Source organism: Arthrobacter cupressi (genome assembly GCF_900099975.1).
Taxonomy (GTDB): Bacteria; Actinomycetota; Actinomycetes; order Actinomycetales; family Micrococcaceae; genus Arthrobacter; species Arthrobacter cupressi.
This window is the reverse complement of the sequence record NZ_FNEI01000007.1, coordinates 1-111,232: the sequence shown is the minus strand read 5'-3', so window position 1 is coordinate 111,232 and position 111,232 is coordinate 1. Positions and strand designations below refer to the sequence as shown.

Here is a 111,232-nt window from a genome sequence, read left to right as displayed (position 1 = left end):
ACGACCCCGACGACATCCGCGCCCTGTTCACCGAAGACGCTGTCTACGCCACCCGGCCGGACAGCGATTCACCGTGGCGCGGACATAACGAAATCGTGGACGGCTGGACCGACGCCGGCGATATGCCGCATGCCTGGGCCTTCGAGTGGACCCTGCTCGGGCAGGACGGCAATCTGGCCTTCGTGCAGGGCCTTACCACCTACTTCAACGGCCAGCCCACCTACGACAACCTCTGGGTGATCCGCTTCGCGCCGGACGGCCGCGCCTCGGAATTCACCGAGTGGTACATGGCCCGGAAGGGGCCTGCAGAGGCCGGCACGGCGGAGGCTCATGCGGCCGAGGCCGGAACGGCGGAAGGCTAGGCGCACCCTTCCGAATACCGCCCACTCACAGCGGAAAAACCCGCGTAAAGGTTTCGTTAAGACCCCCTCCCGGCGCGATCCGGCGGTGTTAGGCTCCGTGAGCGCTCGGCACAGGAACCCGCCGGCGTCGTACGGCCAGCGGAGGGAAGCACTGATGTCGAGAGCACGGAAGCCGGCATCGGAACGCCCGCGGAATGGACTAATCCGGGACAGGAGCGCGGCGGACGCGGTTCCCCGGGCGAAGAAGGAAAGCGCGATCGCCCGCGCGCTGCTGCACCCCGTCCGTTCCCTGCCCTTGGCGTTCCTGGTGGTGATCCTGATCGGCGCGGCGTTGCTGATGCTGCCGTTCTCCCGGACTGACCTGAGCGTCGACCCCGGCCTCGCTCCCCTGTTCACGGCCGTGTCCGCCGTCTGTGTCACCGGCCTGGTCACCGTGGACACGGCCACTTTCTGGACCCCGTTCGGGCACGTGGTAATCCTGGGCCTCATCCAAGTGGGCGGCTTCGGGATCATGACGCTCGCCACCCTGTTGGCTTTGGTTGTCCGGAAGAGCCTTGGTCTCCGCGGCCAGCTGGTGGCGCAGTCCGAAACCCACACCCTGAATTTCGGTGACGTCCGGGCGGTGCTGTTCCGCGTCGCGAGGATCATGCTCACCGTGGAAGGTGCCACGGCCGCCGTGCTGTCCGCCCGGTTCTGGCTCGCCTACGACCAGAACCCCGGGGTCGCCCTCTGGCACGGGGTCTTCCACGCGGTGTCCGCCTTCAACAACGCCGGGTTCGCGCTCTACAGCGACAACCTCGTAGGCTTCGCGGAAGACCCCTGGATCCTCGTGCCCCTCTGCCTGGCCGTGATCACCGGCGGGCTCGGTTTCCCCGTGATCATCCAGCTCATCAAGGGCATCCGGCTCAAGGACTGGACCGTCCACCTCCGGCTGACCGTCTTCGGCACGGTGGCATTCCTGCTGCTGGGCTTCGCCGCTTTCGCCGCCTTCGAGTGGAACCGGCCCGAAACCCTGGGGCCGCTGAGCACCGGCGGGAAGTTCCTGGGCGCTTTCGCTGGCAGCGTCTTCCCGCGCACGGCCGGCTTCAACAGCATCGACTACGGGGCGGCGTCGTCGGACACCCTCATGGTGACCGACATCCTGATGTTCATCGGCGGCGGAAGCGCCGGCACCGCGGGCGGCATCAAGATCACCACGTTCCTGGTCCTCGGCTTCGCGATCTGGAACGAGATCAGGGGCCGCGAACAGGTGACCATCGCCCACCGCTCCATCAGCCCCACTGTGCAGCGCCAGGCCCTGACGGTGGCCCTGCTCGGCGTCGCCGCGGTGATCGGCGGGACCCTGCTGATGCTCCTGCTGACCGATTACAGCCTGGAGAAGGTCCTGTTCGAATCGATCTCGGCCTTCGCGACGGTTGGGGTGAGCACGGGCATCACCTACCACCTGCCCGAGGCCGCCCAGTGGGTGCTGATGGCCCTCATGTTCACGGGCCGCCTGGGCTCGGTCACCCTGGCCTCGGCCCTGGCGTTGTCCTCGCACCCCCGGTTGTTCAGGCTGCCGGAGGAGCGGCCGATCATCGGGTAGGGGCTCAGTAACTTGGCCGCGCTCCGCCGTCGTACTCCTCGTCCGGACCGGGAGCCGGCACGAACTTTGCCGCCAGGGTCTCGCTCCCCCGGGCCAGCATCGCGACGTCGGCGCCCACCAGCACAAAGGAGGCTCCGGCGTCGAGATACGCTTTCGCCGTCGCTTCGTTGAAGGCGTTGACGCCGGCTGGTTTGCCGGCCGCTTTGGCGGCGTCGAGGCAGTGTTCGACGGCGGCCCGCACCTTGGGGTGTTCCTGTTCGCCGAGCAGCCCCATGGAGGCAGCGAGGTCCGACGGTCCGAGGAAAACGGCGTCGACGCCGTCGACCGCGAGGATCTCCTCCACCGCGGCAACCGCCGCGGTGGACTCGATTTGGACCGTCACGCTGACCGTCTCCGAAGCGCGGGCGAGGTAGTCCGGGATCCTGTTCCAGCGCGAGGCGCGGGCCAGCGCCGAGCCGACGCCGCGGACACCATGCGGCGGGTAGCGGACAGCGGCGACGGCGGCACGCGCCTCCGCGGCCGAATTGACCATCGGAATGAGCAGGTTCTGCACACCCAGGTCCAGGTACTGCTTGAGCAGGACGGTGTCGTTGACGGGCGGGCGCACCACGGCCTGGACCGGGTAGCCGTGAACCGTCTGCAGCTGCGCCAGGATGGACTCGAGCCCGTTGGGGCTGTGTTCGGCGTCGATCAGCAGCCAATCCAGGCCGGACCCGGCGCAGATCTCGGCGACCAGGGGGCTGCCGGAGCAGATCCACATCCCGGCCAGCGGCCGGTCCGCGGCGGTTAGGGCCTCGGCGAAGGTCGGTTCTACACGAATCGGCATGTGATGGCTCCCAGCGGTCCGTAATCGGCGTGGACGGTGTCCCCTTTGTACACCCAGAGCGGGCGGGTGAAGGAGCCGGCCAGGATGATCTCCCCTGCCTTGAGGCCGTCGCCGTGCGGGGCGATCTTGTTGGCCAGCCAGTGCACCCCGGCGGCGGGGTGGTCCAGCACGCCGGCCGCGACGCCGGTTTCCTCGACGGTCTGGTTCTTGTACAGGATCGCGGAGACCCAGCGGAGGTCGACGGCGTCGGGCCGCACGGGGCGTCCGCCCACCACCATGGCGCCCATGGCGGCGTTGTCCGCGATGGTGTCCACGATGGTCCGGCCCTCCATCTCGATCCTCGAATCCAGGATCTCGAGGGCCGGAACCACGTAGTCGGTGGCATTCAGGACGTCGAAGAGGGAGCAGCCGGGGCCGGTGAGGTCGTTCTTCAGTACGAAGGCCAGCTCGACCTCCACCCGGGGGTGGGTGTAGCGGTCCCATTCCACGGAGCAGCCGGTTTCCAGGACCATGTCATCGAAGATGGCGCCGTAATCCGGCTCGGTGATGCCGGTGGCCGCCTGCATGGCCTTGGACGTGAGGCCGATCTTCCGGCCCACCAGCGTCCGGCCGGCGTCCTCGTTCCGGCGCCGCCAGAGCTGCTGCACGGCGTAGGAATCCTCCACCGTCATCTCCGGGTAGCGCGCGGTCAGCCGCGGAACCGGGGTCCGGTTCCGGCCGGCCTCCACCAGCTCGTCCGCTATGGCCTCGATCGTTGTCGCATCCAGCATGCCGTTCCTTCCACCCGTCCCCTCCGACGCCGCCCCTTTCGGGGGCGGTCTTCCTTCGCGCAGCCCTCGCTGGCAGCCTAGACCTGTGCTCCGAGCTTGAAGCCTTCGACGCCGGAACCCGGCGCGCCGTCGTCGTCCTTACGTGTGTAGGAAAAGCCGTCGGCACCCACGGTGACGGCCATTTCGGAGGCGTCGGTGCGTTCGATGACCGGCTGCGGGTTGCCGTCCAGGTCCAGCACCAGGGAAGCCTCGGTGTACCAGGACGGGACCACCGGGTTGCCCCACCAGTCGCGGCGCTGGTTGTCATGCACGTCCCAGGTGACGGTGGGGTTGTCCGGGTCGCCGGTGTAGTAGTCCTGTGTGTAGATCTCCACACGGTGGCCGTCCGGGTCCAGGATGTACAGGTAGAAGGCGTTGGAGACGCCGTGCCGGCCGGGGCCGCGTTCGATCCGGTCACTGATGCGCAGGGCGCCCATCTTGTCGCAGATCTGGATGATGTTGTGCTTCTCGTGCGTGGAGAACGCGATGTGGTGCAGGCGCGGGCCGTTGCCGCCGGTCAGGGCGGTGTCGTGCACGGTCTGCTTGCGGTGCATCCACGCGGCGTACGTGACGCCGTCGGAATCCTTGATGTCCTCGGAGACGCGGAAGCCGAGGTCCTCCAGGTACTTGCGGCCGCGCGGGACGTCCGGGGTGACCTGGTTGAAGTGGTCCAGGCGGACCAGCTCGCCGGCGGAGTAGAGGTCGTAGCGCTGGGTGAGGCGTTCGACGTGCTCCACCTCGTAGAAGAACTCGTAGGGGAAGCCCAGCGGGTCCTCGACCCGGACGGAGTCGCCCACGCCCTTGGTGAAGCCTTCCTTGCGGCGCTCCACCCGGCAGCCGAGCTCCTTGTAGTAGGCCTCGGCGGCGTCCACCTCGGCCGGCGACTTCACCCGGTACGCGAACGCGGCCGCCGCGGCGACGGGGCCCTTGCGGAGCACCAGGTTGTGGTGGATGAACTCCTCGAAGGAGCGCAGGTAGATGGTGTTCTCGTCCTCTTCGGTCACGTGCAGGCCCAGCAGGTCCACGTAGAATGCGCGGGACTTGGCGAGGTCGGTGACCACGAGTTCCAGGTAGGCGCAGCGGACGATGTCCGGGGCCGGGACCGAAGGCTTGGGGATGACGTTGTTCATGATGGTCTCTCTTCGTTGAAAGGTCGGGAGGTTAGGCGCCGGAGCTGTGTCTAGGCGCCGAACTTAGGCGTGTGGACGGAGCCGAGGGTGATGTGCACGGCCTGCTGGTCGGTGTAGAAATCGATGGAGCGGTAGCCGCCTTCGTGGCCGAGGCCCGAGGCCTTGACCCCGCCGAACGGGGTGCGCAGGTCGCGGACGTTGTGGCTGTTCAGCCACACCATGCCGGCCTCGACGTTCTGGGAGAAGTTGTGGGCGCGGGTGAGGTTCTGGGTCCAGATGTAGGCCGCCAGGCCGTACTTGGTGTTGTTCGCCAGGGCGAGGGCTTCGTCGTCGTTCTCGAACGGGGTGATTGCCACGACCGGACCGAAGATTTCCTCCTGGAAGATCCGCGCGTCGGGCGCGACGTCGGCAAACACCGTGGGTGCGATGTAGTTGCCTTCCGGGAGGTGATCGGGGCGGCCGCCGCCGGCCAGGAGCCGGCCTTCGGACTTGCCGATCTCCACGTAGGAGGCCACCTTTTCGTAGTGCTCCGGGTGGACCAGGGCGCCCACCTGGGTCTTGGGGTCGTGCGGGTCGCCGACGACGATGTTCTTGGCGCGGGCGGCGTACTTGTCGCAGAACTCGTCGTAGATGGCGCGCTCCACCAGGATCCGGGAGCCGGCGGTGCAGCGTTCGCCGTTGAGGGAGAAGACGCCGAACAGGGCGGAGTCGATCGCGGCGTCGAGGTCAGCGTCGGCGAACACCACGCACGGCGACTTGCCGCCGAGCTCCATGGACAGGCCCTTGAGGTTGGCGGCCGCGTTGCGGAAGATCGTCTGGCCCGTGGTGGTCTCGCCCGTGAAGGAAATCAGCGGCACGTCCGGGTGCTTCACGAGGGCGTCGCCGGCTTCTTCGCCAAGGCCGTTGACAAGGTTGAACACGCCGTCCGGCAGGCCGGCGTCCTTGAAGATCTGCGCCCACAGCGACGCCGAAAGCGGGGTGAACTCGGCCGGCTTGAGGACCACGGTGTTGCCGGTGGCCAGGGCCGGGGCGAGCTTCCAGGACTCAAGCATGAACGGGGTGTTCCAGGGGGTGATCAGGCCGGCGACGCCGATCGGCTTGCGGTTCACGTAGTTGATCTGCGAACCGGGGACCTTCATGGCGTCGTCGAACTGGGCCACGATCAGGTCCGCAAAGAAGCGGAAGTTCTCGGCGGCGCGCAGGGCCTGACCCTTGGCCTGGGTGATCGGCAGGCCAGTATCGAAGGTTTCGAGCTCAGCGAGGCGGTCCTCCTGGGCTTCGACGGCGTCGGCGATCTTGTTGAGCACGCGGGCCCGTTCGCGGGGCTTCATCTTCGGCCACGGGCCGTTGACGAAGGCTTCGCGGGCGGCGGCGACGGCAAGGTCGATGTCTTCCTTTTGGCCTGCCGCGGCGGTGGCGTAGTTCTTGTTGGACACCGGGTCCAGGACGTCGAAGGTCTTGCCGCCCACGGAGTCGACGAACTCGCCGTTGATGAAGTGCTGGATGTGGGTGGGCAGGTTTTCGGGAACGTAGTGGGTGCTGGTTTCTACGGAGGTCGTCATCGTTGAAGTCCTAACTACTGCTTGGCTTGGGAGAGGTACGCGTCGAGAGTGGCGGCGCGGTGTTGGCGAGCGGCTTTTTCGATGGTGTCGGCGTCGGCTCCGGTTTCGATGAGCCGGAGCAGGTTCTCGTGCTCCTCGACCGAGTCGCGGGCGCGGCCAGGGACGAAGCGGAAGGTGGAGGAGCGCAGCGAGGCGAGCCGGTTCCAACCGCGGTGGACGAGGTCGAGGATGTGCGGGTTGGGGCAGCGTTCGAAGAGGACGCTGTGGAAGTCCTGGTTGAGCTGGGTGAAGCGGACGGGGTCGAAGTGTTCCAGGCAGTCGCGCATCTCTTCGTTGACCGCGCGCGCCCGGGCAATGTCCGCGGCACCGATCAGCGGCGCGGACAACGCCGTCGCCGCCCCTTCGATGATGCTCAGGGTCTGCATCGTGTAGAGGTACTCGGTGGGGTCGATCCCGGACACGGTGGCGCCGACGTTCCGTTCAAAGGTCACCAACCCTTCGGCTTCGAGGCGGCGGATGGCCTCCCGGACGGGAACCACGCTGAAGCCCAGGTCCTCGGCGATCTTGGCCAGCACCAGGCGGTACCCGGGGGTGTAGGCGCCTTCCACGATCCGGGCCTTCACCGCTTCGTAGGCCTGCTGGGACTTGCTGCCCGTGACGGTTTCAGTCATTCTCCTTGCCCCATTCCTCGTACTTGGCGCGCCATTCGGCGTTCATCGGGAAGAGGCCGTCCACGCTGTGGCCCTGCTCGACCATCTTGAAGATGAACTCTTCCTCGCGCTCCTGGGCGATGCACTCGTCCACCAGTTCCGCGGCGATTCCCGGCGGAATCACCAGGATGCCGTCCGAGTCGGCCACGATGATGTCGCCCGGCTGCACCGTGGTGCCGCCGCAGGCGATGGTGACGTCGGTGTCCCAAGGGACGTGCCGGCGGCCGAGCACCGCCGGATGCCGGCTGGCGAAATAGGTGGGGATCTCCAGCCCGGCGACGGCCGAGTAGTCCCGCACGCCGCCGTCGGTGATGATCGCCGCGGCGCCGCGCACCTGGGCGCGCAGCGCCAGGATGTCCCCCACGGTGCCTGTGCCCTTTTCGCCGCGGGCCTCCATGACCAGGATTTCGCCCTCGTTGACCGATTCGACGGCGCGTTTCTGGGCGTTGAAACCGCCGCCGTGGGTCTTGAACAGGTCCTCGCGGTTGGGCACGTAGCGGAGCGTCCGGGCCAGGCCGACGACCCGGCGGTCCGGGCGGGTGGCCTGCAGTCCGTCGATGCTGACGTTGTTCAACCCGCGCTTGCGCAGCTGGGAGGACAGGGTGGCCGTGGCGACGGACTCGAGCTTCTTCTTCAGCTCCGGATCGAGCCCCGGCTTCGCAAGCGGCGCCAGTCCGGCTGCTTCGCGCGAACCGTACGCCTCCTCCCGCTGCGTGTCATCGGACTTGGGCTGCGCGCCGAAGGCGGCGAACGGCGTCGTGCCTTCCACGACGGCGGTGGCCAGACGGCCGCTGCTGAGCTCACCGCCGGTGACCTCGACCTCGACGACGTCCCCCGGCACCGCGACGGATGCGCCGGCGGGGGTGCCGGTGAGGATGATGTCGCCTTCCTCGAGGGTGAGCAGTTGGGAGAGGTCCGCCACGAGCCGGGCGAACGGGAAGAGGAGGTCCGCGGTGGTGTCGTCCTGGACCAGTTCGCCGTTGTGCCAGGTGCGGATCCGCAGAGCGGCGGGGTCGACGGCGGCGGCCGGGATGAGTCCGGGACCCACCGGGGTGAAGCCATCCCCGCCCTTGGAGCGGAGGTTGGAGCCCTTGTCCGCGTAGCGGAGGTCGTAGACACCGAGGTCGTTGCTGGCGGTGACCCATTCGACGTGGCCCCAGGCATCATCCGGGCTGACGCGGCGGACGCTCTTGCCAATGATGAGGGCGATTTCGCCTTCGTAGCCCAGCAGTTCGCAGCCTGCGGGACGCTCCACGGTGCCGGGGTTTTCCGCTGAACCCAAGGCCAGCGACGACGCCGGCTTGAGGAAGTACGACGGCTGCTCCGGCGTGCGCCCACGCTGCGCCGCACGGCTCGGGTAGTTGATGTGGACCGCGATCACCTTGCGCGTCCGGGCCAGCAGCTCCGGGCTGAGTTCTTGCAGCGACACAGCGTCTCCTCGTCGTCGAGCATCCATCAGGTACGAAATCGTATACGAAAACTATGCCGCGGAGTGTGAGCTGCGTCAACCCCTGCATACGGATTCGTTGACGCGCCACGCCTTCCCGGGCATCGTTGTCCGTGGCCGGCAAACAAACGGGGGAAAGGTATCGCATTGAGCCTGAGGGGTTTCAGCACGATCAGTTTTTGGGCCGACGACGTCGAGGCCGCCGCGGCCTGGTACCAGGACTTCCTGGGGTTTGAGCCTTATTTCAGGCGGCCCGGGCCCGATGGCCGCCTTGCGTACGCGGAGTTCCGGGTGGGTGACTACCAGCACGAGCTGGGCATCATCAGCAACCGCTTCCGGCCGCCGGCCGAGTCCGCAAACCCGCCGGGCGGGGCGATCATGTACTGGCACGTCGACGGACTCGAAGCGACCATGGAGAGGCTGCTCGCAATGGGCGCCACGGAGCACCAGCCGGTCACGCCGCGCGGCGACTCCGGCTTCGTCACAGCCTCGGTGGTGGACCCGTTCGGGAATGTCCTGGGCGTGATGAGCAACCCGCATTACCTCGAAATCCTTGCCGCCAAGCAGGCCTGACATGGGCACGCAGGCCCAGCCGCTCGCGTTCCGGGACGGTTCCGAATGGGAAGCCTGGCTGGAGGCGAACCATGCCACCGAGGGCGAGGCCTGGCTGCTTATCGGGAAGAAGAACTCCGGAGCACCCCTGCTGGCCATTGAAGATGCCCTGGACGGGGCTCTGTGTTTCGGCTGGATCGACGGCCAGCGCAAGGGTTTCGATGAGTCTTCGTTTCTCCAGCGCTATTCGAAACGCAGCAGCCGCAGCTCCTGGTCGCGGGTGAATGTCGGCAAGGCGGAGGCGCTGATCGCCTCCGGGCGCATGCAGCCGGGTGGTTTCGCCCAAATCGAGGCAGCCAAGGCCGACGGGCGGTGGGAGGCGGCCTACGAATCCCAGCGCACCACGGAAATCCCCGACGACGCCACTGCGGCAATCGCCGCCGACCCGGCCGCCGCCGTCGCCTTCGAACAACTCGGCCGCACCGCGCGGTACGCCCTCATCCTGCCGCTCCTCAAGGCGCGCACACCGGAGTCACGCGCGAAACTCCTGGCCGGCGTCGTGCGGAAACTGGCGGCCGGGGCGTGACGACATCCGGACAGCTAACTGCCCTCCATCGGGGAAGGCACGGGCTCCGGGAAGGATTCGCCGCGTGAATCCATAAGGCTGGGAAGGGCGGCCAAAGACTCTGCGTGGCTGGCTCCCGCGGCCTGCAACAGGTCAACCATCAGGGGCCGGAACGTCATGACCAGGGCCTGCCCGTCCAGGGTTGTCGCCCCGAATCGGGCAGGGTCGAGTTCAGCGCCCAGTTTCGTCAACCGGTCCAGCGCCTGTGAAACTTTCTCCGCCCCCAACTGCCGGTCCCGTTCCCAAAACCCGTCCGCCAGGACCGTCACCGCCCGGGCCACACGCTTCAGAAAGGCAGAGAGGCGGAGCGTGCCCTGGTCCGGGAGCGCCACCGCATTGATGGCATGCGTGAGGCGCCGGGTGAAGACCCGGCTGTTGCGGAGCGCCAGGTCCAGCTTTTCCACCGCTGCCTGGGACGTCCGGAGATTTTCCCGGTGCCGCCAGTGCAGCGGGGAGATCGTGGCGGTTTCCAGCGCACGACCCAAGGCTTCATTGGCCTCCGCAACAACGGCCTCGCCATGACGTGCGCGGATCAGGGCGTGCCATGCCAGGGCCGAGTCGTTCAGGTCGAGTGCCCGGGACGCGCCGTAGAGAACCGCAGAGATTTCATAGGCCAGCTTCCGCGTGGCCTTCCGCGGCCTCCTCAGGCCCCTCTGCGGTGCGACGATCGTGATGACCCAAGCAGCAGCCCCGCCGACCAGCGCGTCGGTGACGGTCGGCAGGAAGGACCCGGGCGATGAAGGGATCATGGCGACCAAAGCAGCCTGGATGGCCATCTGGGTGGCGAAGACCGCGCTCTTGTTCAGGAACCTGGCGATCAGCACGGCGACAAAAACGATCAAAACCGCCTGGACCGGACCGGATCCCAGCACGCCTGTGAGAAAGACGCCCGCCGCCACCCCAAGCGCGCAACCCACGGCAACCTCCAGGGCCCGGCGCGTGCGCCAGTCAGCGGAGAACTGAAGGGTAAGGAGGGCGGCGATCGCCGCGAATACCGGATTCGCATGCCCAAGGACCCACTCCGCAAACACATACGCCGCAACCGCGCAGAAGGCCATCCTGAAAGCCTCGCCGGCTGAGGACTTGCAGCGGTGGAACCCCGCGCGTACGTACGCCAACAAGGGGCTGAACATGGAGACCGCTTTCTTCCTGCCCGCCATGCGGCGCACGCCGGGGAACGGCGGCACCGACGAGCTGGCCCTACAGTTGCGGACCGGCGCCAGAAAACATACCGGGGAATCGTTTCGCGCTCGTTGCGGGGCGGTTAACCCCGAAGGCGGTTGCAGTCCCCGGTCCGCTAGGTCAGTGCTCCGGCCACCTTGTCCGCGGCAGCTTGCAGTCTCGCAGCGAGGGAACCTGCGTCTTCGGCCTTGACCCGCTGGCTGGGGCCGTTCAGGGCGAGCACCCCGAGCAGCTTCCCTGCCGAATCCCGCACCGGGCAGGCGACGACGTAGAGGCCTTCCTCGAGTTCGTCGTCGAGGATAGCGAAACCTTTTTCACGCACGCGGCGAAGCTCTTTGAGCAGGGCGCTGCGGCTGGTAATGGTCTTTGGCGTGTACGATTCAAGCCGCTTCGGGAGCGAAGCGAGAACCTGCTCGTCACTCCGTTCGGCCAGAATCACTTTGCCGGCAGCGCTGGCGTGCATCGGGTACGAGCCGCCCACCCACATATGCGAGGCATTCAGAAAACGGGAGGGCGAGGCCTCCGCGACTACGTCGTAGCTGGTTTCTCCGGTAGGCATCATGAACGTGAGGGTTTCGCCGAAGGTCGCGGCATACTCGTCCAGGATCGGCTGCACCCTGGGAACCAGCCCGGAATAGGGATCGGCAAGGCGTCCGAGCCGAGCCATCTGCCATCCGAGCGCGTAGCGGTTATCCGAACGGGCCACGAAGCCGGTCTGCTCCAGGCTCAAAAGCAGGCGAAACGCCGTGGGCCGCGTAATTCCCACCGCCTGCGCCAGTTCCGTGACCGTGATTCCCTGCCGGTGCCGCCCGAGCTCGCCCAGGATGACCGTCGCTTTGACCACGGACTTGTTGATCAGGCCCGCATGTTCTTCCGTGACTTGCCCATCGCCGCCCGTTGCCATGACCGCTCCCGCTCCGTGCCGAGGTGAATCAGCAACTTCAATTCCCAAATGCCACACCAATCGTAGGCATCCCCGTGCCCGGACCTGTTAGCCGACAACCCTCGGGCCGCATCGCCGAAATACGGCAGCGGTCGCAAATACCGTGAGACTGGCCAGCGCGGCGACGCTGATGGCGGCGAGAAAGCCGCCCCCGGGAGCGTGGTCACCGCCGTGAGTTGCGAAAGCCACATTCTGCTGGATCACCTCCGGCCCACCGAAACCGCGAGCCCGGAAATCCGCGAGTGCCGGGCCGGCAACCCGAGGGTGATCCAGCAGAATGTCGCCGGGCTTGAGATCGAACACGGTTTGAGTCCGTGCGCCCGGGAGTAGCCTGTGCCCATGGCACCCCGCTTCGTCCGTCCCGCGCTGCCGGCCCGGGTTTTCCGCGGCGACGACGGCGAGCCCATCCCTTACGGCGAGCGCTGGGGTGAGGACGGGCCGCCGTCGGAGGCGTACAGCAGGGTCAGCCACCCCGAACGGTTCGCCCCGCTACACGCGGTGGCCGACGCGGTCATCGACTACCTCGCCAAGACCTTCGACGCCGACGTCGACTCCACGCTGTCTCATGCCGACGATTTGGTGCGGCAAGGCATCACCGCCGTCCGCGCCGTCCGGATAGTCCCGCGGGATCCCGATGCCGCGCCGCTGACTTTTGTATTCACGGACTTTCCCGGGCTCGCGGTCCACGCCGGAACGCTGCACGACTTCGTCTACCCGGAGTGTGGCTGCGATGCCTGTGACGAAACGGCAGGTTGCGAAGCAGAGGAGTTGGAGCGCCTCATCCAAGGCGTCACATCCGGCGGCTACAGCGAATGGGTGGGCAGCAAGGGCGACGTCGGCATGAGGCTGGCATTTGATGACGGCTCGCAAAGCGGCAGTGGCAACCACGGTCCAGTCCCGCAGGACCGCCTCGACAACGCCCGTGCGCGGCTGGCCAGGCTTCCCGATGGTTGGGCGCCGTGGCCGCTGCGGGCCAACTAAAGCCTGGCAACCACGCGGCGTTGCGCGCTGGATCCGGGCCCCACTCGCGCAACATTCTGCTGGATCACCCCCGCCGAGCACGTCGCCGAGCCCGGAAAGCCGCGGGCGGACCGGCGGGGCCTGCGAGTGATCCAGCAGTATGTGCGCGCCCCCGAGCGCACCCCCAACCACCCACACCTTGTCAGCCACGTCACACCGCGGTACAGTCTTGAGCAAGATTCGAGTTCAAATAAAGAACTATGTGTTCTATATTAGAACAACCCACAAAGAAGTGAGGACCTCCCGTGCAGTTCCACCACCACGGATACGTATCAGGCGACCCGCGGGTCCAGCCGGCTGCCGGCGTCGGATTGAACCGCCCCGAAGAACTCCCGGACGAAGTGGACGTGCTCATCGTGGGCACCGGCCCCGCCGGCATGCTCGCCGCGGCGCAGCTCTCCCAGTTCCCGGACGTCATCACCCGCGTCATCGAGCGCCGTCCGGGCCGCCTCGCGATCGGCCAGGCCGACGGCATCCAGGCCCGCAGCGTCGAAACCTTCCAGGCCTTCGGCTTCGCCGAGCGGATCACCGCCGAGGCCTACCGAATCACCGAGATGGCCTTCTGGAAGCCGGACCCCGCGGACCCGTCGAAGATCCACCGGGCCGCCCGCGCCGTCGACGATCCCACCGGCATCAGCGAGTTCCCGCACCTGATCGTGAACCAGGCCCGCGTGCTGGACTACTTCGCCGAGTACATGGCCAACTCCCCCAGCCGGATGAAGCCCGACTACGGTTACGAGTTCCGCGGCCTGAAAGTGGACGACGACGGCGAGTACCCCGTTTCCGTGACGCTCCTCCACACCGCGGGTCCGCTGGAAGGGCAGGAGCGCACCGTCCGCGCCAAGTACGTGGTGGGTGCCGACGGCGCACGCAGCAAGGTCCGCGAATCGATCGGCTGCACCATGGCAGGCGACCAGGCCAACCACGCGTGGGGTGTCATGGACGTCCTGGCCGTGACCGATTTCCCGGATATCCGCACCAAGTGCGCCATCCAAGCCGAGAGCGGCAGCATCCTGCTGATCCCCCGCGAGGGCGGCCACCTCTTCCGCATGTACGTGGACCTGGGCGAGGCCGGCCAGGACCACGCGGTGCGGCAGACCACCATCGAACAGATCATCGCCAAGGCCAACGAGATCCTGCACCCCTACACCCTGGACGTGCGCAACGTTGCCTGGCACAGCGTCTACGAGGTGGGCCACCGCCTCACAGACCGCTTCGACGACGTCCTGCCCGAACACCTCGGCAGCCGCACCCCGCGCGTCTTCATCACCGGTGACGCCTGCCACACGCACAGCGCCAAGGCCGGCCAGGGCATGAACGTCTCCATGCAGGACGGGTTCAACATCGGCTGGAAGCTCGGGCATGTGCTGGAGGGCCGCAGTCCGGAAAGCCTGCTCTCCACCTACTCGGCCGAACGCCAAGTGGTGGCGAAGAACCTCATCGACTTCGACAAGGAATGGTCGTCCATGATGGCCAAGAAGCCCGAGGAGTTCGACGACCCCTCGGAGCTCGAGGAGTTCTACGTCCGCACCGCCGAGTTCCCCGCCGGGTTCATGACCCAGTACACGCCGTCGCTGATTGTCGGCGAGGCCACGCACCAGGACCTCGCCAGCGGCTTCACCATCGGCAAGCGCTTCAAGTCGGCCCCCGTGGCCCGCGTCTGCGACACCAACCCGATGCACCTCGGCCATCACGCCAAGGCGGACGGCCGCTGGCGGATCTACGTGTTCGCCGACGCCGCGGAAGCCGGCGCGGCCGGCCCGGTGGCGGACTTCGCCGAGTGGATCGCGACGGCGCCGGACTCGCCGCTGGCCGCGACGCCGTCGGACGCTGACCCCGACGCATGGTTTGACCTCAAGGTTATTTACCAGCAGCCGCACACCGGCGTGGACATCGGCCGCGTGCCGGCGGTGTTCAAGCCCACCGTGGGCCCGTTCCGGCTCACCGACTACGAAAAGATCTACGCCACCGACCCCAAATCGGACATCTTCGAGCTCCGCGGCCTGGACCGCGGGGGCGTCGTGGTGGTGGTCCGCCCGGACCAGTATGTCGCCAACGTGCTGCCGTTGAGCGCGACGGCGGAACTCGCCGCGTTCTTCGCGCCGCTCCTGTCCGGCCACAAAGTTCGCGGCAGCCGGCTCCCGGCTTAGGAGCCGCGCAGGGCCGGACCGCCGGAGCGTGGTTGTCCGGCCCTGCCGCGCGGGCCAGAATGCATGAATGGACGCGGTCATGGTTTCGGGCCTCAGGATCAGCTGCCGGTCGAGGAGGTGGAGCGTCGGATCCAGCGGGTCCGGGAGGATGTCACGGCCGCTCCCAGCCAATGGTTGCCAAACTACCTGTCCGGGATGCTGACCGCGTCTGCGCCGCCTTGGTTGGTCGAACAGACCCTCTCCCTGATGTCCGATATCCGCCCGCAAGCCAACCTGACAATGCTCCGGGCGATGGCGAATGCTGACCTGCGCGGCGTTCTCCCGGACATCGACGTGCCCACCGTAGTGCTGCACGGCGAACTGGACGCGCGATCCCCGCTGGAAGTGGGGCGGGAACTGAACGCTAGAATGCCTGCGTCGGAGCTTGTGGTCCTCCCGGGTGTCGGGCACTTGAGCAACTTGGAGGCCGCTGATGCCTTCAACCGCGAGGTGAGGAACTTTCTTCGTCGGGTGGGTCAGCGACGCGGAGCTCACGGGAGCTGAGGTTACTTCAAGTATTTACGCCCCGGCCGGAAGACGAGGTAAAGCAGGCGAACGGTCAGTCCCAGAGCGACTGCGGCAAGAACTGAGTGGAAGACCACGGAGAAGATCGCGTCATCGCGGGAGTAGGGATCCACGCTGAAAACCAGGCGCACCCATACGGGGGACTCCACCTGGCCAGTCATCCACTGCACGGCATTGAACAGCGTCCATCCGGCGAACGCGGTGAAAAGCAGGCTCCCGCCGAGCATCGCGACAGCAGGCAAAACATCCACCAAGGACTTGTACCGTCCGACGTGCTTCAGCGGGCGCCTCCGGATCCGGGGCCTGCGGTAGCTCGGCGAATCAAAGCTGCGGTCATCCACGTACGGCACGTACTTTTCGGGCTCGCCAAGGATTTCCCGGCGGATCTCGGCGAGCATGCGCTCGTTCCGCTCTACAACCCACGAACCGAGCCCGCCACGGATCCCGAAGAAGGCGGCGATGGGCGTCGTCCGGAACCGTTCTTCGTCGTCGTACCAGACGAGTTGCGCATCCAGGCTCACCTCGGACACCGAGGAGCGCGGCACGGTGCGGTCCCGGAAGAAACCGAGAACCGTCACCTCGGTATCGGACAACCGCACGCCCAGATGCCAGCTCCGCCAGCTGATCCAGAGGAACACACCGACAATTACCGCCAGCGCTGCGACATCCAAGGGATTGGGTTCCGCCGCCACGAGCGCCGGGCCAAACTCAGTCCAAAGGGAGACCAGGCAAACTAGGACAAACGCAAACATCGCGATTCTCGTAATGAACAGGGGCCGGAATACCCGCGTGCTTCCCGCCATCGCTCCCCTTTTTCTGTCCTGCGCCTGCCGAGAATACTAACCGCGGCCAAGGCAGCTCGCGCGCAGGGGTACCGTCACACTCGCCGGGCTTGCACCGCGGGCTTGGCAGAATGGGGCGTATGACCCTCACGACGTTTGCCCTCGTCCGCCACGGCCAGACCGACTGGAACGCGCAGCGCCGGCTGCAGGGATCCACCGACATTCCGCTGAACGAAATCGGCCGCGGCCAGGCCCGTGACGCCGTCGCGGCCCTGGCCGGATACGAGTGGGACACCGTGGTGTCCTCGCCGCTGAGCCGCGCCGCGGAAACCGCTGATGTCATCGCCGCGGGGCTCGGGCTGAGCGTGGCCCGCCGCCTCCCGGGGCTGATCGAGCGCGGGTACGGCAAGGCCGAAGGCCTGCAGGCCGGTCCGGAACTGGATGCCGTGCGCATCCCCGGCGGTTTCGAAGGAGCCGAGAGTGAAGAGTCGACGGCGGCCCGCGGCCTGGGTGCCTTGGAGGACCTCGCGGAGGAGTTCCGCGGCCGCCGCGTCCTGGTGGTGGCCCATGGCACCCTCATCCGGCTGGCGCTGGACCGCGCCACGGGCCGGACCCTCCCGAGCGTCGAAAACGCCGCCCTCAACCTGGTGCACCACCACCCGGTGGACGGCTGGGAACTGGAGTTCTTCAACGGCGAGAGGCTGCTGGCCGGCGTCGAGGTCTAGAACTCCCTAGTGCCCCATCCTGGCGGCCAGCCGCGCAATGGCGTCTTCCGGCGTCGGGACCGGTCCGAAAAGCCGGGCCTGGCTGCTGGTGTCGGCCACGTACCTGCCGGTGTCGAACCAGGTTGCCATGGCCGCCATGTCCTTCATGAGCGGCATAAACCTGCCCGTGATTTTTCCGACGACACGGAGCACCGAGGTGGGCATGGACATGACCTTGATGTCCTTGTCCGTGTGCACTGATGCCAGTTTCGCGGCCTCCAGGATGCTCACGGGGCGGCTCCAGCCGATGTCGACACGCTCGCCCTCGGCGACGTCCGCGTCCACGGCGTCGGCGAGGTACCCGGCAAGGTCGCTGGTCAGGACGAAGCTCAGCGGCGCGCCCTTCGAGCCGAACCACATGATGCGGCCTTTCTCGAACGGGTCGCCCATCTGCGTGACCATGTCGAAGAAGGCTCCCGGGCGTATGGCGACGAAGGGGACGCCAAGCTCCTCGAGCTTGTCCTCGGCGAGTTTCTTGTGCCAGAAATGCGGAACGTGCGGCGTCTGGTCGCAGGTGAGGATGCTGATCAGCACGACGCGCGGAACCCCGGCGAGGTTGGCGGCCACGGCGAAATTGGCATAGCCGAATGTGTCGATCGCCTCGGCGTTGCGGTCGTTCCGGGTGTAGCCGGCCGCCGTCGAGATGACCGCCGCGACGCCGGTCATCGCCGTGACGAGGGAACCGGCGTCGAGCATGTCCCCACGCGCAATCTCCACGCCTTTGGCTTCCAGCTTTCCCGCGTCCGACTTGGGACGAACCAGGGCCCGGACCCGCTTCCCGCGGCTGAGCAGCTCGTCCACCACCTGGCCGCCAAGGTAGCCGGTTGCTCCAACTACGAGGACAGGCTGTTCTTCAGTCATGGCTTCTCCCGGGTTTGTGCGTCATCCCAGTCGTAGCACGGACCTCAGCGTGTCGATAGGGCTTACTCGCTAGGGGTCTGTGTCGGGCCTACCGCAGGACCGAACTCAGCAGCAGGCTCGTTTCACTGTTCACCACGCCGTCAATCGAACGGATGCGGCCCAGGACGGCGTCGAAGGCGGGCAGGTCCTCGACGCGCAGTTCGGCCACGAGGTCCCAGCCGCCATTGGTGGTGTGCAGCGCGCTGATTTCGGGGAAGCCGCGGAGCTGCCGGATCACTTTGTCGGTGGAGCGGCCCTCCACAGCGATGAGGGAGACGGCACGGATGGTCAGCGGATCGAGTTCGTCGCGCACCCGCACCGAGAAGCCCACCACGGCACCCGAGGACACGAGCCGTTCAAGCCGGCTGTTCACGGTGGCCCGGGCCACGCCGAGTTCCCTGGCCAGCGCGGCCACCGGAGCGCGGCCGTCCCCGCGCAGCGCGGAAATCAACCGCCGGTCCAGGTCATCAAGCTCAGCCATCAACATAATGTAGGGCTGCGCCCAGCAATTCGCCTAGTTTCTGTTCAAAAGGTCGGCAATCCTGCCATTGAGCATGCAAACCGTCCCTCCGTACTGTGGCTCACAAGCAAATTGATGCCTACAGAATTGAGGACGCCATGGCGCGTTTTGTCGACGTTCGGAACATGGTCCGTTGGGTGGCCGAGCACGGCCCCGCACAGGTCATCGCCGGGATGATCGAGTACATCGAGGACGACTTCCGCCGCTGGGAGCAGTTCGACAAGTGCGCCCGCGTTGCCAGCCATACTCCGTTCGGCGTCATCGAACTGATGCCCACATCCGACCACGAAAGCTACGGCTTCAAGTACGTCAACGGCCACCCGGCCAACCCGGCCCGCGGTTTCCAGACCGTCACGGCCTTCGGAATGCTGGCCGACGTCCACAACGGCTACCCCACGTTCCTGGCCGAGATGACCGTCCTCACCGCCCTCCGCACCGCAGCGACGTCGGCGATGGTCGCCCGCCGCCTGGCCCGCCCGGACTCCCGCGTCATGGCCATGATCGGCACCGGCAGCCAGTCCGAGTTCCAGGCACTGGCGTTCCGCGGCGCGTTGGGCATCCGCGAGCTGCGAGTCTGGGACACGGATCCCGCGGCGGTCGCGAAGTTCCTCAAGAACGTCGAACCGCTGGGCTTCGAGGTCACCGTTGCCGCATCGGCCGCGGATGCCGTGGCCGGCGCCGACATCATCACCACCTGCACGGCCGACAAAGCCCAGGCCACGATCCTCACCGCGGAGCTGATCGGCGAAGGCGTTCACTTGAACGCGATCGGCGGCGACTGCCCCGGCAAGACCGAACTGGACCCGGCCATCCTGACCCGCGGCGCGGTGTTCGTTGAATTCACCCCGCAGACCCGGATCGAAGGCGAAATCCAGCAGCTGCCCGCCGGCTTCCCCGTGACCGAATTCCACGAGGTGCTGGCTGGCACCAAGCCGGGCCGGACCTCGCCGGAGCAGATCACGGTGTTCGATTCGGTGGGCTTCGCCGTCGAGGACTTCTCCGCGCTGCGCTACGTCCGGGACTCCGTTGCCGGCACAGCCTTCTTCGAGGAGATCGACCTCGTGGCCAACCCCGACGACCCCAAGGACCTGTTCGGTTTGGTCTCGGCGCTGGCGCCGGTGCTGTGACACTGGTGACCGCGTCCATTAACTTAGGGCGCGCCGACCTTAACTGAAGCGCCCGACGGCGACCTCCCGCCGTCGGGCGCTAAACGGGACGGGCGGACCTTATATTGTCAGACCCCACTGGCAGAGTTGATGCATGGACGGGATTGCTCAGCTCACGGCTCCGCGGACGGTGACGTCGGCAGCGGTGTTGCCTCTGCGCGGCCATTTGGCGGGCGGCCCGGCCCGGGGCGTGGAAGATGCGCTCGAACGGGCAGGCCAGGCGCTGGCATCGCTCCGCCTGGACGCCGCCGCAGAAGCACGCCTGTTCGGATTCACGGAAGCCGCGGATTTCGCAGGCAGGGTCGAGGAACTCTCGCGGGCGGTGGAGTACCTGCAGCTCGTCGCCGCCCACGCCGTGGAACGGACCCGGCATGAGGCCCGGAAGAAGAAGCCGTCGTCGGCGCCCGGCTGGCGCACCGGGTGGACGGAACCGGACGCTGGTTCCGGCGCTTCGATGCCGGCAGGCCGTTCTTTGGCCGAGGTCGCAGATGACGGGTACCGGAACGCAGCGGAGTTCCTGCGGGCCAGGCTGCGGATCAGCATCAGCGAAGCCCGGCGCCGGCTCGCGCTCGGCCCGGAGGTGTTGTCCAGCGCTGGCGTGGCCGGCCAGGACATTCCACCGCGGCGCGAAGTACTCGCCGCGGCCGTTGCCTCAGCGCGGGTGCCGTCCCGGTCCGCGACTGTCGTCAGCGCCACACTCGATAGTGTGCGCCACCTCATCGAAGAGGACGCAGTCAACCAACTAGAACAGGAACTGACCGCCGTGGCCGCCGAATCCGACCCCGATTTCCTCGTGAAAACGGCCAAACGCTGGACCGACGCGATCGACCAGGACGGCGCAGAACCCAGCGAGGAGGCACTGCGCCAACTCCAAGGCGCCTTCATCCGAAAGCCCCGGCACGGCCTGCGCCACCTGGAAATCTTCGCCACCGCCGAACAATTCGAAACACTCACCACGGTCATGAACGTTGCCGGCAACCCCCGGCTGCAGGACACCGCGGCCGGAACCCCGGAGCTGGATCGCCGCTCCCGCGCACAAAAGTTACTGGACGGCTTGGTCGGGGCCTGCGGTGTCGCCCTGACCACCGGCGAACTGCCGACTAACGGCGGCCTCCGGCCCCAGGTCATGGTGACCATCGGCTACCGGGACCTGCTCGGACAGCTCAACCACGCAGCCACGGCCCGCTCCCAAACGAGCCCGCGTACCAGCAGCGGTTCGGCAACGTTCCAGGGCCCGATCCATCCCAACATCATCCGCAAGATCGCCTGCGATGCGGACATCATTCCCGTCCTTCTCGGCACCAACTCCCGCGTTCTGGACATCGGCCGCACGAGCCGGATTTTTCCGCCCCACATCCGCAAAGCAATCACCGCAAGGGACCAAGGCTGCGCCTTCCCGGACTGCACCATGCCGGCGCCCTGGTGCGAGGCCCACCACATCAACTACTGGTCGCACGGCGGCGCTACCAGCACGGAGAACAGCACTTTGCTCTGCAGCCACCATCACCACGTCATCCACAAAGAACAGTGGAAAATCACGGTCAAGGCCGGCGCCCACTGGTTCATCCCGCCTCCGCACGTGGACCCCCACCAAACACCCCGGCGGAATCACCATCACATCCCTCTTAGGACATGAACACGGCGCAGGCGTCTCCACTGCCACATCCGGACGACCAGCGAAGCAGCGCCCGACCGTGGCTGGGCGCCACCAAGGTGACTGGCCGATGCCGTGCTGTCGCCGTCGGTCACTATGTCGCCTGCCGCCAGGGCCCGCGCCCGAACAACTACCGCCCCGGCCACCCCGTGTACGCCTCGGCGAGGTACGCCTGATCGCCTCGCCACCGGGACGTCGAGCCGGATGCCGCCGGACTTCTAGAAGAAGAATCGGTAGACCGTGAATACATAGACCAGCAGGATCATGTAGCCGGCGGCAAACAGAGTCTGATACGGCCACCGAGTCCTGCGGAGGTCCTGTTCGTTGACAGAATGGCTGCCCGTCGTTCCGGGCCGGATGCCTTGAACGGCACGGAGTTTTACTCGATAGACCGTCAGGGAAGCCAAGTGGAGCGCCGCGGCCGTGTAGGCAAGGACCGGAAGGCCTCGCCACCCTGTCACCGCCGGAAGAACGAGTTCGACGACGGCAGCGATGACAACGCCAAGCAATTGCAGACGTTGAAAGAACACGTCTGTCCGTGAGCCTTCCTTCACAGGAAAGCGGAATCTGCCAGCCGTGGCGAGAGAGGCTGCGATCAGGACGATCGAGAGCCAAATTAGGAAACGCCCCACCAGTTCCACACCAGGTCCCCTGTCTTCTTCACACCGCAGCGCAATTCTTCCTTCATTGGAGCCAGTCATCCATTTCACGGAGTGAGGGCCCAAGCATGTCCCGCATTCCGGAGCCGGGATCGCCCGGATCGGGGATCATCTCGACTGCACTAACAGCAATGAGATTTCGAACATCCTGGGGCCCCTCGTCAAAGGACTCTTCCAACCAGGCCCATGCGGATTCACAAACTGCTGGATTCAGGTAGTACTGCTCTACCAGCCACCTGACGAAATCCGACATCGCCAGGTGAGGAAGCATCTCATCGAAATTGTCTTCAAGATGCTCAGCCAGGACGGGGCCAAAGCCAGGGAACAACCCCACAAGGTCCAACATCACTGCTTCCGTTGCGTCACTCACGCAGCGCCCCCTGGAACGTCCGCCAACTCCGAGAAGAAGAGAGTCAGGTTACCCCTTATCGGGGCTTCCGGGGAGTCTGCGTTCAACCAGGGCTGCCGCCAGGGCCCGCGCCCGAACAACTACCGCCCCGGCCACCCCGTGTACGCCTCGGCGAGGTACGCCTGCCCATGCCGGGACGAGACCACCGAGCGCAATTCGCCCAGCTGTCGGGCGCGGCTGAAGTCGTCGGCGCCGGGAACAGTGTGCAGCATGGAGGTCATCCAGTAGGAGAAGTGCTGGGCCTTCCAGACCCGGTCCAGGGCGCGGTCGCTGTAGGAATCGAGCAGCCCGGTGGAACCGGAGCTGTAGAAGGATTCGAGGCCCTCGGCCAGGAGCCGGACATCGTTGATGGCCAGGTTGAGGCCCTTGGCGCCGGTGGGCGGGACGGTGTGCGCGGCGTCGCCCGCGAGGAAGAGGTTGCCGTGGCGCATCGGCGTGTGCACGAAGCTGCGGAATGGCAGCACCATTTTCTCCAGGACCGGCCCTTCCTTGAGCTCGAAGCCGTTGCCGTTGACGCGCTTGCGGAGCTCGGCCCAGATCCGCTCATCGTCCCAGTCGGCCGCATTCTCCGTGGGGTCGCACTGGAAGTACATCCGCTGCACGGTCTCGGAGCGCTGGCTGATGAGGGCGAAGCCGTGCTCGGAGTTGGCGTAGATGAGTTCCTCGGCGCTGCGCGGCGCCTCGGCCAGGATGCCGAACCAGGCGAAGGGGTATTCGTGAAAGTACTGGGTCCGTGCAGACTCCGGAACCTGGCGCCGGCAGTGGCTGCGGGAACCGTCAGTGCCCACCAGGAAGTCGGCCTCGACTTCGAACTCCTGCCCGTCCGCGTCCGTGAACCAGACCTTTGGCTTGCCCTCGAGCTCGTGGACGCTGGTGTCCGTGACGCTGTAACGGACGTCGCCGCCGTCGGCCTCCCTGCGCGCGGCGAGGTCCATGAACACGTCCGTCTGCGGGTAGAGCCACACGGACTCCCCTACCAGTTCCTTGAAGTCGATGCGGTGGCTTTCGCCGTTGAAGCGCAACTCGATGCCGTCGTGCCGGTCGCCTTCGCGCAGCACGCGATCCGAGACGCCGGAATCGACCAGCAGGTTGACCGTGCCGTGTTCAAGGATCCCGGCGCGCACCGTCTCCTCGATCTGCCGGCGGCTGCGGATCTCCACCACCACGGAGTCGATGCCCTGCTGCGCGAGCAGGTGGGAGAGCATGAGCCCTGCCGGTCCGGCGCCCATGATGGCGACCTGGGTGGTGATGGGTGTGCGTGCCACGGTGTTCCTCGCTTCGTTGCGGTGTGATGAGTCTGGGAACAGTGTGGACTTTGCCCGGTGACGGGCGTTACACGGATTCCGTTGAACGGAATCCGCGGACATCACCCAATTGGCGGCCGATCCCGCGCGCCGCCGTCTGGAGCGCGGGAACCAGCGCCTGCAGCCGCACTTCCGCCAGTGGAACCACGACGCCGAGCGCCGCCACCGCGCGCTTTTTCGCGTCCAGCACCGGGACGGCGATGCCCCACGTCTCCGGATCCACCACGCCGGCGAGCTGCGCGTACCCGAGCTGGACGGCTTCCGCGAGCCGGTGGCGTACGACGTCGGCCGTCACCTTCCCCTCCGGATCATCGAATTGCTCAAGGTAGTCTGCCTGGAGTCCGCGCGGCTGGTACGCCATGAGGGCCATGCCGGCCGAGGAGATGTGCAGGGGCATGCGCCCGGCGACCCGCGCGCGGTTCACCACCGAGCCCGGCCGGGAAAGCCGCTCCACAAAAAGGACCTCCCACCCTTCCAGCACACCGAGGTTGACGTTCTGCTTGAGCACCTGCTGGATGTCTTCCATGAACGGCATCGCCGCCTGCCGCAGCGCCAGGGTGGGTGAATTCCGGTTAACGAGCTCCCAGAAACGCAGCCCCAAACGGACATGTCCTCCCGCGCCAAGTTCCAGCAGGCCATGCCCCGCAAGCTGGCGGACCAAGCGGTGCGCGGTGGATAGCGGCAGCCCGGCGCGCTCGGCCAGCTCGGAGAGCTGCAGGGCGTCGGCGCCCTCGGGGAACGCTTCAATCACCCGGACCACCCGGTCCACCACCGAGTCCCCGGAAACCGAATTGGCCACGCTGCCACTCCTTCATTGCCAGCGGCGTACCCCGCCCGTACCGAATTCCATTCAATGGTAATGCGTGGCAAGGATCACACTCTACGGTGCTAGAACATTCGTATCGGTCGACGACGGAGCGGCCGGCAATCTCCCCAACAAATGCCGAGGTCAGCATGTCAACGTTGCCATCTTCCCGCCGATCCCAGTGGCCCGTGTGGCTTTGCTGGCTAGCCATGGTCCTGGACGGCTTCGACCTGGTGGTGCTCGGCACCGTCATCCCCACCCTCATCAAAACCGGCGATCTCGGATTCAATGCCGTCGCCGCAACCTTCGCAGCCACCATTTCCCTGGTGGGCGTGGGTCTGGGCGCTCTGTTCATCGCCCCGCTCTCGGACAAATTCGGCCGGCGGAAACTGCTCATCGCCTGCGTCGCGGGGTTCTCCGTCTTCACCTTGGCCATCGCCTTCGCCCCCGACGTGGCCACCTTCTCGATCCTGCGCCTGCTGGCCGGCGTGGGCCTGGGCGCCTGCCTGCCCGCCGCCCTGGCCTACATGAACGACTACGCCCCGGCCGGTTCCGGCGGCAAGTCCACCACCCGCACCATGACCGGCTACCACGTGGGCGCCGTGGCCACCGCTTTCCTGGCCATCCTGGTGATCCCCAACTGGAGGCTCATGTTCATCATCGGCGGCGCTGCCGGCCTGGTTCTGCTGCCGTTCCTCTGGGCGAAGCTGCCCGAGTCCCTGCACGGGGTGGCCATCAAGGTCGCTCCCGCAAAGCCGGGCGCATCCGTCGAGGCGGGTTCCGCCGTCGGGCATTCCGCAAAGCGGTCCGGAACCGGTTTCCGGGAGCTGCTCGAGCGGCCCTACCCGCTGGTGGCGCTGGGCGTGGCGATCGCCTCCTTCATGGGCCTGCTGCTGGTCTACGGCCTGAACACCTGGTTGCCGCAGTTGATGGCAGCCGCGGGTTATCCCGTGAGCACCGGGCTGACGCTGCTGCTGGTGCTGAATGTCGGCGCGGTGGCCGGACTGGTGCTGGCCGGCGTCCTGGCCGACCGGCACGGCACGCGGCGGGTCGTGCTGCTGTGGTTCGGCCTGTCGGCAATGCTGCTGGGTGGCCTAAGCATCAAGATCCCGAACGAGTTCCTGCTGAACGCGGCCGTCTTCGTCAACGGCGTGTTCGTCTTCAGCTCCCAGGTGCTGGTCTACGCCTGGGTGGGCCAGCTGTTCCCGGCCCGCCTCCGTGGCACGGCGCTCGGCTTCGCGGCCGGCGTCGGCAGGCTGGGCGCGATCGTGGGCCCGGCCGTCACCGGCACCCTGGTGGCCACCGGCGCCGCCTACCCGGCAGGGTTCTACGTCTTCGCCGGAGCTGCGGTCCTCGCGGTGGCCGGCCTGGTGCTCATCCCCCGCGCCACGGCGCCCGCTATCCCGGAAGCAGTCCGAGAACCGGCAGGCTGACCGCAGTCGCCACCGCCATGGCCACGGTGTTGCCGATGGATGGGTGAAAATCCTTGGGCAGCCGGGCGGCTACGGCCCGGGCCACGGGCGGCGCGAGGACCGCCCCCAGCACGGCCCCGCCCACGATCCCCGTCCAGGAACCTTCGGTCGTGAGTACCGCGACCGGCGCCACGGAGACCACGGACGCGTACGTCGCCGCCCAGCCGCCGTCGCGGTACCAGGCCCGCCAGAGAACCACGCCGATGGCCGAGCTCAACGCCTGCGCGAACAGGATCTGCGGCAACAGCTCCGAACCGTAGGCAGGCAGGGCGGGGTTGAGGACGAACGCCGCAGCGACGCCCAGAAGCAGGCCCAGGCTGGCGAGTTCGTTGGCGAAGAAGGGCGCCTCACTGAAGTCCTGCAGGACCCGGCGGGCGGCCCAGCGGGCGTCGCACCTGACGCTCGGAACCGACGACGGCGGCTGCCGGACTTCCGTGAGCTCCTCCTGGAACGGCTCAGCCGGGAGGACCAGCCAAGGTAGCTTCCGCGCGATCGCGAACGTCAGGACCATGGCGAGCGCCATGGCGACGACGCAGGCCACCACGGCGGGCAGGCCCAGGGGCGCAGAGACCGTGGAAATCAGCAGCAAGGCCAGCGGCGTCGTCGTCAGCGCCCCCAACACGGCGCCGCTCAGGCACGTTTTCCAGCCGGGTCCGTACACCAACACCACGGCGGGGGCCACGGACACGAACGGCACGAACGTCGGCTGCCACCCGGCGTCGAGCATCCGGCCGAAGGCGAGGTTGGACAGCAGCAGACCCAGCGCCGTGGATGCAAGGAGCCAGGGCCACAAGCCGGTCCCGTATACGAGGGGCGCTCCCGCCCAGCGCTTCCGACGGCGGCCGGCCCACCAGGCGAGTCCGGCTCCGGCGAGCAGACCGAGCGAGGCGAGCTCGGACTTGTAGAACTGCGGTTCGCTCATGTCGCCCAGGAACCAGCGGAGTGCGGCGAACGCATCGTGCGGGACGGCGGCGGCCCAGCCTTCGGAGACCGGACCGAGGCGCGGCGAATGTCCGGCGAGGAATTCCAACGCCAGCGCGAATCCGCCGAACACCGCGGCAACCCCCAGGGCCCCGGCTGCGGTTCCCGCGAACCCGCGCTCCCGGCGGGGTGCGGTGCCAGGGGACCGGGCGGGGCCGGAGAGGCCCGCACGGGAAAAGGCAGAGTCAAGCGTCATTGGTGGCTCTTCAGGGTGCGTTGGGGTGTATCACCGAGCAGAGTAAGCCGCGCTGCCCGCCCCGCTCACATCAACGTGGCTGGCAGCGGATTGTGACCGGGGCGCTCGCGACGTTCCTTCCCGCTTGCTTTGGAAGGCACCCCTCCCGAGGCCCGGAAATCCGCGGAACTCTTTGGTTCCCCGGCCGTGGATTGCCGGGCAAGTGGGAAGGAGCGTCAGGCGGGCGTGCTGAACTCCAGCTCAAGCGTGTCCGCAACTCCGCCGTCCGGGCCCGCCAGGACCAGCGACGCCGAGAGCCGCGCGCCGTCGTCGTTCAGCTCGAGGCGGCCGGGCCGCAATTCGGGGACGGTTCCGCCGAGGTACACGAGCGAGGCGAACACGCTGCGGTTCCCGTTCACGGCACCTTCCAGCACACCGCATGCCGCATGCTGGCCCAGTGGCGAGGCGCCCTCCGCCGTGAAGGTGTCCACACCGGAGTAGCCGTGCACGGGCCAGATCGCGGCATGGAGCAGGTCGGCGCTAAGGACCGCGCCAGCGGCCAGCGAAGGAACAGAGGCAACCGGCGGAACAGAGCCGGCCAGCGCGTAGCCGCCCTCGCGGGCCGTGCCGGCCGGGGCAGTGCCGTCGCGCTCCACAAGGTGCACGCGGAGTTCATACCCGCCGCGCGCGGTGGTCCCGCTCGCCACGCGCCACGGTGATTCCGCCTGGTCCTCGACGTCGGACCACACCGGCCGGTGCCAGCTCGCCGCCTGTAGCGGCCCGGCCTCGAGCCGGAGGATGCGGGAGCGGCGGCTGGACACTCCCAAGGAATTCAGCACAGCGAAGTGGTTGTCCACGGGATCACCGCTGAACATCGGAGCCGTGTGGCTGGAGTAGGCGAGCCGGCGGTAATGCGGGTCGTCGGGGCCGGGGGCGTAGTACTTGTCGCTGCCGTGGTTGAGGACGCGTGCTATTCCGTCCGACGCGGTGCTGTGCAGCAGGTAGTTCGGCGCGGCGGCGTGCCGGAGGTGGTCGGCGGCCTCCACGGGGGCGGGCTCCTCGACGGCGGTCCACACCGGATGCGTGGCCGGCAGCAGCAGGCCCACGAACGCCTTGGACGTCCAAAAGGGCGAAGCCGGACCGGAGTAGGACTGCACCATGGGCTCGAAGGCATCCCGCCAGCCGAGAGTGGGCAGGCCGTCCGGGTAGGAGCCGCCCTCCCGGAAGAACTTCGCCGCACCGCTGGCGATCCGCCGGGTTTGGCCGGGCGTCAGCGGGCCGCTTCCGGATGACGCTCCGAGGAACCCCAGGAACAGCGGCGCGACGGCGGCATGGCGGTAAATCAGCGAACGCCCCTGGAACACAGGGGACCCGTGCCCGCCGAAGAACAGCGCGTGGTCCGCCAGGAACTCGGCCAGTCTCCCGGCATACCGTTCCCCCAGCGCTTCGGCTTCCGGATCCCGGCCGGAAGCGACGCCCGCCCAGAGCACCGGGTACAAATGCAGGGCCCAGCCGCAGTAGTAGTCAAAGAAGTCGCCGGTGCCGTGGTTGTCGCCGTCGCGGTACCAGCCGCCGCCTTCGTACCAGTCCTCCAGTCGGGACAGCCCGTGCTTGATCTGCGCCGCGTTGTGTTCGAAGCCCGCGCCTGCCAGGAACTCGGCGACCAGCACCTGGAAGAGCACCCAGTTGTTGTCCCACGCCTCGCTCCTTGACGAGCCCTGGAGCCATGCAGCCACCTGCCGCTGTTCCCCTTCCGTGAGTGTGTCCCACAGCCACGGCTTGGTCAGCTGGAGACCCAGCGCCACGGAGGCCGCCTCCACGATCGGCTGGCTCCGGTCAACGATCGGCGGCCAGGACTCACCGCTATCCGGCCGTGTCCCCTCCAACAACCCGGCCCGGTAGAAGACAAGGTGACCGTGCGGATCGTCGCCCTGTTCGCCGGCCACCCGGAAGGCGGCGAGCATGAAGGTCCGGGCGAAGCCTTCCAGCCCGTCGGACAATTCTCCCGACCAGGACGGCCGGCCAGGCAGCCGGATGAGTGCCCTGCCCGGAGTGAAATGGCGGCGGGCAGCGAGGAGCTGCTGGTCGGCGAAGGCGAGCCAGTGCGCCCGGGTCCAGCCGGTGATCGGGCTGAGCGCGAAGTCCGGTTCCGGCATGGCGAAGGAGCGGTGCTGGGGCGGGTCGTGTGCAGTCATCTTGACTCGACACCATATGTCCGGTCTAGTTCATCATGACTGAAGTGAACAATACTGAACACAGGACGGACCCATGCTCCCCGAGGACCGAAAAGAGCTCATCCTGCGCGAACTGGCCATGCGCGGTTCCCTCAACGCCGCCGCGTTCGCGGCCAAGGCCGGGATTTCCGGGATGACAGTCCGCCGCGACCTGGCAGTGCTTGCCGATCAGGGCCTGCTGGTCCGCGTGCACGGCGGCGCGGTCGCCGCTCCCTCCAGCGCGCCGGGGCCCCAGCGCAACAGCAAGGCGTCCGGTCCCCGCCGCCTCCCCCTGGCGACCATCGGCATGGTGGTCCCGTCTGCGTCCTACTACTTCCCCGGGGTGATCCGCGGCGCCGAAGCGGCCGCGCAGGAGGCAGGCGTCAGGCTGGTGCTCGGCGTCTCCAACTACTCGGTGCAGGAAGAACAGCGCCAGCTGCGCCGCCTGCTGGACAACGGCGTCGACGGCATCCTCGTCACCCCCAGCGAAGCCGCGCTGGGCGGCACGGACACCCTCGCGCTGCTGGCCGGCGCCGGGGTACCGGTGGTGGTGGTCGAGCGGTCCATCGAGGACGCACTCGACGACGGCGAGCTTGAGTCCGTGCGCAGCGACCACGTCCGAGGGGCGGAGATTGCCGTGAACCACCTGCTGTCGCTCGGGCACCGGAAGGTGGCGCTCTGCATCCGTGAAGGCAGCCCCACCGCGGCCCCGGTGGTGGAGGGCTACCACCTTGCACTTCGCCGCGCGGGCATGCCGCACGATGAATCCCTGGTGCATCCGCTGGCCCGGCCACGGACTGATCCTGCCGGGCACCGCGCAGTGGTGGAGTCGCTGCTGGACCGCTACGCCGCCGAGGGCGTGACCGCTGCGATCATCCACACGGATGAAGATGCCCTGCAGTTCACCAACGCCTGCCAGGAGCGCCGGATCAGGGTGCCGGAGGACTTCGCGATCGTGGCGTACGACGACGAAATCGCCGCCCTGGGTGCCGTCCCGCTCAGTGCCGTGGCACCGCCGAAGTTCGATGTCGGCTACCAGGCGCTGGTGATGTGCCTGAACAGGATCGGCGGGCGCCGCGGCGGGACGGGCGCGCTGCAACGGGTCAGCCTCTCGCCCGCGCTCGTGGTGCGGGAGTCCAGCCGGGTCTGACCATCGCCGGGACGGGCGGCGTTCACTTGTGTTCATTTCGTTGAGTCTGTTCACTTTTGTGGATTTCATGGTGTGCATTCCTCCGCATCATGACTTCAAGGGAGAACACAATGAAGCGACACCCCCTCCTCCGCCGCCGGTTCCTGGCAGGCGCGGCCGGCCTCCTCAGCAGCGCGGTGCTGCTGACCGGCTGCGGCACCGGACCCGCCGCGACCCCGCCCGCACCCGCCGGCGACGCCAGCGGTGAAATCACCTTCTGGTCCTCCCTGGCCGGGATGGACAAGGTCGCCGAAAAGTTCAACGCCAGCCAGGACAAGATCAAGGTCACGTTCGAAACCATCCCCAACGGCGGCAACGGCGGCTACGCCAAGCTCTCCACCGCCATCACAGCGGGCAACGGCCCGGACGTCTCCACCATCGAATATGCGCAACTGCCCCAGTTCGTCAGTAACGGGCAGGTCCTGCCGCTGGACGGGTTCATCGACAAGGCAAACACCGTGGACAAGCTCAATGAGCAGATCCGGGGCCTGGTCCAGTTCGACGGCAAGAGCTACGGACTGCCCTACGACGCCGCCCCGATGGTCATGTGGTATCGCAAGGACCTGCTGGACAGGGCCGGCGTCGGGGTCCCCAAGACCTGGACCGAATTCGAGACCGCCGGCAGAAAACTCAAGGCCGTGGCACCGAAGTCCTACCTGGCCAGTTTCTATCCGAACGAACCCACGCTGATGGCCGCGCTGGCATGGCAGGGCGGCGCCAAATGGTTCGGCACCGAGGGCGACAGCTGGAAGCTGGGCCTGCGGGACGAGGCCACGAAGAAGGTCTCCGACTTCTGGCAGCGCATGATCGACCAGAAGATCGTCAAGGTGGAACAGGCCTTCAGCGATGAATGGAGCGCCGATCTCGCCAACGGCACCCTGGCGGGCGTGCTCGGCGCCAACTGGAGCGCCACCGGCATCCAGAAGCGCACCGAAGCCAGCGGCCAGAAGGGCAAGTGGATCGCCGCCGAGGCCCCCAACTGGGGCACCCCGGCCGGCGCGTTCTACGGCGGCTCCAGCTTCAACGTCACCAAGAGCAGCAAGAACCCCGCGGCCGCCGCGAAGTTTATCGAATTCCTTGCCACGAGCCCCGAGGCCATCGCCGCCCGCGGCAACACCGGTTCCGCCTACCTCGCCTACCCCGGCCTCACCAAGGAAGCCCAGAAGGCCTTCGACGCCGGCTACTTCGGCAACGACATCTACGCCGTCTTCGACAAGGCCTACGCCACCATCCTTCCCGGCTGGCAGTGGGGCCCAAACTGGGACGTCACCAACACCGCCTTGAAGGACTCCTTCGGGGCCCTGACCACCGGCGGAAAAATCGACGCCGCACTGGACAGCTCCGCGGAAGCCACCCTGTCCGGACTCACGCAAAACGGCCTGTCCGTCAAGGAATAGCCGTCCTGCAACAGCACCCGGCGGCGCCGCGGGACACGTTCCGCGGCGCCGCCACCCCTCAGGAGATACCCATGGCCAGAAAGACAAGCACCATGTCCGGCACCGGCGGCCGCACCGCCGCCTTGTTCCTCACACCCTTCTTCGCAGTGTTCGCCCTGGCCATAATCGCCCCCGTGGTGTACTCGCTGGTGCTGAGCTTCTACGCGCAGCAGAAATCCGGTCTTGGCTTCGGTGAAGCCAAGACTTCCTTCGTCGGGCTGGAGAACTACCTCCAGGTTTTCCAGTCCGAAACCTTCACCGGCGGCCTCGGGCGCCTGGCTCTGTACTGCCTGATCTACATTCCCTCCATGGTGGGCGGCGCCGTCGTCTTCGCCCTGCTGCTGGACGCCACAGCGGCGCGGGCACGGAAACTCTTCCAGTTGCTCGTCTTCCTGCCCCACGCCGTCCCGGGCGTGATCGCCGCCCTCATCTGGGCCTACCTCTACACCCCCGGCGTCAGCCCCCTGGTCCAGGCGCTCCAAAGCGGCGGCATCCAACTCAACTTCCTCGACGCCCACCTCGTCCTGCCCTCGGTCGTGAACATCGCCGTCTGGGAATGGACCGGCTACAACGTCATCATCCTCTTCACCGCGCTGCAGGCCGTGCCCCGCGAAATCCTCGAAGCCGCCCGCGTGGACGGCGCCGGCGAAATCCGGACAGCCCTGAGCATCAAATTCCCGCTCATCCTGCCCGCCCTGAGCGTCATCATGCTCTTCACCATCATCGGCACCCTGCAGCTGTTCACGGAGCCCTCCATCATCGCCAAAGCCACCGCCTCGGTCACCTCCACCTGGGTGCCCAACCTCTGGGCCTACGACGCCGCCTTCAACCGGCACAACCTGAACCAGGCCGCCGCCGCGTCCATCGTCATCGCCCTCCTGGCCGCCGGGCTGTCCCTGGCCGTCACCCGCCTCAGTTCCAGGATGAACAAGTCATGAGCACCGAAACCGTCAGCATCCCGCCCCGCCACGTTCCCGGCGTCGTACGGCAGCGCAAGGACCCCGACGGCGGCAGGCGCCCGGGCCGCAACCGCATGTCCCGCGAGGGCGGCTTTGCCAGCGCCTTCACCGTCAACGGCCTCCTCATCCTGGGCTGCGCCTACATGGTCCTTCCGGTGCTGTGGCTCTTCTTCGCCGCCACCAAGGACACCGCCGATCTCTACGGCACCAGCGCCTACTCGCTGGGGCGTTTTGCCCTCTTCGAGAACATTTCCGCGGTGATCGGCCAGGACGGCGGGATCTTCTTCCGCTGGATGGGCAACTCCGTGCTGTACGCGGCGTTCGGGGCCGTGCTCGGCGGACTCATCTCGGTCATGGCCGGCTACGCCTTCGACAAGTTCCAGTTCCGCGGCAAAAAAACGTGGTTCGGCTTCGTCCTGCTCGGTGTGCTCATCCCCAACACCGCCACCGTCCTGCCCATGTACCTGCTGGCCTCGGTCTTCGGCATCACCAACACCGTCTGGGCCATCCTCATCCCGGTGCTCTGCAACCCCTTCGGCGTCTACCTGGCACGGGTCTACAGCTCCTCCTACGTGCCGGATGAAACGCTGGAAGCGGCCCGCGTGGACGGTGCCGGACCCGTCCGTTCCTTCTTTTCCCTGGGCCTGCCCATGATGATGCCCGGCTTCATTACCATCGCCCTATTCCAGTTCGTTGGCGTATGGAACAACTTCATGCTCCCCCTGGTGATGCTCCAGGACCAGCAACTGCTGCCGGTCAGCGTGGGCATCTCCATCTGGCAGGGCTACTCCGTCCCGCAGCCCGAATTCACCCCCATGGTCATCACCGGGTCCCTGCTCTCGGTGATCCCGCTGCTCGTCGCCTTCATCCTGCTGCAGCGCTTCTGGAAGTCCGGACTCACCGCAGGGAGCGTCAAGTGAGTCCGGCCGAGGCGACCGCCCGCCCGCTGAACGTCGCGCTGGCCATGGGTCCCGGCGTCGGGCGCCGGGTCTTCCCGCCACAGCGGCTCGCCACCGTGACGGAGCCGCTGCGCCTGCTCAGCCCGGACCCGATCACCGACTTCTCCACCCCGGAGGCCAGGCGGCTGCTGGAGGAGACCGAGGTGCTGCTTACCGGATGGGGCTGCCGGATGATCGACGGCGCCGTGCTAGCTGCCGCGCCGCGGCTGCGGTACGTGTTGCACGCCGCCGGCTCCCTGAAGCACCATGTTGGCGCGGAATGCTGGGAACGCGGCATTCAGGTCAGCACGGCAGCGGACGCCAATGCGATCCCGGTGGCAGAGTACACCCTGGCCATGATCCTGCTGGCGAACAAGCGGGTGCTGCAGATCGGACGCGAACTGCACCGGGCACGGGCCGCCGTCGACCCCGAAAAGCTGTTCCCGGACCTGGGCAACTACGGCAAACGCGTGGGAATCATCGGCGCCTCCAAGATCGGCCGGCATGTCATCCGCCTGCTCGAGCCCTACGAACTGGAAGTGGTCCTCGCCGACCCGTTCGTCACACCGGACCAGGCCGCCGCGCTCGGCGTGGAACTGATGGGGCTCGAAGAGCTCGTGGCGAGCTCCGACGTCGTGTCACTGCACGCGCCGTCGCTGCCCGCCACCCGGAACATGATCGACGCCGGACTGATCGCCCGCCTGCGCCCCGGCGCCACCTTCATCAACACCTCCCGCGGCGAACTCGTGGACCAGGACGCGCTGCTGCGGCGGCTTGAGGAAGGCGACGTGTTCGCGGTGCTGGACGTCACCACCCCCTGGGTGCTGCCGGCGGACGCGGGCTTCTACACGAACCCCAACGTGCTGCTCACCCCGCACGTGGCCGGATCCCTCGGCACCGAACTGGAACGCCTGGCCGCAAGCGCCATTGACGAGGCCTACCGGGCGGCCCGCGGCGAGGCCCTGCGCTATGAGGTCAAGGCCGAAGAGCTCGCGTTTACGGCGTAGGCACCCCGCCCGGGGAGGCGCTGGCTGGGCGCCTTACTCGACGGTGTCGGCGATGTAGACGTCGCAGGGGGCCTTGTGGGCGACGGTGTTGGCCACGCTGCCCAGTACCCGGGCCAGGCCCTTCATCCGCCGGTTCCCCACCACGATCACGCTGGCATTGTGGTTTTCCGCGTGGGCGATCAGGGCCTGGGCGGGGTTGCCGACGGCGGAGAAGGCCTCTATCTCGACGCCTTCCTGGTCCAGGCCGGCCGCAACCTTGCTGGCCGTCGCCTTGGCCTCGCGGCCGGGGTCGCCGAAGACGATGGCCCGTTCGCTCCCGGCGCCATGCAGCGACACCCGGTCGCCTTCGAAGGCAGTAACCACATGCAGCTTCGCGCCAAGGGCCGCGGCAAGGTTCCTGGCGGTCTCCGCTGCCTTTGTGGCGGTTTCGCTTCCATCAACTCCGACGACAACGATGTCCGGCATGCTGGCACTCCTTCATGGTGGTGGATTCCTGCTCCAAAAATACCCCGTGGAACCCGGCGTGCGCTCGCTCCGCAGGGGTCGCGTCCATCACGGGCCCCGATGCCCGATGCCAGGACTCCCGAGCCCGAGCTCCTCGACAACCTCCGCCACACGGGCCCGCTGCTCCGCGGTCAACCCCTGGATCGGCAGCGGCAGGCATGCTTCAGGTGCAAGGCCCAATTGTTCCGCGATGGCCGCGACAACCCTGAGGCTGCCGCCGAAGTCGGCGAACAGCTGCCACAGGGGCGCAAGCCGCTCCGACTCGGCGGCCGCCTCCCCGAAACGCCCGACCTGCGCGGCCCGGGTGATCCGCAGAGCCGGTTCCGGCAGCGTGCCGCCGATCACCGAGTACCAGGCGTCGCAGCCCGCGGCCAGGCCGGCCGCCGCCTTCGCGTCGCCGGACACCCCGATGGTCACGTGGGAAGGAATGCGATTGCGAATTTCCTGCACCCTGGCCCGCGCCTGCTGCGGATCGTCGGGCACCGGGGGGATCTTGATCGAGGCGATACCGGGCAGTTCCGCGATGCGCCCGTAGAGCTCGCCGCTGAAGGTGAAGTGCGTGGTTGCGGGGTTGTCGTAGACGATGACGGGCAGGGAGGTACCTGTGGTGACGGTGCGGAAAAGTTCGAACACGTCATCGTCGGTGAGGGGCTGGTACGTCATCGGGGCCAGCAGGATCCCGGACGCCCCGGCGCGTTCGGCCTCCTCTGCGTTGGCCAGCACCTGGGACGTCCGCAGCGCCCCGACCCCGACGAACACGGGTGTGTCCCCGGCGTGCTCGACGGCGAGCCGGGCCACCCGGCGTCGTTCCTCGAAGCCGAGGTACGCATAGGAGCCGGTGGAACCGAGCGCGGTAATGGAGTCCACCTGCGCGGCGGCGAGCCGTTCAACCAGCCGGATGAACGCGGCCCCGTCCACGGCGTCACCGGCAAGCGGAGTGAGGGGGAACGCGCTCAACCCGGTGAACAAGGTCATGGCTCCCTCCTCCCGCCCAAGTACATGAATCGAGACTAGCAACCCGGGCTAGAGGCTGACGCTGCCCTTGATGACGCTGCGGCTGCGCCCGCCCACCCAGATGGATCCGGACTCGTTGCTGACCTCGATGATCCCGCCGCGGCCGAGGGCCGTTCCCTGCCGCGCCGTGTAGTTCCCGTCGGTGACTCCCTCGGCGAGGAGCCACTGCGCCAGGCCTGCGTTGGCGCTGCCGGTCACGGGGTCTTCGTTCACGTCCAGGCCCGGAACAAAGGCGCGGACCTCGAAGTCTGCGGGAGCATCTCCGGCCCCGTCGCCGCCAGCAACAACACCGCCGTCGGGGGTTTCGCCGTCGGGGGCGTCATGGGCGCCGATGACGGCGACCGCGAGTTCGCCCATCCCGGCGTAATCGGGACGCACCTCCAGCACTTCGCGGGCCGAGCGCAGGCGGATGCCGAGCCAGCCGGGGCCGTTGTCGATCCAGTTGCTGCCGAGCACCTGCTCGGGGTCGATGCGCAGGGCCGCCACCGCCTTGGCGAGGACCTCCGGCTCAAGCTCACCGGACCGCACCAGTGGAGGGGCCTGGAAGGAAAGGTCCGCTCCCACGCGGCGCAGCGGCACCAGGCCGGCCCCGCATTCCTGGACCAGGTGGTCCCCGCGGGCAACACCGCCGTTTTCCAGCCAGGCGTGCGCCGAGCCGAGCGTGGGGTGCCCGGCAAAGGGCAGCTCGGCGCGCGGGGTGAAGATCCGCAGCTTGTAGTCGGCGTCGGGGTGGTCGGGCTTGAGCAGGAACGTTGTTTCCGAAAGGTTCGTCCAGTTGGCGAATGCCTGCATCTGTTCGCTGCTGAGCCCGTCGGCGTCGTGGACCACCGCCACCGGGTTGCCCGCCTTGGGACCGGGCGCGAAAACGTCCACCTGTGAGAATTCGTAGCTGACCATGGTGCTTCCTCCTGTGCATGACCGGGTTCAGCGTTCACCGTAGCCGCCAAGTGGACTGGAAAAACATAGCCAGTTCGATCAAGTGGCTTGGATTCCCGCCCAGCCCGGCCAGCCCGCGGCGTCCACCACGCAGAAGCGGTTGCCTTCGGGGTCTTCCATGATCACGTAGTCGGCATCCGCAGGTTTGCGGCTCCACTGGACCTCGCGCGCACCCAGGTCCTTTAGGCGCCGGACCTCCGCGGCCTGGTCCTCGGCGTACAGGTCCAGGTGGATCCGGGGAGGCAGCACGCGCATGGAGGGAACGGCGTCGAGCGAGACGTTCGGTCCCTGCCCGGTGCGCGGCTGCAGCAGCGCGAAGTCGTCCTCCGGGGGCTCACGCAGAACGTAGTCCAGGGCGCCCGTCCAGAAGCTGATCTGGGACGCGAGGTCGTCCACGCGGATGACGATGGAACCAACCATCAGCATGCCCCGACCCTAGGAGCGCTTTCCCGCCAGTTCAAGGGCGTGTGCTGTTCAAGGGCGTGTGCTGCGCCACGGCGGGTCCGGTACCGCCGGGGCTAGAGTGTCCGGGTGAAGATTGCCCCTGCCCCGGACGGCGCCGAACTGCTGTGGAGCGAAGCGGGCGACGGCGAGCCCCTCCTGCTGCTCGCCGGCCAGACCACCGGCATGGCCGGCTGGGGGCCGACGGCGGACGCGCTCGCCGGCCACTTCCGCGTGATCCGCTACGACCACCGCGGAGTGGGAGGCAGCAGCAAGGGCCGCCCGGAACGCTACACCACACGGCTGCTGGCCGCGGACGCGGCTGCCGTGCTTGATGCCGCGGGAGTCGGCTCCGCGCATGTGTACGGCCATTCGATGGGCGGCCGGATCGCCCAGTGGCTCGCCATCGACCACCCTGAGCGGGTCCGCGCCCTGGTGCTGGCCGGCACGAGCGGCGGACGGCGGTCCGGCGCCGAGGTAGACGCCCGCGCCTTCGAAATCCTGCTCAGCGGCGACCCGGAGCTGATGGCGCCCCTGTTCTTCGACCCCGCGTGGACCCGGGAGCATCCCGACGCGGTGCGCAGTTTCTTCGGGACTAAGGCGTCGGCGTGGGCCAAAGCGCGGCACTTCCAGGCAAGCCGCGCGCACGATGCCTGGGATTCCCTAGGCACCATCCATGCCCCTACGCTCATCCTGCACGGCACGGAGGACGTCCTCACCCCGCTGGCCGACGCCGTCCTGCTGCACCGGGGGATCCGCCGGTCCACGCTTGTGAAAGTGCCGGGCGCCCGGCATGGCCTCCACCTGGACCATCCGGAAACCATCGCCTGGATCAGGCAGTTCATCAGCGCCAAATGATATTTTGGTACCTCTTGCGCGGAAGCCGGCGAAGGCCGCAGACCGCGCCCCGGCACGCCGTCGTGCCCGCATCCAGCAGCCGAGTCCAGCGCCGGCGCGGAAACACCCATCAACACCGGAGGACTCTTCATGCTCAAGGGATTCAAGGACTTCATCCTGCGCGGCAACGTGATCGAACTGGCCATCGCCGTGGTGGTCGGCACCGCCTTCACCGCGCTCGTCTCGGCATTCACCAAGAACATCGTCAACCCGGTCATCGCCGCGGCCGGCGGCGTGGACGCGGGCGGCCTGGGCTTCCGGATCTGGCCGGACAACCCCGCCACCTTCGTGGACTTCGGGGCCGTCATCACGGCCTTCGTGACCTTCCTGATCACCGCCGGCGTGGTGTACTTCATCTTCGTGGCGCCCATGAACAAGTTCAACGCGATGGTCAAGAACCGGCGCGGCGGAACGGATGAAGAGGAAGCCGCACCCGAGCCCACCGATACTGAACTGCTGGTCGAAATCCGCGACTTCCTTGGCGAGCTGGCCGCGGCGAACCGCGCCTCCCGGGACAAGGACCTGACGCACTAGCACTTGTTCCTGCAGGGACATTCTTTAGCCCCACATTCGTGACCCGGCAGCAACGGCGGCGAAACACCGGCCGGGGAACATGGGGGCATGAACGCCAAGCAGCAATCGCACTCCGCCTCAGAGCTCTCCTGCGAGGTCTGCGGCCGCATGCCCGAAGCCCCCAAGGCCCGGGTCACGGTGGCCCAGATCGCAGCCATGCTTCCCATCGAACTGCTGGTCCATGCACTGGTGGTGGAAACCCATCTGCCCTACCTGGCGAAGGTGCTGCTGCTGACCGTCACGGCCACGGCCCTGGTGATTTGGGTGGCCGAACCGTCCGCCGCGCGGGTGCTGCGCGGCTGGCTGCACGCCCCGGCCCTCCGCCACCGCCGCAGGCTCCACTCGGCGCCGGCACTCTGGCGCGCCCGCACCATCGTGCGGGACCAGCCCGGCGCCCTGCAGAAGCTCACCCAGGAACTGGCCCGCCTGGACACCAACATCCTGAGCATTCACGTGCACCCGATGGACGGCGGCGCGCTGGATGAATTCGTCCTTTCCGCGCCCGGCCACCTCGGGGAGCAAGATCTGCTCAAAGCACTGGCCGACGGCGGCGGCCGGGACCCGCACGTCTGGCCAACTACCGCGCTGGCCATGGCAGACGGGCAGACCAAGGCATTGAGCATCGCTGCCCGCGTGGCCGGCAACCCGGACGAACTGGCGCTGGCTGTCGCAGAGCTGCTGTCAGCGCAGGTGGTAACCCCCGGACCCGAAGCGCAGGCACCCGGGGCGGGTTCCGGCGTCGGGCTTTCCGGTGCGGTCCTGGCCACCGGGACTACCCTGAAGATCCCCACCGCCTGGCACGGCCCGCTGCTCTTTTCGCGCCCGGGCGAGCCATTCACCCCGGCCGAGTCCGCCCGCGCGCACCGCCTGGCGGAGCTGGCCGAGACCCTGGCCCACCGGCGCAGCGGACCGGCGTGACGCTCCTTCCCGGGGAAGAAAGTGCGGCGACCACCGCAGATTGCGGCCGCGTTCGGTCACATTTGGTTGCGTGAGGCAGCCCACAGGAAACCCTTGACAGTGCGGCAGCTCACACCTAGTTTTGATTTTGGGATCCCAAACCGGGATCCCAAATGTGGCAGTCATGTTACGGATCCCTCAAACGGCCAGGCCTCCCGGACGCCGCCGAACCTCCGGCGCCCGGCCCCGTCCACCCGAACATGAATCCCCCAAGGAACTCCTCCGCCTTCCAGCCCCCGAAAACTAAGGAGAAGCGTGTCTCTCCCTAATTCCCCGACCACCACGGAAGCCGCCCGCCCGCAGGCCAGCGGCCCGGCCGGCAAGCGCCGCACCAACGTCCGCTGGAGGCTCTTCCTCCTGCTGCTGGTGCTGGTGGCGGTCAACTACATCGACCGCGGCTCCATTTCCGTGGCGCTGCCCATCATCCAGAAGGAATTCAACCTCGGGCCCGAGATGGTCGGCCTACTGCTCTCCGCGTTCTTCTGGACCTACGCCCTCATGCAGGTCCCTGTCGGCTGGCTGATCGACCGCTTCGGCCCCCGCAAGATGGTCACGGCCTCCTGCGTCGGCTGGGGCGCCGCGACGGCAGCGTCCGGCATGGCCGGCGGCTTCCTGAGCATGTTCATCGCCCGCATGGCCATCGGCGTCACCGAGGCCGGTGTCATGCCAGCCGGCGGCAAGCTCAACGCGCTCTGGATGCACTCCAAGGAGCGCGGCCGCGGCGCCACCATTCTCGACGCCGGTGCACCGCTGGGCGCGGGCGTGGGAGGCATCCTCATCACCTGGCTCATTGCCGCCGCCGGCGGCTGGCGCATGGCCTTCATCATCGCCGGCATCCTTACCGTGGTGCTGGGCCTGGCCATCTGGTGGTACGTCCGCGACAACCCCCGCGAACACAAGGCCGTAAACGACGCCGAGGCCGAGTACATCGAAGCGTCCCACCGCGCGGAGGACGAGGCCGCCGCGGCCCAGGGCGCAACCACCCGCCGCGGACTGCTCCCTTACATGAAGTTCCGCTCCTTCTGGGCCATGTGCTTCGGCTGGCTGGGCTTCAACGGCGTGTTCTACGGACTGCTCACCTGGGGCCCGCTCTACCTCTCCCAGGCCAAGCACTTCGACCTGAAGACCATCGGCTGGTCCACGTTCGTGATCTTCGGCGCCGGCTTCATCGGCGAAATCCTGGGCGGCACCATCGCCGACAAGTGGCGCGAATCCGGCGCTTCGGCCAACAAGGTCATGCGCACCCTCCTGGGCATCTCCAGCGTCGTCGTAGTCGGCGGCCTGGTGGGGGTCACCGTGGTCCCGGACCCGATCACCGCCGTCATCCTGCTCTCCGTGGTGCTGTTCTTCCTGCGCTGGGTGGGCCTGTTCTGGGCCGTTCCCGCAACGCTCGGCGGCCGCACCAACGCCGGCGTCCTTGGCGGCGCGATGAACCTTAGCGGCAACATCGCCGGCATGGTCACGCCGATCGCCGTCGGCTTCATCGTGGGCGCCACCGGCGGCTACACCTGGGCCCTGCTCTACTTCGTGGCATCCGCCGTGATCATGGGCATCTCGGTCCTGACGCTCGACTACAGCAAGCGGCTCCCGGTCTAAGCCGGGCTGCTTCACCAAGCCCCACAGTTTGGGATCCCAAAACCATTGACAGTGAAGCCGCCAGAACTTACCGTCATACTTGGGATCCCAAACAGACACCTCGAGGATGAACTCCTCACCGCGAACGCCTCCGGACCGTTCACCCGGAAGCACATGTAAGGGCATCGAGAGCCACCGCCTCGCCCACCGCCTTTTGCAAGTAATCGCTCATCCGATGAGCCAGTCGCATCGCCCAGGAGGGCCAGTGTCGATCAATTCCCAAACCCAAGGCAAGCAGACCCCCGGTTCCGCATCAGCCAGTTCCGCATCAGCCAGTTCCGCATCAGCCACGAAGAAGGGCGGCGGGAACTCAATGAAGAGGGTCGTCGCGGCAAGCTTCGTAGGCACCACCCTCGAGTACTACGACTTCTTCGCCTACAGCACCGCAGCGTCCATCGTCTTCCCCGTCCTGTTCTTCCCCGGTTCGGATCCCGCCATCGGCCTGATCCTGGCCCTGTCCACCTACGCCGTGGGCTACGTGGTCCGCCCGCTCGGCGCCGCGGTCTTCGGCCACTTCGGCGACAAGATCGGCCGCAAGAACGTCCTGGTCACCACCCTGCTGCTCATGGGCCTGGCGAGCGCCGCCGTCGGCCTCCTTCCCACCTACGAGAACATCGGCATCTGGGCCCCCATCCTGCTGGTCAGCCTGCGCTTCCTGCAGGGCATCGGCATCGGCGGAGAGTGGGGCGGCGCCGCCCTCATGGTCACCGAATCGGACAAGAGCGGCCGCCGCGGCTTCTTCGGCAGCCTCGTCCAGAGCGCAGCCCCCACCGGCCTGCTGCTCGCCACCGGCATCTTCACGCTCCTGACCGCCACCCTCGCGAAGGACGCCTTCATGGCCTGGGGCTGGCGCATCCCGTTCCTCATCAGCTTCCTGCTGGTGGCAATCGGCCTCTACATCCGCATGAAGCTCGCCGAGTCCCCGGTCTTCGAAGAAGCCGAGAAGAAGGCCGAAGCCAAGAAGCAGGAAGAGGTCAAGGCTCCCCTCCTCTACGTCTTCGCGCACTACAAGAAGGCCCTGGCCCTTGCCGTCGGCGCCCGCATCGGCAGCGACATCGCGTTCTACATCTTCGCCCTGTTCGTCCTGGTCTACGGCACCGAGCACCTCGGCCTGCCCAAGAGCCTGGCGCTGGCCGCTTCCACGATTTCCGCCGTCGCGCAGATGATCGCCATCCCGCTGTTTGGTGCGCTCTGCGACAAGCTGGGCCGCCGCCCGGTCATGATCGGCGGCGCCATCGCCGGCATCATCTATAGCTTCGTCTTCATCGCCATGCTGAACTCGAAGGAACCGTTCCTGGTGCTGATCGCCCCGGCCATCGGCCTGGTGATCGTGGCAGCGATGTATGCCCCGGTGGCGTCCTTCATCCCTGAACTGTTCCCCACCAAGGTCCGCTACACCGGTGCTGCCGTGGGCTTCCAGCTGGCAGGCGTGTTCGGCGGCGGTTTCGCCCCGCTGATCGCCATCCAGCTGATCGCGCTCACCACCTCCGGGTTCTCGGTGGCCGGTTACCTCTCGGCGACCCTGCTGCTCATGGTCTATTGCGTCTTCATCGCCAAGGAAACGTCCAAGATCGCCATGACCGAGGCCGGCGCCAAAGCCCCCGCGGCCACCCGATAGAAAGTCCTGCAATGAACAACACCGTCCTGCCTCCTGCGGACGCCACCCTGCTGACCGGATTCTCGATGGTCGAATGGGCCGCGGCCCTGCGGGAGCGCCGGCTGACCGCCGTCGAGTGCCTGGAACTGCACCAGGCGCGGATCGCCGAGGCGAATCCCGGGCTGAACGCCATCGTCACCCCCAACCCGCGGGCGCGGGAGGAGGCCGAGGCCGCCGACGCCGCCGCGGCGGAGGGCCGTTTCCTTGGCCCCCTGCACGGGGTCCCCTTCACCGTGAAGGACACCCTGGCGGTCAAGGGCTTGCGCTCGACGGCGGGAAGCCCCCTTCTGGGGGACTACATCCCGGCGGAATCGGCGACGGCGGTCCGGCGCCTGCAGGAGGCAGGTGCGGTGTTGCTCGGCAAGACCAACTGCTCGGAATTCGCGGTGGAAACCCACAGCCGCAACCCGCTGTTCGGCGACACCTGGAACCCCTGGGACACCACGCTGACCTCGGGCGGCTCCACCGGAGGCGACAGCGCCGCCGTCGCCTCCGGGATGAGCACCTTCGGCCTGGGCACGGACTTCGGCGGATCCATCCGCTGGCCCGCGCACTGCACGGGCCTCAGCAGCCTGCGCCCCACTGTGGGCCTCATCCCGGAAACGGGGCTGCTGCCCTACGTCCCGCCGGCGGACGGCGGCCTGCCGGCCCCGAACTCGATGTCCGCGCTGCACCGCCTGGGCAGCGTGGCCTGGCTGGCCCGCAGTGTTGCGGACCTGGGCGTGCTGCTCGGCATCCTGGCCGGGCCCGACGGCGTGGACCCCTCCGCGGTGCCGGTTCCCCTGGGCGGGGCCCGGGAGAGCCTGGACGGCCTCAGTGCCGCCTGGTTCGAGGACGAGGGCACGCACCCGGTGCGGGCAGACCTGGTGTCCGTGCTCCGTTCGGCCGCGGAGGCCCTCGCGGGCCTGGGCGTGCCCGTCACGCACGGCCGCCCGCCTGGGCTGGACCGGGCGGCGGCCGCGTTCGTCCGCCTGCGCACCGCCGAGGGCATGCCGGAGGTGGCGGAACTCGCCGCCGGCCGCGAGGACGAACTCGGCGCCCACCTGCACGGGCTGCTGGGCGAGCCCGCCACCGTCGTCGAATACCGCAAGGCCGCCGCGGAACGGGACGCCATCCGGGCCGAGGTGCTGGCCTACATGGAAGAGCACACCATCCTGCTCCTGCCCGTGGCCTGCCTCCCGGCGTCGGATCCGCAGCAGCAGAGCTTCGCCGTGGAAGGCAAGGAGATCCCGTGGACCGAACTGGGCTCCTGCTGCCGGGCCATCAGCGTCCTGGGCTTCCCCGTGGCGGTGGTCCCGTGCGGGCTGTCCGAGGAAGGCCTTCCCGTGGGCATCCAGGTGGTGGGCCGGCCCTACCGCGACCGCGACGTGCTCGCCGTGGCCGGCGCCCTCGAAAAGGCGTTCGGCCGCTTCAGCCCTCCGGCCTTCGGCTCCTCCACTTTCACAGGGTCATCCAGCAGCACAGAGCGGACTGACGGGTGATGAATGCCGCCAAGGACATAGAGTCGCTAAAAACCCCACGAATGGAGCAATGATGCTGGCAGCAGAAGAAACCCCCGCTTCGGACCGCCCCCTCCGCGAGGCCGTGCGCGACACCCTTCGCACGCGGATCTTCGAAGGCCATTACGCTCCCGGCACCCGCCTGGTGGAGCGCGACCTGGCCGCCGAGTTCAATGTCTCGCGCCTGCCCATCCGGGAAGCCCTGCGCATGCTGCGCCAGGAAGGCCTCATCCGGGACCGCGCCTCCCGCGGATCCGAGGTGGCCGGACTGAGCGCCAAGGATGTGGAGGACCTGTTCGACGTCCGCGAATCCCTCGAAGTGCTCGCCTGCCGGCTGGCTGCGGGCCGCGCCAGCGAGGAGGACCTGAAGCGGCTCTCCGGGCTGCTGGACGACGCCGAACGCTTCCTCGCCAAGGGCTCCGTCCTCGAAGCGCACCGGGCCAACAGCGAATTCCACGACGCCATCACGGCCATCGCCAACAACAACTTCCTCCGTTCGGCGCTGGAACCCCTCCAGGGCCGCATGCACTGGCTCTTCCGCCACGTCAGCGACCTGCCCGAACTGATCCAGGAACACCGCGAGCTCTACGCCGCGATCGCCAGCGGCGACCCCGAGCGTGCCGCGGCCCAGTCGGCGTCGCACATCGGCAAATACCGCGAACAGTTCCCCGAAGACTCCCCTGCCACTGAACTGACCCTGCAACGGAAACGAACATGAAACTACTGGTCATCAACCCGAACATCAGCGAAGACGTCACCGCACTGATCGAGGCCGAGGCCCTGCGCTCAGCCGGCCCGAACACTGAACTGATCGTGCGCACCGCTCCGCACGGCGTCGAGTACATCGAAACCCGATTTGAATCGCTGATCGCGGCCGGCGCCGTCGCCGAACTGATCGCCGAATACGTCAGTGCCGAAGGCAGCACCGTCGACGGTGTGGTGGTCGCTGCCTTTGGCGATCCTGGCATGCCGGCGCTGAAGGAGCTCGTGGATGTCCCGGTCATCGGCATCACTGAAGCCGCCCTCTGCGCCGCGGCACTGCAGGGCCAGCGCTTCTCGATCATCGCCATCTCGGACCGCATCACGGCCTGGTACCGGGACTGCGTGGAGCATTTCGGCCTCGGCGGCCGGCTCGCGTCCATCCGCTCCATCAAGCAGAGCCTGCACGGCATCGGTTCCGTGCAGCACGACTTCAAGGACACCCTCCTGGCACTGAGCCGGCAGGCCGTCGAAGAGGACGGGGCCGACGTCGTCATTCTGGCAGGTGCGCCGCTCGCCGGACTTGCCCGCGACCTTGAGGGGCAGATCCCCGTTCCCGTGGTGGACGGCATTTCCGCCGGCATCCGGATGACCGAGGCCGTGGTGGAGTTGCAATCCGGCTTCCACCGGCAGGGTGCGTTCGCGCCGCCGCCGGTCAAGAAGCGCGCCGGCCTGTCGGAAAACCTCGACGCCGCCCTTGCGACTGCACAGTCTGCCGCCACCGTTTCACAGAAGTAGGAGGACACCGATGTCCCTCGTCCCCGAACTCGTCATCGCCCACGGCACCGTGGTGAACTCCCGCCTGTCCGGTGCACCGGCGCGCCAGGCCGCGCACATCGTGGTGCAGGACGGCCGCATCGCCGAACTGGTCGACGCCGCCCTGCCCGTCCCGGCGGCCGCCCGCACCATCGATGCCCGCGGCAAGCTCGTCATCCCCGGCGGCATCGACGGCCACTGCCACGTGGCCCAGGTGACCGGCCGCTTCCGCACCCTGGACGACTTCGCCATCACCTCCACCGCGGCCCTCTGGGGCGGCACCACCACCATCATCGACTTCGGCATCCCGCGGGACGCCCAGGAAACCCCGCTGGATGCCGTGCTCAACAAGAAGCGCCTGGCCGCCGAATCCCGCTGCGACGTGGCGCTCCATGGCTCGGTGATCAGCTGGGACGAAACCGTGCCGTGGCAGCTGGAGCAGCTCGCCGCCGAGGGCGTGCGCTCCGTGAAGATGTACACCACCAACCGCGGCACCACCATGGCCGACGGGGACACCATCCTGAAGGTCATGCGGGAAATGGTCCGCCTGGACGGCCTCACCTACATCCACGCCGAGCACGACGCCATCATCTCCGACTGCACCGAGCAGCACGCCGCGGACGGGCTCATCTCAATCGAGCACCTGCACCGCACCCGCCCCGAGCTGGCCGAGGAAGTCTCCGTCAAGGAAACCCTGGCCCTGGCCAAGTACACCGGCGCCCCCGTCTACTTCGTGCACCAGTCCACCCCCGGTGCCGTGGACCTCGTCACCGAGGCCCGCGCCGACGGGCAGGAAGCCTACTCGGAGACCTGCCCGCATTACCTCACACTGGACGACACCGTGTACGGCACGGAGTTTCCCGAGTGGTACGCCTGCTGCCCGCCCATGCGCTCCCCGGAAACCGTAGCCGCCCTCAAGGAACGCCTCGCGGCCGGGGCCATCCACACCGTCTCCTCGGACCACTCCTGCTACGACCTCTCGCAGAAGCGTGAACGCACGGACGACATCCGCTTCATGCCGCACGGGCTGCCCGGCGTCGAAACCCGCATGCCCGTAACCTTCACCGCCCTGGTCACCGAGTCCGGCGGCTCCGTGGAGGACTTCGTGGAAGTCTTCTCCGCCGGCCCCGCCCGGATCAACGCCGTGCCCCGCAAGGGCACCATCGCCGAAGGCTTCGACGCCGACCTCGTGATCTTCGACCCCGCCGAGGAACGCAAGGTCGACGGCGGCGCCCTGCACATGGGAACCGACTTCTCACCGTTCGAGGGGAAAGCGCTGAACGGCTGGCCCGCCGTCGTCGTCTCCGCCGGACGCGTGGTGCTGGACGGGGAGGGCTTCCACGATCCCGGCCCCGTGGGCCGCTACGTGGCCCGCAACGGCTTCACCGCGCACCGCGACGCCCTCTCCACCGTTTCTGCCTAGGAGTTCCCTTTGCCTTCCGAAAACCGCCCCGTCCGCATCGGCATGATCGTGCCGTCCTCCAACACCTGCCTGGAGCCGCAAAGCTACCGGATCCTCGGCGAGCGCACGGACGTCACCCTGCATTTCACCCGCATCAACGTCACCCGGATCGCCCTGGACGACTCGTCGGACAAGCAGTTCGACGCCGCCGGGATGCGCGCCGCTGCTGAGCTGCTCGCCACGGCCGACGTGGACGTCATCGCCTGGAACGGGACCTCCGGGTCCTGGCTGGGTGCCGGCCACGATCTCGAACTGGTGCACGGGATCAGCGACGCCACCGGCATCCCGGCCACCACTTCCACCCTGGCGTACCTGGCCGCCTTCGAGGCGTTCGGGACCGAACGGATCGGCATGCTCACCCCGTACACGGCGGACGTGAACGAGGCCGTGGTGGCGTCCTATGAGCGCGAGGGCATCAAGACCGTGGACCACCGGCACCTGGACCTGAGCGACAACGAGTCCTTCGCCCGGGTCACCGACGCCGAGATGCTGCCCGGGTCCCTGGAGCTCGCCGCGTTGAAGCCGGACGCCCTGATCTACCTCTGCACCAACCTCTACGGTGCCAACATCACGGCGGAAGTGGAGTCGCGCACGGACGTCCCCGTGCTCGATTCCGTGGCCGTGACCCTGTGGCACTCCCTGAAGCTTGCCGGCGCCCCCTTGCTCGCCCCAAGGTGGGGCCGGTTGCTGGCTGACTGATCCCCCATCGGTCCAGCCGGCGCCCGGGCTGAACCTGCCCCGGCCCGCACTATGCAGAGTGCGGCGCGGGGCATCCGGGAAGGCCAACGGCGGCCCGCCCCTGTGCTCTTCGGAGTGCGGGGCGGGCCGTTCGTGTGTGTGCGGCGTCGGGCCACGTACGCGACGTTCCTTCCCGGTTGCTTCCCTCCAGCCGGTATCCGATCCCTTGGAAACCCCGGAAATCCGCGACCCCTGCCGGGCTCGGCAATGAGCAACCGGGAGGGAACGCCGAGCAGGGGTTTTCCACATAGCCCAGCCCGCGTGTTCCGCGGCCTCGCCGGAGGCAGTGGACTGCTGAAATGGAAATTCACGATTATCTGCTGGGCCTGGGCGGTGTAGCCCGTACTGCACAAATGCTCGCCGCCGGATTCACCCGGGGAGACCTCAGGAAACTGGCTGGGACAGGTATCCGACAACCTCGGAGAGGCGTGTACCTGCACCCCGCTGCAAATCCCGAATTCGTGGCTGCCATCCGGCACAACGCCAAGGTCAGCTGCGCCAGCGCCGCGTCGCATTACGGACTCTGGCTCCGCAATCCGCCCTCACAACATCATCTCGCCTGCAACCACGGTCACGGCCACGGCTTCATCCGGCATCGCACCGTCAGGTTCCAACCCGATGCCGCCCGGCCACTGGCGGCCCTCGAAGATGTCGTCCTCCATGCCTTGGGATGCCTCCCGCCGCCGGCATCAACAGCAATGGCGACATCAGCCGTCCGCCTGCACAAGATCCCAGTCGAGCTGCTGAAGGAACAATTGCGCGGCAGCGACCGCTCCGGTCCTTCCCTGACTGCTTTACGCCTGCTGGACCTTCGATGCGAGTCAATAATCGAAGTCGATGCGCAGGATCTTTTCAGGAAACACGGGCTCGCCTTTGAACAGCAGGTCGAGCTGGAAGGCATCGGACGAGTGGATTTCCTGATCGAAGGCTTCCTGATCGTCGAGATGGATAGTTTCGAATACCACTCCAGGCGGGACTCGATGCGGAAAGACCGGGCCCGGGACAACGCGGCCACGCTCCGTGGCTTCGCCACACTGCGTTACATGTCGGAAGACATCTGGTTCGCCCCAGAACGGGTCATCGCCGAAATCCGCAGGGTCCTGGACATGCGGGCAAAGTTCCAAGCCGCAGCAGCATGACGCTCCCCCCCCGGTTGCATCCCTTTTTCAATGGGCCCCGCCCCTGAAAACCCCGAAATTCCGCGGGCGGGCCGCCAGCCAGCCGAAAGCAAGCGGGAGGGAACGACGTCGGGTGCTGCGATGGCCGGCGTTGGATTGGCGCGCTTGAATCCCGCAGGCTCCGGCGTACTTGGGATCGGGGATGAGCTGGCCACCGAACGTGCCTTGGCGGACCTGGCGCACCAACTGATCGAGGCCACCAGCGGCGGACATCGAGGAATCCACCGATAAACCGACGAACCTGTACGCCTGGCTTGTTGGTAGAGACTGCCCGGGAATGCACCATCTCACGGGTTGGTCGGCGCTCGTCCGCGTGGCCGCCGTCGAACTGGAATTCCTCGGCCCGCCCCTGTGCTCTTCGGAGTGCGGGGCGGGCCGTTCGTGTGTGCAACTATCATCGGATCCTGGGTCCCTTTTCCTGGTGCCCGCGCAGTCATCGCCGGACTGTAATGATTTGACGTTGAAGGATAGGCATGGACCGGGCAGGCCTTGATCAGATTGACCAACGGATTCTGGAGGAACTCACCAGGAACGCCCGCATCAGCCACGCCGAACTGGCGTCGAAGGTCCTCCTGTCCCGCAACGCCGTGCGGCAGCGGATCGACCGGATGGAGCGGCATGGCCAGATCCAGGGCTACACCGTGGTTTCCGGTTCCCCCGGGCAAGCCCCGGTTGCGGCATACCTGATGGTCTACCGCAACGACCGCGTGCGGGGATCCGATGTGGTCGCGGCGCTGCAGGCGATCCCCGAGGTAGTCTTCTGCGATGTGGTCAGCGGGGACTTCGACCTGATCGTCCGGCTGGAGGCCCGTTCGCTGGAACGGATCCAGGAAATCTGGGAGAGGATCGCCGCCCTTCCCGGGGTCAAGGACACCGTGACCGCCATGTCGCTCTCCAACTACGTCAGCCGTGGCGCGTGAAGTTGCCCGGGAAGTCCGTTTCCGTCCGGAACCTCATGCCGCGCCGCGCTTGATGCAGACGACCTTGGGCTGGGTCATCTCTTCGTAGGCGAACCGGACGCCTTCCCGTCCCATGCTCCCGTATTTCGAGCCGCCAAACGGCATGCCGTCAAAGCGGTAGTCGGAGGAATCGTTGATCATCACGCCGCCGGCGTCGAGCTTGTCCGCAGCGTCGAGGGCCACGTTCAAGGATTCGGTGAAGATTCCCGCGTGGAGGCTGAACTCAATCCCGTTGGCCACCTCGAAGGCTTCCTCCACGGCATCGAATGCCTGCAGCATCACCACCGGGCCGAAGACCTCCTCCTGCCACAGCCTGGAACCATGGGGCACATTTTCCAGGACGGTGGCGTGGAGCACGTTGCCCTCCCGGACGTTGCCCATGAGGCAGTGGGCTCCCGCGGCGATCGCCTCGTCCAGCTTGTCCTTGACTTCCGCCACGGCCTTCGCCGAGATCATGGGACCGATGTCGGTGCTTTCCTCCAGAGGATCGCCGGCAATCAGGGACGATGCCCGATGGAGGAAACGGCGGCGGAATTCGGAATAGATGGAACGTGCTACCAGGATGCGCTGGACTCCAACGCAGTTCTGCCCGGCTGCCCAGAACGCTCCGGACACGCAGGCGTCCACGGCGGCCCCGAGGTGCGCATCATCCAGGACAAGCACCGGGGCATTGCCGCCCAGATCCATGGACAGCCTCTTGAGCCCGGCGGAGCGGGCGATGCTTTCTCCAGTGGAGAATCCGCCGGTGAAGGACACCATCCGGACATCCCGGCTGCGGATGATCTCCTCCGCGAGCTCCCGGCCCCCATGCACCACCGTGAGTACGCCCCCAGGCAGGCCTGCTTCCTCCAGGGCGCCTGCCAGCAACTGCGCCGAAAGAGGCGTCAGCGCCGACGGCTTGAGGATGACGGCGTTGCCGCCCGCAATGGCCGGACCCAGCTTGTGCGCCACCAGGTTCAGGGGGTCGTTGAAGGGCGTGATGGCCGCGATGATCCCCAGCGGCTCACGGGAGAACCATCCTTGGCGGTCTTCGGACCCTTCAAACGCATCAAAGGGGATGACCTCCCCCGAATTCCGCCGGGCCTCGGCAGCGGAAAGCCGCAGGGTGTTGACCGCCCGCAGCACTTCCTTGCGGGCCTGGCGGATCGTCTTTCCGGCCTCCGCGGTGATGGTCCGGGCGAACTCCTCGCGGCGCTCCTCAATCGCCGCAGCCGTGGACTCCAGGATCCGGCCACGCTCGTGACGGGACAGGCTTCGGGCCGTGGCCGCGCCTTCCCGGGCGGCGGCAAGGATGCGGTCAACCTCTGCGGCAGCGGTCAGCGGCACGGTGCCGAGCACGCGGCCGTCGTAGGGACTGGTGACTTCGCAGACGTCCTGCAGCGTCTCAAGCATGTGCGGCCACTCCCGCCTTGGCAGCGTGGATGGCGATGATATCCGAGAGCAGGGCATAGGCGGTTTCCAACCTTCCGGCCCCGGGACCGGACACCGTTACGGGCCCCAGCAGGTCCGTGGCGAACGACACCGCGTTTGTGGCGCCGGAAACGCCGGCGAGGCCGTGGTCCAGCGGTAGTGCGACGGGTTCGACTCCCGCGGTCACGGTTCCATCGGGGTTCCGCTTGGCCGAACCCACCAGTTTCCAGCGCCGGCCCGCCAGCGCTGCATTCTTCACTTCCTTCGCCGAGAGTTCGGAGATCCCACGCCGCGTGACATCAGCCAGGGTGATACCGGCGCCGAGCAGCTCGTTGGCGAGGATCAGGACCTTGAGCTGGACGTCGAAACCTTCGATATCGGCTGCGGGGTTGGCTTCCGCGTAGCCGAGTTCCTGCGCCTCGGTGATGGCCTTGCCCAGCTCCATGCCCGTTTCCATCCGGCCCAGGACGTAGTTGCTGGTTCCGTTGAGGATGCCCTCGAAGCCGTCCAGCTTGAGGCCTTCGAACATCTTCCGAGCCAGGCGGATCACGGGAGTACCGCTCATCACCGCGCCTTCGAATTCGAAATGGACGCCATTGCGTACGGCCAGGGCAGTCAGTTCCGGGCCGCGCAGTGCCACCGGCCCCTTGTTGGTTGTGCAGACGCTCTTGCCGGATTCCAGGGCCCACCGCACGTGGGAAACGGCAGGCTCGCCGTCGTCGGGGTTGGTAAACGTTGCTTCGCAGACAATGTCGGCACTGCAGTTGCGGATAACGTGCTCATTGTCCGGCGTTGCGGATCCGCCGTGGTCGGCGAAGGTTTCGCTGCCGCTTCCCAGCCGCAGGGCCACCGAGAGGTCGATGCCGTCTTCCTTGACCAAGGAGCCCAGGCGCAGGTCCGTGATCGCGACGACCCGCAGGCCAAAGCCGAGTTCATCCACAAAGGAGCTTCCACGGTCATGGATCAGTTGGGCGAGGGTCCTGTTGACGCCTCCGAACCCGATCAGCGCGATGTCATAGGTGGTCATGGTGTTCCTTCGTCTCGAGGTGGGCTGTGATCCCATCGTCCAGCCGGCAGTTGTCCGTCGAACCATGTCCAACAGCCCGAATACGTGGTCGGAACGACCAAGCTAAGAGCGAATAGGCATAGTGACGAAACGCCTTAGATGTGCAACATATGCAAGTTTTGATGTTTTTGATGACTAGCAATCGGCAGGCGTGTTACTTTCATCACTGTTGACGCGCCGCACCGTCTCCGCCCGCACGATGACGTGAGCCGCCGCGCACATTCCGGCACCCACTCCCAACACTGGAGGCACCCTTGGAACCTTTGACCCCGCTTAAGCCAGCCGTACGGCAGGACCCACCAGCCACAGCAGAGTCCGGCCTCCGCCGCTCCATGGGGCCCCGGCACCTGATCATGATCGCCATGGGCGGAGTCATCGGGTCCGGGCTGTTCCTCAGCTCGGGCTACACGATCTCCCAGGCCGGACCGCTCGGTGCGGTCATCGCCTACCTCGTGGGCGCCTTCGTCGTGTACCTCGTGATGGCCTGCCTCGGCGAACTGGCCATCGCCTACCCGGTATCCGGAGCCTTCCACATCTACGCCGCGCGCTCGATCGGGCCCGCCACCGGCTTCACCACGGCCTGGCTCTACTGGCTGTGCTGGGCGGTGGCCATCGGTTCGGAGTTCACGGCGTCAGGATTGCTGATGCAACGGTGGTTCCCCGGGGTGGACGTCTGGGTCTGGTGCCTGGTTTTCGCCGCCGTCCTCTTTGGCCTGAATGCGGTCTCCGCAAAGTTCTTCGGGGAGTCCGAGTTCTGGTTCGCCATCGTAAAGGTCGCCGCCATCATCGGGCTCATTGTCCTTGGCGGTGCTGCGCTCCTGGGATTCCATCCGCTGAGCCAGGACGGCGACCACCCGTTCCTGTTCGAAAACTTCGCCACTGAGGGCGGGCTGTTCCCCAACGGTTTCACCGGCGTCCTGGTCACGGCCCTCGCCGTCTTCTACGCGTTCTCCGGCTCCGAACTGATCGGTGTTGCCGCCGGGGAAACCAAGGATCCGGCTACCAGCATTCCGAAAGCGATGCGGAGCACCGTCGTCCGGCTCCTGGTCTTCTTCGTCGGAGCCATCGCTGTCATTGCCGCGACCATCCCCTTCGACGAGGTGGGGCTGGATGAAAGCCCGTTCGTCACGGTCTTTTCCTCCATCGGAATCCCGTTCGCCGCGGACATCATGAATTTCGTGATCATCACCGCCCTGCTTTCCGCGGGCAACAGCGGCCTCTTCTCCTGCGCCCGCATGCTGTACTCCTTGGCCGACGAAGGCCATGCTCCCCAGGCCCTGAAAAAACTGACCCGGCGGGGGATTCCCCTGATCGCTTTGTCCGTCAGCATGCTGGGCGGACTCGCCTCCCTGGTCAGCAGCGTGGTGGCCCCCGAAACGGTGTACCTGGTGCTTGTCTCGGTAGCCGGGTTCGCCGTGGTCGGCGTCTGGATGTCCATTGCCGCGTCCCACTTCTTCCACCGGCGGGCGTTCGTGCGGAACGGCGGGGACGTGTCCGCGCTCTCCTACAGGGCCCCGCTGTTCCCGCTGGTACCCATCCTGGCCTTCGTCCTGTGCCTCGTTTCGCTCGTCGGCATCGCGCTGGACCCCAACCAGGTCGCCGCCTTGTACTTCGGCATTCCTTTCGTCGCGGCCTGCTACGTGTTCTTCCACTTCAAGTACCGGGCGAAGGCCCTGCAGGTGCCGGGAGCCTGAACCCCGCGGAGCCTGACCGCCCCGCGCCGAAGCGGCGGCCGGCAGCGTGTGCCGGCCGCCGTCGTGCATGGCTCTCCGGCCTGGAAACTGTGTGAGGATAGGCTGGTTGCCACGGCGGGAGGAGCAGCGGGAAATGGAGACTTCCCCGGAAGCGTCAACCATGGCGCAGGGACTCAGGATCGTACGGCTTGTGACGGAACGCGAGAAATCCGGCAGGCAGCTGTTGGGGGTTTCGCAGCTTGCAGCTGAGCTGCAGCTGGACCAGAGCCGGGTGTCGCGACTAACACAGGAACTGTGCGACATCGGATTGCTGGAGCGCGAGGAGCGCGGCCCGTTCAGGGCCGGCCCCCGCTTCTTCGGACTGGCGGCCTCCCTCAACGATGGCTGGTTCCGGGAAGCCGGCGCCGAATTGGAAAAACTGGTCTCGTCGCTGGGTCTCCGGGCCCGCGTGTCAGTCCGGGCGGGCTTCCGGGTGCTCCTGGTGCGCGCGTCCAGTAACGACATGGCGGCCGGGGGTTTCGCGTATCCCGGGATGATAACTCCCGTGTGGTGCACCGGAGCAGGCCGGGCGCTGCTGTGGGACCACAAGCGCAAAGGGCTTGACGCACTCCTGCAGGACGTCAGCTTCATCGGCGTGGGAGGCCCGCAAGCGGCCCACTCGGTGTCCGAAGTCTGGGAATTGATGGCCCGTGACCGGCCACAGGGCTATGTGGCCGCTGCCGAGGAATTCGAGCACGGCATCCATGAGCTTGCCGTCCCGGTGCGGGATGGACACGGCCGCATCACCGCGGCGTTGAGCGTCCTCGGCCAGTACGAGCAACTGCGGGGCAATGCGGGCCGGGTGGCGGCGGCCTTGGTGGACAGCGCCACGCGCCTCAGCGGTGGTTCCCGGGCTGCAGGCTAGGCGTGGCCCAGGCGGGACTGCAGCCAGTTCCCCGCGTCCACCAGAGCATCAGCGCACATTTTCTGCCTGGGCTCGAGGCGTGATTTCGGCCCCACGATCTGGAGCGCGGCAACGACGTCACCCTTGAAGTCCCGGACGGGGACCGCCAGCGAGTAGAGGCCGGGCTCAGCCGCCTCATCCACCACCGAATAGCCGCGGGCGCGGGCAGCCGCAAGCCGCTCCAGGAAATCGTCCACATCAACGGGCGTGTTCGGACCATGGCGGACAAAGTCCACGCGCGAGAAGATCGCGCGCACCTCGTCGTCGGAAGCCTCCCACAACAAGGCCTGCCCTGCGTCACTGCAGTACGCCGGGTAGGGCCTGCCGATCCAGGAACCCACCAGCTTGGTGCTGTCCGGCACGCTTTCGGCGATGGTCACGGTACTGTCGCCGCTCAACACACCGAGGTAGCAGCCTTCATCGGTTTCCTTGGACAAGGCGTCGAGCGCTGCGGCACCGTCCGTGGTGAGCCTGCGCCGGGTAAGCACCAGGGCATCGGTCATCACGGACCAATCCGGGGTAAAGGTACGGTACGGGGTGCGCCGCAGGAATCCTTCCTGCTCGGCCGTGCGCAGGCTGCGCGACACCTGGCTGCGGTCCTTGCCCAAATCGGCGGCAATCTCGGCGACCGTCCCGCCGGGCAGGCCTTGCGCCTGGCGGGACGCCGCCGCCAGCACGGCCATGATTCCACGGCCCATGCTGGAGGTCTTTGACATGGACTCGATCTTAGACGACCCCTCGCCCACGCACCGGCCACCTCAGGAGATAACCCAACTCAGGAAAGGGCAAAGACCCTTGCCGGGAACCCGCTGCCTCCTTGCGGCTTGGGCCACGATGCAACGACGGCCGCACCGGTTTCAGGAAGCTCCCCCAGGTTGGCCAGCAGTTCGATCTGCCACCGGCCCTGCGCCAACACGTACGTCTCCAGGCTGAAGTCCTGCCGGGACGTCGCCTGGCCCGGATCGGTGTCGGTTTGTTCGTGACCGACTGCGGTCACGCGCCGCTCCTCGATCAGGAAGGCGAGCACGTCCCGGGACCAGCCCGGGGTGTGGCTGATGCCCTCCGCATCGCGGTTGGCCATCGCGGCGGCGTCCGGCCAGCGGCTGCTCCATCCCGTCCGCAGGGCCACGAAGGACCCCTCGGGAACTGCGCCGTTGCGCTCCTCCCAGCGCCTGACGTCTTCCATTGTGGGCGTGGCGTCCGGGTCCGCCGCCACGGCGTCGGTGATATCCAGGACCACCAAGGGAAGGATCATTTCCTGTACGGGGATCCGGTCCAGGGTCCGGCCGCCCCGGATGAAGTGCGACGGTGGATCCACGTGGGTGCCCCACTGGCCGATGATGGAATAGCGGTGCGCGGTGAAGCCGTCCCCGCGTTCGAGGTCGAACAGGGCCTCACGGGTTTCGTCCGGAAATGCGGGGAAATGCGGCTGGCCCGGGTGGAAGGCGTGCGTCAGGTCCGTGAACTTCCGGCCGGCCAGGGCCCCCTTCAGCGCATCCCACACTGCGGTTGACGTCGTTTCCACTATGCAGCCTTCCCTTCAGGGCTGCCCGCGTGCGCATGGGCAGCGATGGTCACCGGCCCCGTCAGTTCAATTACCGGCAGTTCCCACGGGTGGATGCCCGCCAGTTGGTGCATGAATCCTTCAACGGCGTCGTCGGGGAGCATGGCGTCGAAGTAGGTGGTGAATACAAACGTGGGCGAGATGGTGCGCTCCCCCACCACGCCAAGAGTCGGCGTAGCTCCGGCCGCGCAGGTGAAGCCTTCGAAACCGACAGTTGACTCGAACACATGCTTGTAGTTTCCGAAATCGCCCAGGTCCTGGAACTGCTCCACGGCCTTCAGAAGCGACGCCACTCCCTCGTCCTCCGACAGGGCGTCCAGGTCTCCGCCTGCGGCCCTGTGGAAGGTTTCTGCGCTGATCGGCCAATGCACACGGAGCTTGCGGGCCGGCTTCATCTGGATACTCAAGGATCCTCCTTCATGTACGTGTTGCATGTCATACTCGCATGGCCAGATGAGCATTACAAGCATAATTTGGTGCTAATAATGAGCGTTTCGCGGAGGATCCGGCCGGACTGAACCTGCCCCGAGCTTCCACGCGAACTGGCAGCAAATGACCTCTGGACACGGTTTAAGGGGCAGGTGCAGCCAGTTCGCCGCGCAAGCCGGGAAAGAGCGTCGGCCAGCGGAAAAGATGGCCCTGCTGTTCGGCGCACTCGGCTGTTTCTTCACGCTCCGAAGCCTGTTCGCGGCAACTAGGGCAAGCTAGGAGGGCTGTCCGGGCCCTACACCCGCACCAACAGCGCCCCGGGATCCACCCGGGCGGTGAGGGTGGAGACCTTGCCTTCGTGGTCGCCGTCGAGCTGGAAATCGTCCTCGTGTTCCAGGCTGACCTCCACGGAGGTGCCGCGGAAATACTCCACGGAGGTGTCCTTGCTGCGGCCCTTGCCGATCACGCCCGCGATCACACCGAACCAGCCCAGCTTCCCGGGCGCAACCACCATCAGGTCCAGGATGCCGTCGTCCACCGCGGCTCCGGGGAAGATTTCCACCCCGCCCTGGATCTTGCCGCAGTTGCCCACCATCACGCTGCGCACCCGGCGGCTCGCCACCGCTTCGCCGTCCACGCTGATCTTCGCCTTGACCCCTTTGCCCTGCAGGTTCCGGACCGCGGCGTCCACGTAGGCCAGCCAGCCCACCTTGTCCTTGAGTTTGGCGTCGGTGTCCGCCATGATGCTCGCGTCGAAACCGAGCCCGGCCATCACCAGGAAGAGCTGCTCGCTGCCGCCGTCGTTGCGGGCGGACCGGACGACGTCGATCCGCCGTGCTTCGCCCAGCAGCGCCACTTTCGCCGCCCCCTCGGTGTCCGTGACGTCCAGGCCGAGGTTCCGCGCCAGCAAATTGCCGGTGCCCAGCGGGATGAGCCCCAGCGGCGTGTCCGTCCCGGCCAGGACTTCGGCAACGCAGCGAACGGTGCCGTCGCCGCCCGCGGCGATCACGACGTCGGCCCCCGCCTCAAGCGCTTCCCGCGCCTGGCCGGCGCCCGGGTCCTCCGCCGTGGTGTCGAGCCACAGCGGCTCCTCCCAGCCGTTCGCGGCGCTCAGCCTGGTGAGCGTGCCGCGGATGTCCCGCGCGGCGGGCTTCGACGGATTGATGACGATGGCGGCGCGCATGCTAGGTAGCCAGCCCGCCGGCCCGGGTCCAGCCCAGGGCTTCGTAGCGGGCCGCGGCTCCGGCGTCCACGGGGGCGTAGACCACGGCGGCTCCTTCGACGAACGCTTCCTCCGCCAGGTGTGCCAGCACCACGGCTTCGTGCTCGGGCGCCACTTCGTCGCCGTCCACCGCGAGCACCGGGCCCAGCACGGCGAAACCTTCGCCGAACGCCACCCGGCCCCGCGCCACGGGGCGGTCGAAGCGGACCAGCTCCACGACGTCGTAATCCTCCAAGGGGGCCTCGAACACGCCGAACTCGGACGCCAGCGGTGGCGCGCCGTTGACGTCGCCCGGCGGGGCGGTCATGAGGAACCCGGCCGGGGGTGTGTCCGCGCCGTCGCTGAGCCGTGCCCAAAGGGGCTTCCAGTCGTGTGCGGTTTCCGGTGCCATGCCTCCGACCCTACCTCTCACGGGAACTAAATGTGCTCGGCTTCGTAGCGGACCTTGAGGGCGCCGCGCTTGATCTTCAACTCCAGCACGCGCACGCCGGCCAGGTCCTCGATACGGGCCACGTGGGTTCCGCCGCAAGGTTCGCTGTTGACGCCTTCGATGGTGACCACGCGGTGCCCGGCCCCGTCCATCGCGGCGCTGACTGAGCCGCCGCGGGCCAGGACGGCGTCGAACGCTTCCTGAAGTTCGGCGCGGATCTGCTCGCGCTGCTCCGGGGTGGCGAGCCCGGCTTCGAGGCCCTCGGGCGAGAAGTCCAGGCGTGCCTGGCCCGGGTAGTGGCTGTGCCCGGCGCTGGTCCAGCCGCGGGCCTCGCCCAGGTGGCCGAGCACGTGGCCGGCGGTGTGCAGCGCCGCGTGGCGTTTGCGGAGTGCCGCGTCGATGGCGCACTCGACGGCGGTTCCGGCCGCCAGCGGGGCGAGCTCCGGGCCGCCGGTCAGGACAACCAGGCCGTCGTCGCCGCGCGAGGGAATCACCGGGATGCCGTTCAGGGTGCCTTCGTCCGAAGGCTGGCCGCCGCCCTTCGGGTGGAAGATGTTGGGGCTCACCGCGGCCCAGGCTACGTCGCCGTCCGTTCCGGCGGCCACCACGGTGGCGGCGGATTCGAAGAGGTAGGTGTCGCCGTAATAGGCCTGTTCCTGCTGGGTTCCGGGGGCTGCGGTGCTGGTGCTCATCACCCCAGCATAGGCGGGACCTGGCGCCGCCGATCAGCCACAAAGTTCCGCAGGTTCCGTCCCCGGCCTCAGTCCTCGTCAAGGCGTTCGAGCAGTTGGCCCAGCGCCTCGCGGATATCGTCGTGGTCGTACTGGGCCGCCCTGCTTTCGGCGGATATCACGGCGCAGCGGTGGATCTTCTTGAAGTCGCCGTAGGGGAATTTGTAGCGCCCTTTTTGGTCGTCCGGATGGTCGTCGTCCACGCCCAGGTACCAGGCGGAATACTCGCTGTAGCCGTGCTTTTCCAGGAACGCGTTCTCGTCGTCGGCGGAGGGGGCATGTTCGCTCCAGTCGTCGCGGACGTCCTTGACGGCCTTTCCGTCGCGGATCAGGTGCTTTGCGTGGTCAAACGCTTTCTTGTTCAGTTTCACAGTCATTGCACAATCCCTTCACTCCTGTCCTACAACCCCTTGACCGCCCCCAGCACCTTGGTCAGGGAGTCCTTGGCGTCGCCGAACAGCAGGGTGGTCTGCGGTTCGTACATGAGGTCGTTCTCGATCCCCGCGAAGCCGGGCCGCATGGAACGCTTGAGGAACACCACCTGCCGGGCCTGGGAGACTTCCAGGATGGGCATGCCGTAGATCGGCGAGCCGGCGGTGGTTTTCGCCGCCGGGTTCACCACGTCGTTCGCGCCAACCACGAGGGCAACGTCCGCCGTCTTGAATTCGGAGTTGATCTCGCCCATTTCCTTGAGCGATTCGTAGGGCACGTTGGCCTCGGCCAGGAGGACGTTCATGTGCCCGGGCATCCGGCCGGCCACGGGGTGGATGGCGAAATCGACGTCCACGCCGCGCTCTTCGAGGGCCTCCGCGAGTTCGGCCGCGGTGTGCTGCCCCTGCGCCACCGCCAGGCCGTAGCCGGGGACGATGATCACCCGTTGCGCGTAGCCCAGGAGCACCGCCACGTCCTCCGCGCTGGACGAGCGCACGGGGCGTTCGCTCACGGCGGTGGATCCCGCCGTCGAGCCTCCCTTGAAGGCGCCGAACAGGATGCCGGCCACGCTGCGGCCCATCGCCGCCGCCATGGCGCGGGTGAGGATGGTGCCCGAGGCCCCCACCAGGGTGCCCGCCACCACCAGCAGCACATTGCCCAGCACCAGGCCGGACGCGGCCACGGCCAGGCCGGTGAAGGCGTTCAGCAGCGAGATGACGATCGGCACGTCCGCGCCGCCCACCGGCAGCACAAGCAGCACGCCGGCCACCAGGCCCAGCAGCATCAGCCCGACGGCGAGCGCCTGGGAACCGCTTAACACCACGCCCGCACCGGTTCCCACCGCGGCGAGCAGCACCAGCGTCATCACGATTGGCAGACCCGGGAACACCACGGGCCGGGTGGTCATGAGCTCCTGCAGCTTTGCGAAGGTGATGGCCGAACCCGCGAAGGACACGGCGCCCACGAGCAGCGTGAACACCACGGCCACCCGCACCCAGCCGTCCTCGCTGTGCGTAAGTTCCAGCAGCGCCACCAGGGCCGCCGCCCCGCCGCCCACGCCATTGAACAGCGCCACCAATTGCGGCATCTGCGTCATTTTCACCCGCCGGGCCACGGGCGCCGCCACCGCCGAACCGACGGCAATCGCGCCGACGATCCAGGGAATGTTTTCCAGGTGCACGGACAGGAAGACCGCGACGACGGCGATCACCGCACCGAAGGCGCCCACCAGGTTGCCCTGCCGGGCGGTGCGCGGGGAGTTCAGGCCCTTGAGCGCCAGGATGAAGCAAACGGCGGAAGCCAGGTAGAGCAGGGCGGTCCAGACGGGACTGAGGAGGGTCATCGTGCGTCCTCCCTCTGCTTGTCCGCAGACACCGTCCGTTTGCGGCCCCGGAACATTTCGAGCATGCGGTCGGTCACCACGAAGCCGCCCACCAGGTTGGCGGTGGCCAGCACGACGGCGAGCAGCGCCACCGCGAGCACCAGCGGCTCGTGCGCCTGGCCGGCCACGATGATGGCGCCCACCAGGATGATGCCGTGGATGGCGTTGGCCCCGGACATGAGCGGGGTATGCAGGGTGCTGGAGACCTTGGAAACCACCTCGAAGCCTACGAAGACCGCGAGCACGGTGATTGTCAGCAGGCTGATGCCGTCCATCAGTTCGTCCCCTCTTTCGCTGAACCGTCCGCGGCAAACCCGGCACCCTCCGGGGCGAGTGCCGCCAAAGCCTCGGCCGTGGGACCGTGCCGCACGGCGCCGTCGTGCGTCAGGCAGCTGCCGGCCACCACCTCGTCCTCCCAGTCCGGGGCGAAGGCGCCGTCCCTGACCAGCAGTTCGAGCAGGCTGGCGACGTTCTTGGCGTACAGGCGTGAGGCGTCGGCCGGCAGGGCGGAGGCGGCGTCCTTCATTCCCACCAGGGTCACCATGCCCCGGCCGTCCGCCGTCGGGATCACGGTGTCTTCCCCGGCCACCACACCCTCCACGTTGCCGCCGGATTCGGCGGCGAGGTCCACCACCACCGAGCCCGGCCGCATGGCCTGGACCATCGCGAGCGTCACCAGCAGCGGGGCGCGGCGCCCGGGGACGGCCGCCGTCGTGATGAGGACGTCGGCGGCGGCCACATGCGGGGCGAGCAGTTCGCGCTGCAGGGCGCCGCGGTCGGCGCTGAGTTCGCGGGCGTAGCCGCCGGACGCCTCGGCGGTTTCGACGTCGAGCCTGATGAAGGTGCCGCCCATCGAGGCGACTTCGTCCGCGGAGGCGGGACGGATGTCGTTGGCGGAGACGCGTGCGCCCAGCCGCTTGGCGGTGCCGATGGCCTGCAGGCCCGCGACGCCGGCGCCCAGCACCAGAACCCTGGCCGGCGGGATAGTGCCGGCGGCGGTCATGTAGAGCGGGAAGAAGCGCGGCAGCCGCGTCGCCGCTTCGAGCACGCAGCGGTACCCGGCCACAAGCGCCTGCGAGGTCAGGGCGTCCATGGACTGGGCCCGGGAGATGCGCGGCACCAGTTCCAGGGAGAAGGAGGTGACCCCCGTTTCGGCGAGCGCCCGCACGGTGGAAAGTTCCGACGACGGCGAGGCCAGTCCCACGGTGACCGCGCCTTGTTTGAGGGACCTCGCCGTGTCCGGGTCCAGCGGGCGGACGTGGGCGAGAATGTCGAGGTTGCCGGGCTCCAGGGTGTCCACGATCCAGGCGCCGGCGTCCTGGTAGGCCTCGTCCGGGTGCCCGGACTCGAGCCCCGCCCCGCTTTCGACGAGGACCTCAAGGCCCAGCCCGGTGAGCTGCTTGACGGTTTCCGGCGTCGCGGCCACCCTCCGCTCGCCTTCCCGGCGTTCCAGTGCAATGCCCAGTTTCATCGCGCTCCCTCCCGGAACCTCCGTTGGTCCGCGGTCACACAAGCCCGTGCAGTCGTTGGCATGAGCCTAACCCCCGGCGGGCGCGGACGGGAGGGGGCGTTCCCTTCCGGGGCCTGGGGTGGCTGAGGCGCGAACGTACACTTGAGGCCCCGTTTTCGCGGATTGCGGGGCCGCAACTGTTCGTTCGCGCAACCGCGGCGGCCGTTCCCTTCCGGGGCCTCCGCCGTTAGGGTCGTTGTGGGCTGGACCTCCAGCCCCACCACGACCGTCGACGAGCCGGTTCCGGCCGCGCCGTCGGAAAGGAATGCAGACATGGCAACGTACAAGATCGGCTACCTCGTGGGCAGCCTCGCCAGCAATTCCATCAACCGGATCCTCTCCAAGGCCCTCATCAAACTGGCACCGGAGGAACTCGAATTCTCCGAAGTCCCCATCAAGGACCTCCCGCTGTACAGCCCGGACTACGACGCCGACTACCCGCCCGCCGGACGGGCCTTCAAAGACGCCGTGGCTGCCTCGGACGGCATCCTCTTCGTCTCCCCCGAATACAACCGCTCCATCCCCGGCGCGCTCAAGAACGCCATCGATTGGGGCTCCCGGCCGTGGGGCACCAACTCCTTCGCCCGCAAGCCGACCGGCATCATCGGCACCTCTCCGGGCAGCATCGGCACCGCCGTCATGCAGTCCTCCATGCGCAGCGTCCTCAGCTTCCTGGACGCCCCGCAGCTGAACGCCCCCGAGGCCTACATCAAGTTCAACAAGGACGTCTTCGCCGAGGACGGCGCGGTGTCCGATTCCCACACCGCGGAGCTGCTGCGCCACTACATGGAGGAGTACAGCGCCTTCGTCCAGCGCGTGCTCGCGGCCAACGCCCCCGGCCACATTGGCGACGAGCACCCGGACTCGGCCAAGCTGACCCGCTGACCCGGTCCTACCGGGAGCGCGAACGTACAGTTGGGGCCCTGGAATCGCCGGTTTCGGGGCCCCAACTGTACGTTCGTCCATCGACGCGGAGAGCCCGGAAGGCGCACCATGTCCCTATGGGAGCCGTCACCGACTACCTCGCCGGCATCAAGGCACCCAACAGGCAGGTGCTGGAACGCATCGTTGCGATCGCGCGCGAGCTGGCACCCGGGGTCGAGGAGGGCACCAGCTACGGCATGCCCGCACTGCTCCTGGACGGCAAGGGATTCGTCAGCGTCCTGGAAACCAAGAAGCACCTGGCCCTGTACCCGTTCAGCGGCCAGATCCTGGGGCGCCTGGCGGACGAACTCGACGGCTTTTCCTGGTCACCCGGAACGCTGAGGTTCAGCGCGGAGAACCCCGTTCCGGACGAGTTGGTCCGCCGCATCCTTGAACTGCGCCTGGCGGAGATCGGCGCGTAGCGGGGAGCGCGAACGTACAGTTGGGGCCCTAAAAAACGCGGAAAATGGGGCCCAAGTGTACGTTCGCGCAGAAAAGCAGTCAGTGCTTCGCGGAGATGTCGGCCGAGATCAGTTCCGCGGTGCGCAGGATTTCGTGGCGGACGGACTCGAGGTAAGCCTCGGGTTCGGCCTGCGCCGCGACGTTCTGGGCCTGCAGTGAGACATTGACGGCGGCCACCACCTTCCCCGCGGCGTTGCGGACGGGGGCGGCGATGGACATGAGCCCGAGTTCCAGTTCCTGGTCCAGCAGGCACCAGCCCTGTTCCCGGACCTTTTCCAGTTCGGCCAGCAAGGCCTCGCGGGTGCCGACGGTGCGCGGCGTCAGGGGCGTGAGCTCGACGGCGTCCAGGTACTCCCGCAGTTTCGCCTCCGGCAGGCCCGCCAGCAGGACCCGGCCCATCGACGTCGCGTACGCCGGGAAGCGGGTGCCCACCGTGATCCCCACCGTCATGATCCGGCGGGTCGCCACCCGGGCGACGTAGAAGATATCGGCACCGTCCAGGACCGCAGCCGACGTCGACTCCCCCAGTTTGTGGGACAGTTCCTCCAGGTGGGGTTGGGCGAGCTGCGGCAGGGACAGTGCCGAGAGGTACGAGTACCCCAACTGCAGCACGAGGGCGGTCAGCGCGAAGGTCTTCCCGTCGGTGCGCACGTAACCCAGCTCCACCAGGGTGTGCAGGAAGCGGCGGGCCGTGGCGCGGGTGAGCCCGGTGCGGGCAGCCACCTCGCTGAGGGTCATGAGCGGGTTGGCGGCGTCAAAGGCCCGGATCACGGCCAGGCCGCGCGCCAGGGACTGCACGTACTGGTCGCTGGCCTGCGGGGCCGCGGGGGCTGCGTTGCTCATGGTTACCTATCCTATTGGCGTCCCGTTGCCGCGAACGTACAGTTGTGGCCCCTAAACCGCGGAAAACGGGGCCCCAAATGTACGTTCGCGCTCAAGAAACGGCGGGCTTCAGCGGCAGCGGGACGAGGGCCTGGAGCTCCTCGAAGGTGCAGCCGAAGGTCTCACGGACCGTGACGCCGTCGGGCCCGGTGAGGAACACCGCCTTGTCCGTGTACACACGGGTCACGCAGCCCACGCCGGTCAGCGGGTAGGTGCACTGCTCCACGAGCTTGGACACGCCGTCGCGGGTCAGCAGGGTCATCATCACGAACACGTCCTTCGCGCCCGTGGCCAGGTCCATGGCACCCCCGACGGCGGGAATCGCGTCCGGTGCGCCGGTGTGCCAGTTCGCCAGGTCGCCGCCGGCCGAGACCTGGAAGGCGCCCAGCACGCAGATGTCCAGGTGCCCGCCGCGCATGATCGCGAAGGAGTCAGCATGGTGGAAGTAGGACGCCCCGGGAAGTTCGGTGACGGGGATCTTGCCGGCGTTGATGAGGTCGCCGTCGATCTCCTCCCCCACCGCTTCCGGGCCCATGCCGAGCATGCCGTTCTCCGTGTGGAGCGTGATGTTTTGTTCCTCGGTGAGGTAGTTGGACACCTGTGTGGGCTGGCCGATGCCCAGGTTCACGAAGGAGCCCGGCGCGATGTCCCGCGCCACCAGCTGAGCGAGTTCGTTGCGGCCCAGGGGCTCGGCGGACGTTTGGAGCGACGTTTCGAGGGTGCTCATCTCAGGCCACCTGTCCTTCCTTGGAGGCGGACGCGCCGGCCACCCGCACGACGCTGTTGACGTAAATCCCAGGGGTCACGATGTTCTCCGGGTCCAGGGCACCGACCGGCACGATCTCCGAAACCTGCACGATGCTGTGCTTGGCGGCGGCGGCCATGATGGGGCCGAAGTTCCGGGCGGTTTTGCGGTAGACGAGGTTGCCCTTGCCGTCGGCCTTGAGGGCCTTGATGAGGGCGACGTCGGCGTGGATGGGAGTCTCGAAGACCTGCCATTTGCCGTCCAGGAAGCGGGTTTCCTTGCCTTCGGCGAGCATGGTGCCGTAGCCGGTGGGCGTGAAGAACCCGCCGATGCCGGCCCCGGCAGCCCGGATGCGTTCGGCCAGGTTGCCCTGCGGAACGAGTTCGAGTTCGATCTCCCCGGCCTTGTACTTGGCGTCGAAGTGCCAGGAATCGGACTGCCGCGGGAAGGAGCAGATCATCTTCCGCACCCGGCCTTCCTTGATGAGCAACGCCAGGCCCTGGTCGCCCTGGCCGGCGTTGTTGTTCACCACGGTCAGGTCCGTGGCGCCCGAATCCAGCAGGGCGTCGATCAGTTCGAAGGGCTGCCCGGCGTTGCCGAAGCCGCCGATCATGATGGTGGAGCCGTCCTTGATCCCGGCCACGGCCTCGCCCACGGTGTCAATGAAAGTCAGCATGTCCCTTATCCCTTCACGCCGGCAGTGACGTTTTCCAGCACGACGGCGAGCCCCTGCCCCACGCCGATGCAGATCGCCGCGACGCCCCACCGCTGCCCGGAGGCCTGGAGCGAGCGTGCCAGGGTGCCCAGGATCCGGGTGCCGGAGGCGCCCAGCGGGTGGCCCATGGCAATCGCACCGCCGTGCCGGTTCACGATCGCGGGGTCGATGTCCCAGGCGTCAATGCAGGCCAGCGACTGCGCGGCGAACGCTTCGTTAAGCTCGACGGCGCCCACCTGCTCCCAGCCGATGCCCGCCTTCGCGAGGGCTTTGTTCGCCGCCTCCACAGGGGCGAATCCGAAGAACTGCGGGTCGTTTCCGTGCGCGCCGCGCCCGGCGATGCGGGCCAGCGGCTCAAGGCCGAGCAGGCCGGAAGCGGCCTCGGAACCGATCCACGCGGCGGAGGCGCCGTCGGACAGCGGCGAGGCATTGCCGGCGGTGACGGTACCGCCGGAAGCAGCACCGCCGTCGGGCCCTGAACCCTCGGGACGGAACACCGTCTTCAACCCGGCGAGCTTCTCAGCGGTCGAACCGGCACGGATGCCCTCGTCCCGCACCAGTTCGGTGCCCGGCACCTGGGTCACGAGGTTGTCGTAGAAGCCCTCGTCCCACGCGGCCGCGGCGAGGTTGTGCGAGGCCGCGGCAAACTCGTCCTGGCGTTCACGGGTGATGCCGTACTTCTCGCGCAGGCGCTCGGTGGCCTCACCCAGCGACACCGTCCACTCCGACGGCATGGCCGGGTTGACCAGCCGCCAGCCGAGCGTGGTGGAGGCCAGGGTCATGTCGCCGGCGGGGTACGGCTTGGACGTCTTGGGCAGCACCCAGGGGGCGCGGCTCATGGACTCGGCGCCGCCCACCAGCATGAGGTCGGCGTCGCCGGCGTTGATCTGGCGGGAGGCGATGATCGCGGCGTCCAAGGACGAACCGCAGAGCCGGTTCACGGTGGTACCCGGGATGGAGACCGGCAGCCCGGCCAACAGGGTGGCCATGCGGGCCACATTGCGGTTTTCCTCGCCGGCGCCGTTGGCGTTGCCGAACACCACTTCGTCGATGCGCTCGACGTCGAGCCCCGGCGCGCGCTTGACCGATTCGCGGACTACGTGGGCGGCGAGGTCGTCCGGGCGGACACCGGCGAGCCCGGAGCCGAACTTGCCGAAAGGCGTGCGCACGGCGTCGTACACATAAGCCTGGTTCATGAGGGATCCTTTTCTGAGGAAGCGGAGTCGATCTCCGCGAAAACGTGCTGGGCGGTCTTGAAGGCGGTGTTGGCGGAGGGTACCCCGCAGTAGATGGCGGTCTGGAGCAGGATTTCCTTGATCTCGTCGCGGTCCAGCCCGTTCCGGAGGGCCGCACGGATGTGCATGGCCAGTTCTTCCCAGTGCCCATGCGCCACCATGGCGGTGATGGTCACGGCGGAGCGCATCTGCCGGGACAGGCCCGGCCGGGTCCAGATCCCGCCCCAGGCGATCCGGGTGATCATGTCCTGGAAGTCCTCGGTGAAGGCGTCCTTGCCGGCGTTGGCGCGGTCCACGTGCGCGTCGCCGAGCACCTGGCGCCGCACCACCATGCCGGCGTCGTAAATCTCCTGCGAGGTGGCGTCCGGCCGGACGGCCCCCTGACGGTCCACGGAACTCATGCCGAAGCCTCCTTCATGAAGCCGCGCATCAGGTGCGCGACGGCGGCGGGTGCCTCCGCGGGGGCGAGGTGGCCGACGCCGTCGAGGGCCACCACGGTGGCGCTGCCGCCCCCGGCGGTGATCCCGTCCGCCACTTCCTCGGCGGTCGACGGCGGAGCGACGGTGTCCTCGACGCCCGCCAGAAGCTGGGTGGGGACGGTGATCGTGCCGAGTTCGGCGCGGACGTCGAAGCCCGCGAGGGCCTCGCAGCAGTAGGCGTAGCTGAAACGGTCGGTGTCGCGCAGCACGTGCAGGAGCCGGCTGCTCACCGCGGGTTCGCGGTCCATGAAGCCGGCACCGAACCAGCGCTGCGCCGAGCCCTGGATCATCACGGGCGTGCCCTGGTACCGGACCGTCTCGGCGCGTTCCAGCCAGCCCTCCGGGGTGCCGAGCTTCGCGCCGGAACACTGCACGGAGAGGCTGAGGAGCCGTTCGCCGTGCTTGATGCCCAGCTGCAGGCCGGTGGCGCCGCCCAGGGAAACCCCGGCGTAATGGAAGCGTGCGCCGGGAAGAACCGAGTCCACCAGGTCCACCACGGCGTCGGCCAGTCCGGCCACACTGAAGGTTTCCGTGGCGGCGGGCGAGACACCGTGGCCGGGCAGGTCCCAGCCGATCACGTCGTACTCGTCGCCCAGCAGTTCCGCGGTCCCGTTCCACAGGATGGTGGAGGTGCCGAGCGAGGGGCCCACCACCAGGAGGGGCTTGTCTCCGAGGGGCCGCTGCGGGGAGAGCAGCACGGCCTTGATGGCTGGCTTTGCGGTGCTGGTTGTCTCAGGCACGGGTGGCTCCCTTCATGGTTGTCGCGGCCCGGGTTGTTGCGGCGTAGTCCGGGTAGGCGACGAGGATGCGGCGGGTGATGTCCGCTGCTTCGCCGAGGTAGTTGGCGGGGTCCAGCAGCTCGGCCAGCCGGGCGTCCGGAAGCAACGCCGCGGGAACGGCCTCGCGCAGCAGCTTCGCGTACGTGGCGGCCTGGTCCGGCTGGTTCGTTTGGAGGACGGCGTCGACGACGGCCTGCAGCTCCTGCTTCCCGTCCGCGCCGGTCGTCTCAGAAGCCAGCAGGGGGACGACGACTGCCGCCACGCCTTCGCTGAGGAGCAGCGGCCCGGAGAGTTCGAGGTTGCGGCGCATTACATCCGGGAAGACCCGCAGGCCTTCGATGAGTTCGCGCAGCTGCACGGCGGCGCCGAGCGCGAGCGCGAGCAGCGAGCGCAGGGCCGGCCATTCGCTGTGCCATGCGCCGTCCGGCCGCTCGTCGTTGAAGGTGGCGGCGGCCAGGTGGAGCTGTCCGGCGAGCGCCGGGGCCTGCAGTGCCGCGCTGCGGACCAGGACGGAGAGCACGGGGTTCTGCTTCTGGGGCATGGCCGAGGAAACTCCCCGGCCGGCGGCCAGCGGTTCGCCGAGTTCAGCCACTTCGGGGCGGCTGAGGAACACGACGTCGGCCGCGATTTTCCCGAAGGAGTCCGTTAGCGCCGCGAGGGCGCCGCCCAAGCTGGTCATCGGCAGCCGGTTCGTGTGCCAGGGCGCAGGGGCGGCGGCGAGGCCGAGCTTCGCGGCGAGTGCCTCCGCGAGTTCGAAGGGGCCGGAAGCGGTTCCCGCGGTCAGCACCGTGGCCGAAGCCAGGGTCCCCCCGGCACCGCCGAACTGCAGCGGCAGCTCGAGCGAGTCCAGGTGGCGGGCCGCGGCGGCCACGCCCTGGAACCATTGCGCGGCCTTGAGCCCGAAGGTGTACGGCAGCGCATGCTGCGTCAGGCTCCGGCCCACGCACAGCGTGTCCGCATGCTGTTCGGCCAGGGCGGCGAGCGCCGTCGTCGTGCCCTTGATTTCCGTGAGAACGGCGGCCCGGACACGGTCGGCGAGCAGCATAAGCGCGGAGTCCAGCACGTCCTGGCTGGTCAGCGAGCTGTGCACGGCGGCCAGCGCCGCGGGGTCGAGTTCGCGGACCCGCGCCCGGAGGTCCCCGAGCAGCGGGATCACCGGATTGCCGCCGCCCTGGGAGCGTTCGGCGATCGCCTCGGCGTCGTACAGTTCCGGGTCTGCGGCCTGCGCGACGACGGCGGCCGCACCCTCCGGTGCCAGGCCCGCGTCTTCGAGGACGGCGGCCCAGGCGGCTTCGACGTCGAGGATCGCCGCGAGCACCGCCCGGTCGCCGGTCAGCGCGGCCACCGCGGGCGACGCCGTGACCGGGCTCAGCAGGCCGAAGTCGCTCATCGGTATGCGCCCGTCCCGGTGGCGGTGCCCTGGAAGTCGAGGAAAACGGTCTCGTCCGGTCCCTGCAGGCGCAGGTCCCAGGTGAGGCCGCCGTCGGGGTCACGGCGGGCGATCAGGGTCTTGCGGCGCTCCCCCGGAAGCGAGCTCAGCAGCGGATCATTGGCGAGCGCTTCTTCGTTCTCCGGCAGGTAGATGCGGGTGAAGAGCCGGTTCATGAGGCCGCGGGCGAAGACCGCCACGGAGATAAACGGTGCGGCATCCTCCGAGGTGGGCCCGGGGTTGACCGTGGTGAAGGTGAAGATGCCGGTGTTCCCAACGGCACTGCGGCCCCAGCCGGTGAAGGTGTAGCCGTCGCGGACCAGGGAACCGGTGCGCTGGACCACCCTGCCTTCGGCGTCGGGCTGCCAGATTTCCAGGATGGCGTCCGGGATGGTGTGGCCTGCGCCGTCGTACACAGTGCCTTGGAGGCGGATGCTGCCGGCCGTGCCGGGGGCCAGGAGCTCGTTGTCCTTGGTGAAGGGCAGGGCGTAGCCGTAGAAGGGGCCGACCGTCTGGCCGGGCGTGGGGGTCAGTTTGCTCATTGCTGCCTACTCCTCGTCGTCGCCGGCGTCGCCGAATGCTTCGTTCTCGGTCCAGGTCCGCTTCGACCCGGTAAGGATGATGTCCCAGGTGTAACCCAGAGCCCACTCGGGCTGGGTGAGTTCGTGGTCGTAGTTGGCCACGAGCCGGTCGCGGGCGTCCTGGTCCACGATCGACTGGTAGATCGGGTCCAGCGGGAACAACTGGTCGCCCGGGAAGTACATCTGGGTGACGATCCGCTGCGTGAACTCCTGCCCGAACAGGGAGAAGTGGATGTGGGCCGGGCGCCAGGCATTGAGGTGGTTCTTCCACGGGTAGGCGCCGGGCTTGATGGTGGTGAAGCGGTAGGAGCCGTCCGGGCCGGTGATGCAGCGGCCCACCCCGGTGAAGTTCGGGTCCAGCGGGGCGGGGTGCTGGTCGCGCTTGTGGACGTAGCGGCCGGCGGCGTTGGCCTGCCAGATCTCCACGAGCTGGCCGGCAACCGGGCGGCCGTCGCCGTCGAGCACCTTGCCGGCCACGATGATCCGCTCGCCGAGCGGTTCGCCGTTGTGCTGGATGGTGAGGTCGGACTCCAGGGCGTGCACGTCCTGGTGGCCGAAGGCCGGGGAGTACAGCTCGATGGTCTCAGGGTCCGCGTGGTGCAGGCTCTTGGTGGGGTGGCGAAGGAGGGAACTGCGGTACGGGGCGAAGTCCAGCCGGGGCTGGGTCTCGGAGGCGGCGCCGTCCTTGAGCTCGCGGTGGTAGGCCTCGCCGAGCGCGGCGATCTCGGCGCTGATGTCCGCCTGCGACTCGGCGGCGGCGTCCAGGACGTGCGCTGCGTGCGCTTCGGCGTGGGGAACGATCTCGTCGTTTTCGTCCTGCCAGGCGGCGTCCTGCACAGCGCTGTCGTGCACGGCGGCATTCTGCTCGGCGAGGCGGGCATCGCTGCTGTCGGCGCGGTGCGTGCCATGTGCGTCGATGGTCATGGCCGGCTCCTTTCGGTTGCGTACTCAGTGGTTAGGATTTGGAGGTCGGTTTCCCCAACTAGCTCGCAGTTGTTGTCGTCATGAGGGCTCAAAACGACAACAAGTGCCAGTCAGTTGGGAGGGCGGCGGGCGTGGTCGTACTGGACGGCGTGCCGCACCGGGGCGTTCGGGGCGCCGTAGCCGTCGTAGCCGCCGCGGCGTTCCACCATTTCGAAGAACACGCTGCCCACGGTGGCGGTGTAGAAGTGCAGGAACTCGCCGCTGGCGTCCCGGTCGTAGAGCAGGTTGAGTTCCTTCAGCGTGGCCAGGAACCCGGGGTCCAGGCTGAAGCGGGCGGCCAGGTCCTCGTAGTAGTTGGCCGGGATCTCCAGGAATTCCAGGCCGCGGTCCCTCGCGTTGCGGGCCAGGCCCACCAGATCGTCCACCGCGAACGCGATGTGTTCCTGGTAGCTCTTGCGGCCGCCGTCCTGCTGGCCTGCGTCCTCCTGCTGGATCAGCGGCGCCAGGTTCAGGACCAGGCGCACGGCCCGGTCCGTGGTCTGCATGATCTGCGAGCGCACCAGGCCGGTAGGGCTGGGCACCTCGGCAAACGGTGCGGGTTCCAAGGCCAAGGCGCTGGTGTAGAAGAGGACGGCCTCGTCGAAGTGCTGCCAAGGCTGGGCGAGGTTGACGTGGTCGATCACGGCGCCGGCGCCCACGGGAGCCGAGACGCCGTCGCCGAACTCGCCTGCCTGTCCGAATTCAGCAGTCCATGCCGCCGTGCCGTCCGGGCTGCCCTGGCACAGGAAGATCTCGGTGGAATCCGGCGCCGCGATGCCTTGGAAGACCTCCTCGTCCGCCTGCACCTTCCGCGGCACCACCGGCGCCTTGAGCTGCTGGGCGCGGGCGGAGGCGATGACCGGATTGTCGACGTCGAAGCCCAGCGCCGCGATGGCCGGTTCGGCGTGCGAGGGGGCCTGTTCGTTGATGATCACCCGTGCATGGCCCATGGTCCACAGCTGCACGTCCTTGGTGCGGTGCCGGCCCTCGAACTCGAAGCCCAGCTGGCCCAGGAGCTTCTCGAGGGCGGCGGTGTCGTCCGCCTTGACCTCGGCAAAGTTGAAGCCGGCGGGTTCGGCCACCTTGGGCAGCGTGGCCAGTTCCATCGGATAACGACGGCGGCCGGCCACCTTCCCGGAACCGGCGGCAGCACCGCCGTCGTGCGCGTCCAACCACTTGGCGCTCTGCTCCTCCAGCCAGATCAGCGAGCGCATCGCGTCCACGGCGGTGCGCTCCACGTCGGACTGGCGGAAGACGTCGTTGAAGATCTCCAAGGAGACGGGCCCGGCGTAGCCGGCACGCACCACGTGGCCCATGAACTTGTCCAGCTCGAACTGCCCCTCCCCGGGGAAAACCCGGTAGTGGCGGCTCCAGGAGAGCACGTCCATGGAGAGCTTCGGGGCATCCGCCACCTGCACGAAGAAGATCTTCTCCGCGTTGAATTTCTCGATCGGCGCCGTGTCCCAGTCGCGGGAAAGGATGTGGAAGGAGTCCAGGCAGGTGCCCAGGTTCGGATGGTCCACCGTCTCCACCAGCCGGTGGGCGTGCTCGTAGTCGTTGACGTACTTGCCCCAGGCCAGCGCCTCGTAGGCCACCTTGACGCCGTGCTCCCCGGCCAGCTGCGCGAGGCGGCCGAGCTGCTCGGCCCGCAGGCCGTCGTCGTCGATTTCCGCGGTGGCCACATTGCTGCACACCAGGATGGTGTCCATGCCAAGGCGGGACATGAGTTCGAACTTGGCCCCGGCGCGGCGCAGGTTTTCGCGGAGCAGGTCCTCGGGAACGCTGTCGAAGTCGCGGAAGGGCTGGTAGAGGTCCAGTCCGAGGCCGAGGTCGGCCGCCATGGCGCGGACTGCTTCGGGGCTGAGCGCGGAGGTGACCAGGTCCTGTTCGAAGATTTCGATGCCGTCGAAGCCCGCGATGGCGCAGGCCTGCATCTTTTCCTTGAGGGTGCCGGAGAGGCACACCGTGGCGATCCCGGTGCGCATCAGGCGGCCACCTTCTCCTCGGCGGCGATCAGTTCGAGGAAGTGTTCGCGCATGCGGGCGGCGTCGGCGTCGCGGCCGGTGAAGATGCGGAAGGCGTCGGCGGCTTGGCCCACGGCCATGCGTCCGCCGTCGAGCACCCGGCAGCCCTTGGCGCGGGCTTCGCGCACCAACTGGGTTTCGATCGGCCGGTAGACGATGTCCGCCACCCAGTGCCGCGGCTCCACGAGGGACATGTCCAGCGGTGTGCCCGGGTGCGCGGCCATGCCCACCGGGGTGCAGTGCACCAGTCCGTCGGCCAGCGGCATGAGCTGCGGCAGCTCCGCCGTCGAGCGGGCCGTCACGGTGGCTTCCGGGAAGAGGCCGGACAGTTCGGCGGCGCGTTCGGCGCAGCGGGCGGGATCCATGTCCACCAGGTCCAGGGTGCGGACGCCCGCGGAGAGCAGGGCGTAGGCGACGGCGGACCCGGCGCCGCCGGCGCCCAGCTGAACCACCCGGCCCAGCGAGGCATCCGGAAGGCCGGCCGCGAGCGCGGCTGCGAAGCCGGAGAAGTCGGTGTTGTGGCCGATGAAGCGGCCGTCGCGAATCAGCACGGTGTTCACCGCGCCCAGGCGGCGGGCGTCGTCGGACATCTCATCGAGGTGCTCGAGGACCAACTGCTTGCAGGGGTGCGTGATGTTCAGGCCGTTGAAGCCCAAGAGGCGCGCGGCGGTGAGTAAATCGCCGACGGCGGCACCCGGCAGGGCGAGTTCGAGCAGATCGATGGGTCGGTAGAGGCAGCGCAGGCCCTGGCGGTCCGCTTCGCGCTCGTGCATGGCCGGCGAGAGGGAAGGCGTGACGCCTTCACCAATCAGGCCCACCAGGTAGGACTCGGCTCGAGTGCTCATGCTTTATTGCTCCTTTGACAACTCCGGATGGCGGCGGCTTTAGGAAGCCCGGCGCGCCCTGCGGTATGAACCAGCTTACACAACGTGTTCACATATTGCACTAGTGTTCTTATCGCGAACACCAATAATTCCCAGCCCAGCCTCCTCCGGGTCGGGCGCGAACTGGCAGCACATGCCCTCTGAATGCGCTTCAAGGGTCATCTGCTGCCAGTTCGCGCACCGGCTCACCGCTGCGGCAGGCGGGCCGAGAGCTCGGCGGCGGCGTCCTTCAGCAACGGGACCACGGCCTGCAGCTCCTCCACGGACATCCGGAACGCGGGGGCGGCGGTGGCCAGCGAGGCGAACGCGAAGCCCTGGCCATTGAAGACGGGCACCGCGATGGCCCGCATGCCCACCTCGTTTTCCTCGTCCATGAGGGCGAAGCCCTGGCGGCGGATCTTCTCGATTTCGGCCCGGAAGGCATCGCGGTCGGTGATGGAGAAGTCGGTGAGCGGCTCCAGGTCCAGTTCCTCGAGCAATGCGGCGCGTTCGTCGTCGGGCGCGAATGCCACCAGCGCCTTGCCCACCGCCGTCGTGTGCAGCTTGCCCAGGTACCCGGGATCGCTGGTGACGCGGAACATCTGGGGACCGTCCACCTTGTTTACCGTGAGGTGGTGGTGGCCGTCGCGCACGGCGAGGATGGTGGCCTCGCCGGTCCCCTCGGTCACCTTCTGCAGGATGGGCCGGGAGGTGCCGGCGAAGCCGTGGTGGTTGGAGACGCGCTGTCCGAGCTGGAAGACCCGCAGGCCCAGGTGGTAGCGGCGGCCATCGGGCTCGTAGTCCACGAAGCCGTCCCGCGTCAGGGAGCCGAGCAGGCGGTAGGTGGTGCTGAACGGCAGCTCGGCCTGGCGGGAAAGCTCGGAGGCGCTGGCCCCCTTGGGCTCATTGCCCAGCAATACCAGGAGGCCCAGGGCCTTGCCGATCATGTCCGTTTTGGTGTCCTCTTTGACGCTCATGAGGAAATGTTGCCACATCGTGAGAGCTATATCTAGATCGTGAGTATTTTTCTTGACAGGTGACCCCACTCACAGCCATCATTTCTATATTGCACAAACAGCTCCCACATTGTGAGAGCTACTGCTGAAGCCTGATGTCGGGCCTTTCAGCCGAGACGTCCACCGGACCGCCTCCCCACCGGCCTCACGAAGAGTAGCCGCGAGAGCGCCACAGACCACCGCTTCACCAGATGCGACAACGTCGTCACACCGAAGGAACACCATGAGCCACACGATCCCGTCTACGACGCCGGGAGCCGGCGCCGCTGGCACAACCCAGTCGGGCACGCCGAAGAAGGCAGCCCTCGCCAGCTTCCTGGGCAGCGCCGTCGAGTACTACGACTTCTTCATCTTCGGCTCCGCCGCGGCACTGATCTTCCCGCACGTGTTCTTCCCCAGCGCAGACGCCAACGCGGCCATCATGTCCTTCGCAACCTTCGGCTTCGCCTACGTGGCCCGCCCGGTGGGCGCCGTGATCCTGGGCCACTTCGGCGACCGGATCGGCCGGCAGCGTGTCCTCATGTTCACGCTGGTCCTCATGGGCGCTGCCACCTTCATCATCGGCTGCCTCCCGGACTTCAAGACCATCGGCTGGTGGGCACCGGCCCTGCTGGTCTTCGCCCGGTTGTGCCAGGGCCTCTCCGCCGCCGGCGAGCAGGCCGGCGCTTCCTCGATGACGCTTGAGCACGCACCGGACAACCGCCGTTCCTTCTTCACCTCCTGGACCCTCACCGGCACCCAGGGCGGCCAGGTCCTCGCAGCCCTCGTCTTCATTCCCGTCGTCGCCCTGCCGGATGAGATCAAGTACGGCATCGGCTGGCGCATCCCGTTCTGGCTCAGTGCCGTGGTGGTCCTGGTGGCGTTCTTCATCCGCCGCACCCTGCACGAGCCGCCGGCGTTCGCCGAGGCCAAGAAGCACCACCAGATCGCCAAGCTGCCGGTGGCCGACCTCCTCAAGCTGCACTGGCGCGATGTGCTCCGGGTGGTCTGCTGCGCCTTCATCGCCGCTGTCAGCACCGTCTTCGGGACCCTGGCCATCAAGTACGCCAAGGACGTGGCCCATGTGGACGGCACCGTCACCCTCTGGCTCGTCGTGGTGGCAAACATCGTGGCCCTGGGAACGCAGCCGCTGTTCGGCAACCTCGCGGACCGTATCGGCCGCAAGCCCGTCTTCATCTACGGCGCCGTTGCCAGCGCCATCATGACCCCGGTGTTCCTGCTGACCCTGGAATCCGGCATGGTGCCGCTGATGTTCCTGGTGTCCGTGGCCTACTTCTCCTGCGGCTACGCTGCCGCGAACGCCGTGTGGCCGTCCTTCTACGGCGAAATGTTCAGCACCCGGGTGCGTTTCTCCGGCCTGGCCATCGGCACGCAGCTCGGATTCCTCATGGCCGGCTTCGCCCCGGCGATCGTCACCGCAATGGGCGGCACCACGGCCGGCGGCTGGGTGCAGATCAGCATCTTCACCGGCGCCATCTGCCTCATCGCGGCGGTCTCCGCGCTCACCGCCCGTGAGTCCTTCAAGACCCCGACGGCGGAGCTCGGCTCGAGGTAGCCCGTCACCACTCGCTCCACAACAGCGCGAACGTACAGTTGGGGCCCCGAATCCGCGGATTTTGGGGCCCCAACTGTACGTTCGCGCGGGTTAAACGGAGCCGAAACCGCCCTGCAACATTCACCCTCCACACTGGAAGTGCCGGCAAACGCTGGCAGCTCCAGCCAAGGAGGCCACCATGTTGAAGGAAGTACCGGTCCGAACCACCCGCATCCGCACCCTCGACCAGCTGCACCGCGGTGACCACATCGAGGCCCGCCTCTCCGTTGGACCCGCGTACGATGACGTCGTCATCCGCAGGGGTAGCGTCCAAGAGACCGCACCGGGCATCGGCGTCGTGTGGATCATGGACCAGCTGAGCGGCCTGCGCAAGGCCATCAATACGGACGAATGCACCCTCTGGCGAGTGGCCTGAGCCAGCCCGCCCACGCATCTCAACCGCCGGCCACGGACTGGATGATCAACACCTCCTGGCCGGCAGCCACTTCGGTTTCCAAGCCTTTCAGGCGCCGGATCTCCTCGCCGCTGACGTAAATATTCACGTAGCGGCGCAGGGCACCGGTTTCGTCCCGGAGTCTCCGGGCAAGGACCGGGTAATCCCCGGTCACAGCATCAAGCAACGCATCCACGGTCACGGCCCGGCCGGCGGGCGCAGTCAGCACGGACTGCCCGCCGGCGAGAGGCTGCAGGATGCTCGGAAGCACCACGGTGATATCAGGCAACGGTCCACCTATGCAGAGGCCGCGCCGGCGGGCACAGCAGCGCCGGACACTACCGCGGCCCGGACGCAGAGCACATCCGGCAGGTGCGAGACCACTTCGGTGAAGCTCTCGCCCTCATCCGCGCTGGCGTAAACCTCTCCGCCGCGCGTACCGAAATACACGCCCACCGGTTCGGCGGTGTCCACCGCGGCGGCGTCGCGAAGCACGGCGTTGTATTCATGGTCCGGCAGCCCGGTTTCGAGCCGCTTCCAGGTACCGCCGGCGTCGTCCGTCCGGTGCACGGCGAGCCGTGCGTCCGGCGGGATCCGCTCGCCGTCGGCCTTCAACGGAACCACCCAGGCGGTGCCGGACCGGCGCGGGTGGGTGAGCATCACGAAGCCGAAGTCCGCGGGCAGGCCCTCCGCGATCGATTCCCAGTTCTCGCCGCCGTCGTCCGTGCGGTACACCCCGTGATGGTTCTGCGCGTAGAGGCGGCCGTCGACGGCGGCATCCGCGGCGATCTTGTGCACGCACTGGCCGAACTCCGGGTTGGGGTCCGGCATGAAGTACGCCGAAATCCCCTTGTTCCGGGCCTCCCAGGAGGCCCCGCCGTCGAGCGATCTGTACACGCCGCCGGTGCTCATGGCGATGTGAACCTTCTCCCCGCTGGGGTCCACCACGATCGAGTGCGCTGCCGCGCCGCCGTAACCGGCACCCCATTCGCTGCGGTGCGGGTGGTCCCAGAGCCCGCGGTTCAGTTCGAAATGCTCGCCGCCGTCGGTGGATTTCCAAACGGAAATCGGTTCGCATCCGGCCCAGACCACGCCGGGGCGGGACTCTGCGTCGGGGTAGATCTGCCATACGCGTTCCAGCGCGGCCTCGGTGTCCTTGGGAAAGGAAATGGCACCCTGGTCCGGTTCGGTCCAGGTGGCGCCAAGGTCATCGGAGTGGGCCACGGTGGGCCCCCAATGTTCGGACCGCACGCCGACCATGATGCGCGGGGAATCCCCACGGGTATCGATCCCGATGCTGGGGATCTCGCTCATGAGGAAGTGCGGGCCGTTGAGGGACCATTCCTTGCGGTCTGTGCTGTGCGCCAGCCACAATCCTTTTTTGGTCCCGATCGCCAAGATGTAACTCTCTGCGTTAGCCATGGTCCCCATGCAACCACCCGCACCAGCGGGTCGCAACGGTTTTCCGAAACGTCCCTTACTGCCGCCGGGCTGCGTCCCGGGTGGAGGTGCGCAGCCGGTACAGGGACGAGGTGGCCGTGATGTACAGGTCCTGCCCGTCCGGCCCGCCGAAGCACACGTTCGAGACCTTTTCGGGAACGTCGACGGCGGCCAGCAGCCCGCCGTCGGGGGCGTAGACGCGCACGGACGGTCCCGCCGAGGTCCATACCCGCCCCAGGACGTCGACGCGGAAGCCGTCCGAGGCCCTGCCGTCCTCAAGCTGCACGAAAGTCGTTCCGGCACCGCACCTGCCGTCCTCCACCGGGAACGCGGTGATGCGGTATGGCACTCCGCGGTCCGGGCCGGCTGTGTCGGCGACGTAGAGGATGGATTCGTCCGGCGAGAAGGCCAGCCCGTTGGGGTACACGAGTTCGGTGACCACCGGCGTCAGGGCCTCCGTGGCCGGATCAAAGCGGAAGACGTGGCACCCGCCGTATTCCTGTTCGCCTTCGTGGCCTTCCCTGGTCCCGGGCAGGATTCCGTAGGGCGGGTCGGTGAACCAGACCGTGCCGTCTCCCTTCACCACCACGTCGTTGGGCGAATTGAGCCGGTGGCCGCCAAAGGAATCGACGAGCGCCGTGACCACGCCTCCGCGGTCCCGCTCCACGCGCCTGCGGCCGTGGCTGCATTGCACAACGCTTCCGTCAAGGTCGAGGGTTCGCCCGTTCGTGTACTCAACACCGCTCGCGTACACCCGCGTTTGCCCGGATTCGGGGTCGAATTCCAGGATCCGGTCGTTGGGGATGTCGCTCCACCGGACGGTCTGCGTGTCCGGCAGCCAGACCGGCCCCTCGGCCCACACCGCACCTTCGGAGAGCTTTTCGAGGGCGCCCGTGATCAACTCCAAGCGGTGTCCTTCCGATCGGGCGCGGCCTCGCCGACGCGCGCCAAGTCCACAAAACTGCTAGTCCACGAACAACTAGTCCACGAACTCCGACTGTGTCTCAATGAAGTCCCAGTCGGCCGCGCTCAGGCCGCCTCCGGGGTCGTCCGGATGCGGTCCGCCTGCCTCGGCGATTCCCTGGAGCACTGTCAAAGGCAGCTCCGTGACGCGCAGGTTTTCCCGCAGCCATTCCTTGTGTTCCAGCTCCAGATCCAGCCACCACATGAAGATTTCCATGCGGACCACCCCTTTCCGTGCCTTAACGCTAGGCGCGGCCGGGGCGCGCTTCAATAGCCTCTTGTGCGGCGAACACGGCAGGGCCAACCTTTAGCTATAGATCGTGGCGGGACGCGGTCCGCAGTGAGGGGGCCCGGGGTGGACTGTGATATCGAGCTGGAAATAGGGGCCGGTTCCGAGCCGGGCGAATACACGGTGCACGTGGTGCAAGCTCCCGCCGGCGGTCACGCGTCAGGCTTGTTCACGCTCGACGTCGGATCCATCCTCGCCCGCCGTGCCGAGCTGGAAGCTACCATCCTGGCCTCCAGCGTGTCGGCAAGGCGCGCCACGCCGGTCATGGAACTCCCGGTGCGGGCCGCGGGGCAGGAACTCTTCCAGGCACTGTTCACCAGGGAAGTGTACGGAACATACCGGGCGAGCCTGGGGGCAGCCCAGCACGCCGGTCAACAGCTGCGCGTGGTCCTTCGGCTCGCGGCGCCGGAACTCGCCGCGATGCCCTGGGAAATGCTGTTCGACCCGGAGACCGAAAGCTACCTTTGCCAGACGGAACCCCTGCTGCGCCACATCCCCGCCCCGGACTACCACCTCAACCCCCTGGACATCACGCCTCCCCTGCGGATCCTCGGAATCGTGGCGGGCCCCCGCGACCTCCCCTCCCTGGATGTGGAGACGGAGAAGAAGAATCTCGCCCAGGCTTTGGCGGGCCCCGTTTCCGAAGGGCGCGTCGAGCTGGTGTGGACCCCCGACGGAACGTGGGACGCCGTGCAGTCCTCGCTGTTGGCCGGCCCTTGGCACGTGGTGCACTTCATCGGCCACGGCGACTACGATTACCGCAGCGACGAAGGCCGGATCGCCCTGGAAGGCCCCGACGGACGTTCAGCGATGGTGCGGGCCGTGCGTTTCATGGCCCTGCTCAGCGTTGCGGCACCGCGCCCCCGCCTGGTGGTCCTCAACTCATGCTCCTCCGCGGAAATGAGCCGGTCCGATCTCTTCTCGGGAACCGCCGCGTCCTTGGTGCGGAGCGGCGTCAACGCGGTGGCGGCCATGCAGTTCGCCATCAGCGACTCTGCGGCGATTGCCTTCGCCCACGGTTTCTACGCGGCGATCGCCAACGGCAGGGCCGTGGACGAGGCTGCCCGGGTGGGCCGGATCTCGGTCATGGCCAGTCCGGAGGGCACCCTCGAATGGGCCACACCCGCCCTTTATGTCCGCGGGGGTTCCACCCGGCTGTTCCAGCTCGCGGCCCTGCCCAGGCCGCCCGCGGCCGCTCCGGCGCAAGCAACCGCTCCCACCCAAGCAACCGCTCCCACCCAAGCAACCGCTCCCACCCAATCGGCCAGCCAACTGCCAGGCACTCTACGCCAGGAGTCCCAACTGCAGGCCGAGCGTGCACGCCAGGCGCAGCTCCGCGCCCTCTACATCCAAGCCAGTGCCGAATTACGCACCAGGCACTTCGAGCAAGCGGCTGAACTGTTCGATGATCTCCTGACATTGGAACCGGGCTACCGGGATGCCGATGCCCTTCGCAGCTCCGCCCTGCACCGGCACGATCTCGCCGAGCGGTACAGGCTGGCCCGGGAGGCGGAAGACGCCCAGGACTGGGGCGCCGCCGCGGAAGCCTACGCGCTGCTGGAAGGTGAAGCAGACTTTCCCGATGCCGCCGAGCGGCGCCGGGACTGCGAGCGCCGGCAACGCGTGGCGGAACTGCAGAGCGAACTCCGTTACCACGCCCACGGCGGGAGCTGGCAGGCAGTGGTGGACGTCGCCGTCGAGCTTGAAGCGGTGGACCCCGGGGCCGCGGACCCCGAGGGACTGACGACGGCGGCCCGCGCCGAGCTGGAACTGGCCAAGGAACGGGCGGCACGGGAAAGGGAAGCGAAGGAACGCGCGGCGCGGGAAACAGCGGCGCAGGAAAGAGCCGCACAGGAAAAGACGGCACGGGAGAAAGCGGCCCGGGAGAGGGCCGCGCAGCAGCTACAGCGAGACCCGGAGAAACCGCCGGCAGCCCTTCCGGCAGAGATGCCTGCGGCGCGGGAACGCCGGGCGGCCGCTGACTGGAACAGGCCTCTGGGCTTCACGGGCGGCTTGCTGCTCATGGCGGCGGGACTCCTGGGGGCGGCGGGGGCCGCGGACTACTACTGGTACGTCTACAAGATCGAATCCGATGCCTATCCTCTGATCGCGGCTCTTGGCCTGCTGGTTCCGGCTGCCCTGCTGGCGATGGCCGCCGCCGGGTTCCCGGTGCGGTCGATTGCCGGGCGGCTCGCATTACTTGGCGCGGCACTGGCCTCGTTCCTCCTGGGGTGGGGCGGACTGGCCAGAATGCCGGCGGGGCCGGCCGTCTTCCTAACCGTGGTGCAGTTCGCCTCCGCCCTCCTGCTGGCAATCGCGTGCTTCGCGGGGACGGCGCAACGCAGGATTGCCGGCTGGGTCCTGAGCGCCTCCCTGGCGGCCGTGGCCCTCGCGTGGAGCCAGACAAACACACAGGCGTTCCAGGTCTTCTATTTCCTCGCACTGGCCCTTGCCGGCGTGCTGGTGGCCTGGTCGTCGCGGCCGTGGAAGAAGCCGGCGGAAGGAAAAAATACGCCATGACGCTGATTGAATACACCACCGACTGCGGCGGCACGGTGGTCGTCGAAGTGACCGCCGGGACCCGTCCGCTGACGCGCGGCGGTGACCACGCAGCCGACCCCACCGGCGTCTTCACCCGGGCCCAGCAGACTTTCGAGCGCGCACTAAGCAACGTTCGCCCCGCCGTCCAGGGCGTTATCAATGAACTCCTGAGCATTGAACACCGTCCGGACGAAGTCTGCGTGGAGTTCGGAATCGACCTGCACGCCGAGGCCGGCGCGTTTATCGCCGCGGCCAGCGCCAAGTCCAACTTCAACGTCACCATGACCTGGAAGCGGAGCCTGGAGGAATAGCCCCGGATCGCGAAAACATGCCCGCTCGCGGCTGTGAACATGAGGCAGCGGCCCTGCCCTGCCGCCTCTCCCTGGCAGCCGCCGAAGCCTGTTCATTGCCTTGGCGCCGCGCGACAATTTGAGTATGTCGGACGGCTTCAGCGGACGGACCCCTTTGCTCCTCGGCATCGTGCCGGAGCAGCATCCCGAGGTGTTCCAGACGGCGAGCAGCTTCGCCCAGCGCCTCAACGCACCCTTGGTGTGCGCCTACGTGGACGAGGCCAGCTACCTGGTGGAATGGGATCCCTCGCGGGATACCCACCGCTTGTCCCTGCACCCGGAGAAGGACGACGCCGACATCGCCGCCGTGCGCCAGGGCCTGAAGAGCCGCATCACCGAGCTCGCGCAGGGCAGCGGACTGGAGTGGACGCTGCGGCTCCTGGCCGGCGATCCCGCCCGGGCCATCGGGCGGCTCGCCGCGGAAATCAACGCCTCCATGATCATCGTGGGCAGCCCGGAGCCCGGGCTCGGGCACCGGATTTCCGAGGCTTTGAACGGCTCGGTGGCGTCCTGGCTGAGCCACCACCAGAGCCGGCCGGTGATGATCGTGCCGCTGGCCAAGGCTGTCCAGTCCCGGCACGCGCACCGGGCCGGGGACGAAATGGACGAAGACAGCGAGGACGGTTCCGCCGCCTCATGAAGCAGCCGCACCGGCCAAAACAGGTCGGTTGAAACTAAAGCAAAAGTAGTTATTCGAGGTGGTGGCGGCGCAGGAAAACGGGACGTAAGCTGATTGGCAGCAGGAACCGCAGGGTCCCTGTCCAAAGGCCGCTCCGGAGTGCGTATCCCCCAATAACGCGCTCCGGAGCTCTTTTGTTTAAGCTCCGTTCTTGCTCTGGCCGCACCGGAAACCATCCTGGAGATCAAACGGGTTGGACAGCCAGGACCCCGCCTGATCTGCAGGATTAACCGGACCCTGCCAGCCCGGCCCGTCCTGCCGTTAGTCGTCCAGGGGTGACATTCGTTCGCGGTCGCTTGAGAAACATCCCGCGCCTGTCCCCCGGGTCGCGGGAGGACTGCCGGATCGCCGGAACGTTCCGGCGACCCCGCAGCTTTCCGGCGAATTCGGCCGGGCCGCCGCGCCATCGCCGCGCCGCCGCACCCGCCCCTACGCGCAGCAGCACCCGAGCCGCACCCGGCCAAACACCGCAGCGTCAACTACGACGGCGGGCGGCCGCCCGGGCGGCAAACGCGCCGGGGCAGCCACCCGCCGTCGGGGGCTGGAAAGCTACACGAACTGGTACAGCAGTACCGCCATGCCAAAGCCGACCACGGACAGCACGGTCTCCAGCACGGTCCAGGTCTTCAGGGTGTCCTTGACGGACATGTTGAAGTACTTGGAGATGATCCAGAAGCCGCCGTCGTTGACGTGGCTGGCGATGATCGAGCCCGAAGAAATGGCGATCGCGATCAGGGCGAGCTCGGGCTGGGAGTAGTCGCCGGAGGTCAGTTCGGGGGCCAGGATGCCGCCGGTGGTCACGATGGCCACGGTGGCCGAGCCCTGGGCGATGCGCATGCCGCAGGCGATCACGTAGGCGGCGAGGATGATCGGCAAGCCCGCCGCGGAGAGCGTGTCGGCAACGGCCTTGCCCACGCCGGTCGCCGACAGCACAGCGCCGAAGAAGGCGCCGGCGCCGACCACCAGGAGGATCATGCCCACCGGCTTCAGGGAGGCAGAGCTGAGTTCGGAGAGGTCCTGGGCGGTCATGCCGCGGCGGATGCCGAGCAGCCACATGGACAGCGCGACGGCGACCGTCAGCGCGATGGCGGGGTTGCCGAAGAAGACCAGGACGTCGCGCAGGGTGCCTTCGGGCAGGAACACGTTGCCGAAGGTGGCGCCCAGGATCAACACCATGGGCAGGCCGATGGCGAGGGCCACCAGGCCGATGGACGGCTCGTGCCCCTTCGCTTCTTCAGCCTCGGGGATCACGCGGTCTTCCGGCACGGAGACGTTGACTCGCTTGCCGATCCAGGTGCCCCAGAGAATACCGGAGGCGAACCAGGCCGGGATGCCGCAGGCGAGGCCCATGAGGATGATCCAGCCGAGTTCCACATGGAACAGGCCTGCAGCGGCGACGGGGCCGGGGTGCGGGGGCAGGAAGGCGTGGGTGACGGAGAGGCCGGCCAGCAGCGGCAGCGCGTAGAGGGCCAGGGAGCGGCCGCCGCGGACGGCCGCGACGTAGACCAGCGGGGCCAGCACGAAGATGCCGATGTCGAAGAAGACCGGGATGCCGAGCACGAAGCCGGTGACGCCCATGGCGAGCGGGGTGCCCTTCTCACCGAAGACCTTCACCAGCTTGCCCAGCAGCACTTCCGCGCCGCCGGAACGTTCGAGGATGGCGCCCAGCACGGTGCCGAGGCCGATGATCAGGGTGATGTGGCCGAGGATGCCTGCAAAGCCCTTCTCAATGAGGGCGTCGCCGCTTTTGACCGGGGTGCCCACGAGGGCTTCGATGGTCACGCCGCCCACCAGGGCGACGAGGACGCTGGTGGCCACGAGGGCGATGAACGGTTCAACCTTGACCTTGATGATCAGGAAGAGCAGGAGCGCGATGCCCGCGCCTGCGAGGAGGAGCAGGCCCGCGGTGTCGTGCCGCAGCCAGTCGAGGAATTCAGTCATTGATCTTCCTTTCCGGGGTTCCTACTTGAGGGCGCCGGTGAAGGCGGCGGCCCGGGCTGAAATGTCTGTCCAGTCGCCGGCGGCGACGGCGGCGGGGGGCACCACGCTGGTTCCGCAGCAGACAGCGGCGGCTCCGGCGTCGAGGTAGCCCTTGGCGTTGGAGGCGTCGATGCCTCCGGAGGGCAGGAGCTTGATGCCCGGGTAGGGGCCCTGCAGGTCCTTCAGGTACACCGGCCCGAGCTGGCGGGCGGGGAAGATCTTCACCGCGGCGGAGCCGAGGTCCAGGGCCTGGGCCACCTCGGTGGGGGTCATGGCGCCGAGGCTGAACGGGATGCCGGCCTTGACGGCCACCTCGGCGACCTCCGGGCGCAGGCCCGGGGTGACCAGGAACTTCGCGCCGGCGTCGATCGCGGCCTTGGCCTGGTCGGCGGTAAGGACCGTGCCGATGCCGATCGCGGCGCCGTGCTCCGCGGCGGTATCCGCGGCGCGGCGCACATGGGCGAGGGCGTCCGGCGTTGTGAATGTCAGCTCCACGCTGCGGATCCCGCCGGTGGCGAGCGCGTGGCAGAGCTCGGCGGCGTCGGGGATGCCGGGAGCCCGGACGACGGCGAGGGTGCGGTCGGTCTCGAGCTGCCGGATGAATTCTTCGGGGGTCATGCTTCGGTACCTTCTACTCGGGTGCGGCCGTCGGGGCTGCGGCGCAGGGCACGGCCGGCACGCGCGCCGGTGGGCCGCCCGCCGTCGATCGCTGCCGTGCCGTTGACGAACACATAGTGGATGCCGGCTGCTGCCTGGCGGGGGTTTTCAAAGGTGGCGGTGTCGCGGACGGTCTCCGGGTCAAAGAGAACCAGGTCCGCTGCGTACCCTTCGCGGACCAGGCCGCGGCGGTCCAGCTTGAGCCGCTCAGCGGGCCGGCCGCTGAGGTGGTGGACGGTTTCCTCCAGGCTCATCAGGCCCAGCTCCCGGCTGTAGTGGCCGAGGTAGCGCGGGAAGGTGCCCCACGCCCGCGGGTGCGGCTTGCCGCCCACCAGGAGTCCGTCGCTGCCGCCGGTGTGGGTGCGGTGCACCATGATGGCGCGGACGTTTTCCTCGTGGCCCACATGCTGGAGGATGCCGGTGCCGAGGCGGTCGTCCAGCAGGATTTTCGTGAAGGCCTCGAACGGTTCGCGGCCTTCGTCCGCGGCGATCTGGGCGATGGTGCGGCCCACATAGCCGGCGAGCGCTTGGTTCTGCACGCCGCTGATTTCCAGGGTGTCCCATTCGGCCACCACGCCGTGGCAGCCGTCCGAGCCGTAGATTTCCACAGCTTCGCGGATCCGGGCCTTGGTCTCCGGGTCGCGGAGTCGGCTGAGGGTGGCCTCGGTGCCGCCGGCGGAAGCCCAGCTGGGCAGGATCGCCGAGAGGGTGGTGGCGCCGGGCAGGTACGGGTAGGTGTCCAGGGTGATGTCCACGCCGGCGTCGAGCGCTTCGTCGATGAGGGCCAGCAGTTCGCCCGCGCGGCCCTTGTTCTCGGCGAAGTTCATGGTGGCGTGGGACAGGTGCAGGGCGCAGCCGGTGTCCCGGCTGAGGCCGATCATCTCGGCGTAGGCGGCCAGGGCGCCCTTGCCGTAGGAGCGGTGGTGCGGGGCGTAGAAGCCGCCCAGTTCGCCCACCGCGCTGCACAGCGCGCCGAGTTCCTCGGTGGTGGCGTACATGCCGGGCGTGTAGGTCAGTCCGGAGGACATCCCGACGGCGCCCTCCGCCATCGCGGTCCGGACCACCTGCCGCATCTGCTCAAGTTGTTCCGGGGTGGCCTCGCCTTCGTCGAAGCCCATGACGAGCGCCCGCACGGTGCCCTGCGGCACGAGGTAGGCGGCGTTCGTGGCGATCCGGCCGCCGTCGTTCTCTTCGTCAAGGCGGTCCAGGTACTCGCCCACGGTCCGCCAGTCCCAGTCGAAGTCCTCCGGGTTGTCGTTCCAGCCGGCGATCTTCTGGCGGATCCCGGCCAGGGTGGCGTCATCCACGGGCGCGTAGGACAGGCCGTCCTGCCCGAGGAGTTCGGTGGTGACGCCCTGGCTGAGCTTGGCGTAGTGGTCCGGGGTGACGAGCAGCTGCAGGTCCGAGTGGGCGTGCATGTCGATGAAGCCCGGGCTGAGGACCAGGCCCGTGGCGTCGATGGTGCGGTCCGCCGGCTCGGAGGCGAGGCTGCCGGCCTCGGCGATGGCGGCGATATCGGTTCCGTCCACCAGGACGTCGGCATTCCGGCGGGCGTCGCCAGTGCCGTCGACGAGGGTGGCGTTACTGATGAGGGTCTTCATCCTGCTGCTCCTAGAAGAAGGTGTGGATGAGGTCGACGACGGTCGGGTCACCATCCGTGCTGGCCAGCACCGGGATCAGCGTCCACTTGTCGAAGGCCGTGCACGGGTGGGAAAGGCCCAGCCGCACCACGTCGCCGGGGCGGACCGTGGTGGTGGCGGGGTCGAAGCTCAGGAAGGAGTGCTGGTCGTTGACCGCGGTGATCCCGGCACCCTCCAGCGGGGTCATGGGGCCGCCGAGCGCGGGCCCGATCAGCTGCGGGACCGGCAGGCCCTCGTCCACGGGCAGGTCCCGCTTGCCGGCGTCGAGCAGGGCCAGGCCCGGCTCCGGCTGGGATACCACGCGGGCCCAGCCGTGCATGGCGGAAGTGAAGGGCTGCCCGCCCTCGCGTGAGAACGGCGAGATCACGCGGTAGAAGCCGTCGTCGTGGATGATGTAGGCGCCGCTGCGGATGAGCAGCTCCACCGTCGTGCCGCCGTCGCCGGCGCTGATGGCCGGCGAGAGGACGTCGACGACGTCGTCAAAGTAGGCGCTGCCGCCCGCGGTGACGATCAGCTCGTCGGAGCCGTACAGGCCGTCCGCCAGCAGCTGCCGGTGCAGTTCCAGCAGCTGGCCGAGGTAGCTGCGGATGGCGCCGAGGGCGTCGGCGTCCGCGGTGTGGGCCAGTGAGCCTTCGTAACCGCTGACGCCCACCAGGCGCACGTGCGGGGAGGCCGCGGCGGCGCGGGCCACCTCGAGCGCGGCGTCGATGCCGCGGGCGCCGGTGCGCCCTCCGTGGGCGCCGAGTTCCACCAGGACGTCCAGCACGGCGCTGCTGCCGGCCGCGTCCAGGGTGCGGCCGATCAGTTCCACGGTGGCCACGGAGTCCACCCAGGACAGGATGGTCTGTTCGGGTCCCACCACCGAGGCCACCCACTCGATGGCGTGCGGATCGGTGAGGCTGTTGGCCAGTTGCAGGCGGCGGACGCCGAACTCACGGGCCACCCGAAGCTGGGCGAAATTGGCCAGGGTGATGCCCCAGGCGCCGCGCTCGAGCTGTTCGGCCCAGAGCTGCGGGGCCATGGTGGTCTTGCCATGCGGCGCGAGGCGGACGCCCTTTTCGGCACACCAGGCGGCCATCCGGTCGGCGTTGCCTTCCAGCGCGCGGCCGTCGAGCGTAAGCAGCGGCGTCTGCAATTCCGCCAGGGTGTGGCGGCCGGCGATGAACTCGCCCGTGGTGGTTCCGTTCGCGGCGGCGGGCACGGCCTTGTGCCGCCAGCTCAGCGGAACCGAAGAAAGCCGCGCGACAGCGTCGGCGGCGATGGCGGGAGCTGTTGATCCGGCGTCGGAGGTGGACATGTTCACCAATCTGTTCCCTTCACGGGGCCGGTCGGACGTTGACCGGCACCCCGGGGTCTGCGTTGCGTATTTTGCAACGCTGGTTGCAAAGTTGTTGCAGATATGTCTAACATGGTCCCTGATTGGGCGTCAAGGCCTTCGGTATACCTGGAGTTAGGGGAGCTTTCGTGCCAACAGCTGTCTGCATAGGCGAGACCATGGCCATGCTGACCCCCGTGAACGGGGTGCCGCTGCACCGGGCGGACGAGCTGCACTGCAGCATCGGTGGAGCCGAATCAAACGTCGCCATGGGCCTGGCCGCGATGGGCCTGGATGCCCACTGGGTGGGCCGCGTGGGCCATGACGGCTTCGGCACCCGGATCATCGAGGACCTCCGGGACCACGGCGTCGGCGTTAGCGGTGTGGAACTGGATCCCGGACTGCCTACCGGCCTGTACGTGAAGGTCCCGGCCCAGGAGACGGATCCCGACGCCGGCAGCTCGGTCCTCTACTACCGGCAAGGTTCCGCCGCTTCCGCCATGGCCCCGGCCACTTTGGCGAACCCGGCGGTCGCGGAGCTGATCGCGAAAGCCGGGCTCATCCACCTCAGCGGCATCACCGCGGCCCTCTCCGCTGACTGCCGGGCCCTCCTGGAAATCCTGCTCAAGGCCCCGCGAAACGGCCGGCTCATCACCTTCGACGTCAACTGGCGCGCCGCCCTCTGGGCCGGCCCGAACACCGCAGGCCAGGACAAATCCGTGCTGCGGCAGCTGGCCAACCTCGCGGACATCGTGCTGGTGGGCAAGGACGAAGCCGGGCATGCCTTCGGCACCACGGACGAAGGCGAGCTCCGCGCGCTCCTGCCGGATCCCGCCGTCGTCGTCATCAAGAACGAAGCGATCAGCGCCATTGCCCTGCACCGCGACGGCCGCCGGGACGAAGTGCCCGCCCTGTCCGTGGAGGTCGTGGAACCGGTGGGTGCGGGCGATTCCTTCGCCGCCGGCTTCCTCAGCGGCGTGCTGTTCGGGCTCAGCCAGAAGGCGAGCCTGCGCCGCGGGCACGCCGCCGCAGCCTGCACCCTGACCGTGCACGGGGACCGCGGCCCGCTTCCCCCGGCGGACGAACTCGCGTCAATCCTTGATTGCAGCGATGCCCAGTGGGCCGGGATCCGGGTCAGCGCCGGGCATTTCGACGTGCCGGCGGAAGGGAGCGTGGCGCCGTGAGCCAGAGCCTGATGCGCGCAATCGAGCTGCTCAACGAGCTCGCCGCGAAGCCGGCCACCCTGGACGAGCTCGCCCGCAGCTCCTCCGTGCACAAGACCACCGTGATGCGCCTGCTGCACGCCATGGAGGAGAAGCGGATGGTGGTGCGCGACGACGAACAGCGCTTCCGGCTCGGCTCGAAGCTGTTCGAGCTGTCCTCCCTCGCCCTGGAACAGCGGGACATCCGCGAGGTGGCGCGCCCGCACCTGGCCGAGCTGAATTCCCGCACCGGGCACACCGTGCACCTGGCGGCCTTCGAAGGCAAGGACGTGGTGTACATCGACAAATTCGAGTCCCACCATCCCGTGCGGATGTACTCGCGGATCGGCCTCACGGCGTCGCTGCACTCGGCCGCCGTCGCGAAGGTGCTGCTGGCGGACATGCCGCGCGCCCGGCAGGAGAAAATCGCCGCGGGACTGGACTACGTCAAGGTCACCGATAACACCATCACCACCCCCGAGGCCCTGCTCGCCGAACTGGACGTGGTCAGGAAGCAGGGCTGGGCCCACGACAACGCCGAGCACGAAGCGTTCGTGCACTGCATCGCGGCCCCCATCCGTGACGCGAGCGGCGCCGTGGTGGCCGCGGCGTCCTGCTCCGTGCCGATCGTCATGCTCGACTACGAAGGCCTGATGGGCCTGCTCCCCGAACTGACAGAAACCACCGCAGCCATTTCACAAGATCTGGGCTGGACCCCCATTGAAAGGAACGCAGTATGAGCGCCAAGACCATCGTCCGCACCGAGAACGCCCCCGCACCGGCCCACACCTTTTCCCAGGGCGTGAAGAAGGGCGGCATGTTCCAGGTGTCCGGCCAGGGCCCCATGGACCCCGCCACCAACCAGTACATCGGCGACGGCGACGTCCGCGTCCAGACCCGCCGCACCCTGGAGAACGTCAAGGCCATCCTCGAAGCCGGCGGCTCCTCCGTGGAGGACGTCATCATGTTCCGCGTCTACCTCACCACCCGCGACGACTTCGCCGCCATGAACGAGGTCTACGGCGAGTTCATCAACGAGAACGTCCCCAGCGGCCAGCTCCCCAGCCGCACCACCGTATTCGTCGACCTCCCGCACGAAGTCATGCTGGTGGAGATCGACGCCCTCGCCGTCACCGCGTAGCTTTTCGCTTCCTGTTTTAGCGCCCGACGCCGGTCCCCGCCTTTGGTGCGGAGGCCGGCGTCGGGCTCTTAAACCGGTTCCTCTCCGCCGGTAGGATCGGCAGCAGCCGGAACAAGCACACCGAACAAACCGAGCAGGAGATGCCCATGCAGGCCAGGATCCACGTGACGAGCGTCTTTGTCGACGACCAAGCCAAGGCCCTCGCCTTCTACACAGAGAAACTGGGCTTCGTTCCCAAGGAGGACGTGCCCGTGGGGGACTACCGGTGGCTGACAGTGGTGGGCGCCGGCGAACCCGACGGCACCCAACTGCTCCTCGAGCCGGACCAGCACCCCGCGGCCCAGGCCTACAAGCAGGCAATCACCGCCGACGGCATTCCCGCCGCGTCTTTCGCCGTGGACGACGTCGAGGCCGCCCACCAGGAGCTGCTCGCCCAGGGCGTCACCTTCACGCAGCCGCCCACCCCCATGGGCCCCGTGGTCACCGCGGTGCTGGACGACACCTGCGGGAACCTCATCCAGCTCGTGAGCCGCACGGCATAACAGACTGACGGCATAAGCAAACAGCCCGACGGCGGCACCGCACCTTCGCAACGCAAAGGCCGGTGCCGCCGTCGGACGTTCCGGGGGGCCGACGACGGCTGGGGGGAGAGCCCGGGCCCCGGGCCCCGTGGGCTCTCACGTCGCCGACCCCGCATTGAAAACCTCGAGCGGGAGGCTTTGATCTGGAAACTTTCCTCTTCTTAAATTCAACGCCCGGGCAGCCCGTTTGACTCCCGGCACAGCCCTCTCCCTTTCGCCCCAGCAGACCCTTGCGTCCCGGTGATGTAACTTGACAGCAGTGGACGCCGCAAATGCCTTAAGCTTGTGCCGCGGCTAGGGGGGTAGGACATGGAGCTCGATACGTTAAGCCTGAGGTTGGTTCTCGGGGTTGTCACAGTGATCCTGTGTCTCTTGTTCTATGCCTCGTACCGCCAGACCCGCTCCGCGTACAGCGGCTGGTGGTGCCTTTCGCTCGTGGCCTTCCTGGCGGGAAACTTGGTCTACCTTCTCACCGGGACCCCGCATCAGGTCTGGGCCGACCCGCTTGGCAACGGCTTGGTTGTTGGAGGTGCGTTCTGCGTCTGGGCCGGCGCACGTTCGTTGCGGCTGCTGCCCACCCCGCTGTGGCAGGTCCTCGCAGCGCCGGCCATCACCGCGGTGGCCTCGGCCCTGGAGAATCCGGCATCCAATGAGTGGTCGGGCGGCCTGGTGTATCTGGCGCTCATGGCCGTCGGCATGGGCCTGGCCACGCGCGAACTGGTGCTCCTGGAACCCCGCAGTTCCTACATCAACCGCTCGCTGGCTCTCGCTGCGGGGGTCCTAACCCTCTTCTACGCCTGCCGCTGGCCGGTGTACCTGATGGAGGGCCCCGAAGGCCCGGGTTTCCGCACCTTCTTCAGCCCCGCGGTTACCAGCCTCCTCATCGTGGGGCTGCTGGTCACGGTCTCCTTCAGCATGACGGCCCTCAGCAACGAACAGCTGATCAACGGCCTCAACGAGCGGGCCAACCGGGACGGCCTCACCGGTGTCCTCAACCGCAGGGCCTTCATGGAACTGGCCGCCCGCGAGGTACACCGCATGGACTCCAGCGGCACCGCCTCCACGCTGATCATGGCCGATCTTGACCATTTCAAGTCCCTCAACGACAAGCACGGCCATGCCGCCGGCGACGCCGCCATCCAGGCGTTCGCCTCGGCCTGTGTGGCCTCGATCCGTTCCACCGACCTGGTGGGCCGGTACGGCGGCGAGGAATTCCTCATCCTGCTTCCCGGTGCCGAGCAGGAAACCGGAGAGATCATCGCCGGGGTGATCAGCCGGGCCCTGGCCGCCGCCCCGACTCCTCCCGGCGTCGTGTTCCCCACCGTGAGCTACGGCGTGGCGGCGAGCGCGATCGCCGACGCCGACCTGCCGCGGATGATCAAGGCGGCCGACGCCGCGCTCTACGAGGCCAAGGCCCTCGGCAGGAACCGCGTGGTCTGCGCGGGCCGGCAGAACTAACGGGAGCTCCGCCCGGGAGCCGGCCCCGAAATCCTGGAGTTCCAGGCCCCCGGTTCAGCGCGCAGGAAGACGCCAGCCGCCGTCGTGCTTCCCAGGGCCGGTGCGCTAACTCCCGACCGTGGGTGTGGCCCTGAAGGCGTTGACTGCCCTGTCTGCCACGACCTGGGCGTCGGTTCCGGAATCGAGGATCGTGTTCCGGGCCGATGCGGGATCCACCATCACTGCCGTCACCGCGAGGGCGTCCGAAGCCTCCGTGGTCAAGAGGGCGTCCACCTGCGCGGCGAAGCAGGAGTCGCTGGATGCCGCGCGGACGTCCAGCGCCACCGTGTGGTTGTTGGAGACGAAGTTGCCCGCCCCCTCCACCAGCCGGATGATCACAGGCGCGGCACCTTCGGGCCGGATGCTCTCCGCGTCGACCACCTCGGAGAAATGGTTGGCGACGAGGGAGTTGTGGCTGCCGCTCACACGGAGGAGCCCGGTGAGGTCGTCCAGTCCGTTGCCGATTCCGAGGAAGGGCGTCCAGGGCTCGTGGTCGCGCAGGAAGTGGTTTGTGGCCACGAGGTTTTCCGAACTGTTGGCGTCCAGCACCACCATTCCCGGGTAGAACGAGTGCAGGCGGTTGTTGGTGACGCTTGACCGCGTGACACCGCTGAGATGGACGCTGCTGGCACCGCGGGGGAAGACGTTGTTCGCGGTGATAAGGAGTCCGCCGTGGTTCTCGGCGTAGATCGAGTGGCCCTTGAAGCCTGCTCCGATCAGGTTGTCGGTGACCTTTGAGGCCTGTCCCCAGCCGCGCAGTTCGATGCAGCTTCCGCATTCGGCGATGAAGTTGTCATGGATGGACAGTGCGTCCGCGTGATAGATGGTGAGCGCGTTCTCGAGGTAGACGAACCCCATGCCGTTCACGCGGAAGGAGTCGTTGGCATTCGCCACGTAGATGCCGGTCTTGCCGTTGACGTACGTGTTTTCCGGATGCAGTCCGGACCCGTCCGCGGTGAAGTGCAGGCCGTCGATGCAGAAGTTGGAGAACTCCACCGAACTGATCCGCGGACTCCCGGTCCGCTCGATGTAAAACGCGGCTCCCCTGGCCTCCTCACCGCCTTCCCGGACGGGCAGGTCGACGAGAATGCGGCTCCCTCCGGGCCACAGCTCGTGCAGGCCGGGCCATTCGTCTTCGGGAACGTTGAACCGGATGCTTGAGGACGTGAAGCCGTGTCCCGAACCCTCGATCCTGAGGAAGCTGATGTCGATCACCACCTGCGTGCGAAGGTGGTAGTCCCCCGGCGGAAGGTAGATCACCGCGCCCGGCTTACCGCCGTCGTTCACATCACTGGCGGCCTGCCGCTCCTTGATGTCGGCAATGATGCTGTTGATGACTTCACCGACGTCCTTGGACGCGTTGCCGACGGGCCAGGTGGTGACGTCGTAGTAGTTGCTGCTGGACATGGCTTCTTCCTTTGTGTCCCGTTAGGCGAGAGTTGAGACTGCGAGTTTCAGTATGGTTGCCGGGCCGCCCTCCGCCGAGAGCCGGTTCTCCCGGCTCCCCTCGGAGGGGAAGACGAGATCCGTCAGGACCACCCTGCCGCCCTGGGCGAAGACCTCCACCGAGCAGTGGTCGACGACGAGGAGCAGCTTGAGTACGCCGTCCTCAAGGACCAGCGGGGCTGACTCCGCCGACGCGAATTTCCCGTGGAAGCCCGTGTTTCCCGACTGCCTGCGGTCCAGGATAAGTGTGCCGCTGTCTGTGTCCGGGCCGTCCGGTTCGTAGCTGAGCACGGTCCCCTCGCTATCGTCGCCGCTTCCGAGCAGCCGGAATTCGACACGGCCGGCGCTGCCGGGCAAGACCTCCGCCTCGATGACCTGGGCCCCGCCGGGTACCGCGTCCGGCAGGCGGAAGGCTGAATCACGCAGTTCGAAGGTGCCGGCATCCAGCTGCCCGCCGGTGCCGGCGAGGACCGGCTGCTGGATCAGGCGGGCGGAGCCGTCGACGGAGGTGAGGCTGAGTTCGCGCGCGAGCGTCATCGAGGACCGCCAGGGCGCGGTGGGCAGTTCGTTGGCGTAGTCCCAGTTGCTCATCCAGCCGATGATGATGCGCCGGTCCCCCGGAGCGTCGCTGAAGGAGACGGAGGCGTAGCAGTCGCGTCCCCAGTCGAGCCACAGGCATTGCCGCAAGGCGGCAGCGGCGGCTTCGGGGTCGGCGAGCGAGGACACTCCGGCCGGGGCCGCGAGGGTACCGGGGTCCGGAACGAACCGGACGCCGTCGAACTGGCCCACGAAGTACTGGCCGCCGGATCCTCCCGCCACCGCGCCGGGGTTGATGTTGACGATCAGCACCCACTTGACGTTGTCCGGGTCGCCGTCCACCGGCAGCGGAAAAAGGTCGGGGCATTCCCATTCGCCGGCGTCGGCGTTGGCCGGGCCGAAGCCGCTCAGGAAGTCCCAGGACTTGAGGTCATCGGATCGGTAGAAGAGCACCTGTTGCTGCTGCGCTTCGACGGCGGCCATGACCCAGAAGGAACCCTGCTCCCCTTGGTAGCGGAAGACCTTGGGGTCGCGGAAGTTCGCGGAGTTCCGGGTAAGGACGGGGTTTCCCTGGTACTTCCGCCACGTCATTCCGGCGTCCGTGCTGTAGGCCAGGGACTGGGCCTGCGTGCCGCCGTGTTCGGACGCACCCTTGAAGGCGCTGGTGTAGATGGCCACGAGTGCAGGTGCGTCCGCCGTGCCGAAGCCGGAGGTGTTGCCGTGGTCGACCACGACGCTTCCCGAGAAGATGTCCTCCGTTTCGTCGCAGGCAATGGCAACAGGGTGTTCCGTCCAGTGCAGCAGGTCCGGGGAGGTGGCGTGGCCCCAGGACATGTTGCCCCAGACGTTGCCGAACGGGTTGTTCTGGAAGAAGAGGTGGTACAGGCCCTCATGGAAAACCAGGCCGTTGGGATCGTTCAGCCAGGTGTTCCTCGCCGTGAAGTGGATGGCGGGCCGGAACCTGGAAGTGACGGCCCGGGCCGTTTCCGGGCGTGCGGCATCAAGGCGACTGGACATGTCTGGCGTTTCCTCTTGGTGTGTGGGAGGGCTGGCTGCTATTGCCGGGGAGCGGCGATGGACTCGCGGCTCACCAGGGGGCAGCCCAGGATGGTCGGGTGGGTTGCCATGAGGGCGAGGTCGGTCTTTCCCTCGATGGCGTCTATCAGGTGCTCGGTGGCCCAGGCACCCATCTCGTAGTGGGGCAGGGCCACGGTGGTGAGGCCCGGGTAGAGGTTGGCGGCGATCAGCTCCTGGTCATCGAAGCCCACCACCGAAAGGTCCCCGGGGATGGACAGTCCCAGCTCCGCGGCGGCGCGGTAGGCACCCATGGCCATCCGGTCGTTGTAGCAGAACAAGCCTGTGGGCGGGTTCCCGCCTGCCAGGATCCGCATGGCCGCCTCGTAGCCGCCGTGCACCTCGGAGACCTCGGACTCGACGGGGGCCGCGTCGCCGTCGAGCCCTGCTTCGGTCAGCACGGACCGGAAGGCCTGGAGCCGTTCGTGGGTCGCGGGGACGTCATCGGTGTTGTTGATGAAGCCCACCCGGGTGTGCCCCGCGTCGAGGAGAGCACCGACGGCGGCACGGGCGCCGCCTTCCTCGTCCGGGATCACGGCGGTGATGTTCCCGCCCGTGGCCACCGAGTCGACGAGGACGGAGGGCACGCTGCCGAGATTGGCGGGAAGCTTCACATTGCGGTGGTACATGGTGGCGTAGAGGATTCCGTCCACCCGGCGTTCCAGGAGGGCCTGGACGTCGGCCTGGCGGGATTCGAGGCTGGCCGAGCCGGGGGTGTTGATGATCATGAGGTTGTATCCCCGGGCCTTCGCGGCCTCGTCGGCGCCGAGGATGATCCGGCCGGCGTGGGGCGTGGTGGCGATTTCCTCGCTGACCAGGCCAAGCATGCCGGTCCGCTGGGTGCGGAGCGCCTGGGCAAGCCGGTTGGGGCCATACCCCAGCTGCTCCGCAACGGTCCTGACCTTGTCCCTGGTTTCGGGGCTGATCCGGGCGTAGGCAACTTCGTTGAGGACGTGGGAGACCGTTGTCACGGAGACGCCGGCGGCGAGGGCCACGTCCTTGATGCCGATGGTCTTGTTGCTCATCTGTCTTCCCACGTCCTTATGGTTGCTGATGCCCCTGGGGCTATCAGTAGGCTACTGGTTGATTCCGGGTCCGTACCTTGACCGCGCTAGCCCTTGACCGCACCGAGAGTCATCCCTGCGACGATCTTGCGCTGCAGAAGAAGCGTCAGCAGGATGACCGGGATCGAGTAGACCGCCGCGAGCGCTGTCATGGATCCCCAGTCGAGTCCGAACTGCGTCTGGAAGTTCGCGATCACCACCGGCGTTGTCTGCGAGCGGATCGCCGTCATCAGCAGCGCGAACAGGAACTCGTTCCAGGAGGCCAGGAAGGCGAAGATCGCCGTCACCGCGATGCCTCCGGACACCACCGGGATCACCACCCGCCACAAGGCTCCAAGCCGGCTGCAGCCGTCCACGGTCGCGGCTTCCTCCAGGTCCCGGGGCACGGCCTCGAAGAAGCTGGACATCAGCCAGATCGAGAGCGGCAGGGAAATGGTGGTGTGGGCGATCGAGAGCGCGATCGGCGTATCGGCCAGGCCCACCGAGGCCATCATGGTGGCCAGCGGGATGCCGATGGCCACCGGCGGGACCATGCGGGTCACCAGTGCGGCCATGATGAACACACGCCCGCTGGGGGTCTTGTACCGGGTGATCCCGTAGGCCGCCGGGACCGCCAGCACCAGGGACAGCACGGTGCTGATCACGGCGGTCTGCGCACTGTTGATGAACGAGGCCAGCACGCCGTTCCGCCCCAGGGCGTTGGCGTAGTTCTCCAGTGTCCATTCCTTGGGGAGGATGGTGGGAGGAACTGCGATGGTGTCGATCGGGGTCTTGAAGGACGTGAACAGCAGGTAGAGGAACGGGAAACCGTAGAGGACCATCGCGGCTGCGAGCAGGATCCACAGCAGCGTCCTGGTGCTGCGCTTGCCGGCCTCGAGGCCTTCGCGGTTGACGCTCCGGCGCCTGCGGCCGCCGGCCTGCGTGGTGCTTGGCAGGGAGGTGCCGGCAGTCACTGCAGCCGCCTTCCCGCCGTCGGGCCTGGTTCGTTCGGCGACGCGCATCAGTTGTCCTTTCCTGGCCGCCAGATGGTGGCGACGGCGAAGAAAGCGACGCCGAGCATTGCCAGCAGGTAGATGGTGCCCATGGCGCTTGCCAGGCCGGGATCGCCGAAGCGGATCATGGTCCGGTAGATCAGCAGGCTCATGGTTTCGGAGGCGGACTGCGGCCCGCCGTTGGTCTGGATGAGGATGGTGTCAAAGGCCCGGGCCGCGTCGATGCCGCGGACCACCAGCGCCACCGCGATCACGGGCCGCAGGAGCGGGAGGATGATCCGGAACAGCAGGGCGGGGGCCCTGGCTCCGTCCAGCCGGGCGGCCTCGATCAGGTCCCCCGGGATGTTCTGGAGGCCTGCGAAGAGGACCAGGCACATGAAGGAGGTGGTCAGCCAGATGTCCGGGATGGCCACCGAGAACAGCACGATGTCCGGGTCGGAGAGCCAGCCGATCTGGTTGGGGTTGCTGAGGATTCCCGCCTGGTGCAGGACGGTGCCGATGAGGCCGAAGTTGTCGATCATCAGGAACTTCCACAGCAGGCCGGCCACGATCGGGGCGATCATGAGCGGGTACATGAAGACGGTCCGCCAGACCTGGGACTTGCGGCCCAGGGTGGTGAACAGCAGGGCCATGCCGAGGCCTAGGGCGAATTCGAGGGTGACCACCACGGCCGTGTAGGCCAGGGTCCGCCAGCCGGCACCCATGAAGGCTTCAGACGCGAAGGCCCGGAAGTAGTTCTCGAGACCCACGAAGTCCCGCGGGCCGCCGGCGATCGGCGAGATCTTGAAGAAGCTGTCCGCCACGAGGCGGAACAGCGGGTAGGCCACAAATACTGCCAGGAACAGCGCCGCTGGGGTCATCAGGAACAATGCGAAGCGGCGATCGGAGATACGCACGGTTTTCTCTTCCGCTGGTTGGAGCCGCGGCCGGCACCGGTGGCGGTGCCGCGTTTGGCGGGGCCTGCCTCGGCAGGTGCCGGCCGCGGAGTCTTACTTGAGGAGGTCCTCGATCTGCTTCTTGGCGTCGGCGAGGAGGGCGGCGGAGTCACCGCCGGCCACGGCCTTCTGCAGCGTCGGCACCAGGACGGTGTCCACGATCTGCTGCCACTTGGCCGTCGACGGACGGGTTGCCGTGGCCTTGCCGTTGAGGGTTTCGATCAGCGGCTTGAAGCTCTCGTAGCCCGGCTTGTCCTGGTACTTCTCGAAGGCGGAGATGCGCGCTGCCAGGCCCAGGCTGGATTCGATGCCCAGGTTGTTGTAGTCGTAGGCGCACTTGATGAACTTCTTGGCCGCCTCGGTGTTCTTGGTGGCCTTGGGTACGGAGAGGTACCACGGTCCCGGAACACCCGCGACGCCGGCGCTGCCGCCGATCATCGCTGCTGCGCCCACCTTGCCTGCCACCGGGGAATCCTTGGGGATCTGGCGGTAGGCGTGGGCCCAGAAGCGGGTCATGGCCGTCTTACCCTGGTTGAACAGGTTCTGCGCCGCGGCCCAGTCCACCTGCGCGGCGCCGGACGGGGCGGACTTGGAGAGGCTGGTGTAGAAGTCCAGGGCCTCCTTGTGGGCGGCGTTGTCCACGATCACCTTGCCGTCGGCGTCCAGGACCATCGGCGAGCCGGCCTGCAGCACGTGGGCCAGCCACTCGGTTTCGACGGCGCCCTTCACGTCGGTGCCGTACATGCCGTCCTTGGTGAAGAACGCGGAGATTTCCTGGTACTGCTTCCAGGTGGTGGGTGCCGCGAGCTCGTAGCCGTACTTGGCCTTGAAGTCGGCCTTGTTCTTGGGGTCTTCGAAGAGGTCCTTGCGGTAGAGGATGATTTCCGCGTTGGTCCAGGCGGGCATGCCGATGAAGTGGCCGTCCACGTTGGCTTCCTTGACCAGGGCCGGGAAGATATCCTTCTTGGCCTCGTCGGTGAAAAGTTCGTCAATGGGCTGGACCGCATCCTTGAAGCTCGGCAGCCAGACGGAGTCCAGGGCCGCGACGTCGAAGGAGACATTGCCGGAGGAGAACTCGCTGGACAGGCGGTTAAACATGCCGTCGTAGGGCAGTTCGACGAAGTTGGCGGTGACGCCGGTGTCCTTCTTGCACTGTTCGGCTACGCCGGTGAGCTCCGCGTGGCCGCCGGCCTCGACGAGGACGTTCACTGTGCTGCTGGCGGCGCTACCCGTAGAGGACGGGCCCCCTGCGCCGCACCCGGTGGCCGCAAGGGCGACGGCGGTGCAAAGGCCGCCGACGACGGCGAACCTGGTGATGGTCTTTCGAGTGGACATCTCTGTCGACTCACTTTCTCTCGAACGGAAATGGCGAGATTGATCGGGGTGAAGAATCGTTTTGCCAAAACGACTTGGCACAACCGTAGAGACGACGGGGTGGCGTGTCAAGGGTCACAGAAAAATTGTTTTGGCGGCCGACTTCAAGCGGTTTGATCCTTGACGCGAAGGTTTGCGTGGTCCTAAAGTCATCGTCGCAGTCGATAAAACGTTTTGGCATATTTTGGCTGGACCGGAATCCAGTAAGGAAAATCCAGTTCAAGGGAGAACAGATGGAACCCATCCCTGGGATCGGCCGCCGCACAGTGCTGCGCGCTGTGCTGGCCGCCGCCACAGCAGCGGGGACCGCCGCCGCGATCACAGCCTTCGGCGGCGCGGCGAACGCAGCCCCGGCCGAACCGCCCGCGACGGCGGAGGCCAGCCACCCGCCGTCGGGCACCGGACACCGGCACCTGATCGGCGTCCTCTAAGCCCCACCGCAGCCCAACGTCGCTGCGCTCGGTAAGGCAGCACCCGCGGCGTGGGCCCGCCCACCCCTCGAAGTCGCCGGAACGCTGCCGGATCGCCGGAAAATTCCAGCGACTCCGCACCCTTCCGGCGATCCCGCGGCACAGCAGCACAGCACCTGAAGCACCCCCCAACGATGTGAGGAGAACACGCTTTGACCACCGTTTACGACGTCACCACCTGGTCCGTACCGGGAAATCCTTCGGCCACGCCCTACAACGACATCGGGCTGATCATCAACAGCATCATCGCCGACATCAAGAGCCAGCAGACCAGCCAAGCCTCCAAGCCCGGCGCCGTGATCTACATTCCGCCGGGAGATTACTCCCTCAAGACCCGGGTGAACGTGGACGTCAGCTTTCTGACCATCCGCGGTTCGGGCCACGGCTTCACCTCGCTGAGCATCCGCTACAACGCCGGCAACACCTCCAGCTGGCACGAGATCAACCCCGGCGGCAGCCGCGTCCGGGTGGAAAACACCGACGGAAACGGCGAAGCCTTCCGGGTCTACCGCACCGGCGACCCGCGGCTGAGCTCCGTGGTGTTCGAGAATTTCTGCCTGGACGGGGTCTCCTTCGGCAGCAACGAAAACGACTACACCAACGGCAAGACGGGCATTCTCTTCGACTCCGCCAACGATTCCTGCCGGGTCGAGGGCATGGGCATGGTGTACCTGGAGCGAGGGCTGGTGGTGAAGGACACCGACGCCCTCAGCGTGAGCGGCAACTTCCTGGCCGAGTGCGGATCCTGCGTGGAGCTCACCGGTTCCGGCCAGGCTTCAAAGGTGACGGACAACCTGATCGGCGCCGGCTACGTCGGATTCTCGATCTTCGCCGAGGGCCACTTCGGCCTCCTCGTCACCGGGAACAACATCTTCCCGCGGGGCAAGAGCAGCGTGCATTTCAAGAACTGCACCCGCTCCTCGATCACCGCCAACCGCTTGCACGCGTTCTATCCGGGCATGGTCAACTTCGAGGGAAGCTGCACGGAAAACCTTGTAGGTAACAACCACTTCCTCCGCCAGATGGAGCCGTTCGATCCGCTCAAGCCCTACAACAACGGCCTGGACGACCTTTTCGGGCTGGTCCACATCGCCGGCGGCAGCAACTCGGTGATCGGCAACCACTTCAGCTTCGACGTGCCTTCAGGTTCCGTCAGCCCGTCAGGCCAGACCCCCACGATCATCCTGGTGGCCTCCGGGAACAACAACTACATCGCCACGAACAACACAGTGTCCGGGATCGCCGTGCACACCGTGGTGCTGGATGCATCGACGTCCGGCTGCAAGGTGCTGGACAGCGGAGACAGCAACCAGGTGGTTCGCTACGCCTCGAACTACTCGTTCCGGGCGACGCCCTAGCCGCTACCGCCCCTAATACCGGCCGCACAGCTGCCGGAAAAAACGACGACGGCGGACGCCGCCCCTGAGGTGACGGCCGCCGTCGTCGTTCGCTGAACTGCGCTTTCGATGTACCGCTTTTTCGATGTACCGCACTTTCGATGTACCGCACCTTCGATGAACTGCAAGGCGAGCACTCTTGAAAGGTCTGTCAAAGATGACCAGACGCACCAAAGCATTGCTGTCACTCGGGACGGCCGTGGCCCTCACCGCCGCCTCCCTGGCCCTGGCCACAAACCCGGCCCGCGCAACAGATCCCGATCCGGCGACGCAGCAATACCGGCCCTACCTGCATTACACACCGGAAAAGAACTGGATGAACGATCCCAACGGGCTCGTCTACCACAACGGCAAGTACCACATGTATTACCAGTACAACCCCACCGGGACCCGCTGGGGTGACATGAGCTGGGGCCATGCTTCGTCCACGGACCTCGTCCACTGGCAGGAGCAGCCCCTCGCCATTCCGCGCGGCCTCAACGAAAACGGCCAGGTGATTGAGGAGATTTTTTCCGGGTCCGTGGTGGTGGACACCCTGAACAGCAGCGGCTTCGGAAGCCTGCAGAACCCGCCCCTGGTTGCCGTGTACACCAGCAATTACACCGGCGCCCACCCCATCCTCGCCGGCAAGCAGGCACAATCACTGGCGTACAGCACCGACGACGGGCAGAGCTGGACCAAGTACGGCAGCAACCCGGTCCTCAACCGGAACACCTCGGGCTTCCGCGACCCCAAGGTCTTCTGGTACGACAACCCCTCCGGAGCGGACTACTGGGTGATGGCCGCGGTCGAAGCCGACGAGCACCGGGTCCTGTTCTACAAGAGCACCAACCTGAAGGACTGGACCTACCTGGACGACTTCGGACCGGCAAACGCCTTCGGCGGGCAATGGGAATGCCCGGATCTCTTCCCCCTCGCCGTGGACGGGGACCCGAACAACATCAAGTGGGTCCTCGCCGTCAACATCAACCCTGGAGCGCTGGCCGGCGGCAGCGGCGGACAGTACTTCGTGGGCACCTTCAACGGCACCACCTTCACCGCCGAGAACATTGATCCTGCCGGGCAGCTGCCGGCCGGCAACGTCCTTGCCGGCTTCAACGGCGGCACCTACAGCGGCTGGAACGTCCAGAACGATCCGTCCAACAGCGCCGGCCCCTGGGGAAGCGCCCCAGCCACCGGAAGCCTCCCGGGACAGATGCCGGTGGCGGGAAACATCGGCGCCGGGATGGTGAACGGATTCCACGGCGGAGACAACCCCGTAGGCTCCATGGAATCGGCACCGTTCACCGTGGACAAGGACTACCTCAACTTCCTGGTGGCCGGCGGAAGGCACCCGCAGGGCCCGGGCGAACAGTCCGGAAACCAGGCCCCTCCGGGTTACCTCCTGTTCGACGGTTTCGACTATCCCGGAACCCTCACCCAGGCCGGCTGGCAGCTCACCGGCGACTTCCAGGCGGCACTCAACCCCTCGACGTCGGGCGGTGAATTCGCCATCGGGAAACGGATCAACACCTTCGAGGGCGGCCCCTACCAGGACAACAACGTCGGCACCATCACCTCCCCCGAGTTCTACCTGACCAACACCAACATCGGCTTCCTCCTGGGCGGCGGCGCACGGAGCGACGGGCAACTCCAGGTGGAACTGCTGGTGGGCGGCGTGCCGGTCCGCACCGCAACGGGCAAGAACTCCGGGGACCTGAATTGGCAGAACTGGGACGTTTCGCCGTGGTACGGCCAGATCGCGCGGATCCGGATCGTGGACAACGCGACGGGCCCGTGGGGGCACCTGACGCTGGACAACATGGTGCTCGGGTCCGAACCGGCGAAAGCCCGGAGCAGCGAAACCACGGTGAACCTGGTGGTCAACGGCCAGACGGTCCGGACCGCTACCGGAGGCAATACCGAACACCTGGCCTGGACGGCCTGGGACGTCAGCGCCTTCAAGGGCAGCCAGGCCACCATCCGGATCGTGGACAACAACCGTGGCGGCTGGGGGCACATCCTGGCTGATGAGTTCGTTTCCTCGGACACCTCCCGCCTGGAGCCGCACGACTGGCTGGACCAGGGCAGGGACTACTACGCCACGGTGTCCTTCAACAACGCCCCCGGCGGCAAGCGCATCATGCTGGGCTGGATGAACAACTGGGACTACGGCCAGGACACCCCCACCACCACGTGGCGCGGAACCATGGCGCTGCCGCGGGAAGTGGTCCTGACCCAGACTCCCGCCGGTCCGCGGCTGCGGCAGCAGGTGGTGTCCCAGGTGGACGCGCTGAAGAACACCTCCGCCAGCTACACCGCGCCCGCCCAGGACATCCAGCCGGGAACCACCACGCTGCCCGTGACCGGGGACGTGGTGCAGATCGACGCCGAGTTCACACCGGGCACGGCATCGTCGTTCGGCCTGAAGGTGCTTGGGAATGCCAGCCAGTCAACCAGGATCGGCTACGCCACCGCCACGCAGCGGCTTTACATCGACAGGAGCAACTCCGGCAACGTGGCCTTCCACCCGGCGTTCAGTTCCGTGGAAGACGCCCGGGTGGACCTGGTCAACGGACGCCTGCGCCTGCGCCTGTACCTTGACCGGGCCTCCGTGGAGCTCTTCGCCCAGGACGGCCTGGCGACCCTCACGGACCAGGTGTTCCCCGCGGCGGGCGCCAGCAGCATCTCCGTCTTCTCCGAGGGCGGAACCGCCCGGCTCGAGAGCCTGACGGTGACTCCGCTGTTCCCGGCTATGTGGGGCGGCTGAGCTAGGGTCCCGCCGTCGGCGCGCGCATTCGGACGCCGACGGCGGGACTCACCTTAGGCTCCGGGCTCACCCCTGGTGCGCGGTCACCAGCGGGTCGGGCTTCTCCGTCCGCACGCCGACCTCCGTTTCCACCGGGAGTCCGTTGCGGATCCAGTACTCAATGCCGCCGATCATCTCCTGCACCGGGTAGCCAAGCTCGGCAAACGCGAGCGCAGCGAAGGTGCTGCCGTTGCAGCCGGGACCCCAGGAGTACACCACCACGCGGCAGCCGGCCGGGATGAGTTCCGGGGCACGCGCCGGGATCTCCGCCGTCGGGATATGTACGGCACCGGGAATATGTCCGTGGTCCCAGGACGAGAGGCGCCGCGTATCCACGACGACCAATGAGCCAGGGGCGGCTTCCGCCACGTCCATCACGTCGATTTCGAACCGCAGTTTCGCGCGGAAGTATTCGGAAGCGTTCCGACCGCCGGGGATGTTCTCCTGTGCCGGGTTCTGCATGGCTTTCCTTTCTCCGAGCTTCCCAAGCCGAGCGCAATCATAGTTGCCGGCATGCCCCCAACATCCCGAATATACCCCCGGGGGGTACTTGCGAAGTACCCCCCGGGGGTATACATTGGGGGCATGAGCACGGTAGACCCCCTTACCACCCCGGCCGGCGTTGCCCCTGCTTCGGACATTCCCGAAGAGCCGCACGCCCAGCACGGCTACACCTCGAACAAGGACTCCTACCTGCGCAGGCTGAAGCGGATCGAAGGACAGGTCCGCGGGATCGCCCGCATGGTGGACGAGGACAAGTACTGCATCGACATCCTCACGCAGGTCGCCGCCGTCAATAAGGCGCTGCACGCCGTCAGCCTCGGCCTGCTGGAAGAGCACATCGGGCACTGCGTGGTGGGGGCTTCCTCGGAACCTGATCCCGGGACCCGTGCCGACGCCATCAACTTCAAGGTCAAGGAGGCCACGGATGCCATCGGGCGCCTGCTGCGGTAACACCACGAACCCTCACCACACCATCCAACTCACCACCAAGGAGCACGCCATGGGACAGAACACCGCCAGCATCCAGACCAACGTCAGCGTTTCGGGCATGACTTGCGGGCACTGCGTCTCGGCGGTCAGCGAGGAAATCGAAGCCCTCGACGGCGTGAAGTCCGTGGCGATCGACCTCAACGCGGGCGGCATCTCGACTGTGACCATCACTTCCACCCAGGAGCTCTCGCCTTCGGAGATCGGCGAAGCCGTTGCCGAAGCCGGCTACCTGGTAGTGGCCAACGACGCATAGGGGGACATCGTGGGGAACCAGGACTTACTCAAACAGCAAGGTACCCGCATCGTCGAACTGGATATCGAGGGCATGACCTGCGCCTCCTGCGTAGCCCGGGTGGAACGCAAGCTCGGCAAGCTCGAGGGCGTCGAAGCCTCCGTCAACCTCCCCCTCGAATCCGCCAGCGTCACGGTCCCGGCGGACATCACGGACCAGCAGATCGTAGACACAGTCAACGCCACGGGCTACAAGGCCTACCTCAAGAACCAACCGGCCACGCACGAGCACACCGAGGTCGAGCACGCTGAGCATCATGATGACCACAGCGGAACGGAACACGATCACAGCGGCGGTGCCGGTGGCATGCGGCAGCATGCGTCTAAGCGAGGCACGAGCGAGCATGCAGAGCATGGCGCCGATGCCGTCGCGACCGGCGACCACCACGCCGTCGCCCACGAGGAGCATGGCGAGCATGCAGAGCATGTGGGTCGTGGGGCCGCGACAGGCGACCACATGCACCATGGGCCCGGCGCCAAGACGCTCCGCCCGCGCTTGATCGTCGCCGCGGTGCTGACAGTGCCGGTGTTCGCGATTTCGATGGTCCCGGCGTTGCAGTTCGCGAACTGGGGCTGGGTGGCGGCCGCGCTGGCGTTGCCGGTGGTGAGCTGGGCGGCCTGGCCCTTCCACAGGGCCGCCGCGATCAATGCGCGGCACTTCGCCTCCACCATGGACACCCTGGTATCGATCGGCGTGCTGGCGGCCTACCTGTATTCGGCGTGGCAGCTCATCAGCAATCCGCGGATGACCGAGCACCCGGGCATGGAAGCCATGGAGGGCATGGGCGGCGGCCTGTACTTCGAAGTCGCCGCGGTGGTTACAACCTTCCTGCTGCTCGGCCGCTACCTTGAGGCGAACGCGAAGGCCAAGGCCGGCGACGCCCTCAAGGCGCTCCTCAGCCTCGGCGCGAAGGATGCCACGGTGCTGAAGGACGGCGTCGAGCACAAGATCCCGGCGGACGAGCTCCGCGTGGGAGATGTGTTCGTGGTCCGCCCGGGCGAGAAGATCGCCACCGACGGCGTGGTCACGGACGGCGCGTCCGCCGTCGACGCGTCACTGCTGACGGGCGAGTCCGTGCCGGTGGAGGTCGGCCCTGACAGCCCTGTCACGGGCGCCACCATCAACACCTCGGGCCGCCTGCTGGTAAGGGCCACCCGGGTGGGTTCGGAAACCACGCTGGCGCAAATGGGCCGGCTGGTCAGCCAGGCGCAAACCGGTAAGGCACCGATCGCCCGGCTCGCGGACCGCATCAGTGCGGTGTTCGTCCCGGTGGTGCTGGTCATCGCCGTGTTGACCTTCTTCGCCTGGTTCCTCACGACCGGTGAGCTGAACGCTTCCTTCACGGCCGCCGTCGCGGTCCTGGTGATCGCCTGCCCCTGTGCCTTGGGCCTGGCAACGCCTGTGGGCCTGCTGACAGGCACCGGCCGCGGCGCGCAGCTCGGCATCCTCATCAAGGGCCCTCAGGTCCTGGAGGACACCCGCACCGTGGACACCATCCTGCTGGACAAGACCGGCACCGTGACCAGCGGCAAGCTGGCCGTGGACGGGACGATTCCCCTCAACGGACACCGGGAAGCGGACGTGCTTACTCTCGCCGGCGCAGTTGAGGCCGCCTCCGAGCACCCGATCGCCCACGCGATTGCCGCTGCCGCCAAGGACGCAATGCTCGACGGCGGCAGCCTCCCCAAGGTGTCGGACTTCAGTTCCGCCGCCGGCGGCGGGGTCCGCGGAACGGTAGCGCTGAATGGGAACCCGGGCACGGTCGTCGTCGTGGGCCGCTCCGGCTGGCTGGAAGAGAACGGGATCGTCCCGGACGAGGCGCAGCGCAAGGCGCTGGCGGACTCCGAGGCCGGCGGCGCCACCGCAATCTGGGTTGCGGTGGATGGCACACCGGCCGGGATCGTGGCCCTGCGGGACACCATCAAGGACGGCTCCGCGGCGGCGATCGCGAGGCTCAAGGAGATGGGGATCCGGCCCATGCTGCTGACCGGCGACAACGCCGCGGTGGCCGCCCAGGTGGCGGACGCCGTCGGGATTGCCCCGGAGGACGTGTTCGCCGGAGTGCTGCCCGAAGGCAAGGTGGACGCTGTCCGCCAACTCCAGGCCAAGGGGGCAACGGTGGCGATGGCCGGCGACGGCGTGAACGATGCCGCGGCGCTGGCGCAGGCGGAACTGGGCATCGCGATGGGGTCGGGCACGGATGTGGCGATCGAGGCCTCGGACCTTACGGTGATGGGCAGCGACCTTGGCCAGCTGGTGCAGGCCATCGAACTGTCCAGGCGGACGCTGCGGACCATCAAGGTCAACCTGTTCTGGGCTTTCTTCTACAACGCGATCGGCATTCCGGTGGCGGCCCTGGGGCTGCTGAACCCGATGATCGCCGGTGCCGCCATGGCCGCCAGCTCGGTGCTGGTGGTGGCCAATTCGCTGAGGCTGCGGGGCTTCGGGAAGTAGCGGTTGGGGCACTGGGTGCCGGTGGGGACTGCTTCATGGGGAGGCGTCCCCATCGACACTTTTTGCGCCGCCGGGATAGTTTCTAGGTATTGGGGATGCCGAAGAGTTCGGATCCGCGAATCCACAAGGAGACACACCATGGCTATTTGGGGCGCAGATGTCCAGCAGCTCAAGACCCTCGGCAGCAAGCTCAGCGCCGGCTCGAACGAAATCGAGCAGCAGCGCAACACCCTGAACAAGGTCCTGCACGGCACGGACTGGAAGGGCCCGGACGCCGACAAGTTCCGCAACGAATGGCAGTCCCAGCACATGACCGCCCTCCAGAAGGTCGCCCAGGCCCTGGACGAAGCCGGCAAGAAGGCCACCAAGAACGCCAACGAGCAGGAACAGGCCTCCCAGGGCTAACAACCGCCTCCGGCCAACAACCGCTCCGGCCGGATTACCGGCCGAAACGTGGATGACCCCCTCAAATTTGAGGG

111 protein-coding genes (1 of these 111 cut by a window edge) are annotated in these 111,232 nt (G+C 67.5%); 50 read left to right on the top strand and 61 right to left on the bottom strand.

The window, feature by feature from the left end; genetic code table 11:
- Both BLP88_RS10200 and BLP88_RS10195 read left to right on the top strand, forming a co-directional pair.
- Positions 1–362, top strand: the 3' portion of a protein-coding gene (locus BLP88_RS10200) for a nuclear transport factor 2 family protein (RefSeq protein WP_074588920.1). It extends 52 nt beyond the left edge of the window; only the last 362 of its 414 coding nucleotides appear in the window; the start codon falls outside the window, past its left edge; the stop codon is at positions 360–362.
- A gap of 154 nt (positions 363–516) precedes the next feature.
- Complete coding sequence (locus BLP88_RS10195) at positions 517–1,947, top strand: TrkH family potassium uptake protein (protein WP_084111059.1); 1,431 nt, start codon at positions 517–519, stop codon at positions 1,945–1,947.
- A 4-nt stretch (positions 1,948–1,951) separates the two neighbouring features.
- On the opposite strand, the gene BLP88_RS10190 is transcribed toward BLP88_RS10195, so the two are convergent.
- The 6 genes from BLP88_RS10190 to BLP88_RS10165 form a co-directional block, all read right to left on the bottom strand.
- Positions 1,952–2,773: an aldolase/citrate lyase family protein gene (locus BLP88_RS10190; protein ID WP_084111056.1), complete on the bottom strand. Its 822-nt coding sequence runs from the start codon at positions 2,771–2,773 to the stop codon at positions 1,952–1,954.
- Positions 2,758–3,543 (bottom strand): 2-oxo-hept-4-ene-1,7-dioate hydratase, encoded by a 786-nt coding sequence (gene hpaH, locus BLP88_RS10185; protein WP_074588918.1) that lies wholly within the window; start codon positions 3,541–3,543, stop codon positions 2,758–2,760. Before hpaH ends, BLP88_RS10190 begins: the two co-directional genes overlap by 16 nt.
- 77 nt (positions 3,544–3,620) lie before the next feature.
- The gene (hpaD, locus tag BLP88_RS10180) at positions 3,621–4,712 is read right to left on the bottom strand and encodes a 3,4-dihydroxyphenylacetate 2,3-dioxygenase (protein WP_074588917.1); all 1,092 of its coding nucleotides are present in this window, start codon (positions 4,710–4,712) and stop codon (positions 3,621–3,623) included.
- Positions 4,713–4,762: 50 nt separating this feature from the next.
- Complete coding sequence (gene hpaE / locus BLP88_RS10175) at positions 4,763–6,274, bottom strand: 5-carboxymethyl-2-hydroxymuconate semialdehyde dehydrogenase (RefSeq protein WP_074588915.1); 1,512 nt, start codon at positions 6,272–6,274, stop codon at positions 4,763–4,765.
- 14 nt (positions 6,275–6,288) lie between these two features.
- Positions 6,289–6,945: a GntR family transcriptional regulator gene (locus BLP88_RS10170; protein WP_074588913.1), complete on the bottom strand. Its 657-nt coding sequence runs from the start codon at positions 6,943–6,945 to the stop codon at positions 6,289–6,291.
- Positions 6,938–8,413, bottom strand: a complete 1,476-nt coding sequence (locus tag BLP88_RS10165; protein ID WP_373366888.1) for a fumarylacetoacetate hydrolase family protein — start codon at positions 8,411–8,413, stop codon at positions 6,938–6,940. The genes BLP88_RS10170 and BLP88_RS10165 overlap by 8 nt, the downstream gene beginning before the upstream one ends.
- A 165-nt stretch (positions 8,414–8,578) precedes the next feature.
- Here BLP88_RS10165 and BLP88_RS10160 point away from each other — a divergent pair, with 165 nt between their 5' ends.
- Positions 8,579–9,004 (top strand): VOC family protein, encoded by a 426-nt coding sequence (locus BLP88_RS10160; protein WP_084111053.1) that lies wholly within the window; start codon positions 8,579–8,581, stop codon positions 9,002–9,004.
- Between the two features lies 1 nt (position 9,005).
- Positions 9,006–9,569: a YdeI/OmpD-associated family protein gene (locus BLP88_RS10155; protein ID WP_074588907.1), complete on the top strand. Its 564-nt coding sequence runs from the start codon at positions 9,006–9,008 to the stop codon at positions 9,567–9,569.
- 14 nt (positions 9,570–9,583) lie between these two features.
- On the opposite strand, the gene BLP88_RS10150 is transcribed toward BLP88_RS10155, so the two are convergent.
- The 3 genes from BLP88_RS10150 to BLP88_RS10140 all read right to left on the bottom strand — a co-directional run bounded on the left by BLP88_RS10150 (position 9,584) and on the right by BLP88_RS10140 (position 12,036).
- On the bottom strand, positions 9,584–10,666 hold the full coding sequence (locus BLP88_RS10150; protein ID WP_175453535.1) for an FUSC family protein: 1,083 nt from the start codon (positions 10,664–10,666) through the stop codon (positions 9,584–9,586).
- Positions 10,667–10,905: 239 nt separating this feature from the next.
- Positions 10,906–11,694, bottom strand: coding sequence for an IclR family transcriptional regulator (locus tag BLP88_RS10145; protein ID WP_074588903.1), 789 nt, complete (start codon positions 11,692–11,694; stop codon positions 10,906–10,908).
- 87 nt (positions 11,695–11,781) lie between these two features.
- Entirely contained in the window at positions 11,782–12,036 is a 255-nt protein-coding gene (locus BLP88_RS10140; RefSeq protein WP_074588902.1) for a hypothetical protein, read from the bottom strand.
- Positions 12,037–12,072: 36 nt separating this feature from the next.
- Between BLP88_RS10140 and BLP88_RS10135 the strand changes: the two genes are divergently transcribed.
- The 3 genes from BLP88_RS10135 to BLP88_RS10125 all read left to right on the top strand — a co-directional run bounded on the left by BLP88_RS10135 (position 12,073) and on the right by BLP88_RS10125 (position 15,446).
- Positions 12,073–12,714: a DUF6226 family protein gene (locus tag BLP88_RS10135; RefSeq protein WP_074588901.1), complete on the top strand. Its 642-nt coding sequence runs from the start codon at positions 12,073–12,075 to the stop codon at positions 12,712–12,714.
- Positions 12,715–12,998: 284 nt separating this feature from the next.
- Positions 12,999–14,903 carry an FAD-binding monooxygenase gene (locus BLP88_RS10130; protein ID WP_074588899.1) on the top strand — a complete coding sequence of 635 codons (1,905 nt, stop codon included), beginning with the start codon at positions 12,999–13,001 and terminating at the stop codon, positions 14,901–14,903.
- A gap of 63 nt (positions 14,904–14,966) precedes the next feature.
- Entirely contained in the window at positions 14,967–15,446 is a 480-nt protein-coding gene (locus tag BLP88_RS10125) for an alpha/beta fold hydrolase (RefSeq protein ID WP_074588898.1), read from the top strand.
- A gap of 2 nt (positions 15,447–15,448) precedes the next feature.
- Here the strand turns inward: BLP88_RS10125 and BLP88_RS10120 are convergent, their stop codons facing one another.
- Positions 15,449–16,138, bottom strand: a complete 690-nt coding sequence (locus BLP88_RS10120) for a hypothetical protein (protein ID WP_139163355.1) — start codon at positions 16,136–16,138, stop codon at positions 15,449–15,451.
- A gap of 251 nt (positions 16,139–16,389) precedes the next feature.
- On the opposite strand from BLP88_RS10120, the gene BLP88_RS10115 reads away from it, so the two are divergent.
- The gene (locus tag BLP88_RS10115) at positions 16,390–16,974 is read left to right on the top strand and encodes a histidine phosphatase family protein (RefSeq protein WP_074588895.1); all 585 of its coding nucleotides are present in this window, start codon (positions 16,390–16,392) and stop codon (positions 16,972–16,974) included.
- A gap of 6 nt (positions 16,975–16,980) precedes the next feature.
- On the opposite strand, the gene BLP88_RS10110 is transcribed toward BLP88_RS10115, so the two are convergent.
- Together BLP88_RS10110 and BLP88_RS10105 are read right to left on the bottom strand one after the other, a co-directional pair.
- Entirely contained in the window at positions 16,981–17,874 is an 894-nt protein-coding gene (locus tag BLP88_RS10110) for an SDR family oxidoreductase (RefSeq protein ID WP_074588894.1), read from the bottom strand.
- A gap of 88 nt (positions 17,875–17,962) precedes the next feature.
- On the bottom strand, positions 17,963–18,394 hold the full coding sequence (locus BLP88_RS10105) for an Lrp/AsnC family transcriptional regulator (protein WP_074589031.1): 432 nt from the start codon (positions 18,392–18,394) through the stop codon (positions 17,963–17,965).
- 137 nt (positions 18,395–18,531) lie between these two features.
- Between BLP88_RS10105 and BLP88_RS10100 the strand changes: the two genes are divergently transcribed.
- Together BLP88_RS10100 and BLP88_RS10095 are read left to right on the top strand one after the other, a co-directional pair.
- A complete protein-coding gene (locus BLP88_RS10100) occupies positions 18,532–19,560 on the top strand; it encodes an ornithine cyclodeaminase (RefSeq protein WP_074588893.1) in 1,029 nt (342 codons plus the stop codon).
- Between the two features lie 133 nt (positions 19,561–19,693).
- The gene (locus BLP88_RS10095) at positions 19,694–21,235 is read left to right on the top strand and encodes an HNH endonuclease signature motif containing protein (protein ID WP_084111050.1); all 1,542 of its coding nucleotides are present in this window, start codon (positions 19,694–19,696) and stop codon (positions 21,233–21,235) included.
- Between the two features lie 236 nt (positions 21,236–21,471).
- Here BLP88_RS10095 and BLP88_RS10090 read toward each other — a convergent pair whose 3' ends face one another.
- From BLP88_RS10090 to BLP88_RS10075, 4 genes are all read right to left on the bottom strand, one after another.
- Positions 21,472–21,954, bottom strand: a complete 483-nt coding sequence (locus tag BLP88_RS10090; protein ID WP_218871876.1) for a hypothetical protein — start codon at positions 21,952–21,954, stop codon at positions 21,472–21,474.
- Positions 21,938–22,282 (bottom strand): DUF7674 family protein, encoded by a 345-nt coding sequence (locus tag BLP88_RS10085; RefSeq protein ID WP_139163354.1) that lies wholly within the window; start codon positions 22,280–22,282, stop codon positions 21,938–21,940. Before BLP88_RS10085 ends, BLP88_RS10090 begins: the two co-directional genes overlap by 17 nt.
- A gap of 119 nt (positions 22,283–22,401) precedes the next feature.
- Positions 22,402–23,586 carry a 4-hydroxybenzoate 3-monooxygenase gene (locus BLP88_RS10080; RefSeq protein ID WP_074588889.1) on the bottom strand — a complete coding sequence of 395 codons (1,185 nt, stop codon included), beginning with the start codon at positions 23,584–23,586 and terminating at the stop codon, positions 22,402–22,404.
- A 67-nt stretch (positions 23,587–23,653) separates the two neighbouring features.
- Positions 23,654–24,424: an IclR family transcriptional regulator gene (locus BLP88_RS10075; protein ID WP_074588887.1), complete on the bottom strand. Its 771-nt coding sequence runs from the start codon at positions 24,422–24,424 to the stop codon at positions 23,654–23,656.
- A gap of 215 nt (positions 24,425–24,639) precedes the next feature.
- On the opposite strand from BLP88_RS10075, the gene BLP88_RS10070 reads away from it, so the two are divergent.
- Complete coding sequence (locus BLP88_RS10070; RefSeq protein ID WP_373366889.1) at positions 24,640–25,863, top strand: MFS transporter; 1,224 nt, start codon at positions 24,640–24,642, stop codon at positions 25,861–25,863.
- On the opposite strand, the gene BLP88_RS10065 is transcribed toward BLP88_RS10070, so the two are convergent.
- The gene (locus BLP88_RS10065) at positions 25,829–27,079 is read right to left on the bottom strand and encodes a hypothetical protein (protein WP_139163353.1); all 1,251 of its coding nucleotides are present in this window, start codon (positions 27,077–27,079) and stop codon (positions 25,829–25,831) included. The two genes, BLP88_RS10070 and BLP88_RS10065, sit on opposite strands and share 35 nt — an antisense overlap.
- Before the next feature lie 215 nt (positions 27,080–27,294).
- On the bottom strand, positions 27,295–29,253 hold the full coding sequence (locus BLP88_RS10060) for a DUF2264 domain-containing protein (RefSeq protein WP_074588885.1): 1,959 nt from the start codon (positions 29,251–29,253) through the stop codon (positions 27,295–27,297).
- Between the two features lie 73 nt (positions 29,254–29,326).
- On the opposite strand from BLP88_RS10060, the gene BLP88_RS10055 reads away from it, so the two are divergent.
- The 5 genes from BLP88_RS10055 (at position 29,327) to BLP88_RS10035 (ending at position 34,800) form a co-directional block, all read left to right on the top strand.
- Positions 29,327–30,421 carry a substrate-binding domain-containing protein gene (locus tag BLP88_RS10055; RefSeq protein WP_074588883.1) on the top strand — a complete coding sequence of 365 codons (1,095 nt, stop codon included), beginning with the start codon at positions 29,327–29,329 and terminating at the stop codon, positions 30,419–30,421.
- A 110-nt stretch (positions 30,422–30,531) separates the two neighbouring features.
- A complete protein-coding gene (locus BLP88_RS10050; RefSeq protein WP_074588882.1) occupies positions 30,532–31,857 on the top strand; it encodes an ABC transporter substrate-binding protein in 1,326 nt (441 codons plus the stop codon).
- A 71-nt stretch (positions 31,858–31,928) separates the two neighbouring features.
- Positions 31,929–32,834, top strand: coding sequence for a carbohydrate ABC transporter permease (locus tag BLP88_RS10045; protein ID WP_074588880.1), 906 nt, complete (start codon positions 31,929–31,931; stop codon positions 32,832–32,834).
- The gene (locus tag BLP88_RS10040) at positions 32,831–33,775 is read left to right on the top strand and encodes a carbohydrate ABC transporter permease (protein ID WP_084111047.1); all 945 of its coding nucleotides are present in this window, start codon (positions 32,831–32,833) and stop codon (positions 33,773–33,775) included. The genes BLP88_RS10045 and BLP88_RS10040 overlap by 4 nt, the downstream gene beginning before the upstream one ends.
- Positions 33,772–34,800 carry a hydroxyacid dehydrogenase gene (locus BLP88_RS10035; RefSeq protein WP_245679830.1) on the top strand — a complete coding sequence of 343 codons (1,029 nt, stop codon included), beginning with the start codon at positions 33,772–33,774 and terminating at the stop codon, positions 34,798–34,800. The genes BLP88_RS10040 and BLP88_RS10035 overlap by 4 nt, the downstream gene beginning before the upstream one ends.
- Before the next feature lie 33 nt (positions 34,801–34,833).
- On the opposite strand, the gene BLP88_RS10030 is transcribed toward BLP88_RS10035, so the two are convergent.
- From BLP88_RS10030 to BLP88_RS10015, 4 genes are all read right to left on the bottom strand, one after another.
- Positions 34,834–35,265 carry a universal stress protein gene (locus tag BLP88_RS10030; protein ID WP_074588879.1) on the bottom strand — a complete coding sequence of 144 codons (432 nt, stop codon included), beginning with the start codon at positions 35,263–35,265 and terminating at the stop codon, positions 34,834–34,836.
- Positions 35,266–35,352: 87 nt separating this feature from the next.
- Positions 35,353–36,273, bottom strand: a complete 921-nt coding sequence (locus BLP88_RS10025) for a dihydrodipicolinate synthase family protein (protein ID WP_217635145.1) — start codon at positions 36,271–36,273, stop codon at positions 35,353–35,355.
- A gap of 54 nt (positions 36,274–36,327) precedes the next feature.
- Positions 36,328–37,215 (bottom strand): PhzF family phenazine biosynthesis protein, encoded by an 888-nt coding sequence (locus tag BLP88_RS10020; protein WP_074588877.1) that lies wholly within the window; start codon positions 37,213–37,215, stop codon positions 36,328–36,330.
- Between the two features lie 78 nt (positions 37,216–37,293).
- Positions 37,294–37,680, bottom strand: a complete 387-nt coding sequence (locus BLP88_RS10015; RefSeq protein ID WP_074588875.1) for a VOC family protein — start codon at positions 37,678–37,680, stop codon at positions 37,294–37,296.
- 105 nt (positions 37,681–37,785) lie between these two features.
- On the opposite strand from BLP88_RS10015, the gene BLP88_RS10010 reads away from it, so the two are divergent.
- The 13 genes from BLP88_RS10010 (at position 37,786) to BLP88_RS09950 (ending at position 50,726) form a co-directional block, all read left to right on the top strand.
- The gene (locus BLP88_RS10010; protein WP_074588874.1) at positions 37,786–38,553 is read left to right on the top strand and encodes an alpha/beta fold hydrolase; all 768 of its coding nucleotides are present in this window, start codon (positions 37,786–37,788) and stop codon (positions 38,551–38,553) included.
- A 129-nt stretch (positions 38,554–38,682) separates the two neighbouring features.
- Positions 38,683–39,126: a large conductance mechanosensitive channel protein MscL gene (mscL, locus tag BLP88_RS10005; protein ID WP_074588873.1), complete on the top strand. Its 444-nt coding sequence runs from the start codon at positions 38,683–38,685 to the stop codon at positions 39,124–39,126.
- An 87-nt stretch (positions 39,127–39,213) separates the two neighbouring features.
- Positions 39,214–40,083, top strand: a complete 870-nt coding sequence (locus tag BLP88_RS10000; RefSeq protein WP_074588871.1) for an ACT domain-containing protein — start codon at positions 39,214–39,216, stop codon at positions 40,081–40,083.
- A gap of 294 nt (positions 40,084–40,377) precedes the next feature.
- Positions 40,378–41,718 (top strand): MFS transporter, encoded by a 1,341-nt coding sequence (locus tag BLP88_RS09995; protein WP_074588870.1) that lies wholly within the window; start codon positions 40,378–40,380, stop codon positions 41,716–41,718.
- A 352-nt stretch (positions 41,719–42,070) separates the two neighbouring features.
- A complete protein-coding gene (locus tag BLP88_RS09990; protein WP_074589023.1) occupies positions 42,071–43,375 on the top strand; it encodes an MFS transporter in 1,305 nt (434 codons plus the stop codon).
- An 11-nt stretch (positions 43,376–43,386) separates the two neighbouring features.
- The gene (locus BLP88_RS09985; RefSeq protein ID WP_074588869.1) at positions 43,387–44,895 is read left to right on the top strand and encodes an amidase; all 1,509 of its coding nucleotides are present in this window, start codon (positions 43,387–43,389) and stop codon (positions 44,893–44,895) included.
- Positions 44,896–44,944: 49 nt separating this feature from the next.
- Positions 44,945–45,631 (top strand): GntR family transcriptional regulator, encoded by a 687-nt coding sequence (locus BLP88_RS09980; RefSeq protein ID WP_245679829.1) that lies wholly within the window; start codon positions 44,945–44,947, stop codon positions 45,629–45,631.
- Positions 45,628–46,410, top strand: coding sequence for an aspartate/glutamate racemase family protein (locus BLP88_RS09975; RefSeq protein WP_074588867.1), 783 nt, complete (start codon positions 45,628–45,630; stop codon positions 46,408–46,410). The genes BLP88_RS09980 and BLP88_RS09975 overlap by 4 nt, the downstream gene beginning before the upstream one ends.
- A 10-nt stretch (positions 46,411–46,420) precedes the next feature.
- A complete protein-coding gene (locus BLP88_RS09970) occupies positions 46,421–47,851 on the top strand; it encodes an amidohydrolase family protein (RefSeq protein ID WP_074588866.1) in 1,431 nt (476 codons plus the stop codon).
- 9 nt (positions 47,852–47,860) lie between these two features.
- Positions 47,861–48,589: a maleate cis-trans isomerase family protein gene (locus tag BLP88_RS09965; RefSeq protein ID WP_084111041.1), complete on the top strand. Its 729-nt coding sequence runs from the start codon at positions 47,861–47,863 to the stop codon at positions 48,587–48,589.
- Positions 48,590–48,927: 338 nt separating this feature from the next.
- Entirely contained in the window at positions 48,928–49,767 is an 840-nt protein-coding gene (locus BLP88_RS09960; RefSeq protein ID WP_074588865.1) for a DUF559 domain-containing protein, read from the top strand.
- Positions 49,768–49,797: 30 nt separating this feature from the next.
- Entirely contained in the window at positions 49,798–50,037 is a 240-nt protein-coding gene (locus tag BLP88_RS19275) for a dsRBD fold-containing protein (RefSeq protein WP_084111038.1), read from the top strand.
- 242 nt (positions 50,038–50,279) lie between these two features.
- Entirely contained in the window at positions 50,280–50,726 is a 447-nt protein-coding gene (locus BLP88_RS09950; protein WP_074588863.1) for an Lrp/AsnC family transcriptional regulator, read from the top strand.
- Positions 50,727–50,759: 33 nt separating this feature from the next.
- Here BLP88_RS09950 and BLP88_RS09945 read toward each other — a convergent pair whose 3' ends face one another.
- On the bottom strand, positions 50,760–52,157 hold the full coding sequence (locus BLP88_RS09945) for an aldehyde dehydrogenase family protein (protein ID WP_074588862.1): 1,398 nt from the start codon (positions 52,155–52,157) through the stop codon (positions 50,760–50,762).
- On the bottom strand, positions 52,150–53,202 hold the full coding sequence (locus tag BLP88_RS09940) for a homoserine dehydrogenase (protein ID WP_074588861.1): 1,053 nt from the start codon (positions 53,200–53,202) through the stop codon (positions 52,150–52,152). Before BLP88_RS09940 ends, BLP88_RS09945 begins: the two co-directional genes overlap by 8 nt.
- 293 nt (positions 53,203–53,495) lie before the next feature.
- Here BLP88_RS09940 and BLP88_RS09935 point away from each other — a divergent pair, with 293 nt between their 5' ends.
- A complete protein-coding gene (locus tag BLP88_RS09935; protein ID WP_074588860.1) occupies positions 53,496–54,935 on the top strand; it encodes an amino acid permease in 1,440 nt (479 codons plus the stop codon).
- 133 nt (positions 54,936–55,068) lie between these two features.
- Positions 55,069–55,839 (top strand): IclR family transcriptional regulator, encoded by a 771-nt coding sequence (locus BLP88_RS09930; RefSeq protein ID WP_074588859.1) that lies wholly within the window; start codon positions 55,069–55,071, stop codon positions 55,837–55,839.
- On the opposite strand, the gene BLP88_RS09925 is transcribed toward BLP88_RS09930, so the two are convergent.
- The 10 genes from BLP88_RS09925 to BLP88_RS09880 form a co-directional block, all read right to left on the bottom strand.
- A complete protein-coding gene (locus BLP88_RS09925) occupies positions 55,836–56,594 on the bottom strand; it encodes an IclR family transcriptional regulator (RefSeq protein WP_074588857.1) in 759 nt (252 codons plus the stop codon). The genes BLP88_RS09930 and BLP88_RS09925 overlap by 4 nt on opposite strands.
- A 59-nt stretch (positions 56,595–56,653) precedes the next feature.
- Positions 56,654–57,403, bottom strand: a complete 750-nt coding sequence (locus BLP88_RS09920; RefSeq protein ID WP_139163352.1) for a cyclase family protein — start codon at positions 57,401–57,403, stop codon at positions 56,654–56,656.
- On the bottom strand, positions 57,403–57,849 hold the full coding sequence (locus BLP88_RS09915) for a hypothetical protein (RefSeq protein WP_074588854.1): 447 nt from the start codon (positions 57,847–57,849) through the stop codon (positions 57,403–57,405). The genes BLP88_RS09920 and BLP88_RS09915 overlap by 1 nt, the downstream gene beginning before the upstream one ends.
- A gap of 317 nt (positions 57,850–58,166) precedes the next feature.
- Complete coding sequence (locus BLP88_RS09910; RefSeq protein ID WP_074588852.1) at positions 58,167–59,054, bottom strand: diacylglycerol/lipid kinase family protein; 888 nt, start codon at positions 59,052–59,054, stop codon at positions 58,167–58,169.
- Between the two features lies 1 nt (position 59,055).
- Positions 59,056–59,484 (bottom strand): hypothetical protein, encoded by a 429-nt coding sequence (locus BLP88_RS09905; protein ID WP_074588850.1) that lies wholly within the window; start codon positions 59,482–59,484, stop codon positions 59,056–59,058.
- A gap of 26 nt (positions 59,485–59,510) precedes the next feature.
- Positions 59,511–60,215 carry an alanyl-tRNA editing protein gene (locus BLP88_RS09900; RefSeq protein WP_074588848.1) on the bottom strand — a complete coding sequence of 235 codons (705 nt, stop codon included), beginning with the start codon at positions 60,213–60,215 and terminating at the stop codon, positions 59,511–59,513.
- 68 nt (positions 60,216–60,283) lie between these two features.
- Positions 60,284–60,631 carry a hypothetical protein gene (locus BLP88_RS09895; RefSeq protein WP_074588846.1) on the bottom strand — a complete coding sequence of 116 codons (348 nt, stop codon included), beginning with the start codon at positions 60,629–60,631 and terminating at the stop codon, positions 60,284–60,286.
- A gap of 23 nt (positions 60,632–60,654) precedes the next feature.
- Entirely contained in the window at positions 60,655–62,028 is a 1,374-nt protein-coding gene (locus BLP88_RS09890; RefSeq protein WP_074588844.1) for an NAD(P)(+) transhydrogenase (Re/Si-specific) subunit beta, read from the bottom strand.
- The gene (locus tag BLP88_RS09885) at positions 62,025–62,342 is read right to left on the bottom strand and encodes an NAD(P) transhydrogenase subunit alpha part 2 (protein ID WP_074588842.1); all 318 of its coding nucleotides are present in this window, start codon (positions 62,340–62,342) and stop codon (positions 62,025–62,027) included. Before BLP88_RS09885 ends, BLP88_RS09890 begins: the two co-directional genes overlap by 4 nt.
- Positions 62,342–63,538, bottom strand: a complete 1,197-nt coding sequence (locus BLP88_RS09880; RefSeq protein WP_074588840.1) for a Re/Si-specific NAD(P)(+) transhydrogenase subunit alpha — start codon at positions 63,536–63,538, stop codon at positions 62,342–62,344. Before BLP88_RS09880 ends, BLP88_RS09885 begins: the two co-directional genes overlap by 1 nt.
- Before the next feature lie 312 nt (positions 63,539–63,850).
- On the opposite strand from BLP88_RS09880, the gene BLP88_RS09875 reads away from it, so the two are divergent.
- Both BLP88_RS09875 and BLP88_RS09870 read left to right on the top strand, forming a co-directional pair.
- Entirely contained in the window at positions 63,851–64,462 is a 612-nt protein-coding gene (locus BLP88_RS09875) for an NADPH-dependent FMN reductase (RefSeq protein ID WP_074588839.1), read from the top strand.
- Between the two features lie 116 nt (positions 64,463–64,578).
- Positions 64,579–64,923: an iron chaperone gene (locus BLP88_RS09870; RefSeq protein WP_074588837.1), complete on the top strand. Its 345-nt coding sequence runs from the start codon at positions 64,579–64,581 to the stop codon at positions 64,921–64,923.
- A 79-nt stretch (positions 64,924–65,002) separates the two neighbouring features.
- Here the strand turns inward: BLP88_RS09870 and BLP88_RS09865 are convergent, their stop codons facing one another.
- The 12 genes from BLP88_RS09865 to BLP88_RS09810 form a co-directional block, all read right to left on the bottom strand.
- Complete coding sequence (locus BLP88_RS09865) at positions 65,003–65,806, bottom strand: IclR family transcriptional regulator domain-containing protein (protein WP_074588834.1); 804 nt, start codon at positions 65,804–65,806, stop codon at positions 65,003–65,005.
- Between the two features lie 91 nt (positions 65,807–65,897).
- Positions 65,898–66,572 (bottom strand): 3-oxoacid CoA-transferase subunit B, encoded by a 675-nt coding sequence (locus tag BLP88_RS09860; protein ID WP_074588832.1) that lies wholly within the window; start codon positions 66,570–66,572, stop codon positions 65,898–65,900.
- Between the two features lies 1 nt (position 66,573).
- Positions 66,574–67,266 carry a 3-oxoacid CoA-transferase subunit A gene (locus BLP88_RS09855; RefSeq protein WP_074588830.1) on the bottom strand — a complete coding sequence of 231 codons (693 nt, stop codon included), beginning with the start codon at positions 67,264–67,266 and terminating at the stop codon, positions 66,574–66,576.
- 5 nt (positions 67,267–67,271) lie between these two features.
- A complete protein-coding gene (locus BLP88_RS09850) occupies positions 67,272–68,501 on the bottom strand; it encodes a thiolase family protein (protein WP_074588828.1) in 1,230 nt (409 codons plus the stop codon).
- Positions 68,498–68,941, bottom strand: a complete 444-nt coding sequence (gene pcaC / locus BLP88_RS09845) for a 4-carboxymuconolactone decarboxylase (protein ID WP_074588826.1) — start codon at positions 68,939–68,941, stop codon at positions 68,498–68,500. Before pcaC ends, BLP88_RS09850 begins: the two co-directional genes overlap by 4 nt.
- Positions 68,938–69,759 (bottom strand): alpha/beta fold hydrolase, encoded by an 822-nt coding sequence (locus tag BLP88_RS09840; protein WP_245679828.1) that lies wholly within the window; start codon positions 69,757–69,759, stop codon positions 68,938–68,940. The genes pcaC and BLP88_RS09840 overlap by 4 nt, the downstream gene beginning before the upstream one ends.
- A complete protein-coding gene (locus tag BLP88_RS09835) occupies positions 69,752–71,188 on the bottom strand; it encodes a lyase family protein (protein ID WP_074588824.1) in 1,437 nt (478 codons plus the stop codon). The genes BLP88_RS09840 and BLP88_RS09835 overlap by 8 nt, the downstream gene beginning before the upstream one ends.
- Positions 71,185–71,769 carry a protocatechuate 3,4-dioxygenase subunit alpha gene (gene pcaG / locus BLP88_RS09830; protein ID WP_074588822.1) on the bottom strand — a complete coding sequence of 195 codons (585 nt, stop codon included), beginning with the start codon at positions 71,767–71,769 and terminating at the stop codon, positions 71,185–71,187. The genes BLP88_RS09835 and pcaG overlap by 4 nt, the downstream gene beginning before the upstream one ends.
- A gap of 6 nt (positions 71,770–71,775) precedes the next feature.
- A complete protein-coding gene (gene pcaH, locus BLP88_RS09825) occupies positions 71,776–72,732 on the bottom strand; it encodes a protocatechuate 3,4-dioxygenase subunit beta (protein WP_084111032.1) in 957 nt (318 codons plus the stop codon).
- A 110-nt stretch (positions 72,733–72,842) separates the two neighbouring features.
- Entirely contained in the window at positions 72,843–74,756 is a 1,914-nt protein-coding gene (locus tag BLP88_RS09820) for a bifunctional sugar phosphate isomerase/epimerase/4-hydroxyphenylpyruvate dioxygenase family protein (protein WP_074588820.1), read from the bottom strand.
- Positions 74,756–75,640, bottom strand: a complete 885-nt coding sequence (locus BLP88_RS09815) for a shikimate dehydrogenase (RefSeq protein WP_074588818.1) — start codon at positions 75,638–75,640, stop codon at positions 74,756–74,758. The genes BLP88_RS09820 and BLP88_RS09815 overlap by 1 nt, the downstream gene beginning before the upstream one ends.
- Positions 75,641–75,864: 224 nt before the next feature.
- Positions 75,865–76,635: an IclR family transcriptional regulator gene (locus tag BLP88_RS09810; protein ID WP_074589014.1), complete on the bottom strand. Its 771-nt coding sequence runs from the start codon at positions 76,633–76,635 to the stop codon at positions 75,865–75,867.
- Positions 76,636–76,897: 262 nt separating this feature from the next.
- Between BLP88_RS09810 and BLP88_RS09805 the strand changes: the two genes are divergently transcribed.
- Entirely contained in the window at positions 76,898–78,229 is a 1,332-nt protein-coding gene (locus BLP88_RS09805; RefSeq protein ID WP_074588816.1) for an MFS transporter, read from the top strand.
- Positions 78,230–78,407: 178 nt separating this feature from the next.
- Positions 78,408–78,644, top strand: coding sequence for a hypothetical protein (locus tag BLP88_RS09800; RefSeq protein ID WP_074588815.1), 237 nt, complete (start codon positions 78,408–78,410; stop codon positions 78,642–78,644).
- Between the two features lie 19 nt (positions 78,645–78,663).
- On the opposite strand, the gene BLP88_RS09795 is transcribed toward BLP88_RS09800, so the two are convergent.
- The 4 genes from BLP88_RS09795 to BLP88_RS09780 all read right to left on the bottom strand — a co-directional run bounded on the left by BLP88_RS09795 (position 78,664) and on the right by BLP88_RS09780 (position 81,282).
- Positions 78,664–78,951, bottom strand: a complete 288-nt coding sequence (locus tag BLP88_RS09795; RefSeq protein WP_074588813.1) for a MoaD/ThiS family protein — start codon at positions 78,949–78,951, stop codon at positions 78,664–78,666.
- Positions 78,952–78,959: 8 nt separating this feature from the next.
- Entirely contained in the window at positions 78,960–80,093 is a 1,134-nt protein-coding gene (locus BLP88_RS09790; protein WP_074588812.1) for a WD40/YVTN/BNR-like repeat-containing protein, read from the bottom strand.
- Between the two features lie 46 nt (positions 80,094–80,139).
- Positions 80,140–81,009 carry an SMP-30/gluconolactonase/LRE family protein gene (locus BLP88_RS09785; protein WP_074588810.1) on the bottom strand — a complete coding sequence of 290 codons (870 nt, stop codon included), beginning with the start codon at positions 81,007–81,009 and terminating at the stop codon, positions 80,140–80,142.
- A 72-nt stretch (positions 81,010–81,081) separates the two neighbouring features.
- A complete protein-coding gene (locus BLP88_RS09780) occupies positions 81,082–81,282 on the bottom strand; it encodes a hypothetical protein (protein WP_074589012.1) in 201 nt (66 codons plus the stop codon).
- A 138-nt stretch (positions 81,283–81,420) separates the two neighbouring features.
- Between BLP88_RS09780 and BLP88_RS09775 the strand changes: the two genes are divergently transcribed.
- From BLP88_RS09775 to BLP88_RS09765, 3 genes are all read left to right on the top strand, one after another.
- Positions 81,421–83,874 (top strand): CHAT domain-containing protein, encoded by a 2,454-nt coding sequence (locus tag BLP88_RS09775; RefSeq protein WP_074588809.1) that lies wholly within the window; start codon positions 81,421–81,423, stop codon positions 83,872–83,874.
- Positions 83,871–84,206, top strand: a complete 336-nt coding sequence (locus BLP88_RS09770) for a CU044_2847 family protein (protein ID WP_074588808.1) — start codon at positions 83,871–83,873, stop codon at positions 84,204–84,206. The genes BLP88_RS09775 and BLP88_RS09770 overlap by 4 nt, the downstream gene beginning before the upstream one ends.
- 124 nt (positions 84,207–84,330) lie before the next feature.
- The gene (locus BLP88_RS09765; protein ID WP_084111029.1) at positions 84,331–84,885 is read left to right on the top strand and encodes a universal stress protein; all 555 of its coding nucleotides are present in this window, start codon (positions 84,331–84,333) and stop codon (positions 84,883–84,885) included.
- Between the two features lie 588 nt (positions 84,886–85,473).
- Here the strand turns inward: BLP88_RS09765 and BLP88_RS09760 are convergent.
- Genes BLP88_RS09760 through BLP88_RS09745 form a run of 4 tightly spaced genes read right to left on the bottom strand, consistent with a single transcriptional unit; the run spans position 85,474 to position 90,498 of the window.
- Positions 85,474–86,865 carry a GntP family permease gene (locus BLP88_RS09760; protein ID WP_074588806.1) on the bottom strand — a complete coding sequence of 464 codons (1,392 nt, stop codon included), beginning with the start codon at positions 86,863–86,865 and terminating at the stop codon, positions 85,474–85,476.
- A 21-nt stretch (positions 86,866–86,886) separates the two neighbouring features.
- Positions 86,887–87,522 carry a bifunctional 4-hydroxy-2-oxoglutarate aldolase/2-dehydro-3-deoxy-phosphogluconate aldolase gene (locus BLP88_RS09755; RefSeq protein WP_074588805.1) on the bottom strand — a complete coding sequence of 212 codons (636 nt, stop codon included), beginning with the start codon at positions 87,520–87,522 and terminating at the stop codon, positions 86,887–86,889.
- Positions 87,519–89,162, bottom strand: coding sequence for an N-acyl-D-amino-acid deacylase family protein (locus BLP88_RS09750; protein WP_074588804.1), 1,644 nt, complete (start codon positions 89,160–89,162; stop codon positions 87,519–87,521). The genes BLP88_RS09755 and BLP88_RS09750 overlap by 4 nt, the downstream gene beginning before the upstream one ends.
- A 10-nt stretch (positions 89,163–89,172) precedes the next feature.
- Complete coding sequence (locus BLP88_RS09745; protein WP_074589011.1) at positions 89,173–90,498, bottom strand: type III PLP-dependent enzyme domain-containing protein; 1,326 nt, start codon at positions 90,496–90,498, stop codon at positions 89,173–89,175.
- Between the two features lie 167 nt (positions 90,499–90,665).
- Here BLP88_RS09745 and BLP88_RS09740 point away from each other — a divergent pair, with 167 nt between their 5' ends.
- The 5 genes from BLP88_RS09740 to BLP88_RS09720 all read left to right on the top strand — a co-directional run bounded on the left by BLP88_RS09740 (position 90,666) and on the right by BLP88_RS09720 (position 94,898).
- On the top strand, positions 90,666–91,700 hold the full coding sequence (locus BLP88_RS09740) for a sugar kinase (RefSeq protein WP_074588802.1): 1,035 nt from the start codon (positions 90,666–90,668) through the stop codon (positions 91,698–91,700).
- Positions 91,697–92,458: an IclR family transcriptional regulator gene (locus BLP88_RS09735; RefSeq protein WP_245679827.1), complete on the top strand. Its 762-nt coding sequence runs from the start codon at positions 91,697–91,699 to the stop codon at positions 92,456–92,458. Before BLP88_RS09740 ends, BLP88_RS09735 begins: the two co-directional genes overlap by 4 nt.
- The gene (locus BLP88_RS09730; protein WP_074588801.1) at positions 92,455–92,859 is read left to right on the top strand and encodes a RidA family protein; all 405 of its coding nucleotides are present in this window, start codon (positions 92,455–92,457) and stop codon (positions 92,857–92,859) included. The genes BLP88_RS09735 and BLP88_RS09730 overlap by 4 nt, the downstream gene beginning before the upstream one ends.
- A gap of 146 nt (positions 92,860–93,005) precedes the next feature.
- On the top strand, positions 93,006–93,401 hold the full coding sequence (locus BLP88_RS09725) for a VOC family protein (RefSeq protein ID WP_074588800.1): 396 nt from the start codon (positions 93,006–93,008) through the stop codon (positions 93,399–93,401).
- Between the two features lie 396 nt (positions 93,402–93,797).
- Entirely contained in the window at positions 93,798–94,898 is a 1,101-nt protein-coding gene (locus BLP88_RS09720; RefSeq protein ID WP_308807254.1) for a GGDEF domain-containing protein, read from the top strand.
- Between the two features lie 105 nt (positions 94,899–95,003).
- Here the strand turns inward: BLP88_RS09720 and BLP88_RS09715 are convergent, their stop codons facing one another.
- The 6 genes from BLP88_RS09715 to BLP88_RS09690 form a co-directional block, all read right to left on the bottom strand.
- The gene (locus BLP88_RS09715; RefSeq protein WP_074588797.1) at positions 95,004–96,344 is read right to left on the bottom strand and encodes a NosD domain-containing protein; all 1,341 of its coding nucleotides are present in this window, start codon (positions 96,342–96,344) and stop codon (positions 95,004–95,006) included.
- Between the two features lie 21 nt (positions 96,345–96,365).
- A complete protein-coding gene (locus BLP88_RS09710; protein ID WP_074588796.1) occupies positions 96,366–97,937 on the bottom strand; it encodes a glycoside hydrolase family 32 protein in 1,572 nt (523 codons plus the stop codon).
- A gap of 38 nt (positions 97,938–97,975) precedes the next feature.
- Positions 97,976–99,019: a LacI family DNA-binding transcriptional regulator gene (locus tag BLP88_RS09705; protein WP_074588795.1), complete on the bottom strand. Its 1,044-nt coding sequence runs from the start codon at positions 99,017–99,019 to the stop codon at positions 97,976–97,978.
- An 86-nt stretch (positions 99,020–99,105) separates the two neighbouring features.
- Positions 99,106–100,059 carry a carbohydrate ABC transporter permease gene (locus tag BLP88_RS09700; RefSeq protein WP_074588794.1) on the bottom strand — a complete coding sequence of 318 codons (954 nt, stop codon included), beginning with the start codon at positions 100,057–100,059 and terminating at the stop codon, positions 99,106–99,108.
- Positions 100,059–100,946 carry a carbohydrate ABC transporter permease gene (locus tag BLP88_RS09695; protein WP_074588792.1) on the bottom strand — a complete coding sequence of 296 codons (888 nt, stop codon included), beginning with the start codon at positions 100,944–100,946 and terminating at the stop codon, positions 100,059–100,061. The genes BLP88_RS09700 and BLP88_RS09695 overlap by 1 nt, the downstream gene beginning before the upstream one ends.
- A 93-nt stretch (positions 100,947–101,039) precedes the next feature.
- Complete coding sequence (locus BLP88_RS09690; protein WP_074588791.1) at positions 101,040–102,320, bottom strand: ABC transporter substrate-binding protein; 1,281 nt, start codon at positions 102,318–102,320, stop codon at positions 101,040–101,042.
- Positions 102,321–102,592: 272 nt separating this feature from the next.
- Between BLP88_RS09690 and BLP88_RS09685 the strand changes: the two genes are divergently transcribed.
- The 3 genes from BLP88_RS09685 to BLP88_RS09675 all read left to right on the top strand — a co-directional run bounded on the left by BLP88_RS09685 (position 102,593) and on the right by BLP88_RS09675 (position 106,975).
- Positions 102,593–102,790, top strand: coding sequence for a hypothetical protein (locus BLP88_RS09685; protein WP_074588790.1), 198 nt, complete (start codon positions 102,593–102,595; stop codon positions 102,788–102,790).
- A 191-nt stretch (positions 102,791–102,981) separates the two neighbouring features.
- Positions 102,982–104,187, top strand: a complete 1,206-nt coding sequence (locus BLP88_RS09680; RefSeq protein WP_074588789.1) for a NosD domain-containing protein — start codon at positions 102,982–102,984, stop codon at positions 104,185–104,187.
- A gap of 196 nt (positions 104,188–104,383) precedes the next feature.
- The gene (locus BLP88_RS09675) at positions 104,384–106,975 is read left to right on the top strand and encodes a glycoside hydrolase family 32 protein (protein WP_074588787.1); all 2,592 of its coding nucleotides are present in this window, start codon (positions 104,384–104,386) and stop codon (positions 106,973–106,975) included.
- Between the two features lie 66 nt (positions 106,976–107,041).
- On the opposite strand, the gene BLP88_RS09670 is transcribed toward BLP88_RS09675, so the two are convergent.
- Positions 107,042–107,476, bottom strand: coding sequence for a rhodanese-like domain-containing protein (locus BLP88_RS09670; RefSeq protein WP_074588786.1), 435 nt, complete (start codon positions 107,474–107,476; stop codon positions 107,042–107,044).
- Positions 107,477–107,599: 123 nt separating this feature from the next.
- Here BLP88_RS09670 and BLP88_RS09665 point away from each other — a divergent pair, with 123 nt between their 5' ends.
- The 4 genes from BLP88_RS09665 (at position 107,600) to BLP88_RS09650 (ending at position 111,158) form a co-directional block, all read left to right on the top strand.
- Positions 107,600–107,968: a metal-sensitive transcriptional regulator gene (locus BLP88_RS09665; protein ID WP_074588785.1), complete on the top strand. Its 369-nt coding sequence runs from the start codon at positions 107,600–107,602 to the stop codon at positions 107,966–107,968.
- 49 nt (positions 107,969–108,017) lie between these two features.
- Positions 108,018–108,260 (top strand): heavy-metal-associated domain-containing protein, encoded by a 243-nt coding sequence (locus BLP88_RS09660; protein ID WP_074588784.1) that lies wholly within the window; start codon positions 108,018–108,020, stop codon positions 108,258–108,260.
- A gap of 72 nt (positions 108,261–108,332) precedes the next feature.
- Positions 108,333–110,753 (top strand): heavy metal translocating P-type ATPase, encoded by a 2,421-nt coding sequence (locus BLP88_RS09655; RefSeq protein WP_139163358.1) that lies wholly within the window; start codon positions 108,333–108,335, stop codon positions 110,751–110,753.
- 138 nt (positions 110,754–110,891) lie between these two features.
- Positions 110,892–111,158 (top strand): WXG100 family type VII secretion target, encoded by a 267-nt coding sequence (locus tag BLP88_RS09650; protein WP_074588781.1) that lies wholly within the window; start codon positions 110,892–110,894, stop codon positions 111,156–111,158.
- Positions 111,159–111,232 lie beyond the last annotated feature (74 nt).

What these genes read in the sequence shown, in the direction of transcription:
- BLP88_RS10195 (WP_084111059.1), top strand. Translation starts at nt 517, where the DNA reads ATGTCGAGAGCACGGAAGCCGGCATCGGAACGCCCGCGGAATGGACTA.
- BLP88_RS10190 (WP_084111056.1), bottom strand. Translation starts at nt 2,773, where the DNA reads ATGCCGATTCGTGTAGAACCGACCTTCGCCGAGGCCCTAACCGCCGCG.
- hpaH (WP_074588918.1), bottom strand. Translation starts at nt 3,543, where the DNA reads ATGCTGGATGCGACAACGATCGAGGCCATAGCGGACGAGCTGGTGGAG.
- hpaD (WP_074588917.1), bottom strand. Translation starts at nt 4,712, where the DNA reads ATGAACAACGTCATCCCCAAGCCTTCGGTCCCGGCCCCGGACATCGTC.
- hpaE (WP_074588915.1), bottom strand. Translation starts at nt 6,274, where the DNA reads ATGACGACCTCCGTAGAAACCAGCACCCACTACGTTCCCGAAAACCTG.
- BLP88_RS10170 (WP_074588913.1), bottom strand. Translation starts at nt 6,945, where the DNA reads ATGACTGAAACCGTCACGGGCAGCAAGTCCCAGCAGGCCTACGAAGCG.
- BLP88_RS10155 (WP_074588907.1), top strand. Translation starts at nt 9,006, where the DNA reads ATGGGCACGCAGGCCCAGCCGCTCGCGTTCCGGGACGGTTCCGAATGG.
- BLP88_RS10150 (WP_175453535.1), bottom strand. Translation starts at nt 10,666, where the DNA reads ATGGCCTTCTGCGCGGTTGCGGCGTATGTGTTTGCGGAGTGGGTCCTT.
- BLP88_RS10145 (WP_074588903.1), bottom strand. Translation starts at nt 11,694, where the DNA reads ATGGCAACGGGCGGCGATGGGCAAGTCACGGAAGAACATGCGGGCCTG.
- BLP88_RS10135 (WP_074588901.1), top strand. Translation starts at nt 12,073, where the DNA reads ATGGCACCCCGCTTCGTCCGTCCCGCGCTGCCGGCCCGGGTTTTCCGC.
- BLP88_RS10125 (WP_074588898.1), top strand. Translation starts at nt 14,967, where the DNA reads ATGAATGGACGCGGTCATGGTTTCGGGCCTCAGGATCAGCTGCCGGTC.
- BLP88_RS10115 (WP_074588895.1), top strand. Translation starts at nt 16,390, where the DNA reads ATGACCCTCACGACGTTTGCCCTCGTCCGCCACGGCCAGACCGACTGG.
- BLP88_RS10110 (WP_074588894.1), bottom strand. Translation starts at nt 17,874, where the DNA reads ATGACTGAAGAACAGCCTGTCCTCGTAGTTGGAGCAACCGGCTACCTT.
- BLP88_RS10105 (WP_074589031.1), bottom strand. Translation starts at nt 18,394, where the DNA reads ATGGCTGAGCTTGATGACCTGGACCGGCGGTTGATTTCCGCGCTGCGC.
- BLP88_RS10100 (WP_074588893.1), top strand. Translation starts at nt 18,532, where the DNA reads ATGGCGCGTTTTGTCGACGTTCGGAACATGGTCCGTTGGGTGGCCGAG.
- BLP88_RS10095 (WP_084111050.1), top strand. Translation starts at nt 19,694, where the DNA reads ATGGACGGGATTGCTCAGCTCACGGCTCCGCGGACGGTGACGTCGGCA.
- BLP88_RS10090 (WP_218871876.1), bottom strand. Translation starts at nt 21,954, where the DNA reads ATGACTGGCTCCAATGAAGGAAGAATTGCGCTGCGGTGTGAAGAAGAC.
- BLP88_RS10070 (WP_373366889.1), top strand. Translation starts at nt 24,640, where the DNA reads ATGGTCCTGGACGGCTTCGACCTGGTGGTGCTCGGCACCGTCATCCCC.
- BLP88_RS10065 (WP_139163353.1), bottom strand. Translation starts at nt 27,079, where the DNA reads ATGACGCTTGACTCTGCCTTTTCCCGTGCGGGCCTCTCCGGCCCCGCC.
- BLP88_RS10060 (WP_074588885.1), bottom strand. Translation starts at nt 29,253, where the DNA reads ATGACTGCACACGACCCGCCCCAGCACCGCTCCTTCGCCATGCCGGAA.
- BLP88_RS10055 (WP_074588883.1), top strand. Translation starts at nt 29,327, where the DNA reads ATGCTCCCCGAGGACCGAAAAGAGCTCATCCTGCGCGAACTGGCCATG.
- BLP88_RS10050 (WP_074588882.1), top strand. Translation starts at nt 30,532, where the DNA reads ATGAAGCGACACCCCCTCCTCCGCCGCCGGTTCCTGGCAGGCGCGGCC.
- BLP88_RS10045 (WP_074588880.1), top strand. Translation starts at nt 31,929, where the DNA reads ATGGCCAGAAAGACAAGCACCATGTCCGGCACCGGCGGCCGCACCGCC.
- BLP88_RS10040 (WP_084111047.1), top strand. Translation starts at nt 32,831, where the DNA reads ATGAGCACCGAAACCGTCAGCATCCCGCCCCGCCACGTTCCCGGCGTC.
- BLP88_RS10030 (WP_074588879.1), bottom strand. Translation starts at nt 35,265, where the DNA reads ATGCCGGACATCGTTGTCGTCGGAGTTGATGGAAGCGAAACCGCCACA.
- BLP88_RS10020 (WP_074588877.1), bottom strand. Translation starts at nt 37,215, where the DNA reads ATGGTCAGCTACGAATTCTCACAGGTGGACGTTTTCGCGCCCGGTCCC.
- BLP88_RS10015 (WP_074588875.1), bottom strand. Translation starts at nt 37,680, where the DNA reads ATGCTGATGGTTGGTTCCATCGTCATCCGCGTGGACGACCTCGCGTCC.
- mscL (WP_074588873.1), top strand. Translation starts at nt 38,683, where the DNA reads ATGCTCAAGGGATTCAAGGACTTCATCCTGCGCGGCAACGTGATCGAA.
- BLP88_RS10000 (WP_074588871.1), top strand. Translation starts at nt 39,214, where the DNA reads ATGAACGCCAAGCAGCAATCGCACTCCGCCTCAGAGCTCTCCTGCGAG.
- BLP88_RS09990 (WP_074589023.1), top strand. Translation starts at nt 42,071, where the DNA reads ATGAAGAGGGTCGTCGCGGCAAGCTTCGTAGGCACCACCCTCGAGTAC.
- BLP88_RS09985 (WP_074588869.1), top strand. Translation starts at nt 43,387, where the DNA reads ATGAACAACACCGTCCTGCCTCCTGCGGACGCCACCCTGCTGACCGGA.
- BLP88_RS09980 (WP_245679829.1), top strand. Translation starts at nt 44,945, where the DNA reads ATGATGCTGGCAGCAGAAGAAACCCCCGCTTCGGACCGCCCCCTCCGC.
- BLP88_RS09975 (WP_074588867.1), top strand. Translation starts at nt 45,628, where the DNA reads ATGAAACTACTGGTCATCAACCCGAACATCAGCGAAGACGTCACCGCA.
- BLP88_RS09970 (WP_074588866.1), top strand. Translation starts at nt 46,421, where the DNA reads ATGTCCCTCGTCCCCGAACTCGTCATCGCCCACGGCACCGTGGTGAAC.
- BLP88_RS09960 (WP_074588865.1), top strand. Translation starts at nt 48,928, where the DNA reads ATGGAAATTCACGATTATCTGCTGGGCCTGGGCGGTGTAGCCCGTACT.
- BLP88_RS19275 (WP_084111038.1), top strand. Translation starts at nt 49,798, where the DNA reads ATGGGCCCCGCCCCTGAAAACCCCGAAATTCCGCGGGCGGGCCGCCAG.
- BLP88_RS09950 (WP_074588863.1), top strand. Translation starts at nt 50,280, where the DNA reads ATGGACCGGGCAGGCCTTGATCAGATTGACCAACGGATTCTGGAGGAA.
- BLP88_RS09945 (WP_074588862.1), bottom strand. Translation starts at nt 52,157, where the DNA reads ATGCTTGAGACGCTGCAGGACGTCTGCGAAGTCACCAGTCCCTACGAC.
- BLP88_RS09940 (WP_074588861.1), bottom strand. Translation starts at nt 53,202, where the DNA reads ATGACCACCTATGACATCGCGCTGATCGGGTTCGGAGGCGTCAACAGG.
- BLP88_RS09930 (WP_074588859.1), top strand. Translation starts at nt 55,069, where the DNA reads ATGGAGACTTCCCCGGAAGCGTCAACCATGGCGCAGGGACTCAGGATC.
- BLP88_RS09925 (WP_074588857.1), bottom strand. Translation starts at nt 56,594, where the DNA reads ATGTCAAAGACCTCCAGCATGGGCCGTGGAATCATGGCCGTGCTGGCG.
- BLP88_RS09910 (WP_074588852.1), bottom strand. Translation starts at nt 59,054, where the DNA reads ATGCGCGCCGCCATCGTCATCAATCCGTCGAAGCCCGCCGCGCGGGAC.
- BLP88_RS09905 (WP_074588850.1), bottom strand. Translation starts at nt 59,484, where the DNA reads ATGGCACCGGAAACCGCACACGACTGGAAGCCCCTTTGGGCACGGCTC.
- BLP88_RS09900 (WP_074588848.1), bottom strand. Translation starts at nt 60,215, where the DNA reads ATGAGCACCAGCACCGCAGCCCCCGGAACCCAGCAGGAACAGGCCTAT.
- BLP88_RS09895 (WP_074588846.1), bottom strand. Translation starts at nt 60,631, where the DNA reads ATGACTGTGAAACTGAACAAGAAAGCGTTTGACCACGCAAAGCACCTG.
- BLP88_RS09890 (WP_074588844.1), bottom strand. Translation starts at nt 62,028, where the DNA reads ATGACCCTCCTCAGTCCCGTCTGGACCGCCCTGCTCTACCTGGCTTCC.
- BLP88_RS09885 (WP_074588842.1), bottom strand. Translation starts at nt 62,342, where the DNA reads ATGGACGGCATCAGCCTGCTGACAATCACCGTGCTCGCGGTCTTCGTA.
- BLP88_RS09880 (WP_074588840.1), bottom strand. Translation starts at nt 63,538, where the DNA reads ATGAAACTGGGCATTGCACTGGAACGCCGGGAAGGCGAGCGGAGGGTG.
- BLP88_RS09875 (WP_074588839.1), top strand. Translation starts at nt 63,851, where the DNA reads ATGGCAACGTACAAGATCGGCTACCTCGTGGGCAGCCTCGCCAGCAAT.
- BLP88_RS09870 (WP_074588837.1), top strand. Translation starts at nt 64,579, where the DNA reads ATGGGAGCCGTCACCGACTACCTCGCCGGCATCAAGGCACCCAACAGG.
- BLP88_RS09865 (WP_074588834.1), bottom strand. Translation starts at nt 65,806, where the DNA reads ATGAGCAACGCAGCCCCCGCGGCCCCGCAGGCCAGCGACCAGTACGTG.
- BLP88_RS09860 (WP_074588832.1), bottom strand. Translation starts at nt 66,572, where the DNA reads ATGAGCACCCTCGAAACGTCGCTCCAAACGTCCGCCGAGCCCCTGGGC.
- BLP88_RS09855 (WP_074588830.1), bottom strand. Translation starts at nt 67,266, where the DNA reads ATGCTGACTTTCATTGACACCGTGGGCGAGGCCGTGGCCGGGATCAAG.
- BLP88_RS09850 (WP_074588828.1), bottom strand. Translation starts at nt 68,501, where the DNA reads ATGAACCAGGCTTATGTGTACGACGCCGTGCGCACGCCTTTCGGCAAG.
- pcaC (WP_074588826.1), bottom strand. Translation starts at nt 68,941, where the DNA reads ATGAGTTCCGTGGACCGTCAGGGGGCCGTCCGGCCGGACGCCACCTCG.
- BLP88_RS09835 (WP_074588824.1), bottom strand. Translation starts at nt 71,188, where the DNA reads ATGAGCGACTTCGGCCTGCTGAGCCCGGTCACGGCGTCGCCCGCGGTG.
- pcaG (WP_074588822.1), bottom strand. Translation starts at nt 71,769, where the DNA reads ATGAGCAAACTGACCCCCACGCCCGGCCAGACGGTCGGCCCCTTCTAC.
- pcaH (WP_084111032.1), bottom strand. Translation starts at nt 72,732, where the DNA reads ATGACCATCGACGCACATGGCACGCACCGCGCCGACAGCAGCGATGCC.
- BLP88_RS09820 (WP_074588820.1), bottom strand. Translation starts at nt 74,756, where the DNA reads ATGCGCACCGGGATCGCCACGGTGTGCCTCTCCGGCACCCTCAAGGAA.
- BLP88_RS09815 (WP_074588818.1), bottom strand. Translation starts at nt 75,640, where the DNA reads ATGAGCACTCGAGCCGAGTCCTACCTGGTGGGCCTGATTGGTGAAGGC.
- BLP88_RS09810 (WP_074589014.1), bottom strand. Translation starts at nt 76,635, where the DNA reads ATGAGCGTCAAAGAGGACACCAAAACGGACATGATCGGCAAGGCCCTG.
- BLP88_RS09805 (WP_074588816.1), top strand. Translation starts at nt 76,898, where the DNA reads ATGAGCCACACGATCCCGTCTACGACGCCGGGAGCCGGCGCCGCTGGC.
- BLP88_RS09800 (WP_074588815.1), top strand. Translation starts at nt 78,408, where the DNA reads ATGTTGAAGGAAGTACCGGTCCGAACCACCCGCATCCGCACCCTCGAC.
- BLP88_RS09790 (WP_074588812.1), bottom strand. Translation starts at nt 80,093, where the DNA reads ATGGGGACCATGGCTAACGCAGAGAGTTACATCTTGGCGATCGGGACC.
- BLP88_RS09780 (WP_074589012.1), bottom strand. Translation starts at nt 81,282, where the DNA reads ATGGAAATCTTCATGTGGTGGCTGGATCTGGAGCTGGAACACAAGGAA.
- BLP88_RS09770 (WP_074588808.1), top strand. Translation starts at nt 83,871, where the DNA reads ATGACGCTGATTGAATACACCACCGACTGCGGCGGCACGGTGGTCGTC.
- BLP88_RS09765 (WP_084111029.1), top strand. Translation starts at nt 84,331, where the DNA reads ATGTCGGACGGCTTCAGCGGACGGACCCCTTTGCTCCTCGGCATCGTG.
- BLP88_RS09760 (WP_074588806.1), bottom strand. Translation starts at nt 86,865, where the DNA reads ATGACTGAATTCCTCGACTGGCTGCGGCACGACACCGCGGGCCTGCTC.
- BLP88_RS09755 (WP_074588805.1), bottom strand. Translation starts at nt 87,522, where the DNA reads ATGACCCCCGAAGAATTCATCCGGCAGCTCGAGACCGACCGCACCCTC.
- BLP88_RS09750 (WP_074588804.1), bottom strand. Translation starts at nt 89,162, where the DNA reads ATGAAGACCCTCATCAGTAACGCCACCCTCGTCGACGGCACTGGCGAC.
- BLP88_RS09745 (WP_074589011.1), bottom strand. Translation starts at nt 90,498, where the DNA reads ATGTCCACCTCCGACGCCGGATCAACAGCTCCCGCCATCGCCGCCGAC.
- BLP88_RS09730 (WP_074588801.1), top strand. Translation starts at nt 92,455, where the DNA reads ATGAGCGCCAAGACCATCGTCCGCACCGAGAACGCCCCCGCACCGGCC.
- BLP88_RS09725 (WP_074588800.1), top strand. Translation starts at nt 93,006, where the DNA reads ATGCAGGCCAGGATCCACGTGACGAGCGTCTTTGTCGACGACCAAGCC.
- BLP88_RS09715 (WP_074588797.1), bottom strand. Translation starts at nt 96,344, where the DNA reads ATGTCCAGCAGCAACTACTACGACGTCACCACCTGGCCCGTCGGCAAC.
- BLP88_RS09710 (WP_074588796.1), bottom strand. Translation starts at nt 97,937, where the DNA reads ATGTCCAGTCGCCTTGATGCCGCACGCCCGGAAACGGCCCGGGCCGTC.
- BLP88_RS09705 (WP_074588795.1), bottom strand. Translation starts at nt 99,019, where the DNA reads ATGAGCAACAAGACCATCGGCATCAAGGACGTGGCCCTCGCCGCCGGC.
- BLP88_RS09700 (WP_074588794.1), bottom strand. Translation starts at nt 100,059, where the DNA reads ATGCGCGTCGCCGAACGAACCAGGCCCGACGGCGGGAAGGCGGCTGCA.
- BLP88_RS09690 (WP_074588791.1), bottom strand. Translation starts at nt 102,320, where the DNA reads ATGTCCACTCGAAAGACCATCACCAGGTTCGCCGTCGTCGGCGGCCTT.
- BLP88_RS09685 (WP_074588790.1), top strand. Translation starts at nt 102,593, where the DNA reads ATGGAACCCATCCCTGGGATCGGCCGCCGCACAGTGCTGCGCGCTGTG.
- BLP88_RS09675 (WP_074588787.1), top strand. Translation starts at nt 104,384, where the DNA reads ATGACCAGACGCACCAAAGCATTGCTGTCACTCGGGACGGCCGTGGCC.
- BLP88_RS09670 (WP_074588786.1), bottom strand. Translation starts at nt 107,476, where the DNA reads ATGCAGAACCCGGCACAGGAGAACATCCCCGGCGGTCGGAACGCTTCC.
- BLP88_RS09665 (WP_074588785.1), top strand. Translation starts at nt 107,600, where the DNA reads ATGAGCACGGTAGACCCCCTTACCACCCCGGCCGGCGTTGCCCCTGCT.
- BLP88_RS09660 (WP_074588784.1), top strand. Translation starts at nt 108,018, where the DNA reads ATGGGACAGAACACCGCCAGCATCCAGACCAACGTCAGCGTTTCGGGC.
- BLP88_RS09655 (WP_139163358.1), top strand. Translation starts at nt 108,333, where the DNA reads ATGACCTGCGCCTCCTGCGTAGCCCGGGTGGAACGCAAGCTCGGCAAG.
- BLP88_RS09650 (WP_074588781.1), top strand. Translation starts at nt 110,892, where the DNA reads ATGGCTATTTGGGGCGCAGATGTCCAGCAGCTCAAGACCCTCGGCAGC.